Consider the following 115,343-nt stretch of genomic DNA (forward strand, 5'->3'; position numbering starts at 1 on the left):
AAGTTCGTTACGAAACTTTGCGTTATTCATCTTAATTGAACCGCCGTATACGGAACCGTACGTACGGTGGTGTGAGAGGTCGGGAGTTAATCACTCCCTCCTACTCGATTTTGTCTTCATACGTTTGTGATTATAGTAATGAATATAGGCATCCAATTCTTTTTCAAAGTGCACGTTCTTTTTATGGAGTATGCTTTTTGATTGAATTGGAGGCTGAGCGACTTCTGGAGAATCAACGTCTTAGATGAGACCCTGGTAGCGAGACCCATTAGAGGAACGAAGGCTAAAAGCATCACGCCCTGTGATAACGCCTTCGTGACCAACATCCTGTCGCTTCGCTTTCGCACATAAACACCTGTTGCCCCAAGCTGACTTATCAGATGTCCCCCTGAAAGTGCCGAGCCGGAACGAAAATCACCTCCAGTCCTGATAATATATCCAGTTCATATATATAAATTAAATCCTTATAAAATCCTTATAATCATTTTTTACACTATAGTCATGGAAAGGATGATGACTCAATATGAATGATATTATTTTACAAACAGACAATCTTAGTAAAAGCTTTAAAGGGCAGAAGATAGTAGAAAATCTATCTTTGACCATTCCACGAAACACTGTTTATGGATTGTTAGGACCAAATGGAGCGGGCAAATCAACAACGTTAAAAATGATTACAGGCATGCTACGTCCAAATTCAGGAAGAATATTATTTAATGGACATGATTGGCGACGCACAGACTTAACAGATATTGGTGTGTTAATTGAAACACCACCACTGTATGACAACTTAACTGCAAGAGAAAATCTCAAGGTCCGAACAATTGCCCTTGGATTGCCACACAACCGGATAGATGAAGTTCTTAAGATAGTGGACTTAACCAATACAGGCAAAAAACGTGCTGGGCAGTTTTCATTAGGGATGAAACAGCGTTTAGGGATTGCCATTGCGTTGCTAAATTATCCAAAACTTCTAATCCTTGATGAGCCAACAAATGGTCTTGACCCAATAGGAATTCAAGAACTACGGAAATTGATTCGTTCTTTTCCTGGACAGGGCATCACCGTAATTTTGTCGAGCCATATCCTGTCAGAGGTAGAGCAGGTTGTTGATGAAATCGGCATTATTGCTGGTGGGGTATTAGGGTATCAAGGGACTGCACCACAAGGGCAAGAATTAGAATCATTATTTATGCAGGTAGTCGCCGCGAACAGAAAGGTGGGACAATAATATGTTACCTCATGTTATGAAAGCGGAAAGATTAAAATGGAGACGTACTTTTATTCCAAAATTAGTTTGGCTTACCCCCATTGTTACGCTGCTTCTTAGTGCAGTTTTAATGGGAGGAAATTTTTTTGAAACAGGCGCTTATAATTGGTGGTATACAATGCTCCTGCCGGGGGCACTGACGATATGTTGTGCATTGACAGTGGAAAAAGATTCAAAATTGAAATATCATAGTATTCTCGCGCTGCCAATTGATATGAAAACGATTTGGCTAGGCAAAATTCTTGCGTGTAGCGCATGGCTATTCCTAATTACGGTTGTGTTCTTGATAGGTATTACGGCGGGAGGGATGATGCTTTTTGACCATAGTATTTCAATTGGAAACAGTCTAACAGGAAGCTTTTTAATTTTTGTGACGTTTTTATGGCAAATTCCCTTATGTCTGTTCCTCTCAGCGAAATTTGGCACATATATTGCTATTTTATTAAATGTAGTTGGCAATATTGTTGGAGTCGCCGCTTTAGCAGATGGAGGGCTTTGGTTTACCTTCCCTTATGCAATTACAGCCCGGTTATTATGTCCAACACTTCATATTTTACCTAATGGACTTCCTGTACAGGAGGGCAGTGAACTATTAAGCAAGAGCGTTATCGTACCAGGTGTAATAATTGCTTTCGTGTGGTTTGTAGGTTTGACCTTCCTTACTGCAAGTTGGTTTAAACGAAGGGAGGCGAAGTAACAACATGTTATTTTTTCGATTACTGAGGGCGGAGTTTCTTAAAACAAAAAGGACGCCATTTTTTGTCATGCATCTACTTGTCCCTATCATCATTTCAGGGTTGTTTTTAGCATACTACTCCTATTCTCCATGGGATTTCGATGGGAAGGTAGCAGCTTATTATCAAGGACTGGCGTGTGGTTTTCCTATTATTATTGGCTTAGTTTGTGCAATGTCTTCAGAACAGGAAGCAGCAGCAGGCCATTTTCAGCTCATGTTCACTGCGACTAGCATAAAAATATTGGCATTTGTAAGCAAATTGTTGCACTTACTATTATTCAGTTTTGGTGCAATACTCTTCGCTATTTTAGTTTTTAGTTTTGGCTTTATTAAAATCTTACATGAAGACCGATTTGATGTTCAGTTTTATGTCATAGGCGCATGTATTTTATTTGGAAGTACTATATTTTTATATATTTTACATCTTTTTGTGAGCCTTCGTTTTGGCAAAGGTGCCTCTATTGGCTTAGGGATTGTGGAAGCACTTTTGGTCGCTTTACTGCTGACAGGTCTAGGTGATGGCATTTGGTCATTTATTCCTTATGGTTGGGGTGGTCATTTTATTTCCCTCTGGACACTATACGAGTCGGGGGTTGAGCTATCAGTCGTGCAAACAGAATTACAAGTTGGTATGATTACATGTATTAGTGGAACATTGCTAGCATTTTTGTTGGCATGTTTATGGTTTTGGCGTTGGGAAGGAAGAAAGTCTGAGGGCTAGAAAAAAGACAGAATGTTGAGGTAAGATGGATGGCAAACGTGTTAGCAGTAGATGATGAAGCAGATATCTTAGTGTTAATAAAAAACGCATTATTAAAAGATAATCACCTTGTGACGGTTGTATCTGATGCAACAGCAGTATGTAAAATGGATCTTGGTAATTTTGATTTAATTTTACTAGATGTGATGATGCCGGATATAGATGGTTTCACCTTGTGTAGGCAAATTCGTCCTGCTGTAGATTGCCCTATCCTATTTCTAACAGCTAAAACGTTAGAGGAAGACCTGATGTATGGTCTGGGACTTGGAGCAGATGACTATCTTGTAAAACCTTTTGGTATCGGAGAGCTACGTGCAAGAGTGCATGCCCATTTGAGACGTGAAAAAAGAGGCAGGCGTAGCATTCTATATACGGATGAGGTTCACTTCAATTTATCAGGCAAAGAGTTATATGTAAGTGAAGAGAAGGTAGCCCTAACAAAAAGCGAATATGAGATTTGCGAGTTTCTAGCTCGTAACCGAGGGCAAGTTTTCACGAAGGAAAAAATCTACGAAACTATTTTTGGTTTCGACGGCAAAAGTGACAGCATGGCTATTACGGAGCATATAAAAAATATTCGCGCAAAGCTTCATGCCTTTGACATTGATGTGATTGAGACGGTTTGGGGAATCGGCTATAAATGGAGACTATAAAGCCAAGTAAAGGAACACGCCTTCATACATTTTTTCTTCGATATCTCCTTTTTCTCAGTATCGGTACAATATTATTAGTGGCTATACTGCTTGGTTTATTTCTATTTGCCTTTTCTACAAACATTATTTTGCCAGCAAATTATGCCGAAACGCAGATTTCTTTAACTAAAGATCGCATTGCTTCAAGTGATACAGTAACTGCTGATCATATACCTGATCTTGTAGATTATGCTGTCTATTCTAAACAGGGTACATTTATGTCAGGTAATCTTTCAACAAAGGAAGCTATCTATGCCTGGGATTTAATGCAAAAGGGAGAAAACCAAGGTGGTTCCCAATTTTACACGTTTATACAGCGTGAAAATGAGGTTTGTATATTGCGCTATTATTTAGTACCACAATATCGTTCCGCCATGTTAAGAGCGTATTTACCAAACCCACAACTATTAATGTTCCTCCTATTTTTGTTAGGGATTTTTGCGCAAGCGACGGTGCTTGCTGTCCACTTTGGCAGACGTTTAAAGAAAAAAATGATGGGTTTACAGGATGCCATTAAAAAAATTCAACATCAGAATTTAGATTTCACCATTGCTCCGTCCGGAATACGCGAAATCGATGAAATAGCTTCTTCATTTGGGCACATGAAGGATGCGCTGCAAATTTCATTAAAGCAGCAATGGGAGTTAGAACAATCTCGTAGAGAACAGATTTCTGCGCTTGCTCATGACATCAAAACGCCATTAACGATTATTCGCGGGAATGCAGAGTTGTTACAGGACACGCCACAGGATGCTACGCAACGAGCATATAATGACTATATTTTGAAAAATACCCTTGTCATTGAAAAATTCACAAAAGAACTGATGGATTTATCTAAAATGGAGAAAAATATCGTCCATGAAAAAACATCCATTAAAACGGAGACATTTCTTGCAGAAGTGGAAAATCAAATGAAGGCTCTTTCTTGTGAGAAAAGTCTTCAGGTGTATATTCATAAAGAAAAAATTCCAGAGTGTATTACTGTTCATAAAGATTCCTTCTATCGGGCTATTTTAAATGTCATTGTCAATGCGGTGGAGTATACCCCTTTCAGTGGGAAAGTTACTTTATCTGTTCGAGGAACCTCTGAAGATGTTCAATTTATCGTTACAGATAATGGCGATGGCTTCTCCACAAGAGATGTCAAAGAGGCGACAAAACAATTTTATCGGGGAGATTCAAGTCGAAATTCGGGAAATCATCATGGAATGGGACTTTACATAGCTCTGTCGATTGTACAGAACCACGGAGGGACTTTACTAATTAATAATGATAATTCATCTGGTGGCGGACAGGTAACGCTAACTATTCCAGTTCGTAATAGAGAAGTGAGTGGTAATGAGATGATTTCGCTACATAGTTGAAATCATCTTTTTTCTTGTATAGTTAAAAGAGGGAATAGCAGGGCAATAATAGTAAAAAATGATACAATAAAAGAAAAAAAGAGGCGATGTACGTGGATAACGTCATTGATTTTATTGCAAAGAAAAAGGAACGTGAAGAAAGGCAGCGTGCGCAGGATTTAGAGTATTACGTTGCATGCCATTGTAAGCTTCATCAGCCTGAAAATATTGATGCATTGGTAGATAGAAAAGTACTCGAAATGAAGGATCATACATTGTTTCTAGGCTTTCTATCCATTTTAAAGGATGAGGAAATCGAGCCGCTTGAGATTTTTCAGGATGTTTTTACGTTTGAGCCTGCTCGTTTTGAAATGGACTACAATATGAAGTGGTGGTCGGTTGTCCAGTTAGCTTTTACATTTTTATCCATTTTAAAGGAAAATGAACCGCATACATATGCAGATTTCCTTGGCTTGTCTGAATAATCTAGGGTATGTGCACGTCTGAAAAAAATGGTACAACGTGCGCATACAAAACTAGATTCCACTTAATCCTCCTATCAAAATTAAACATCACCTTTACAATTCCCCTAATTATCAAATACTCTTCATAGAGTTTATAATTCCTCAATAATTTTTACCGAATATTTTTAAGCGCTCCATACTTGCTTAATGTTTGTTTTATAAGATTGCTGTTGTAAGCAAATAAAAATAAACATAAACAAATGGAGGGTCCATGTTATGGCAATTCAAAAGTTGTGGAAGAAAAGTCTAATCGGTGTATTAGCTATTTCAATGTTGGCTGCTTGTTCTGATAGTACATCTAGCTCGAATGATGTAAAAAGTGATTTGACGCTTGATGAAATTACTGAAAAAGCGCAAAAAGAAGGTACTGTAAACTCTGTCGGAATGCCTGATACGTGGGCGAACTGGGTAGAGACATGGCAAGAGCTAGGAACAGAATATAGTCTGAAGCACAAGGATACTGATATGTCGAGTGCAGAAGAGCTAGCTAAGTTTGAAGCAGAAAAAGAAGATGCCACAGCTGATATTGGCGACGTAGGAATTGCTTTTGGACCAATTGCGAAGGATAAGGGCTTAACATTACCGTATAAAACATCTTATTGGGATGATATTCCCGAGTGGGCAAAAGATGATGAAGGACATTGGATTGTTGGCTATACAGGAACAATTTCATTTTTAACAGATACAAATAATGTGAAAAACGCGCCAACATCTTGGACGGACATTAAAAATGGAGATTATACGGTCAGTATTGGTGATGCCTTAACAGCAAATCAAGCGCAATTTGCCATTTTGGCAGCAGCAATGGCTTTCGGTGGAGATGAGTCGAATATTCAACCTGGTATTGACTTCTTTGCGGATTTAGCAAAACAGGGGCGTTTACAAGGAGATCCGTCTATAGCCAATTTAGAAAAAGGTGAAATTGATGTAGCCATTCTATGGGACTTTAATGCGCTGGGGTATCGTCACCAAATTGATGAGGAGCGTTTTAATGTTGTTGTGCCATCAGAAGGTTCAGTGACATCAGGCTACGCAACCGTTATTAATAAGTATGCGAAAAACCCACATGCTGCTATGTTAACACGCGACTACATTTTATCGGACGCAGGACAGGAAAACTTAGCGAAGGGTTATGCACGCCCAATTCGCGACAATGTTGAATTATCTCAAGATGTGAAGGCCTTATTACTGCCAGCTGAAATGTATAAAAACGCACAGCCAGTAAAAGATCAAAAGCAATGGGAAGAAACAACGAAGCAAATTCCACAAATCTATCAAGAGCAGGTTTTAATTTATGCAAAATAATAAAGTGGTCCTTATTGTCATAGATGCACTGCGATTTGATACGGCCTGTTCACATATGGGGTTCATGCAACATTTAATAGAACGCAAAATTGCTGCAAGATATGAGGTTTGTTCGGAGGTACCATCCTTATCGCGACCATTATACGAAACCATTTTAACGGGTACACCGCCAATCGTACACGGTGTAACAAGCAATATGACGGTGCGTTTATCCACGCAAAATAGCTTATTTCATTTGGCTCAGTCAAACGGTTTAACTACAGCTGCTGCTGCTTATTATTGGGTAAGTGAATTATATAATCGTGCACCATTTTTGCATATGGAGGATAGATTGCAGTTTGATACGCAGCTTCCAATTGACAATGGCTTGTTCTACTTTGAGGATCATTACCCAGATAGCCATCTTTTTGCGGATGCAGCATGGTTAATGGATCACAAGCAACCAGATTTCTTATATATTCATCCGATGAATGTAGATGATGATGGGCATAAATTTACGGCACATTCACCACAGTATCGAAATCGTGTGTTGGCAGTTGATGCATTGTTATCTTTGTTTATTCCGAAATGTTTGGCACAAGGCTATGAGATTATTGTAACAGCCGATCATGGGATGACAAGTGATGGTAATCATGGTGGTACAACTACTGAGGATCGTCATGTACCAATGTTTGTCATTTCTAATCATGTCAAAGCTGGTATAAAAAATGGAATTGTTTCGCAGTTGCAAATCGCGCCACTGTGCTGTTATTTATTGAATATTGAACCGTCGGAGGAGATGGTTCCCCTCTTATTAGAGGGCGTGCAGTCATTAAAAGAGGTCTAATGAATGCCCTCTATTTCTACTTTACGAACAGAAAGAAGTGGTCGTTATGATCTCTAAAAGGCAATCATTTGCCGGGCTTGTCCCTTTCCTATTGCTCGTGCTGTTATTCTTTTTAGTGCCACTACTGTATATGGTAATCTCGAGCTTTAGTACTAGTGAAGGCTTTACGCTTGAACACTATCAATCTGTCCTAACAAATGACTATATGCTACAAGGATTTAAGAATAGTATTACTTTGTCAGCAATCTCCGCCGTGATTGCACTGATTGTAACATTGTTTGCGGTCTATGCCATCATGCGCTTTTCGGAGCCAGCTCGAGAGAAAATTCTAATTTTGACTAACTTAACGTCAAATTTTTCAGGCATTCCGTTAGCCTTTGCTTTCATTGTCTTGCTAGGGAATAGTGGCTTATTTACTTTGCTTTTTGAAAAATGGGACATTGGTGCATTATCGTCATTTTCTCTCTATAGCTGGAGTGGCTTATTACTCATTTATATTTATTTTCAATTGCCATTAGCATTGATGTTGTTGTATCCAATTTATGATGGGATACAACAACAATGGAAGGAAGCTGCTGCACTTCTTGGTGCCTCTACATGGCAATTTTGGTTAAAAATTGGCATCCCTGTCATGCTACCAGGTATTGTTGGAACATTTAGTGTATTGTTTGCCAATGCGATGGGCGCCTATGCATCGGCCTATGCACTAACTAGCAGTAATTACAATTTAGTCGCAATACGTATCGGTGCGCTCATTAAGGGAGATATATTTGCTCAGCCAGAATTAGCAAGTGCAATTGCGGTATTACTAGCAGTAACGATGGTAATAGCGATGTTATTAAGTGAGTGGAGCATCAAAAAGACAAGGGGGAAATTATAATGAAAAAGAGAGGCTTTGCTGATTTCTTTTTCCTCCTTTTCGTTTTGTATTTAGTATTGCCGATTGTTGCGACGACACTTTATGCCTTTTCTTCTAAATGGAATAAAACAATTTTTCCAGAGGGGCTGACATTTAAGTGGCTGGGGACATTATTTCAAGATGCAGAATTTATCCAAGCGTTCGGACGCTCTGTTTTATTATCAGGGGGAGCGGTCGTAGTAGCTATGTTAGTGATTGTCCCTGCAATATTTGTCATTGTTTTGTATTTTCCAAAGTATGAAAAATGGATTCAAGTGGCAGTTGTCATGGTGTATTCCTTCCCAGGTGTTATTTTAGCAGTAGGATTAATTCGCGTGTATTCCACAGTAGGTGTACCGATGATCTTAGTGGTGCTAGGTGCCTATGTTATCGGTATTCTGCCATATATTTATCAAGGTACACGCAATAGTTTGCGTAATGTAGACGCAAGGCAACTTTTAGATGCAGCGCAATTACTTGGCGCCTCTAAAATGCAGGCATTTATGAAAATACTTTTACCGACTGTCTATCCAGGGTTATTTGCGGGTGCATTATTATCATTTTCAGTGCTGTTTGGTGAATTTGTTCTCATTAATTTAGTCGTAGGTTCACGCTTTGAAACTGTGCAAATTTATTTGATGAAAAAACTAAGTGCAAGTGGACACATTGCCAGTGCTGTTGTCTTTATTTATCTCGTTCTAATGTGCTTATTAACGTTTGTTATCGCACTGTTAACAAAACGATCGAAAGGTGCTGCAAATATATGAGCTATATTGTCATAGAAGGACTTCATAAAAAGTATGGCCATTCAACAGTTTTATCGAATATTGATATGAGGATTGAAAAAGGGGAATTTATTACGCTTTTAGGGCCAAGTGGCTGTGGAAAAAGTACGATTTTACGCATTGTTGCGGGTTTAACAGATGCATCTGCAGGTTGTATTCAAATAGAAGGAAAAGATATGCTTGGAATTCAGCCGAAAGACCGTCAAGTTGGGATGGTTTTTCAATCCTACGCGCTCTTTCCGAATATGACCGTCAAGGAGAATATAGCGTTCGGCTTGCATATGCAGAAAGTCAATAACGCTGACATTGAACAACGTGTGCAAGAGATGCTTGCTATTGTGCATTTAACGGAAAAAACGAATGCCTATCCAAAGGAATTGTCTGGCGGACAGCAGCAACGAGTTGCTTTGGCACGAGCTTTAATTGTGCGTCCCAAGGTACTGCTTTTAGATGAGCCACTTAGCGCACTGGATGCACAAATTCGTAAAAAATTGCAAGAAGATTTACGAGCAATACAACGAAAACTTGATATGACAATGATTTTAGTGACACATGACCAAGAAGAAGCAATGGCTGTTTCTGACAAAATATTTGTCATGAGTAATGGGCAAATTGCGCAAAGTGGAACACCTACTGCCATTTATACAAAACCGGAAAGTGAATTTATTGCTAATTTTATCGGGCATTATAATGTCTTTACACGTCAAGTGCTTGAGAAAATAATTGGCTGCACCTTGCCAGGAGATGGTTTAAAGTTTGCTATTCGTCCAGAGGCCATTCATGCACAAGCAATGGAAGGGGACGTGGGTCTATCGGGCGTAGCGAAGCATTCATTAATGACTGGCAATGTCATTCGTACAACCTTTGAGGGGGAATGTATGTTTACGATGGAGCAATTACATCAACGAGGAAAACTGTTTGAAGTGGGCAAAAAATATGAGTGCTATGTGGCAAAGGAAGATGTGATTGCTTTATCATGACATATGCAAAAATTGAACGATTCGATTTTATTTTGAAGCAACTAGAAGTAGATGGGAAAATAATTGTCGTAAACATTGCTGAGGCACTTCAAGTTGCGCCAGAAACCATTCGTCGGGATTTGGATGAGCTAGAGGAACAGCATTTATTAACGCGAGTGCATGGAGGAGCAGTGCAATATACAAACGTCAGAACAGAACCGGCGTTTTTACGTAAGCTGCAAATGCAAAAAGAGGCGAAGTGTAACATTGCTCGTCTAGCTGCGAGGCGTATATGTCATGGGGATACGATTGCTGTTGATACAGGAACAACGACTGTACATATAGCTGATTATTTAATGGGGATTGATGATATTACCGTCGTCACAAATTCCATAGCTGCTGCTGCGCAATTTAATCTTGCCATTGAAGAGAGACGAATGACGGGCAAAGTGATTTTGCTTGGTGGGACGACTAATCCAAGACAATCCTCTGTTGCAGGTGCCATGACATTGGAATGGTTGGGCAATATGAATTTTGACAAAGCATTTTTATCATGTGGTGGCATGAAAGGTGGCATTGTCTATGATTATGATTTGGATGAATCGCTCATTTCTCAAAAGATGCTTGAAAATAGCAAAACGGCCATTTTATTAAGCGATTCTACAAAAATCAATGGCAAATCGTTTTATCAAATTTGTCACTTGGCCGAGTGCACAGAAATAATTTGTGATGTGGCATGCCCAGAAGGATGGCAAGCATACGAAGAAATGTGGACGATAGGTAATGGAGGGAAAAGCTGATGACAATTGATTATCATGTGCATTTAGAGGAAGGACCCTATTCATTCCGTTGGTTAGAACGTACCTCTCAGGCCATGGCATTTTTTGATGAAGCTGACCTTACTGCGAAGGGGTCGAAAGGGCTTATAGAGAGGCAAATACAGGCCTTAGCACAACGATTGCAAAAGGGATGTTATAATGAAGAATGGCTCGATTTATATTTGCAGCAGGCAAAGCGACTAGGATTACGAGAAGTGGGCATTGTCGACCATTTGTATCGATTTCAGGAGACGCGTGCTTACTTTGAACGCTATATGCAGTTGGATGAAAATACGGAAGTCGGTGAATTGCAACGTTACTGGTTAGATAGTGTTATGACAGAACAGATGGATAATTTTGTATCAGCCATTACAAATGCAAAGGAAAGATGGCGGCGACAAGGTATTGCTTTAAAACTTGGCATAGAGGCGGATTATTTTGTAGGTGGCGAAGAAGAGTTAGCGACTTTGCTACAAGATTATCCATGGGATTATGTAATTGGTTCTGTGCATTTTGTGGATGGCTGGGGCTTTGATAACCCGCAAACGCAGTATATATTCGAGAACATGGATACAGAGGCATTGCAGGAAAAGTATGCACAATTTTTTTCTACGGTAGAGAAAATGATACACTCGAGGATGTTTGATTTTGTGGCGCATTTGGATAATTTTAAGGTCTTTAACTATCACATTAAAGATGAGGCTTTTCTACATGCATGGTATGTGCGAATTGCTGATGCGCTGGTCACAACACGAACAGCTACGGAAATTAATGCAGGGCTATATTATCGCTACCCCGTGAAGGAAATGTGCCCGGGGTCTCATTTCTTACAAGTGTTAGTTGAACAGGGCGTAGAGTTTACAGTTTCCTCAGATGCGCATTTCCCTGATGATGTAGGAAAGTATACATTTGCGAATACGGATGTGCTAAAGAGCCTTGACGTTGACTCCATACTAGGTTTTAATGAGCGAAAAAAGAACTATATAGAGCTATAATTTCATGAAAGGGTCACCGTCGATACATATCTTCGGTGACTTTTTTTCGTTAACGGAGAAAGACGGATAAAATCGCTGGAGTGACGGATAGAATCATCAAACCGACCGGCAGAACCACTAAACCGAAAGAAAGTGTATTTAAGTCGAAACCACGACATTTAGTACGCAAACCTTGTAGGAAGTAGTAATCATTCAGTATAATAATAAAATGGGAATTCGAATGCACGGATTTCGTTTGAAAGGAGTTACCTGATTGCAATGAATGAGGAACAACGATTAGCCAGTCAACAAGTCAATCAACCGAAAAAAGAAGACAAGCCTGAAAAGGATTATAGTCAATATTTTGAGAAGGTCTTTACAGCACCTTCATTAAAAGATGCTAAAAAACGTGGGAAAGAAGAAATTAAGTACCATAAGGATTTTAATATTGCCGAAGAGTTTGCAGGCATGGGCGAGGGGCGTACGTTTTATATCCGTACATATGGCTGCCAAATGAACGAGCATGATACTGAAGTGATGGCCGGGATATTTATGCAACTTGGCTACACATCAACAGAGATAATTGAGGAAGCAGATGTTGTGTTACTGAATACTTGTGCAATTCGTGAAAATGCGGAGAACAAAGTTTTTGGCGAACTTGGCTTCCTGTTAAAATATAAACGTAAAAATCCAGAAATGCTTATCGGTGTTTGTGGCTGTATGTCACAGGAAGAATCCGTTGTAAACAAAATATTAAAAACTTACCCTCACGTCGATATGGTGTTTGGTACACATAATATTCACCGTTTGCCCAATATTTTAAAAGAAGCCTATATGTCGAAGGAATTGGTCATTGAAGTTTGGTCAAAAGAGGGCGACGTTATTGAAAACCTGCCCAAAAAACGTCTTGGTTCCATTAAGGCTTGGGTCAATATCATGTACGGCTGCGATAAGTTTTGTACGTATTGTATCGTACCGTATACGCGTGGTAAGGAACGTAGTCGCCGTCCGGAAGAAATTATTGGCGAAGTGCGGGAACTAGCGGCTGCGGGCTATAAAGAAATCATGTTGCTTGGACAAAATGTTAATGCTTACGGAAAAGATTTTGAGGACATGGAGTACCGACTCGGTGATTTAATGGACGAATTACGAAAAATCGATATCCCACGTATTCGTTTTACAACGAGTCATCCACGCGACTTTGATGATCATTTAATTGAGGTACTAGCAAAGGGTGGTAACCTCGTTGAACATATTCATTTGCCCGTGCAGTCAGGTTCGAATGAAGTGTTAAAAATAATGGCTCGCAAATATACACGAGAACATTTCCTTGGCTTAGTGGATAGAATAAAAGCGGCTATCCCAGGGGTTACATTAACAACGGATATTATTGTTGGTTATCCAAACGAAACAGAAGAGCAATTCGAAGAGACACTTGCTCTATATCGTGAAGTCGGCTTTGATATGGCGTTTACGTATATTTATTCTCCACGTGAGGGTACACCAGCAGCGAAAATGATTGATAATGTACCAGAAGATGTGAAAAAACAACGTCTTCATCGTTTAAATGCAGTTGTACAAGAGTATTCTAGAAAAGCATTAGCAGGTTTGGAAGGCGAGATTGTAGAGGTGCTAGTTGAGGGGACAAGTAAACGTCGTGAAGATGTCCTTGCAGGCTACACACGTAAAAATCGCCTCGTGAATTTTAAAGCACCAGCAGAACTTATTGGTCAGTTAGTGTCAGTAAAAATAATCGAAGCTACTTCATATTCATTACGTGGTGAATTTGTGGAAGTAGTAAAAAACGAAAAGGTGGAAGCGTAAATGACTGAAGTAATGTACACAAAAGAAGATTTAATTAAGAAATCACATGAAATTGCACACATGATTGCCAATACGCCAGAAGTTGAGTTTTTCAAAAAGGCAGAAGCACAAATCAACGAAAATCAACTTGTACGTGAACGTATTGCTAGTTTAAAGAGCTTGCAAAAACAAGCTGTAAACTTCCAACACTTAGGCAAAGAAAAAGCGCTGAAAATGATTGAAGACAAAATCGCGAAAATCGAAGAAGAAATTAATGCAATCCCGGTTGTCCAACAATTTAAAGATTCACAAGTTGATGTCAATGATTTGTTACAATTAGTGTCGAACACAATTGCTAACAATGTCACTAATGAAATTATCCGTTCAACAGGTGGTGATTTACTACGTGGTGAAACAGGTTCATACGTAGCGAATTCACAACCTGGAAGCTGTTCATAAATAATAAAAGTAATGGCTCGAATGACTGCATTCGGGCTATTTTTTTGCATGGTATTGAGGATTTTAGAGCTTAGGAGATGTTGCTCGGACTGAGCGAATACATACGCTAAGAGTTTAAGAATTTTTTAGTGTGATTTGGCAACGATGCCCGCAATCTGAAAAAGATATAAAGTGATTCGACTGGATTCTATGAAATATGTTCACCCAATGGGCGCTACCTGCATATGATGGAGTGAAAAGAGTCGAAGGAGGAATTGCGCTGAAACGTTTACGACAAATCGTGACGAAAGCAGTAGTTGCCAAGGGGAAGAAGAGAACGGAAGATCGTGTTACATTATGTCCAACAAATAAACCGACGAGTATTCTTGGTTGCTGGGTAATCAATCATACTTGCTCAGCAAAAAAAGTCGGTAAATTTGTAGAAGTATCAGGGAAATTTGATGTCAATGTTTGGTATGCGTATAGTAACCATTCGAAAACAGCTGTGTTTTCAGAAACGGTTCACTATAAAGACAAAGTAAGACTACATTTCAGAGATGGTGAAGTTAGTGTTAGCGATGATGTACGTGTGCGTGTAATCCAAGAACCAAATTGCATGGAAGCGGTAATTTCTCCATGTGGAACGAAATTTGAAATAGTAGTAGAACGAGAAATTGTCGTAGACGTAATGGGTGAAATGACAATTTGTATTAGTGTACACCCTCTAGATTTCGAAGAAGAATGGAGTTTAAATGATGAAAGTTCATCCTCATCTTCATCTAGCTCCAGTTCTAGTTCATCGTCTAGCTCTAGCTCTAGCGACGAAGGTAGGTATGTATTAGAGTCTTCATCGTTTCCTGACGAGCGTCCAAGATAAAACACAACAAGAAGTTTTTTTGATACATGCGAAATGCTAGCATCTTTACAAAGGTGAAATAAGCGTTTCGCATGTATCTTTTGTTATAATAAAACTATCTTCATTCAACAAAAGACATCTCCTACTAATAATAGGGAATGATTGCGGAAAAATCTTGTTGTTCAGTGCGTGTGCATGCACTAGCTGAACAAAGATATAGCCTACGGTGGATGGCACAGATATTTTGAGCGTGAAAACGTAGTTAGCGCTGTGACGGCGGTAGATTTTGAATGGTATTGTTTTAGGTTGTTAGCCTACAATCGTGACAATTAGGTGACACAGGCTAACTGATTTGTATCATGCAGATTTAAGCACAATTCAAAATCGAGACGCATTGTTAATCTGTTCCGAAAGCCATAGCGGCAGGTACAAATACGCCAAGGCAAATTTGATATATGGTAAGAGCGAGGGAAAAGATGAAATGACAACATACACACCAATGATGCAACAATATTTGCAGGTAAAAGAAGATTACAAGGACGCCTTTTTGTTTTTTAGATTAGGTGACTTTTACGAGATGTTTTTTGAGGACGCAGTTAATGCCTCACAAATTTTAGAAATCACATTAACAAGTCGAGATGCAGGCGCGAAGGACCGTATTCCAATGTGCGGTGTGCCTCATCACTCGGCAAAAAACTATATTGAAACATTAGTGCAAAAGGGTTATAAGGTCGCTGTTTGTGAGCAAACGGAAGATCCGAAACAAGCAAAGGGCGTAGTCAAGCGAGAAGTTGTACAGCTTATAACACCAGGAACAATTATGGAAGGTAAGGCGCTTGATGGTAAATCGAATCATTTTATTGGTGCGGCTGAGCAGTTAGATGCCACTACCTTTGGCTATGCCTATTTAGACTTATCTACGGGTGAAGCAACTGCATCCTCTATTGAAGGCGATGGTAAAGCATTATTAATGCAAATGCAGGCATATGGCATTCGTGAGCTTGTTGTAACAGAGAGTGTCCAACTTTTATTGGCAGAGCATGCAGTGAATTTAGGAATTGTGTTGTCTGTGGAAGTAGATGAAATGGCGTTGGACAAGGTTGTGAACTATGTAGAAGCAGTACCAGAAAAGTTACAAGTGGCTTGCCTTCGTCTATTGACTTATATTGACAAAACACAAATGCGCTCGTTATCGCATATTCAAACGTTCACATTCAATGAAATGAAAAATTATTTACGTATTGATTCCAGCTCAAAACGTAATTTGGAGCTGATTCAATCGATCCGTGGTGGCGACCAAAAGGGGACATTGCTTTGGTTGTTAGATGACACGGTTACAGCAATGGGCGGGCGTAAGTTAAAACAATGGATACATCAACCGCTTGCTACGCGTTCTGCCATTGAGTCGAGACTTATAATTGTCACTGATTTATTAGAAGAATATTTTGTAAGAACAGCATTACAAACTTCTCTTAAACAAGTATATGATTTAGAACGTTTGGCGGGTCGTGTGGCATTTGGTAATGTGGGCGGGCGTGATTTAGCACAGCTCCGTGATTCACTGCGTCAAGTACCTATGATTGTGCAACAGCTATTGGAATCAAGTACAGAAACTTTGCAGGTTTTAGGTTCCGCGCTCGATATATGTGCAGATGTCGAGGCATTACTGGCACATGCTATTACTGATAATCCACCAATTACCATTAAAGAAGGCGATGTGATTCGCGATGGTTACAATGATCGTTTAGATGAACTACGCTATGCATCTCGAAACGGCAAGGACTGGATTGCACAGTTAGAACAAGAAGAACGTGTAAAAACGGGTATTAAAAATTTAAAAATAGGCTATAACCGTATTTTTGGTTACTATATTGAAATTACTAAATCCAATATTCACTTAGCAGATTTAACGCGCTATGAACGAAAGCAAACTTTGGCTAATGCTGAACGCTATATTACGCAAGAACTGAAAGAAAAAGAAGCACTCATATTAAATGCCGAAGAAGAAAGTTTGACGCTAGAATATAATTTATTCGTGGAAATTCGCGAAGAATTAAAGGCGTTTATTCCACGTGTACAGGCTTTAGCGGCAAGTATTAGTGAGTTAGATGTCCTGCTTAGCTTTGCCAGTGTGTCAGAGAAATATCGCTTTACGAAGCCAGAATTTCATGCAGGGCGTTCGCTTGAAATCCTTGAAGGACGTCATCCCGTTGTTGAAAAAATGCTAAACAAGCAAATGTATGTACCAAATGATTGTGTGCTTGAGGAAAATCACAATATGATGCTGATTACAGGACCGAATATGTCCGGGAAAAGTACGTATATGCGTCAGGTGGCTCTCATCGTCGTTATGGCCCAAATGGGTTGCTATGTGCCAGCAGAAAAGGCTAGACTGCCAATCACAGACCAAATTTTCACACGTATTGGCGCAGCAGACGATTTAGCAGCGGGGCAATCAACATTTATGGTAGAAATGTTGGAATCACAGCACGCTATTATGCATGCGACTAAAAATAGCCTCATGCTGTTTGATGAAATCGGTCGTGGAACTTCTACCTATGATGGCATGAGTCTTGCCCAATCGATGATGGAGTATATTCACGATAAAATCGGAGCAAACACACTATTTTCAACACACTATCATGAGTTAACGGCACTTGAAAATGAGCTTCCACGTCTGCAAAATGTTCACGTATCTGCCACTGAAAAAAATGGCACGGTGGTCTTTTTACATAAGGTGAAAAAAGGAGCTGCCGATAAATCATACGGAATTCACGTGGCACAGCTTGCGCAATTGCCAGAGGAAATTTTAGCGAGAGCGCGTGTATTGCTCGAAAATTTCGAGGCAGGCAAAGAGCTAACGACGCCACAAGTGGTTGCAGAACAGCCAGTACAAATGTCGCTATTTACGGCAGAAGAGCCTATTTCACCAGCTGAAGCAGAGGTTTTAAAAAGCTTAGAGAAGGTTAATATTCTTGGCACTTCGCCAATGCAGGCGATGAATATTTTATATGAATTACAGCAGCAATTGGTCAACGTAAAAAAATAAGGGAGTGATGCGCTATGGGTAAAATACAAATAATGGACGAATGGCTGTCCAATAAAATTGCGGCAGGAGAAGTGGTCGAAAGGCCAGCATCTGTTGTAAAAGAGCTTGTTGAAAATGCCATTGATGCAGGAAGTACGTCCATTGATGTTTTTTTACTAGAAGCCGGGCTCACTTCAATTCAGGTTATTGATAATGGCATGGGCATGGACGAGGATGATGCCCTCATCTCCTTTTCACGCCACGCCACAAGTAAAATCCACCAGGAGCATGATTTATTCCGCATCCGTACATTAGGTTTTCGCGGTGAAGCATTAGCTTCCATTGCATCGGTATCAAAAATGACGCTCATTACATCCAATGGCGAATCGGGTACATATGTAGAGTTAGAAGGTGGGCATGTTACTACGCAAAAGCCTGGACCGTTACGTAAGGGCACAGATATCACCGTAGCACAGCTATTTTTTAATACACCTGTTCGTTTAAAATATATGAAAACAATTCAAACCGAGCTTGGTCATACGATTGACTTAATGAACCGTTTAGCGCTAGGAAATCCACAAATTGCTTTTCGATTGCTACATAATGGTCAGCAACTGTTACAGACGAATGGTCGAGGAGATGTGCAGCAGGTATTAGCTGCGATATATGGTGTCCATAATGCCAAAAAAATGGTGCCATTTCAAGGGGAGTCGCATGATTATAAGGTATCTGGATATGTATCATTACCTGAGGTGACGCGTGCTTCAAAAAATTATATGTCGCTGTTTGTGAACGGCCGCTGGGTAAAGCATTATTTGGTACAAAAAGCAATTGTGGATGCGTACCATACGTATTTACCAATCGAGCGTTTCCCAATTGTAGCGCTCTATATTGAAGGAGATCCGTATTTAACGGATGTGAATGTGCATCCAGCAAAGCATCAAATACGTTTGAGTAAAGAGCCGGAACTACTGAAACTAATCGAGGAAACGATTCGTGAGACGATTCGAGGCGTGATCCGTGTGCCACAAATGGAGAAGAAGGAAAAAGTTGCTATTACTGCAACAGAGCAACTGAATATATGGAAGCCTGCACCAAAGCTCGATGTGGAAAAAATGAATGCCATTGTCGAAAAGCTGTATGATGTGCAAACGGTACAGGAATCGAGTGTGCTACCTGTTGAAAAAACAGAGGCGACTGCTGTTGAGCTAAGTTGGCAACCAACATTGCCGACTCCGACTGCAACGACTCCTGTTGAAAGTGTCTTGGAGGAGCTAGATGAAATACCTGAGCACGAGTCAATAAAAGAACCATTTCCAGCCCTCGAGGTAGTCGGGCAAATTCATGGTACGTATATCGTGGCGCAAATGGAGGACGGTTTTTATTTAATCGACCAGCATGCTGCACAGGAGCGCATAAAATATGAATTTTTCCGTGACAAGGTTGGACAAGTGAATCCTAACGAACGGCAAGCATTATTGTTACCGCTAACCTTCCATTATGCAGCGGATGAGGCGTTAATTTTACGTGAAAATAGATTGGAACTTGAAGCAGTCGGTGTATTTTTAGAGGAGTTTGGACAGTCATCTTTTGTTGTGCGAGAGCATCCAAGCTGGTTTCCAAAGGGCGAGGAGCAAGAGCTTATTGAAGACTTAATCGAGCAGGTACTGACGACGAAAAAGGCAGATGTGAAAAAATTGCGTGAAGCAGCGGCCATTATGATGAGCTGTAAAAAATCGATTAAGGCGAATCATTTTTTGACGAAGGAACAGATGGATGTATTACTTCGTGATTTACGCAAAGCGGACAATCCCTTTACTTGCCCGCATGGACGTCCAGTACTCATTCATTTTACAACTTACGAAGTAGAGAAAATGTTTAAACGCGTAATGTAATTTACACGATCACTCACGTAAAAGTGCCACGAAATACTACCGCTCTTTATGGAGTAGTTTTTCGTTACTATGACTACGACGAATTCACCATGCTAAAACAGAGGCACGCTGTAAGCCTAAGGGGTCTAAGGGCAAAGAGTGAATTGCGCGTATGCCTACATGTGAAAAGGAGGAGAATGGATGGGGGAATTCATTTTAGCGATTGACCAAGGAACAACGAGTTCACGGGCAATTTTATTCAATAATAAGGGTGAGATTGCCCATGTGGCGCAAAAGGAATTTCAGCAGTATTTTCCGAAAGCCGGTTGGGTGGAACACAATGCTATTGAAATTTGGAGCTCTGTCCTAGCTGTTATTGCGGCCGTTTTAACAGAAAGTGGTCATGAAGCAAGCGAAGTTCACGCGATTGGTATTACAAATCAACGGGAAACAACCGTGGTTTGGGATAAACATACGGGACAGCCAGTATACAACGCGATTGTATGGCAATCGCGCCAAACACAGGACATAGTCCATGATCTAAAGCAGCAAGGACTAGAGGATACCTTCCAACAAAAAACAGGTCTTCGTCTGGATGCCTATTTTTCTGCTACGAAAATTAAGTGGATTTTGGATAATGTGGATGGCGCACGTGCCAAGGCAGAAAACGGCGATTTATTATTTGGCACGATTGATTCGTGGATTGTTTGGCGATTATCAAAGGGACAGGCACACATTACGGATTATTCGAATGCTGCACGTACGCTACTTTACAATATTCATGAGCTAAAATGGGACGAAGAGCTTTGTGAACTGTTAAAAATTCCAATGACGATGTTGCCAGAAGTGAAGAATTCATCAGAAATCTATACGACGACTGCTCCAAGTATCTTTTTTGGCGAGAAAATACCGATTGCTGGTATAGCAGGTGATCAACAAGCAGCACTTTTTGGGCAAACTTGCTTTGACAAAGGAATGGCTAAAAATACGTATGGTACAGGCTGTTTTATGCTATTAAATACGGGAGAACAGGCAGTCCATTCTGAAAACGGCTTACTCACAACGATTGCATGGGGTATAGATGGCAAGGTGACATATGCATTAGAGGGTAGTGTTTTTGTAACTGGCTCAGCAATCCAATGGTTACGAGATGGCCTTCGGATGATTCGTACTGCGGCGGATTCTGAAAAGTATGCCAAAAAGGTAGAGGATACGGATGGTGTATATATCGTACCTGCGTTTGTTGGCTTAGGAACACCGTATTGGGATACGGATGCACGCGGGGCGATTTTTGGTTTAACGCGTGGTACATCGAAAGAACATTTTATCCGGGCAACACTTGAATCTCTGGCCTATCAAACAAAGGATGTACTGGATGCGATGGAAGAGGCTAATGGGACACCGATTGAAGTGCTCCGAGTTGATGGAGGGGCAGTTCGTAACAGTCTGTTAATGCAGTTCCAAAGTGATATTTTGCAGCTAAAGGTAGAGCTGGCAAAACTTAATGAGTCAACAGCGCTTGGTGCAGCCTATCTTGCAGGACTTGCCACTAATTTTTGGCCAAGTAAAGAGACATTATCTACATTATGGATGAATGGAAAAAACTATCAACCGAAGATGAATGCGGAGCAAGGGCAGGCTTTATATGCTGGTTGGCAAAAAGCAGTAGAAGCTACACGTAATTTTAAATCATAGATAATGGGGGAGAACAGTATGTTTTCATTTGAGCATCGACCTAAAATCATGCATTATTTAGAGCAGTATAGCTTTGACTTATTAGTGATTGGAGGAGGCATTACAGGAGCGGGAATCGCGCTTGATGCTGCCTCAAGAGGATTGTCAGTCGCACTGATTGAGATGCAGGATTTTGCGGCTGGTACGTCAAGTCGTTCGACAAAACTTATACATGGAGGCCTTCGTTATTTAAAGCAGTTAGACGTAGGTGTTGTAGCAGAGGTTGGACGTGAACGTGAAATTGTCTATGACAATGCTGTTCATGTCACGATGCCTGAAAAAATGCTACTTCCTTTATATAAGAAGGGCTCGCTTGGGCCATTTACAACATCATTGGCGTTAAAAGTATATGATCGACTAGCAGGCGTGAAAAAGCATGAACGACGTATGATGCTGAGCGCACGAGAAACTACAGCACTCGAGCCTCTTTTGAAAAGTGAAGAGCTTGTGGGAGGAGGCTATTATGTGGAATATCGCACAGATGATGCCCGTCTCACAATTGAAGTGTTGAAAAAAGCGGTAGAATATGGGGCACTTTGTTTAAATTATGCTGAGATGACAGAGTTTTTATATAACAAGAAAAAGCTAGTTGGAGCAAAAGTTAAGAATCATCTTACGGGAGAAACAGTGGAAGTACATGCTGCACAAATTGTCAACGCAGCAGGGCCATGGGTGGACGAGGTTCGCCAAAAGGATAAAGCGACAGACAAGAAACAATTACGCCTGACTAAAGGTGTACATATTGTCCTTGACCAAAAGCATTTTCCGTTGCAACAAGCTGTGTATTTTGATATTCCAGATGGTCGTATGGCATTTGCGATACCGCGTGATGGTAAGACCTATATTGGAACAACCGATACAGTATACGTAGGTGATCCGGCACATCCTGTGGCGACGCAAGCAGACGTTGATTATTTAATAGCCGCTGCAAAAACTATATTTCCAACAGCCAATATTGCACGTGAGACAGTAGAATCGTCGTGGGCAGGTGTACGTCCGCTTATTTTCGAAAAAGGCAAGGATCCTTCAGAAATTTCACGTAAAGATGAAATTTGGACAGCGCCAAGTGGCTTGATGACAATTGCAGGTGGCAAGTTAACAGGCTATCGTCAAATGGCTGAAACTGCCGTCGATAAAATTGTCAAAATGCATAAATTTAAGCATGCTAGTTCATGTATTACACGTGAACTTTCACTTTCTGGAGCAAAGGGCATTAATGCCATTAATTTTCCAGACTATACAGCCTATAAAGCAAGAGAGGGCGTGCAGTACGGTTTGAATTATGATGAAGCAAAACAACTTGTGAAAAAATACGGTACGAATGTTGATGCCTTATTTGAACAGGTAAAATATTTGCATGAGCAAGGGAGCACAATGCCGCTGGCTCTTCACGCGATGTTACTATATGGCATGAAGGAGGAGATGGTTTATACGCCAAATGATTTCTTTATTCGCCGTACGGGCTTACTATATTTTGATATCGATGCAGTTAAACGCTATAAGCAACAAGTTATTCAAGTGATGCAACAACGTTTTCATTATACAGAGGCACAAAAACACACATATGTTGCTCAGCTAGAACAGGCCATCCTAGATGCGACAAATTTTGCTGAGGGAGGGCTTTAGAATATGGAACGCTATATTCAAATGTCGGATGGGCATTCTGTCTTTACAAGAACACTGACACCAACAAGTTCATGTATTGGTCATATTCATATTTTGCACGGTATGGCGGAGCATAGCGGTCGTTATGTGAAGTTTGCAGAAGCGCTATGTATTGCAGGTTATGCGGTAACGATGCATGATCACCGTGGACATGGAGAAACAGCAGCATATAACGGCAAGCTAGGCTTTTTTGCAGAGCGCAATGGCTTTGAGCGTGTTGTAGAGGATGTACATGAAATTGTCAATACAATGCATGCTCAGTTTGCTGATGTGCCGTTAATATTGTTTGGTCATAGTATGGGGTCCTTTATAACAAGAAGGTATATTCAATTGTATAGCGAGAATGTCGATAAAGTCATACTATGTGGCACTGGTAGTGTCACAGCATTGCATATGGCAGGCCATTTCTTTGCGCAGACATTAGCAATGCAACAAGGCAAGGGGACAGAGAGTCCACTGTTAAACAAGCTGAGCTTTGGGAGCTTTAATAAACAGTTTCCTAATCCGAAAACAGCAAATGATTGGTTATGTTCGGTAGAGCATGAAGTACAAAAATATATCGATGATCCCTATTGTGGCTTTATACCGACAAATCAATTTTTTGTTGATTTAACGGCTGGTTTTATGATGCTGAATCGAAAAAAAGAAATTGAAAGAACAAAGAAAAACTTACCGATTTTATTGATCAGTGGTAGCAAGGATCCAGTCGGTGATCATGGACAAGGTGTGTACGCGGTGGCGGAGCAATTTGCAGCTGCGGGTGTACAGGATGTGACGGTCTACTTATTTGAAGATAAGCGACATGAGATTTTAAACGAGGACAATAAAGAAGCGGTCTATCAAGTTTTATTACGGTGGTTGAAAAAATATGATACAAGATAAATTACAGCAGGCAGAGGTCGTTGCGATTGTCGGTCCAACGGCTTCTGGCAAAACGGCACTAAGTATTGACATGGCAAAAAAGTATAATGGCGAAATCATTAACGGCGATTCCATGCAAATTTATAAGGGTTTAGATATTGGTACGGCGAAAATTACTGAGGAAGAGATGGAGGGGGTGCCCCATCATTTACTTAGCTTTAAAGAGCCTACAGAATCCTTCTCAGTTGCGGATTATCAGAAATTAGTGCGCACTAAAATTGCTGATATTCAAGAGCGAGGAAAGCTACCGATTTTAGTAGGGGGCTCGGGATTATATGTGCAAGCAGTGCTCTATGATTTTCAATTTACAGAGGAGCAGGTAGATGAGGTGGCACGTGAAGCTTATTATGCAGAGCTTGCAAGCTTAGGCCCAGAGGCAATGCATGCAAAACTTACTGCACTTGACCCAACAACCGCAGAGACAATCCATCCAAATAATACTCGCCGTGTCATTCGAGCACTAGAGATGATTGAGCTTAGCGGCGTCTCGAAGGCGGCAGAAGCACAAAATCGTGGGGAAATTCCGCTTTATCAGCATGTGATTTTAGGACTTGGCCAAAATATGTCGCGCGAAGAGCTCTACGATCGCATTAACCTTCGTGTCGATGTAATGATGGCAAAGGGCCTTTTAGCAGAAGTAAAGGGCTTATGGCAACAAAATATTCGAGGTGTACAATCGATACAGGCGATCGGCTACAAGGAGTTATATGATTATTTAGATGGTAAATGCACACTTGAAGAGTCTATTGAGAGTCTAAAGCAAAACTCACGACGTTATGCCAAAAGACAGCTAACCTATTTCCGCAATAAAATGGATGTGCAATTTGTAGAACAAGATTGGAACATCTAATAATTTCTAAAAATTACTAATTGCTAAATTGGTAGAACATGCTACTATAGGAATGAAGAGGTAGAAAGAGATCAGGGGAGGCGCATTTCATGAAATCAATTAATTTGCAAGATACGTTCTTAAACCATCTACGTAAAAACAGTGTTTTTGTAACTGTGTTTCTTTTAAATGGGTTCCAGTTAAAAGGAACTGTGAAATCCTATGATAATTTTACTGTGTTATTAGTGGATGCTGACAACAAACAGCATCTTATTTACAAGCACGCGATTTCTACATTCGTTCCAGCAAAGCAAGTAGATTTTTCAGAGACAGAGGAATAAGGGTATTTGAACAGTTAGTGTGTGACACTAGCTGTTTTTTTTTGTTCACGCTATAATATAACAAGTTTGACATATTGGAGGATTATACACATGAAAACAATGGAAACAACAGAAATATTAGAATTACTGGATGCAAACGAAGATTTATACATTATCGATGTTCGCGAAGAAGATGAAGTCGCACAAGGTATGATCCCAGGCGCACAGCATATCGCACTTGGCACAATTCCAGATCGTCTAAATGAATTAGATGCATCAAAGCCCTATATCTTGGTTTGTAAAGCTGGCGCACGATCTGCAAATGCCTGCGCATTTCTAGAAGATCGAGGCTTTAACGTAACAAACCTTGAGGGTGGCATGCTCGCTTATGATGGTGAGTTAGAATTTAAATAAGTGTTGATTGGAACCCTCGTTTAAGCGAGGGTTTTGTGTTTATCTTATACAAATTAGTCGGTGGAAATCTAAAGTATTATTTTCTTCAATTTTTAGAGATACTAATCTTATGTTCGACCTCCCCTGAGAAGGTAATAAAAGTAAAGTAGGATGTATCACGCTAAAAAATGTGTAGTAGCACCATTCATCCCAAAAGAGCGCCACACGCACTACTAAGCAGATACCCAACAGTGGATTCATAGTCCATTTTATAAAGTAAAAAGTAACATCACGATGGGGTCCACTTCATTATTTGAATTCTTGATTGTATCAATTTTACTTATGTCGGATACGTTCTCACGTTCGTTCAATTGACTAAATTTTTTATGACTATCATTTGAATTAATTTCGTAAATAGTTTTCATAAAAAGAAACACGAACATTTTGGTAGGAGCGTAAGGCGGCGACTCCAGCGGGAAAAAGCAAGCAAACCGAGACCCTAGACTGAGCGTAACGAAGGAAGCGGCTCGGTGCTTGCCCGCGGAAAGTGTCCGCCTGTAGCGGAATATACCTATGTGATAGGAACAATTACTTTATTTTCTTTCATAATATTCGCCTTTATTGATATGAAAGTGAATGATGACATTGATTCATCTAGCAAACATTTAAATAATTGACACAAAAACTACTTTGTCGTAGATTTAAAGTAGTTGCATACAAGTATTAGGTGCCCATTGCGGGAGAATAGGGAATAAAGTGAAAAACTTTAGCGGTCCCACCACTGTAAAAGGGAGTTTCATAGAGAATACCACTAGCATGGTCTGGGAAGGTTCTATGAAATGTTGAACTTGAGCCAGGAGACCTGCCTAATTGACTTCGGATTATTATATAGACGATGGAAAAGTCTGTAGTTTATTTGTTATGAATAAACTACAGGCTTTTTGTTTTTTTCTTTATTCAAGCAAGGGGATATAAATGTAAACCTGCTTGTTATTCCACTTAGTAATAGGGCAAACAGGAAAGGGGAAATTTTCATGCAATTATTACAACAAACGATTCAAAACATTCAACATGTTGACAACAAGATGATGTGGACAGCGAGAGAACGAATAGATGCCCTTAGCAAGCCACCTGGGAGCTTAGGTAAACTGGAGTCTCTTGCTGTGCAGCTATCAGGTATTACGGGAAATTTATTGCCACAGATTGATAATAAAGCCATTATTGTCTGTGCGGCAGATCACGGCGTTTGTGATGAGGGGGTGACGTCAAACCCACAAAATGTGACGGTCTTTCAAACATTAAATTTTCCTAAAGGCTTAACAGGTGTTTGTGCTATCGCAAAAATTACAAATGCAAAAATTGTCACAGTAGACGTTGGCGTAAAAGAAGATATCCCACTTGATGCGGGTGTCATCATGAAAAAAATTAAATATGGGACGGATAATATGGCAAAAGGCCCTGCCATGACAAGGGAACAAGCCATTCAATCTATTGAAGTAGGAATTGAAGTAGCTACGGGGGAAATAAGAAGTGGAGCAAATCTACTCGGGACAGGTGAAATGGGAATTGGTAATACAACACCGAGTGCTGCAATCTTATCGGTTCTGCATGCGTGTAATCCGCTTGAAGTGACAGGTTTCGGTGCAGGCGTTGGAGCAGGTGGGATTGAGCATAAAATAGCGGTCATTCAAAATGCCATCGCCTTAAACAAACCAAATCGCAATGATGTTATTGATATTCTTGCAAAAGTTGGTGGTTTAGAAATAGGCGCAATGGCTGGCGTCGTCCTTGCAGCCGCTGCAAATCGTATACCTGTGGTCATTGATGGCTTTATTTCTACTATTGCTGCCCTGATTGCCTACGAACTTGAACCAAAAGTAAAAGACTATATCATCCCTTCTCATACCTCCGAAGAACCAGGGGCAAAAATTGCAGCCGAATTGCTTGGAGTTGAACCGATGCTACATATGAATATGCGCTTGGGAGAAGGCTCAGGTGCAGCATTGGCGTTACCTATTTTGGATGCAGCTTGCTCCATGATGAAAAACATGGCTACATTAGAGGAATCTATGATGCTGTTAGAAAAGTAATTTTAGTTTTTCAAAAGAAAGAGATACAGCAAGTGCTTGTAAGAGTAGTCCCATTTTCAACAAGCATAGAGCTTATGTTATACGTTGTGTTTTTAAGAAAGTATAGGAAAACAAGCCCAAATAATAGTCACAACTTTTTGGGCTTGTTGTTATTTAATGAGAAAGAAGCTTGACTATGCCCGATTCAACTTCCGCAAAGGCAAGCGCCATTTCTTCATATAAGAAAGAATACGTAAAACGGTAATCACACCAAATAATACATATAAAAAGATATCCCCCGATAATAATTCGAGTCCAATAATAAGTCCCGCAAGTGCTGCCCATACCCCGTAGATTTCATCGCGAAGTACGAGTGGCTTACGTCTAGCTAACATATCACGAACAATCCCACCACCTGAACCGGTTAACACAGCGGCAACGATGACTGCACTAATGGGCATGTCGAGTTTGACAGCATATAGTGCGCCTTGAATCGCAAATGCCGACAAGCCGATGGCATCTGTGAAGTTGCCCCAGCGATGCCAATGCTGAATAAGATGGTGCGGAAATATGAAAAATATTGTAATCGCCGCTAAGGCAATTTGAAACATCATATCCTGTCCCCACAGTGTTGTCACAGGCAAGCCAATAAGTAAATTTCGAATGGCACCCCCACCAAATGCTGTAACAATACCAAGTATATAGACGCCGAATAAATCGTATTCTTCCTCCATCGCAATTATTGCCCCGGAAATAGCGAAGGCAATTGTCCCAATGATACTAAAAACCTCCCAAGCCATCCCTTTCACCCCTTCTAACATATAATAAACTTTAGCAATAAAGGTAAAGACTCCTGTCAAATGCTACAGAATCTATGAATTTTGCAGCCAAATTCAGTAGTTAAACACTTTTTATGAAACAAGTTCGCACATTAGCTTAGCGCATCTTGCCTTTAGAAACAATAGGCAAGTTTTGCAGGTAGGCTTACAAATTGTTAAGATAGGACTGAGATTAAGCGGTACTCCAATGAGCGGAGGATTCTTCCTGCTGATTACTAGTTAAACTGATTTAGTGTTGACGGTCGGTACATCGTTCATCTAACTTATTTTTTTACTTTTCAATGAGCGTTGAACGAGTTATGGATTGTTTACGGAGGACAAATGTGAAACGGAGACGAAGACAATGACTTTTACAAGCAATTTAACACAACAAACGCTAGCTTTCGCGGCAAAAATAGAGGAAAAGGTGCGTCCGTATCATGCGATGGTTGAGGAAATGGCATTTTTCAATCAACAAAAGGTGCTTGCGGCATTCAGAAAGCATCAGGTAAGCGATTATCATCTGCACCCATCTAACGGTTATGGTTATGACGATGAAGGTCGTGACAATCTTGAACGCGTTTATGCAGAGGTGTTTGGTGCAGAAGCGGCCATTGTGCGCCCGCAAATTATTTCAGGTACGCATGCCATTACGCTTAGTTTATTCGGTGTATTACGTCCTGGTGATGAGTTGCTGTATATTTCGGGTCAACCATATGATACATTGCAATCCATTGTTGATGGTGGCGAGAAGGATACAGGATCACTGAAGGATTATAAAATAGGCTATCGCCATGTAGATTTAATCGACAACCAAACGATTGATTGGGAAGGTGTGGCAACAGCCATTACACCGCACACAAAAATGATTGCTATTCAGCGTTCCAAGGGTTATGCAACACGTCCATCGTTTACGATTTCACAAATTGCAGAAATGTGTGCTAAGGTGCGTCAACTTGCACCAGATGTGGTTATATTTGTGGATAATTGCTATGGTGAATTTGTCGAGGCACAAGAGCCGACAGAGGTCGGTGCGGATCTAATGGCAGGCTCGCTTATTAAAAATCCAGGTGGTGGCTTAGCCAAAATCGGTGGTTATATTGCTGGTCGTGCCGATTTAGTAGAAAAATGCGCTTATCGTATGACATCACCGGGTATTGGCGCTGAAGCCGGTGCAACATTGAATACGTTAGGTGATTTCTATCAAGGCTTTTTCCTTGCCCCTCACGTAGTTTCTCAAGCATTAAAAGGGGCAATTTTTACAGCAGGAATGCTGGAAGAGGCGGGCATGACGACATCACCTAGTTATGATGCTGTACGTACAGATTTAATTCAATCGGTATCTTTCCAAACTGCGCAGCAAATGATTGCTTTTTGTCGAGAGATTCAAGCGAATTCCCCAATTAATGCGCATTACGCTCCAGAACCAGCGTATATGCCTGGGTATGAGGATGATGTCATTATGGCGGCGGGAACATTTATTCAAGGTTCGAGTATTGAGCTAACTGCGGATGGTCCAATTCGTCCACCTTATACAGCGTTTATTCAGGGTGGATTAACGTACGAGCATGTGAAATTTGCCATTTGTAGCGCAGTGCAATCCATCTCAAAATAGGGACACAACTAGTCAATTAGGTACCATTTTTTACAATTTTTCAGCACGTTTAAAAAAATCTGAAAAACCATGTTAGAAAACCTTACATCTTTATTGACAGTGAAAATTTTTCGTTATATGATTAGCGGGTATTGGAGGGGACTTAAATGAGTCGTGAAATTAGACGAACTATGCCGTTATTATCCATGAGTATCGTGATGCAATTGACCGAGCTTTCGGCACGCCAAATTCGTTACTATGAAGAACACCATTTAATAGAGCCACACCGAACAGAAGGCAATCGTCGTATGTTTTCATTAAATGATGTCGACATACTGCTAGAAATTAAAGATTACTTGGAGCAGGGCATGAATATGGCGAAGATAAAAAAATTATTTGCTAAAAAGCTTGATTCTGTTGCAACAGAAGAACCAAACTTAAGCGACACAGAATTACGTCGTATTATGCGTGAAGAAATGCGCCAAGCACAGCGCATGCAAAAATCATCCATCAGACGTGGGGATTTATCTCGATTCTATTAAAATTGAGCAGGGGTCCATTTTTTAAGCGGACAGTTTGTTGTTTCATTAATAGGGTAGAGTAATAATATAAGCTAGACAATTTATAGGAGTGTGGAAAACTGTGGGTAAATACACAAAAGAGGACATTAAGCGTCTAATCGAGGAAAAAAATGTAAGCTTTATTCGTTTGCAATTTACGGATATTCTTGGCACAATCAAAAACGTTGAAATTCCTGTAAGCCAACTAGACAAAGCACTAGAAAACAAAATGATGTTCGATGGCTCATCCATTGAAGGCTTCGTACGTATCGAAGAATCAGATATGTATTTACACCCTGATTTAGATTCTTTCGTAGTGTTCCCTTGGACTTCTGAAAAAGGGAAAGTAGCACGTTTCATCTGTGACGTGTACACTGCAAAAGGCGAACCATTTGCTGGTGACCCACGTAACAACTTAAAACGTATCCTGAAAAAAATGGAAGACATGGGCTTCACAAGCTTCAACTTAGGACCTGAGCCTGAATTCTTCTTATTCAAGTTAGATGCAAAAGGCGAACCGACATTAGAAGTGAATGACCACGGTGGTTACTTCGACTTAGCACCAACTGATTTAGGTGAAAACTGCCGTCGTGACATCGTATTAGAGCTTGAGGAAATGGGCTTTGAAATCGAAGCGTCTCACCATGAGGTAGCACCTGGCCAACACGAAATTGACTTTAAATATGCTGATGCAATTACTGCTTGTGACAACATCCAAACATTCAAATTAGTTGTTAAAACAATTGCACGCAAACATGGCCTACACGCTACATTCATGCCAAAACCATTATTTGGTGAAGCAGGCTCTGGTATGCATTTCAACGTATCTTTATTTAAAGGGAAAGAAAATGCATTCTTCGATGAATCGACAGAACTAGGTCTTTCTGAAACTGCTATGCAATTCATGGCAGGAGTTCTTGGCCATGTTCAAGGTTTCACAGCAGTAACAAACCCAACAGTTAACTCTTATAAACGACTTGTACCTGGTTATGAAGCGCCATGTTATGTAGCATGGTCAGCACAAAACCGTTCACCACTTATCCGTATTCCATCTGCACGTGGTCTATCAACTCGAGTAGAGGTACGTTCAGTGGACCCAGCAGCAAACCCATATTTAGCAATGGCTGTTATTTTAGAAGCGGGCCTTGAAGGCATTCGCAAACAATTAACGCCACCAGCTGCGATTAACCGTAATATCTATGTAATGAGTGAAGAAGAGCGTAAGGCAAACGGTATTGAAAATCTACCACCAGCACTTGACGATGCTTTAGCATTACTTGCTAAAGACAAAATTGCTCAAGAAGCGCTAGGTGAGCATATTTATGCAAACTTCAAAGAAGCAAAAGAAATCGAGTTCGACATGTACCGCACAACAGTACACCAATGGGAACGCGATCAATATTTAAAAATGTATTAATTAAAAGCGTTGGGGCTGTAAGGCTCCAACGCTTCTTTATTTTTATGCCCACAAGCCACATTTTATTTGCCCACAAATTGTCCACAAAATATATTTTTTATTTCTGACGCTCCATATATTCATCAAAACTGTCTATTGATTGCTTTGCAATATTATGCGATATATGTGCATAAGTATTCATCGTGGTAACAATGGATTCATGCCCTAATCTTACTGAAATCGATTTTATATCCCATTTAGGCGTTACATGCTCACATGATTTTTTATAAAAGAGCCATCACTTTTCAGAAAGATGGCTAAAGAGGGAATCTTATAATGTGAGTGATAGTCTATGTATATGTCATGATGGTTTCCATTGGTATTTCATGATGAAATTTTATTTTGTTTAGTCATTGGATAAACAATATTATTCCCCATCAAATGGTAGATAATTGGACAGCACTAGAAGTTCCCCCTAAATCTGTATGGTTGTTATTTATTTTATTACTGAGTAACTTTCTTCATAAAGTTTAACTCTTGAGCTATATTGTATTGTGCTTCCTCTGTTGAAAAATTACCATTATAACCATGTGCTTGATTCGATTCTTCAGGAGTAATATATATTGTTACATCTATTCCTAAAGATGATAATTTTTCTTTGAAATCTAATGCTTGATCAGTGAAGGTTGCAACTGTTCCGTCAGTTAAATAAGTACTTGGAAAATCCACATTTGCATTTTCAATAACATTGGCTTCAGCTACCTCGGATTGACTTTCAAATTCATTTGAACCAAAATAAGCTCTAACCATACCGTTGAAAAGCCAGTTTGTAAATGTGAAACCTGTATTATCGACACGAGTTATATCTAATAAGGCACAATTTAAAATAACTCCTTTTAGTGTTATATCCTTTGTTACCTTAAATCCATATTTTTCTGCATATTCATTATTAGTTTGAATAATAGTTAATTGGCCTGCTAATTGTCCACCAGCTGAACCACCAGAAACCACAAAGTTATTTTTATCGATACCATATTGTTCTGCATTTTCAGCAACATAACCTAGGGCTTCTGTTGCTTGAATAATTGGAACAGGATATAAATTATCAGGAGATAAAGCATAATTCATTGAGACTACAATGTATCCTTCATCAACAAAGTGTTGAACAAATTCTTCATCATCTACTTTATCACCCCATGCAAATCCGCCACCATGTATATTAAAAAGTACTGGTCTTGTAGTTGTTGTATTTCCTTCTGGTACAAAAATATCTAAATAATTATTAGGATAATTACTTGCATAGATAACATTTCTATATACTTTTGTATTATCACTTAATACCTCTTCTGTTTGTTCAACACTCTCATCATAACTGTATTCAGCACCTAGAAAACTTCCTGTAACTTTTAAAAATGGGGCTGGATTAAAATGGTTAACGGCAATAATCAATAATATGCTTGCTGTCATTATAATTACCATCCATTTGAAAATTTTTAAAAATTTTTTCATAATTTTTATACTCCTTTTATTTCAACACTACGTTGAGTTATTGATGCTGATTTATTATATTAATTCAAAATCGGAAGACAACAATCAATTCATTTCGATGTGTTATTATCTCAACACTAATATCAATAGTGTCTTAAATGAGTTCATTTATGACAAATACTTATGGCAATAGACGTTCGAAAATGACAAAACAAATGATTAGAGAAGCATTCTTTAAACTAATAAAGCTGAAAAATATTAATAAAATTACAGTTAAAGAATTATGAAATGCCTAAATTTGAACCTGGGCTTTTTTTCTTTTGAATTATTGGTATATTTAGTAATTCAAAGTATACCGTTTAAAAACACTATTAGGAGCGATGAAGTGATGGTCAAAGCTTTAAATTGTCCCAACTGTGCTGCAGCATTCAATCCAAAGGAAAATATTTGTGAATACTGTGGTAGTTATATTATTACATCACAAGCAAAGCAAATCACTTATGATTTAGACGTTTTCAACCCTACATATAAAAAAATCTTCTTCCATGAAATTGAAATGAATGAAAATGAATTCCCTTTACGCTCAGGTTTTGCAAACATGTATTACAGTGCAACTCGTTCTGATGGTGGTCGGCTATTATTAACAAATCAACGAATAATTTTTTGTGCCCATGCTCTTAATATAAATCCTAATTTATGTTGGGAATTAAGTTTAGGCAGAGTAGATCGAACTGAACTCGGTTTAAATCTTCTTATTACACAAAGAGTTCATATTTTTGATAGAGAAGAAAATAATACAACATTTGTTGTGTATGGTGGGAAACACTGGCTAAATGAAATGGGTCATGCCTTAAACAAGATTAAATAGAAAACACAATATAAGAAGTGACCATGGTGTTAAGAGATAATAAAGTTGTTTAATTTACAATAAAGTTGTTTAATTTTTATTGAACTAACTGTGCAGTTTAGTTGAATAATCTTCGGCTCATACAGTTATAGTTGTAAATGAAGAACAATTAGTAGGGGATAAAGATGGAGGCTGTTTAATTTAAGTCGTTTGAAAACAAAATGAAAATATCTGAAAAGGAAGGTTTAAATACAAAAGAGGCTTATTTTGTTGACTAGCCTCTTTAAATAATTAATTTCTATCAAAGAAATCTATTGAATATTACTACTGTCTGTATGTACAATGATTTTCTGCTTCATTTTTTTCACTTCCGATTGACTATAAAAATAAAATAACAGCCAAACTAGTGCAAAAATTAATACATTAAATAGCAACAATAGAATCGTTAGTTTTATCGAAAATGTTGGAAGCCATTTTAAAGAAAAGGCGACAGCTATAAAGGTCCCTATAGCGATAAAAAAATGACAAGCACTTTGTTGTAAAAATGTTAAACGTTCTGTTCTATAGATGTATGAAGGTAGTATACAGGCAATGCCAACAGTAACTGATCCGAAAACTTGTTGTGGAAAATTAGATATAACAGCTTCTAAAAACAAATCCCCTTTCAACCAATATCCAATAAGATTTACAAAAACAAAAACTGTACAGCCCATACTTATTCCGAACCATAAATTCTTGAAAAAGTTCATGTATTTATACCCCCAAGCGCTCTTTAAATGATTTTTTATAATTGCGTGAAATGACTTCTTTTATTCCTAAAGTAAGCTCGATTTCCATTGTGCCATTAAAGGAAGCTTCAATATTTCTGATTTTTCTAGGATTAATGATGGCAGATTTAGAAATCCGAATAAAACCTTCCCCTAGTTGCTGCTCTAACTCGTACAAAGGTTTATTCATAAGTACACGATTACCATCGTCGCTATATAGTACTAAATCTTTGCCTTCCGTCCTAATAGCAATAACAGAATTAGGCTCGATAATATGTACTTTATTGTTAGCGGCCCCTGTTAAAATTTGTTGTTCTTCTTGTTGTAAGAGTGAGATTGCAGCCTGTATAGTTGGCGTTAATTTAGAAACGCAGATTGTTATGTAGGGTTCATCAATTTGTGAATCAATTTTTATGTCTATCTTCAACTCCATCACCTCTCTATAAAATATACCATAAATTACAAATCGAATAATGCAGGTTGTCATCCATAAAAAGCATTTCACCTTTCAATAAAGACATGTTACATGTAACGTATTGTTGCTAAACTTTGATGTCGTTATATTAGGCCTTAGAAACATTAATTTAATACAAGGGGGCAGTTAATATGAACGAGATCACAACGCTAAAAGAGCGAAGAAAGGCAGGATGGATATTAGCAAGCATATCAAGTATGCTTTCATTAAGTGTTATTTTTTGGTATGTAACTAATCCTAAAAAGTTTATTGAGAATGGATTGGGCTATTCACCGGAAATGTACCTGAACTTACCTATGTGGTTTTTCACTGCATTCATCGTAATCGGGTATATTTCCTATACAATGTTTGCAATACCTTTAGTAAAAAGCAATTTGTTCACATTTTCTTGGCTTAAATTGATTGGTATATGGGTTGCTATTGTAAGTGGAATAGTAGAAGAAGTCGTATTTAGACATTTGCTCATGGAGTATGTATTATCTATTGGATTTTCAAATCTTTCACAAGTATTAATCTCAGGAATTGCGTTTGGAATTGCTCATGGCGCATGGGTGTTATTGCGAGGAGAGATGAAAATTGCGCTTCCAGCAATTCTTTCAACGACAATCTTAGGTTGTCTACTTGCGATGCTCTATATTTATACTGGAAGGAGCACCTTTGCACCAATCGTAGCCCATATTCTAATAAATATGGTAATAGAGCCATGGTTGATGCTAGCTGCCATTTCAGGGAAATGGCAGCTAAATAAAAATTCATGGTAATAATTGAGAGGAATGTTGTGTAATTTCCCCTCTCGATATTAATAACTTTATGGGAAAAGGCTATTTAATTTACCACCAATGTTAAAAGAGATCGGATCTTAAACTAGCGGGGTGCTTTAGTTGAACAAGAATTAAACAACTTTATTATTGATTTTTTTCGTACAAACACATTTAAATGTATAAAAATAAACAACTTTTAAGAGCCTTATTACAATCAAATGTAGCAAGGCTCTTATATTTTCCTATCAAAATTAAATAACTTTATTATCACTTTACACATGGACCTTTTGAGTACCTGGTCCTTTTTATATTTCCATTATTTTTAACTTGCTAAAACGCAAACGTTTGTTCTAAAATAATACAAACAAATGTTCTGTATCGAGGAGTGGGGAATGATGAAAGAACAACTGATTATAGCAATGCAGCGTAACCAATTCTTGAGTATGATGTACATGGCCAAAGATGGCAAAGTGTCAAAAAGGCGTATCAAGATTATTAAAATTGTTGGTAATTCGTTTCAGGCATATTGTTTTACAAGGCAAGCCAAGCGTACATTTATGATAGATAGTGTGTTGGCAGTTGTTCCAATCATCAACAAGGAGCGTTCGGTGGTATGATAAGTTTCGAGCAAAGGCGACTACTTCATAAATTTGTGGTTTATGATATGGCCGTTCAATCATTACAGCGTGACTACAAGGTGATAGAAAACCTTAAAATGAGCAAAGTCTATTTACCGATACTTGATAAGCTTTTAGACGACATATCGCAAGAATGTTACAACGCTAAGAGATTGTTGGCCAAAGATAAAATTAGAGTCGTGAAGTGGGAAAAGAAGTGTGAATACTTTAGTGATTTGACCGTTGCCACAGCTGGTGAAGACCTAGTGTTGACGTATGCTAATCAAGCCCTGAAAACGCAGGTGGAAAAATTACTATTAAGTCACCAAAATAAATGACAAAAACAAATAACCAGGCGCTAATTTTTAAGTGAGTACCTGGTCTTTTTTTGTTATTCACCTTGTAATTCCTACTGAGGTCATTAAAGATGAACTTGAAAGCAATACGTATATCAAATAGCCCGAGAACAGAAAATGTATCAGTTCACGAAGTTTATAGAGAAGAAAATGAGATACATTTATCGTTTATGGTGGGAAACACTGGCTAAACGAATTGGCTTATGCCTTTAGTAGCAAAATGGAGGAATAAGTTGAGGGACAGTGCAGAAATATGCAAATGTATACATTTCAACTTTTAAATTTTTAGTCCACAAGACTCATTATTTTTTGCCCACAAAATGTCCACAAGAACAAATAAAACTAAATGCTTTTAAATGGGGTAAAGTCGAAGAAATACTGTTAAATCAACATTTACGATGTGTAGAGTTTCTTCTTATTAAATAGGTACAGAAACCGCACAACAGTACACCAATGGGAACGCGACCAATATTTAAAAATGTACTAAAAAATTTTACCGAGTGCCAATTAGAGGTGCTCGGTTTTCTTATGGTATAAGATTTGATAGGCCATATCGCTAGATCATGCGATTTCTACAATAGTACAAAAGCGATGAGCAAAATAAGCCCATCGCTTTCTTTATTAATAGCGCATACGTTTATGATGATGTGGCATATGGTGGTGGTGTTGCATATGACAAGGGTTAGGTGGCATTTCACAGAGTGTATGATTTTCACAGCATTCATTTACTACGGATTCTGTACAAGGGAAATAGTATTGATGATCGAAGATATGTTTGTTAACAGTTGTGATATGTGCTGGTTGAACGTGTGGTACGACAGTATGGATAAAGTTAGTGCGAACATATTGTTCAGCTGGTAAAAATTGTGGTGGATCAAATTGTGTAGGCATTGTTTGTGGCGGACAGCAATGTGGACCTTTACCATGACGGCGATTGCGATTAAACATGTTAAAACCTCCTGTTTTGATAAGTTGTCGTTCATAATTAACATATGAGATGTATGACTAAATGGTCTATTTGTATGCCTATTAAGCGCTGGTTAAATCTCCTAGGCAATAACAATAGGAGTGATACGTGATGTGCCCTACCCATTAGAAAAAGGAAGGAGGTATACAAACTAAAAAAACCTTCAGGAGGCTTCCTTTTGTGAGTTGGGAGGATGTTTTATTATGTCAATAGACAATGTGACTTGCTAAGAAGTTTAATATTTTTCATTCTTAAAGGGCGCGGTTAATATGAGAGGAAGACCATAACACGAGGCAAGGTGGGTATTGACAAATGACCTTATAGTGAAATGGCTGCAATTATTTCAATTGCATAAAAATTCACTTTTTTGCTAGGTTGAACCAAAAGCATTGTAGGAATTATAATAGTTTGATAATACAGAAACGTTATAAAATTATGAATAAATAGAGTATTGTTTTAGATTACTTCGAATACTTCAATGTCTTTATAACTTGTGATATTATGAGCGAAAACAGTATCTCCATTAGTGCACACTGAGCGTTATCCATCTCGGGGTATGATACGAGGAAATTTTGAAATAAGAAGAATATATGGGGGGGTTAAGTGTTTGAAAAATTTTCTTGTGTGACAAATAGTTAATTACTTTTAACACAAAAATTTATGTTACAAATCTAAATAAGCACTTTACACTATATAAATCCTCTCAATGGATGACAAGATTCTAACAATATTGAAGGGCTTGATGCATTGCATAGAGCATCAAGTTGAAGTCGGCACTAATGTAGAGAAATTATGAATGCGAATGTTAAATGATAAAAAAAGTAGCGCTTGGCATTCCTTGATTACTTTTTAGAGGAATGTTTTTTATTTGCCCATATTCATTCAGATGAAAAATGATATACATATCTTAGCGGTTTAATACTACATAACTAGCAAGCATGTATAGAACTTCAATTAAAAATAGAGAAATGAGGTTAAAAAAATATGAAAAAATATCCTACTTCTACCTACTTTTATTTCATTATTCCATCTCTTATTGGTGTCCTGTTATTCATGACACCAGTCTTAACAGATGCAGGGTGGAAAGTACCGATTGCTATTTTAGCAAATTTACTAGCAGGTATTGTGGCACCGATCATTAGCTATTTTACTTTATTGATGTTTGCTATTTCGGCTATTGGCTCACTTATTGCTAAATTTATTCCTCGGAAAAATACCAAGGAACCTAGTATTTTAGATACATTATTTTATGTAAATTGGTTTTGGACAATCATACGTCTTATCGGTTTAGCCTTTGCATCAATGGTTGTATTTAAGTTCGGACCAGCTGCTATTATCAATGAAAATACTGGTGGATTATTAATGGATCCTAATGGTGGTTTAGTAACATTTTTATTTACAATTTTCTTATTTGCAGGATTGTTATTACCATTTTTAACTAATTTCGGCTTGCTTGAGTTTTTCGGAACAATGATGGTGAGAATCATGCGTCCACTTTTTAAAAGCCCTGGACGCTCATCCGTTGACGCTCTTACTTCGTGGGTTGGTGATGGGACAATTGGTGTTTTAATGACGAGTAAACAATATGAGATGGGGAACTACACGAAAAAAGAGTCTGCTATTATTGCTACAAGCTTCTCTGTTGTGTCCATTACTTTCTGTATCGTCGTGTTAGAAACAGTTCACTTGGAGCGCTATTTTATCCCCTATTATTTAACAGTTGTACTTTGTGGGATTGTGCTGGCTATCATAATGCCTCGAATTTATCCGCTTGCCAACAAGGAAGACACTTATATTGATGGTACCCCAGTAGATTTATCACGAGAACAGTTACCTGCAGGTTATAATTCAGTGACACATGGTTTGGAAAATGCTTTAACAGTCGCACATGCAAATCGTGATCCTCGCCAATTTTTAAAAGATGGGTTTAGAAATGTCTTGGATTTATGGATTGGCGTAGCACCAATTGTTATGGCATTTGGTACGACTGCTTTAATGCTTGCTGAATTCACTAATATCTTTACAGTGTTAGGAATGCCATTCGAACCTATTTTAAAAGTGCTCGGCTTACCAGAAGCGTCTGAGGCAGCACAAACAATGGTTGTTGGCTTTGCCGATATGTTCCTGCCTTCCATTTTGGGTGCAGGTATTGAAGCTGAAACGACACGCTTTGTAATTGCTGTTGTTTCTGTTTCACAGTTAATCTATATGTCCGAAGTAGGTGGGCTTATTTTAGGTACAAAAATTCCACTGAAATTTTTTGATTTAGTTGTTATATTTTTATTACGTACGATTATTTCATTACCAATTGCAGCATTAGTTGCACATATACTCTTCTAATCAAAACAGCAATTGTTTGCATCTTACTAATGTAAACAATTGCTGTTTTGGTTTCATGAATAGTAACGCCGAGTCCTTTTTCCTCCTACTTTGTTATTGGACAGCTAATTTTTTCTTTACTCGTTTCCATAGGAACAACATATATACAACCAGTACCAAAATAATAACATATGCTGTGTACATCGAACTTTCTTCATTGCCCATGAAGTTGAAAAAATTATTGAAGCCATGAAATAGCATCGTCATAATAATCGACTGACCGTCTAGTATTAATAAAGAAAGAACAAGACCTACAAGTAAGGCATAGATAATTTGTACAATGGTATCCTCAACCGATTGACCGCCAATTAACTGTAAGGAATGTGTTACCCCAAAAAGAATGCTTGAAATCCAAACAGCGGCAGTAGTACCTTTAGCTAACAATATTCGAAGCATTATCCCTCTAAAAACCGTTTCTTCAATAAATGCAACGACAAACATTTGCATGATAAACATTAATAGTAAGTTGCTTAATGAATCGAAATTTAATCCCTTCGTACCGATGAAAATAATACATAAAACGAGCATAAGTGGACTATATATGAAAATATTATCTTTGCTGATATGGGTAAAGAAATAATTACGCCACTTTTTTTTCGTTGCTATATATATTAGGAGTCCTAGCGCCAATGGTATGAGCACGACAAACTGTAATAACGGACTAGAAGGTTGCTGAATGGATACATACGCACCATTTAAAATATAGAAAAATATTAATAATAACTCCAGACCTATGAGCTTAAAGACAATCTTTTTAGTCATTACGTCGAGTCCTTTCGAAGCTAATTTTGGTATTTGTATATGTTATGGCTTTAATTCTCAAAGGATTCAGGCCATAGGCTGTTTTTATTATTTTAGATTTAGGCCGGAATCGCCGAAGCCTTATGCATAGCGCATGTAATACCTGCATAGAGCAAAATACTAAAACCTAGTAAACTACTTAATAGGACATAAACTGAAGCCTCTGATAGCAGGTTATATAGTGGGATGTACCATTCGAAAATCACCATGACAATCGGAATCAATGCAAGCAGTCCAATAAAACTATAGCCACCTAGTGTGCCTAAACGGTAAAAGACCACATTCAATAAAAGTCCAGAGATGAGGAAAAATAGTAATAACATTGAGTCTAAAACGATTGTTTGTAAAAAGGAAGGGGAACCATCAAACAATAAAATTGGATGGATAATGATAATATCTTTAACATCTAGCAAGTTATAGAAGAAAGTAATCAATTTATGTGTACAAGCTATAATAAGGGCTCCTGAGATGCTGCAAACGATGAAAAAGAGGCCAACATTACACATATACTGCATACGACTTAAGCCTAGTTTTAAAAAATAGGGCATGGTTCTATTTAATATTTTTGCGCTCATCGTACTATAAAAAATATAGACAGGAATAGAAATCGTGATGGCAAAGGAAATATATTTGCCAAAAAAGGTATCCAACGATTTGTCCAACATGTCTTAAAAATAGCTGCCGTAGATGAAAGGATTGATGTGCTTTATCATAATAAAGGTTTTAGGAATCACCAAAATGAAATGGTTAAAGATATTAAACAGAAATTATCCAAAACTCTTTCAGGTATAAGTGAAATAGAAGTTAAAGAGATTTCTGAGTCGATACAAATATCAATTCTTAATTATCAGCACTTATTATTTCAAGATATATACAAGCAAGGCTTTTTAGATGGGATTGTACTCAGAGAAAAAATATCAGGGGGATCGATAAACGATGAAAGCACTTTTTAAAGGTCAACTCACGATGGATGTATACAAAATTGTAGAGAGTTTAGGGGATGAAGCGGCTACACGAAATTTAGCACATGAAGATATTACGTCTGAATTGTTTAAAGAACTAGGTACGTTAGTAGAAGCAAAAGGCTATCGTGTTCCTTACGTGGGGATAAATTTAGAATATGAGGATGTACCTACTAAACAATATGAATCAATAGTAAATAAAGCTATTAAAGAAGCTAAGAATAGTGAATTATATATTCGTGGAAAAGGGACTATAACAAATATAACCTTTTAAATAGTATTTAATTGTGCAGTTTTTTGGTAAGTAAAATCTTCTAAAAAACTGCTTTTTTTATAACTTGTAAATTCAATTTGGAAATCCTTGTATACAAGAGGTGACGTAATTGAATAATGACAACATAGAAATTGAGAAATTTAAATCCTTATTTTTAGAAGATAAAATCTATATTGCACTAAAAAAGTATGGTTATAAGGAAGAGGTGCTTTTTCCTGAGTTTATTAAAACTTTAAATGCTAAAAGGCTTTATACTTCATTAGAAGTCTCTACAATGCTTAATATGAATGTTAGTAGTTTCCGTTATTATGTTACAAACCTTTGTAAATTTGAGTATCTTGAGAATGTAAGAGAGGGGAGAAACTATAAGTTTAATTATATAAGTATTTATAAATTGTATTTAGTGCAGTAGTTTTTAAAGAGGCAAGGTAAAAATTTGAATAATGTTAAGCAATTGTTACATGAAAGCGTTGATAGTTATCAAAAAGAAATTAAATTAATAAAGAATGCAATAAAAAGACTAGATCGATATATTGGCTTCCTTTTTAAGTTTGAAAAAGGGAATATGCAAACCAATCAAGAAGTCATAGTATTAAATAAGAAAATGAGGATAGTTGAAAAAGTAATATTGTCTTGGAATGAAAATCAAGAAGAAATTTTTAGAATAGAGCAGTCCTTATATATATTGCGTAAGAAAGCTTTTGGGATAAACGACGAGATAAATATATGTTTGAGAAAGTTACTTTATCTTGAAAGTGATTTTAATATTTTGTTGTTAAAAAATGACTATTGTTCGAAAATTCATGAGCATAAAGATTTTATAAAGCAAACAAAGAATGGCTTATTTAAAAGGTTATTAAATATCAGTCCATTGGATGTAAGAGATTGTGAATGTACATCAAATTTAAGTAAACAAATCCAAGATTTAAAAAATGAAATTATTGTTGAACAAGAACGTAAAAGTAATTTAGAAAAAGAACTCTTTCTACTATATAAAGAAATTGAGAGAGAAACTACTAAGAAAATGGAGTTTACTGAAAGAAATAGAGAATTTATAAATACTTTTATATTGAATTTAAAATCTACTTAGAATAAATATGGGGTCAGAATTATTAGAGAGTGACATTTTGATGGGGTTTAAAGATGGTACCTTATTAATGACTAAATAATACAAAACATAAAGAGATGGAATAATCTCCTTTCTTTGTGTTTTGTATTATTCTGTTTTGATTATATGGAAAATGAGTTTTTAGTTTTGACTATAGTATTTCATTAAAAAATCTGTTTCTAGTTGCATTTCTTTATTTAAAGTTCTTTCTACCTCCATTAACCAACCTTTATAGCGGCGCGAATAATCAACCTTGCGAAAAGTAAAGGGATATAAGTCTTCTAACATTTCATTTTTAATAATATCTAACACAAACTCAATCTCTAAATCCCCGGGTAAATCTAAGACAAATACTTTATAATGTGTTCCTCTTTCAGCATTGAAGCCTTCTCTAATAGAGTCTTTACGTAACCCTCTTCCTTCAATTTTACGTCTCCATGCTCCAATTGCTTCTTTTAATCGATATGTTTCAATTTTTAATAAGCGTTCCAACGAATTAATTTTTTTTTCTAGTTCTACAATTTGTTCATTTTCTTCATGTTCATTTCGTATTTTAACCACATCCTTTGATATTTTAAAACATTATATCTGCAAAAAAATGATATTACTAGAGTAATTACAAATTTTATTCAGCTAAATAAATTCGAGTAACATCCTCACGGTTGTGACCAATTAATTTAGAGACTGCTAATCGTGCATCTCCTTCTGTATAACCTTTTTCAATAAATAATTCATATTGTTCTTTTGCATAGGCATGTCTAAAACTATGCATTGTAATTTCAACACCCTTTGGCCGAGTGTTGAGTGGATCTAATACTTTTTGGCGATTATTCCTAATAAAATCTTGCACACGTTGAATTACTTGATGCGCTTTCTGATCTCGCAAAACAAAAAGTTTCTCTCCGCGATTGACCTGTTGCATTGCATCTTGTAAAACGCTAAAGGATTGTGTTTGTAAGGGAATTTGTCGTATTAATCCACCTTTTCCTTTAACAGTTAGAAAGCCTTCAAGTAATGCTTTTTCAGCATCCACACGGCTTAGTCTAACCGCTTCATGTACACGTAAGCCCTGTTCACGACACAGCATAATAATAAGTGCTAGGGAAGAAGAATTAGATTGTTGTGCCAATGTTACTAAGGCTTGATATTCCAGTTCGGTAGGACGACGATCAACTCCGCCAAAGCGCCTTCTTTCTAAATGGAATTCATTATAATTTTCGCTTAAAATTTGATTGCTACTTAGCTGATAACGAGGGTTAGGGATTTGATCATGAAAATATCTGATAGCAGCTAAATCATTTTTAATTGTAGAAGCGGATTTGCCCTCGCTTTGTCGTTCACTTACATAATCTACGAGATGCTTATTTTGAATGTTAGCAAGAGTTTTTAAATTATAGTTGTCCGCTACGAAGCGGAAAAATAAGTCCATATGATTGTAGTATTGAGGTAGTGTTTTATTCACACTAACACCTTTTGCATGTCTAGCAATTTTATTTAATTGCAACATCAAATTTAAATAGGCTCCTTTATTGCACACATCTTCATTAGTAGATATGGCAATGCGAATCTCTCTTTCTGTTTTAATCCATCCTCGATTTCCGATAACAAACATTCCTTCCTTCATAGCTGTATAAAAAAGGGCAGACTCCACCCATATGTGAAATTAGCTTATCTTTATGAAATTTATATAGTGAGATATAGAAAAAGCCTGCAATAGCAAGCGTTCTTTTCTCATAATACATACTGTCTATATGGTCTTATACAATTTCATAACGATATTAAAAGTGTTAAGTAATACATTTGCACAACTTTAAGCAATCATGCTTAACGCTAATTTAGCGGGTGCAGCTCACTTATGCTTACTCTAAAGTAAGCTTCACTTTAAAAAAATGAGAAGTGAGGTCAATGTCCACAGACAAAATCCAATGACTAAATGTAACAAGTGACCTACTTTTAAAAGTAGTCGCTAATGCACTTGGCGATATTTCCTTCACTCTTGCCCATAGAGTGTTAGCTTCTTATATTTTTAGGTGTACTATCACCATATAAAATTTATCCCCAAGCTAATTTTGAGATAAGGTTTTTAGAATAACTGGTATCGAGCAACAGCTTTGTGATCCAGACCAAATCAGAATTAGGCAACAGCACAATCTGATATAGGATTTCTTCCTCTATATAAAACGCTGTGTTGGTTCAGATAGAGCAAAAATCAGCGTTCTTTTTTGCTCTATATTACAAAGATTGATGGGATTAAAATACAAACTAAAAAAATAGGATTGTTCTGTATATGGAAATCAGCTCAAAAGTGAGCATGAGGAGATTTTTGAGGGACATTCAATAAAAATTGAGTTTTTGTTAGTTTTAAAAATAAAAAGATAAAAATTCAAGTGATTTTTGAGTCCAAGAGACCGTATAAATTGTTGAGATATATAAATAAATGAAAAAGAAGTATTTTTTAATATGATAACAGTTGGTTGATATTATTCGAATAGATGTACGATAATATTTGGTGGAAAAATTCTGATTTGATTGTTTATTAGAGTGGAGCCGCAAAAATAACCGATAAAATTGAATTTTTATTGTCATCTAATTTTTTGAAATACCAAACCCAAGAAATTTGAAACTCTTATAATATACTGAGTGGGCCTTTAGCAATAGTTTAAAATTATGAAAATATTGCTTTTCATAACTTGATGATGATACATTTAAAATATCTAAAAAATCTAAGGGGTGTTATGAAATATTGGACGAAATAGTGAATATTGATGTTGTGTTTGCAGATAAACCAGTGGAAGATACGATTAAAGCTCAGGTTAATAAAAGGCTTAAAGTATATGCTGGTGATTTTAAACGTTTTGAAGAACATTGTTTTAATAATGGTCATTTCATAACTTTTGAATCACTTGAAGTATATTTATATAAAACAATCCAGAGTGGACTGAAGTTGACTACATTTAATAGAAGAAGCGCGGCAATCAAATATCATTTAGAAAATTCATTTGGTCTGTTGCAAACAGAAGAGCAGCGAAAACGTATCAAACAGTTAAGAAGTATTTATAATAATCATGAACGTAGTGAACAAAAAAGAATACGAGGGCAATCAGCTCTACCAAAAGAAGAAGTAATAAAGCAAATCAATCAACTTGATACAAGAGCCAAAGCAATTTCTTTATTGAATTTAATTACAGCTTGTAGACCGAGTGAAATGATTAGACTAAAGGTGAAAAACATTGATTTAATTGGACGATCTGTGAACGTATATATGCAGAAGCAAAGTGAAGGGCAAGTAAAGCGACTGACATTAGAGTGTGTTAATACGGTAGGAGCGTACATAAAAAAATATGGTTTAACAGGGGAAGATTATTTTGTAGGGAAAGTAGATAAGCATGGTAATTACTATAGCTCATGTATTAGTGATACTGCGTATCGTAAAACAATTCACAAGTGGCTTGGTTTTGCGCCGTACACACTAAGAAAAACCCAAGTAACAGCTATGCATGAAGCTGGTGCTGATGTTGCTACAATTGCCAAACAAAGTGGACATAAGAGTTTGGAGACAATCACGAAACATTATTTAGATGTTAATGGTATGACAGTAGATGAGTACTTATAAAAGAGGTGCAAGGATGGAAAATACCAATGACATACAAAAGTCATTAGCTAATAAATATTTTTCTAGAAAAACAATAGATGAGATAATTTCTTCAAAAGCAACAGTAAAGAACGATTGGGAAGATCTTTATATTTATCTAAATAAAAACTATAGAAATGAATATTATTATAAAAATACCTTATTTAATAAATTTGTTATAGGAAAATATAGTCCTAGAACATCTTATGCAACTGGGGAGGTAATAATAAATAGGTCACGAGCAGATTTTTTACTTGTTAATAATAATGATGCTTTTATTTTTGAAATAAAAACGGAATTAGATACTCTAGACAAATTAATTTATCAAGTAGAAGATTATTATAAAGTTTGTTCAACAGTATATATTTTAGTTTCTGAAGATAAATACTATCCTGCATATAAGTTGCTTAAGGATTATAAGGTAGGTATTTGCGTATTAACCAAGACGAATACGATAAGTATTCGCAAATTACCAGAAGAAGATAATTCACGATTAAGTCACGAAGCTTTATTTAAATTGTTGAGAAAAGATGAATATGAGTATTTAATCGAACAAGAATTTAAGAAAATTCCTAATCTAAAGGAAGTTCATAAATTCAAAGAGTATATGAAAAAATTTAAGTTATTAGATATAAAAAAATGTCAAATTATAGTTTTTAAACAATTAAATAGAAGGAAAAAGGGGGTGGATGTAGAATATATAAAAAGAGTGCCGTTTGAGTTAAGGTGGTTGGTTTATCAAGCGAATTTAAATAGAAAGAATTATGAACGGCTCTTGGAAAATATTCTAGGAGGGAAATAGTGTGTACTTTCCATTTTTACGCGGTAAGCAGAACGAATTGATTGCAATTCGTGATTTAGTTCAACAAGGAGTTATATCTGAAGAAATTGTACCTGTAGTCGAACCTATCAAATACTCATCTACATTAATTAGTACAATTGAAAAGTTTATTGAATTTCAAAGAGAATTAGTAGTAATAGTCAATCCTATTGTAGGTGCTTTCATTGATGATTTAAATGAAGATGAGGAGTATGTTATTAGGATAAGGGAGTTGCTACGTAGTCCTTCAATTACAATAGGTTACTATTTATATGGAAACTCAGTTGAAGATTTAGAAGCGATTACAGAAGCATTTGGAATTAGTTTAGAGCAAGTAGCGATTATTCATAGAGATATATCTAATTTAAGTGTTTATGATACGCTATATAATGAAGTAATACCAAGATATAATTTTATTCCAAGTTCTACTGAGTTTAGAGTTCGTTTCGCTAATCAAAATGCAGTACTATTAACGGATCCATTTGTTAAGAGAGATCGAAATGTAGATTATGCAGATATAGATGAGCCTTTTTCATCTGAACATCTCTTTTATCAGCAACAAGGGTTTATAGGTTTTTCTGATTATTCAGTAGTTGGATCGGACTATATAGATGGCGGATTTGGAGCTTTGGCAGTAGCTATTCATATTGTCTATTTAGATAACCAAAACAATTTAAGGATACGACATTTTATTTCTGATTCTAATGAAGATAGAACAGACCCAAGAGGTAAGTTCTCAGAAGCATTAGTAAAAGTAGTTACGTGGTATAACGATAAAGACGATCAGCGATTAAATACATCTGGTTTAGCAACGTTATTAAACTATGATGAAACAGGTACATCTACTAGTCTTGGAGTAGTTAAACGTTTAAGTATCATGCATCATCTAGAAATTATTAATGGTATTTTGGTACCTATCCCTCGTTAATTAAAGTAATATTTACATATATTTTTCTCCATTAAAGAAGGTTATGTAAAAATGAAAAATGAGGTAGAGATTGGTTTTGTATGGAACAAAAGATAATATACAGATTTAAGTAGAATAAAAATTATAAGAAATTATAGTATTACTATCGAAATATGGAAGAAGGACTAATGATGCTTAATAATACAGAGATTATAGTTGAAACATGGGAAGATGTACAAAAGTTGCTTTTTAATTTTGAACCAGAGAATGAACTTTATCGATTTAGATCATCATATGCCTATCGAGGAGTAGACAGTGCTGAATACAAACTAGAAACAAGCTTAATGAGGCTGAATAATACCACTGCAGAAAAGCATCTGTTAAGAAACTTTAAAAAATATGCAAAATCAATTTTAAAAGATGATCAAAATATATGGGAGTTATTAGCTGTTGCACAACATTATGGATTACCCACACGCTTGTTAGATTGGTCATTTTCACCATATGTTGCTTTGCACTTTGCTACATCAAATACTGATAAATTTAAAGAAAATGGAGCTATCTGGTGTCTGAATATTCCTAAAGTTCATGAACTTTTACCTAAACCATACAACGAAAAATTAAAATCAGAAGAATCTTACGTATTTACAGTAGATATGTTGAACGATATTACTCAAGCAAATACCTTATTGGAGTTTGATAATTCAAAGGAAGGAGAGGACTTTGTAATATGTTTGGAACCACCTTCAATTGATGAAAGAATTATTAATCAGTATGCAATGTTTACAGTAATATCAAATTCAAACAAAAAATTAGATGATCTATTAAAAAATCATACAGATATATACCAAAAGATAATTATTCCTGCCCATTTAAAACTTGAGATACGTGATAAACTGGATCAAGCTAACATAAATGAGAGAATGATATACCCCGGTTTACAAGGTATAAGTACATGGCTAAAAAGATACTATGAAAATTTGGATAATAAAATTGTAGCAAAACCTGAGGTTCGGGTGTAGTAGAGATTTATAGGTGAACCCACAACTACTTAATTTGTTTGTCCCTTATGCGCACTCACCATATTAATGAAGCAATACCGCGGCATAACTCGCAAATAAATATATTATAGGTCTTACTGTTTTTACTTAATGTCAAAGCTAAGAAACAGCAAACTTAATATTGATTGAAACGTAAAAAGCAGAGACTTTAGAATTTTTATAATGCATTTCTAATATACCATCTGCTTTTGTTTTTTAAAGTTGAAGTGAGCAAAAATAATAGATGGTACCTCCTTTATTGTCTTTTTGAATAAGCTGTTGAAGCATATTTTTAGCTCGTTTACCAATAGACTAATTGAGGATTTAAAATTAATTATTAGTTTAAATAAAGCGGAATTATATATCAAGAATACATCCAATTGTTCTTATATCTCCGTAAGCAAAAATTTATATTTTTTCTCATTTTGGGTCAAATTGTGGGTCAGGATTTAAAACAGGTGCTGAAAAACCATTGAAAACACTGGTAATTCAGCACTTTTTATATTTTCCGTTTCAAGACCCGACGTCTCCATACATTGGAAACAAAATAGTTTCAAAAAGTTGTGACGTAAAGCATAAAATTTCCGTTTGGAAGCTTTATGCTTTATTTTATTTTAGGAAACTTTATGCTTGATTTTAAAAAGAGAAAATACTTTTCCCCTTTGGATCTGGTGATCTAAAGGGGTATTTTTATAGTGGGTAGAACCTCTGAACAATAAAAGTATTGGTTATTGTTAATAATCGAGTTATTCCATAATCGGGCCATTATCTGGAATAAGGTAAATTGAACTAACAGCATTAATAAAAAAAACAAAATCAGCTTAAATCAACAATATTCTCTGTTAATATATAACAAAAGGGAGGGACTACCAAGGTGACTAGAAATGAAAAAGAAATTTTATTACTGAATAGTGACAAAAACTTTAATTCATTACTTGAAATAATTGAATCAGTACCTAGTAGAAAAAGGGGTATTTCCATTGAAACTCAAGAAAGGGATAAGAGTTTTCGCGATGTATTAATGCACCTGTATGAATGGCATGCAATGCTGGAGAGATGGTATAGAGAAGGAATGAATGGAGATATCCCATTTATACCAGCACCTGGTTATAAATGGCTTACTATAGGGCTACTCAATATGCGAATTTGGGAAAACTATCAAGATGTAACATTAAATCAAGCTATAAAAAAATTGAAGCTAAGTCATGAACGAGTGATGGAATTAATTAAATCACATACCAATGAACAAATCATGACAAAAAAACATTATAAATGGACAAAAACAAGTAATTTATATAGCTATTTTGCAGCAAACACTTCCAACCATTACATTTGGGCTATAAAAAAATGTGAAGTTATTGCAAAGTCTATAAAAGAAGTGGAAGAGGAACAGTTTGTAAAATAATGTACTCAAACTAACAGTGCTTTTCTTCAATTACAATCTTCCACAAACGGGCGCATTTCTTTAGTAAGGAGGAATGTAGTTGAACATTTTGATTTGTGATGATGATAAAGAAATTGTAAGGGCGATTAGCATTTATTTAGAAAATGAGGGATATCAAGTATTCAAAGCTTACAATGGTATGGAAGCAATCGATCTTATTCGAGATCACGTGATTCACCTCATTATTATGGATATTATGATGCCAAAAATGGATGGAATTACGGCGACGATGAAGATTCGGCAAGATCATATGATTCCGCTAATTATGCTTTCTGCTAAGTCGGAGGATTATGACAAAATACTCGGATTAAATATCGGCGCAGATGATTATATGGCCAAGCCGTTTAATCCATTAGAACTTGTGGCCCGAGTGAAATCGCAGCTAAGAAGGTATACGACATTTGGGAGTCTTGAGGTGAGTAACAATGTATTGCAAACGGGCGGGCTCATGATTGATGATGAAAAGAAAGTCATTACCATTGATAAACAAGAGGTTCATTTGACACCAGTGCAGTATAAAATTTTAAAGCTTCTCACAGCAAATGCTGGGAGAGTATTCACAATTGAAGAGATTTATGAAAAGGTCTGGAATGAAAAGGCCATTAATCCAGAAAATACGGTTTCGGTTCATGTTCGAAAGATTCGAGAAAAAATTGAAATTAATCCGAAAGAGCCGAAATATTTAAAAGTTGTATGGGGAGTTGGGTATAAAGTTGAGAAATATTAGTCATGCACTCATTACGAAAGTAGTTGTGTTTGTGATTGCCGTCGTTTGTTTAACAGGTACAGCGAAGGCAATTTTCAACATGGAATTGAATGAGGTTCATCTAAGTAGTATAAATCAAGATAATTATTTTGAAAGCCGCGCATTCGCTGATGAAAGTTACAGCCTTATTTCCTCCTTGGCGCAATTAATCGGCAATTACAAAAGTGAAGAACATATTTTAAGCGGCAAGACATTAACAGAAGACGATATTTTCCGTTATTCATACAATTATAATCCGAATTTGAGTAGAGAGGAAAATAAGCGCATCTATCAAGAACAATATGCAGATGAAATAAATAGTGAAAAAGACGAAATCATGAGAGAACAAGTAAGAGAATTTCATCGGTTACGCAGCACACTAGAAGCATATGAAGGCATCGTGTTTTATGCGAGTGACGGTGAACATGTATTCTCCAATAGTGAACTAAATACGAAAGAGCAATTTGAATCATTTGGTGCATATATGCTATTTGAGGATTTTCAACAAACGCTTTATCCAAATGAAGTGAAAGAAAGCAGATACTTGGATTACTTTACACACCATGTTGAAGAGTTGAATCCACAAACAGACGTCTTTTATGTAGCGTTTAAAAAACCTTACTTAGAACAAAAAATGAAGGAATGGGAAAATAACAAAGCGATTGCCAAAAATTTTCTTAATGAATTCATTGTATTTCTAGCAGGGTTTATTGTATCTTTTGTTTATTTAATCATTGTTATTGGAAGAACGTCATTTAAAGATAAAGAAGTTCATTTCCATGCCATTGACAAACTATATAATGATCTCAATATTGTGATAGTCGTTAGTTTAACAGCGCTGTGGATATCAATGATTGTTGAAGTGTTGCAAGAAATGTACATGCTTCTCACAGTACCTATTATTATCATTGTCTTATTGATGATTTTATCGCTCGTAAAGCATATCAAAAATAGATCATTGCTTCAGCATACACTCATCTATCAAATTCTCAAGAAGGTTTGTCTTGCGGTGAAAAATGTATTTGATAATGGCAGTGTAGGTGTGAAAACCGTACTGCTTGTCATTGGCTATCCAATCGTAGTTGCGGCAACGTTTTTCGTGTTCCCGATTACCATAGGTCTAGCTGCCTGGTTTGCGATGAAAAAGGTGAAGTCGTTTAACCGCATTAAAGAGGGCGTAGAGCAAATTAAGAATGGCGATCTTCATCATCGAATTGAAGTAGACGGAAAAGGCGAGTTTAGCCAACTTGCAGCGAACATTAACAGTATTACTGATGGGTTAAAAGAGTCGGTGGATAGTGAGATCAAGAGCGAGCGTTTAAAAACAGAGCTCATTACGAATGTTTCGCATGATATCAGAACGCCTTTAACGTCAATCATTACGTATGTCGATTTATTAAAAATAGAAAACGACCCTGAACTAATTGCTGAATATATAGACGTGTTAGATCAAAAATCGAAAAGACTCAAGTTTTTAACAGATGATTTATTTGAAGCAGCGAAAGCGTCAAGTGGCAGTATGCCTGTTCAGTTAGAACGGATTGATATCGTATCATTACTAACGCAAGGGATAGGAGAAATGGGTGAAAAAATTGAAGCGTCGGCATTAGATTTTAAGTTAGCCTACCCAACAGAAAAGGTGTATGTTCAGGCTGATGGTAAACTCCTATGGCGCTCCGTCGAAAACCTATTCTCGAATATTTTTAAATACGCACAGCCTGCATCAAGGGTATATATTAATGTTGAAGATTTAGGCAATGAAATACTCGTGACATTTAAAAACATTTCAGCATATGAATTAAATATTTCAGTCGATGAGCTAATGGAACGCTTTAAACGCGGAGATGAATCTCGAACAAGTCAAGGTAGTGGATTAGGGTTGTCGATTGCTGAAAGCCTTATACACCTCCAGCATGGAAAGTTCTTAGTGCAAGTAGATGGCGATTTATTTAAGGCGATGATTTATCTACCGAAATTTCCAAATGAATAATATAGCAAAGGAATAGGATATATGAGTGTCCTATTCTTTTTCTGTGTATAGGTGTAGCTAATAAAAGTGATAGATGTAATTTCAACGTTCTTCAGGTTTAGAAAAACATGCTTAGGCTAGAAAATTAAAAATACTGAAGGTAAGTATCGACGTACAGATAGAAAATTATAATCAAATTTTAAAGGTACCTTATTCATGTGAAATGGACAGGGTGCTATTTGTTTTTATAAAAAATCTCACTTAATGTTCCATTATAAATTGAATTACTTAATTAAATTAACGGGGGCGATTGTTCAATTAGAGCAATCGCTTCTTGGGCTAACGGAGCAGCTTAGTAGAAGAGTGTTATTTAACTTGTGATCAACAATGGGCCAGATTGTTGAGAATTCCTCTCATAGAGAGTTAGTTATTTATGTTAAAATATTGCGAATGAAATCAGGTTTTTAACGATTTTATCAAATATCAAGCAAAATAATTCAGAAACGAAGAAAGGACAGGACTATTATGGAAAACGTATCAAATGTAGATAAATTGGAATCAATAAAATCTTTACAATCGACAATCAATAAACTTGAAAATGCCTTGTCCCAGATGACTCAGAAAGGCGTAAATACTACTTTAGTAAAGAAACGACTCAAAGCTGTTTGCATCGGCTTAGCAATGCTAGAAAACGTTTGGAATCAAAGACCCCATTATTACACCCAGGAAGATTTAGCAGAAGCACGTAATGTCCTTACTGGATTATTTCCATCAATTGAGAATATTTATGCTAAGTCAAAGGCTGGTAGTCCCCAAAGAACGCTTTTAGAAAGAAGAATTAAAGCGTTGGAACTAGCTATTCAAGCGGTTGACGACCTTTCCAATAAATAACTTCTAACTAAATAGAGTAACGCTTGCAATAGCAGAAGATTAGCTGCCATTTAGAAAGCTTATTTTGCTATGGAATAAATGGAGCAGCATTCTTGTAATGAATGAACGGAATTATGTATGCAAAATCGACTGAGTTTGTGAAGTATTGCACTTAAACTCCCATGAAAGAACGTAAAAATCTTTTATTTTCTGTGGTGTCGCGTTGATTTTACGCGATATGAATGGCTAACGGGGGCGCTTGTTCAACTAGAGCAATCGCTTATTGAGCTAACGGAGTAGTTTTGTTAAGAAGATATATACTGAAAAAAAGTCCCTTCAGATAGTTTGAGGGGACTTTCCTATATAATAAGTGTATAAATCTAAATCCAAAATGATTATTTGTATTTTTTGGCTAGAGATTCGCTGCCAATCGCTCCAATGATAGACATAAAAAACGGTCCAATTTGAAATAGCAGAGAATCTTGTAAGAACACAATATTTAAATCAAATAACTTATTGCCTATTACAATGAATATCTTAGCAAGTATGATAAAAAATCCAATTATTAGAAGAATATCAAAAAACAATTTCCACCTTGGATAGGCTAATTTTTGGCTATCTTTTATGATTTGCTCTTTCAAAGAATTATCCTCCTTTACTAATTCGTCAAGAGTAATATCAAAAATGTCACTTATCTTAATTAGCAATTCAATACTAGGGTAACTTTCTCCACGTTCCCATTTGGAAATAGATTGTCTACTAATATTAAGTTTTTCTCCAAGCTGTTGTTGTGACATATTATGCTTTTGGCGTTCTTCTTTTATTTTGGTAGAAAAATACATATGATCAACTCCTATTCTTAGTATATTTATTTGCACTAAAAAACTAAAGAACCACATAGTTGCAAGGGTGTAAACTGTTAGTTGCCCTTTGAATACGATAGATTAAACGATAAAGTAAATGAAAAAAGTATTAAAAAACAATAGCTATAAAAATACTCTTATCAGTGTCTTATATGGGGTTTTCTTAATTATGAGTCCTTTTTATTATTTCATGGCATGTTAGAATTGACAAAATCCATCTATGCTTATTGTAGAAACCTGCTCCGTTCTAAGAAGAAAAAAGGCTCTACTCCTTATTGAAGTAAAGCCTCCGTTAGCTTAAGTACATTATTCACAAACTCTAGATTTCCTTTCAGTTATTACAGAAATACTGCTCTTAGTTTTCTTTAAATATGGAATAACTTTCATTCTTATTCGCTTTTTTTCATATTATATTTTTGAGGTGAAAAAATGCCAAGAGTAAAATACCGAGAAGCAGATATTGACTTAATGGCAAGGATGATGAGAGCAGAAGCTGAAGGTGAAGGAAAACAAGGAATGTTATATGTTGGAAATGTAATTGTTAATCGTGTTGTAGCAGATTGTTTAGACTTTCAAGATGTAAGAACCGTTGAACAAGTCATTTTTCAGGTACAAGGAGGAAATTACTCTTTTGAAGCTGTTCAAAAGGGTAATTTATTTTATCAAAGAGCGAGATCTACTGAAAAAAGATTAGCAAAACAGAATTTGGATTATTGGAGAGAACACCCAGGGAAATATGCTCTGTGGTATTTTAATCCATATGCTCCATGCCCTCCAACGTGGTACGATCAACCTTTTGCTGGTCAATTTAGAAATCATTGTTATTATGAACCAGTAGCGGGAACATGTGAAAGTGTTTATTACGGTTAGGTTGTCCAAGGGCTGTTATTAATTTGGCGTTTTATATAACTTTTTTAATGATACAAATAGAACATTTTCAGTTGTAGGTACTGTTTGGACGACTACGTATTCATTCGAGTCAACTCTTGTAGGTAATGTAACAGTTATCGTTTGAAAAAGCTTCAAACCTATACCTAAAGATCTTTAAAAAGAACTATGCAGCCATCTGGTGTCGATATTCAATCGGAGCCAGGTGGCTGAGTTATGTTTGAAAACGTGGATAGCTGTAAAAATAAATGTATTCTTCGACAGCTTGTATCATTTCCTCAGCTGATTCTAAATGAGAGAGATAGAAATAGTCAGTATCAGTAGCCTCAGAATTTTTAGAAGTTTATCATTTACTTGATAGTTCATAGATTGTTTCCTCCACGATTCTTTCATAAATTATTCTCTAAAAGTGTGAAAATCGCTGCTAGGCCAGTGAAAATCGCTGGTAAAACAGAGAAAACCGCTGATAAAACCATGAAAACCGCCGCTCGCTATAAATATAGTCGAATAGGGTTGTACTGACGCTTGTAAAATCACCGTGAAGCTCCATTTTTGCATATGTACTATGTGACACCCGGCATATACTGTGGTGAGGGAGGGGGGAGGTGAGCATTTATGAGAATTAACTGGAAAATAAGGTTAATGCATAAACCATTTTTATTGGCGTTGTTGTCTTTACTGCTATTACTTGCACAGCAAGTGGCAGCTCTTTTTGGCTATGAATTAACAGGTGTGATGAGCGAACAGTTAACATCCATCATTAATACAGGGTTATCGATTTTCGTTTTAATGGGTGTTATTGTTGATCCTACTACACAAGGTACCCGGGATAGTGAACGTGCACTCATGTATCGAAAACCGAGGTAGTGACTAAAGAGTATGAAAATAATTAAATGGAACCAAAAGTGTAATTTTACAATAAAGGTGTATGTGTTATAATGTAAGAAAATTGAAACAGCAGGGAGGATGATTGAATGTCGCTAGAATTGGAGCAGCGAATCGCCAAACTAGAAAAAGAGGTTGTGGATTTGCGGCAAGAGATGGATACATTGAAGCGGTTACAGTCCCTTGAAAAGACAAGTACGCTAAGTGCTGAAAAATCCATTGTAAAGCAAACTGCATCAACACTAACAACTGCACCAACACAAAAAGCTAAACCAATGCCAGTTCAAGAAAAAAATGCGCAACCCCAGCGTTCTTTAGAGGAACGTATTGTGTGGGCGCTCCCGAAAGTATTTATGGTTATTTTAGTGTTGGGCGTACTGTGGGGGCTAAAACTCGTGAGTGATTACGGCTACTTGTCGAACGAGGTAAAAATCATCCTCGCCTATATGTTATCCATTTGCTTAGTGGTTATCGCTTATGTAATGGAGAATAAAAAACTCGGATCATCAGCAATCATGATTTCCTTATACGGTGGAGCATTTATTATTGGAATTTTAACTACAGCGGCTGGTGCTATTTTATACGAAGTACTGGGTTTAACATTAGCACTTATCATTGCCTTTGTATTCATCGGCTACGGTATAACCATCAGTTATTTAAAGAAAAATGAGGTACTGACATCATTTGTTGCCTTTACGTCACTATTACTGCCTTATTTGTTAGAATATATGGATTTTAGCCCGATCATTATCTTCATCTTTGTTATCGTTCTGTTTACAGTGTTGCAAGTCGTCATTTTACAGCATAAACAGAAAGTTGCTTTGTATGTAGCGACCTTTTTCTCTGTGCTAGCTGTTAGCATTGTAGCGTTTATGAACAGTGACAATCAAATTGTTTTTGCGCTAGGTATGCTCATTATACTCGCAATCTATTTCATGAGTTGGTGCAAGTTATACAATCCTGAATCTACATGGAAACATATCCATGTTGGATTACAATTTAGCCTCGGGACATTTAGTTTATTACTCATGAATTTAATTGTTAGTTCAGTTGTTTATAATGAAGTACTATTTCTTGTATTATTCAGCTTGTTTGTAACTGTAGCGAGTTATGGCTATAAGCAAAAATGGCAGGAGGCATTTGATAGTGCCATAACGCTCGCGTTTATCACTTTATGTAATGCGCTACTTGTTATGAATATGCCAGAGAAAGTGGATGAGTTGCTTCTTCCGTTCATGGCCTTTGCAGGTGTCATGGTCAGCTTACGACTCCGTGCCAGTATGATGAAGGTCGTCAGTTCGCTATTATTTACTATTGTGCTATTGCTAAGCTATACCGTTCATGAACCGACGCCATTTTTTAGCATAGCGCATATAAGCTTGTTGATGCCGGGGATCTATCTGCTAATCATTTATCTGTATGGGCTGCGTCCAAAGAAGACACTGACTGCATTTGAAAAACTTATGAAGGATATGTATGCACTCGACTTTCTAGCTGTTATCACGACAGGCTACTTCCTTGCATATATCAGCAAGCTTGATACAGCCTATTTTGCAGGTGTTAACAATATTCCACATCTAACATGTTTACTCCTTGCCATAGTATTTACCGTATTACTTTTAGTGCCAGTAAAATACAAGGGACGCGCATTAACACCCGTACTTGGGGCATTTTTCCTTTTCTTTACACTAATGCTTACAATCGTTCCATACAATATGCAAGGTGTTGAATGGCTAAATATAGCGACAAGGCTCATTTATATTGCCGTCATTGTGGCAATGGTTGTTGATTTGCTGATGAAGGGCCGTATCTATCAAATATATCAAGAGCACATGGAGAAATTTTTAGATGTAATTGTGAGTACTGGCGTTGTGCTCATCATGCTAGGGGCTTGGGGCTTTGTTTATCAGCTAAGTTACAACAATCTGCTCGATTGGAAGCTGGGTATTGCGTTATCGACAATTACACTATTCCTCACAGCCAGCACGTCACTTTGGCTCAGCACTGTACATCATTTACGAATACTGCGACTTACTGGTTTTACAGTATTAGCAATTGCTTTTGTCAAACTCATATTCTTTGATTTGTCCGCACTAGATTTACTGATAAGAGCCGTATTGTTTATAGCGATTGGTGGCATAGGGATGCTGTTGTCGGGGCGACTGTTACGGAAATAGCAGAAAAGAGATTCCGCTAGTAGATGGGAATCTCTTTTCGATTAAATTGTGTTACCATTATTTTTCTAACAATTCATTTTCTTTAATTAATGATATTGGGTCTCCAAACTCTGGATAACCTGATGAAGGAGGCGTAACAGTACTTTCGGTAAATGTTACAGATGTACCACCATTAGCTATTAAATTATCTGCAAGAATAGCTCCCTTGATGTGTGCCCCACCTTCTAATGTCACAGTTGCATTGGGTGCAATAATATATTGACCATTGGCATTCGTACCACCGTTAAATGTCACATTATCTGAACCAGTATAAATATTGCCGGTTATACCTATACCACCTGTGAACGTAAGGTCTGCTTGTTTAGAGTAAAGGGAAGCTGCCGTTTGAGTTTCGCCTCCAATTGTAATGGCAGAAGAACCATTGTAAAAGAGGTTAACTTGATTGGCGTTTCCATTCTTATTTAAGGAGCCCTTTAAATTAAATTTATTATTTACAAAGATGTTTAGTCTTCCTGAGCCAATAATATTCACATGACCTTGTAAAATACTTAAATCTTCAATATAGAGATTTTTATCTGTATTGCCCACGTTGATGGTCAAAGTATTGTTTTGATCGACTTTAAATTGTTTAAAATGTGTATCATCAGTTAAATGTAATATAAAGTTATTGGTCATCCAGTTATCTGCTAAAAAATCCCCATTATTTATGATTTGAATTTTATTGTAGGGATCTTTGACAACCTCTTGATTGGCAGGTACAGGTAACGTTGATAATTGTTGCATCTTGTCGTCAGGAAACGAGGGAAGGATACTTGCCCCTGGATAGTTACTGCTTTGTGTCAGCTTATCTTTTAGATTTCCCATCCAACTAGGATATATAAAGTTATCGCTAGATGCGCCAACAGTACCTGTAATTGAAGAACCTCCATCTATTGAAATGATGCCAGTATCTGTCGCAACATTCCCCTTAATCGTCGCACTTCCAGTTAAAGTTATGTTTCCTTGTGTTTGTACTGTGAATTCAGGCGTAATTGTGTTGATATTCCCGTTCCCATCGCCTGTATTATTGTTAGTAGTTTCAGCCTTTAATACAAAATCAATTGTTTGAATAACTTCTCTATTTTGAGAGGGGGTATCAGAAAAATAACCAGTTGATGTAATGGAAAAACGCAAATGGTTATCGGGATCTTGATCTATAGTAATTTCAGCGATTGGTTGTTTGCCTAATTGTGTTTCAAAAGTATCAATTATCGTAGGTTCAGCTTGTATAAGCGGTTCCATAAGCGCTAGGATGTGCGATTCATATAATGCCGTAAATTTGCTTGTTGTTTTTTGATTGACAGGTAAGCTATTGTAATCTTTTTTAGCTAATTGATAGGCATCATTTGCCTTTTCGTATAATTTTGCTTTTTCGTAATTAATACCTGCTTCTGCGATATAAAAGATTGATTGATTTTCTCGTTCGTGTGTAGAGGTTTTTAATGAATTTGAAGATATTATAAGAAGTCCTAAACCTAATATGGTAACTAATATAATCGCTAAAAAAACTAATAAGAAGGAAAAACCATCTTCATTTAAGCGGAATTTTTGCCATTTGTTCATCAATCACCACTCCTAAATGATAGTTGTGTCGTAATTTTGTGTCCATTAGTACTTTCAATATTAAATTTAATAGATTTTGAATTCGTAACAGGAATTATTGAAAATGTATCAATGTTTATAGCGATAATTTCTCCATTACGGGTAACTGTGTTTGCTTCCATATCAAATAAATAAGTGTACTGTGTTGTATTGTCATTATTTTTAAAGGTTGAATCTGTCGTATCAAAAGTTGTTGTTCTCCTCATATCCTTCGTAATTATTTTTAAAACGTAGGACAATTCCGTGAGTTGTTGATTATTGGCAAGCTGTTTTTTATTGGTTTCGGAACTAGAAACAAGGATGTTCATCAGTAAAGTAGACACGATGCCTAAAATCACAATAACAGCAAGTAATTCAACAAGTGTTAAGCCACGATTATTCTTCAGTATCTTCATTGTTCTAAACTCACTTCCGACTATAAATATTTTCCATCTTACTTTTTAGCACTTCATCTTCGTATACTTCGATAATAATGTTATCTAATAATTCAAATTGACAACGACGTTTTATAGTTAGTTTGTAGAGCACATTGTTTTGCTGTTTTTCAAAAAACCACACAGTAGAATAGTCATTTTCAGATGGGTTATAGCAAAGAGAGGTTTGCTGTGAGCCTGTACTTATGTAATTTAATTTTGTAGCTAGCTGTTCTTCTGTGCTTCCTTTTATTTCTCTGTAAACGTTCTCCATTTCATTTTGTGCTAAATAAGTGGAATCGACAATCGTACTAGAGGTTTTAGAAGTTTTATTTGACTGAACAAAAAGTCCGAAAAATGAAAGCAAGATAATTGTGATTAATATAAGTGAAGCGACCACTTCAAGTAGAGAAAAGCCATTTTCATTTTTTAATATATTTTTCAAATACATCAGCCTTTCCATATGTATTGAGTTGACATAAATTCTCCCGATTAACTGATTGCGTTAGTAATGGTTTTTCAATATCGATTGATTTTTAATATATTGATAGTGAAAAAGTGTAATTCTTATAGACTAGTAAAAAAGGAGTGTATATCGATAATATATCATTTATTCAGTTGTAAAGTAGTCTATTTTTCGAATTTTTTCGGTTGATTTTAAAAATAATATTGATAAATAGGTTTATAGTAGTGTCATAACCATTATTTTGTAGTATCCTTTAAAAAAGATGAGTATTTAGTATTAATTAAATACAATGCAGTAAATTTGATAAAAAACTAGATTGGAGGCAGGCTATGAAACGATACATACAAATAGCATGCTTGTTGATAGGTGCAATGCTAATAGTAGCGGTTTGTCTGCCGAATTTTGTGTTAAATGGCACGGTTTTCGCCAAGGAAGATAGCAAGGGATCCTCGATTGGTGGTATTGAAATCGAGGGCTTAAAAGCTTCTACATTAGAATCGACCTTACAGACAGCAATTACACAATGGCAATCGACAGCTGTCGTAGTAAGTGGCGGAAATACTTTTACAATGATAGACACCAATCAACTTTCTTTTGATATTTCAGCAGCAATCTCACAATATGAATTGCTGACAAAAAAACCATGGTATGCGTTTTGGCAGAAAGATAAAGTAGTGCATGTCCCAATTCCCGTCACAATAAATGAGACAATTATTCATCAAATCGAGTCAGTAGACATTTGGGAATCAGAAAAAACACTTCAGACGATTACGTCGCAGGCAAGTTATTTGCGCAATCATGAGATCGAAGCGGTCGTCAACGATACATTGATGCAAGCAGAGGAAAGACTTGGCTTTCAAGTAGCTGAAATACCTACGGATGTGCGTGGGATACGTGAAATTATTGCCTCTATCGAAGAAGTGGTTTTAGTACCAGATAAACCAGTGTCTTTTCTGTCTTTGTTAGGGGAACAAACAGGTGCAGTAAATGGAGCTGCTCTAAACTTCCTAGCGTCAACGCTTTATAGTGTTGTGCTTCAAACGGACTATGAAATAATTGAACGTCATTCACAACAGGTATTGCCTAGTTATTTGCAAGAGGGTATTGAGGCCGATGTCAATGTTGCGTTAAACAAGGATTTGCAATTTATAAACCGTTCTAAACATACTAGTAAATTGAAAACAACACTTGAAGGCAATCAACTAAAAATAGAAATGTTTGCTCCGACAAAGGACAAAGAAATTACCGTACGTGTTAGCAAAGATAAAATTGTTAAACCTCGTATTGTTTATCGTTATTCGGATGACTTAAAAGTAGGCCAAGAGCGGGTGGAGCAAGAAGGTCAAGAGGGATTTCGAATTGAGGTTTACCGTTCCGTTGTAGAGAATGGTACAACGGATGAACAGCTTGTAAGTAAAGATTATTATGCGCCTGAAAATCGGATTGTTACACGATCTACCAAGGAACCAGTTCCAGTGACTACACCGACACAAAATATCGCTGCAGATCCAGATTTACAAATCGATTTAGACGGTAATGGTTTGTCCGATACAGAAAGCTCGGCAAAGACAAATCATGATACGCAAGTAGACGGTCCAGAAATTGTTTATGGTTATTACGATAAGGGTGGAAATTTTGTGCAAACGAGTCCGTGATAAAAGGGAGGTAAGCAAATGGCTGTAAAGGCGGGACGTAAACGTTTAGGGGATTTACTTGTAGAATCGGGTGTCATTACAGCAGAGCAGCTGAACTATGCGTTAACGACGAAAACGAAAGAGGAAAAACTCGGTGATTTTCTTATTAAAGAAAATTTCTTAACGGAACAGCAGCTCATTGAAGTACTAGAATTTCAGCTGGGCATTCCGCATATTAGCTTAAACCAATTTTCGATTAGCCCAGAGTTGCTACAGTTAATTCCTGTTGAGCTAGCGAAGCGAACGAATATTATGCCTATTCGTAAGGAAAAAAATAAACTATTTATTGCTATGGCAGACCCGATGGATTATTTTGCGATTGAAGAAGTGCGCATGACCACTGGCTGTCAAATAGAGACGAGTATTGCGGCCAAGGACGATTTGTATCGTACGATTACGAAATACTATGATTTGCAGGAATCAATGGAAGCGGCGCTACAGGACTTAGGCGCTTCAGGAACAGAAACGCAGGAAGAAATTGAGAACGAAGCTTCGCCGATTGTCCGTTTAGTGAACCAAATTATTGCGAATGGTGTGGCGCAGCGTGCAAGTGATATCCATTTTGACCCACAGGAAACGGAACTGCGTGTCCGCTATCGGGTGGATGGGGTGCTACGTACTGAGCGTTCATTGCCAAAGCACATGCAAAATGTTGTACTAGCACGTATTAAGATTATGGGCAATTTAAATATTACTGAAAATCGTATTCCACAGGATGGTCGTATTAAAACCAATGTGAATTTCAGACCAGTCGATATACGACTATCTACGCTACCCACTGTTTACGGTGAAAAAGTCGTCATGCGTATTTTAGATTTAACGAATGCGGCAAATGACATTGACAAATTAGGTTTTAGTAAAAGTAATGAAGCACTTTTCCGAAAAATGATTGCTCATCCAAACGGCATTATGCTGATTACAGGTCCGACTGGGTCGGGGAAATCCTCCACTTTATACGCTGCACTGAGTTATTTAAATCAAGAGGGCGTCAATATTATTACGGTAGAGGACCCAGTTGAGTATCAGTTAGATGGCATTAATCAGATACAGGTTAAAGAAGAGGTAGGTTTAACATTTGCTGCTGGTTTACGCTCCATTTTACGTCAGGATCCAGATATCGTCATGGTCGGTGAAATACGTGATCTTGAAACAGCACAAATCTCCATCCGTGCTTCACTAACAGGCCATTTAGTGTTAAGCACTTTGCATACAAATAGCGCAGTGGAATCCATTTCACGATTACATGATATGGGGATTGAACCATTTCTTCTGTCCTCTTCGCTTGTAGGAATTATGGCGCAACGGTTAGTACGAAAGGTATGTCGAGATTGTGTGGAAACGTATGCATTTACTTCACGTGAACTCGAAATACTTGAGGAAAATGGAATCGAAGGGGTAACACATGGCAAGAAAGGCCGTGGCTGTCCAGCTTGCAATCAGACAGGTTTCCGAGGACGTATGGCAATTCATGAAATTTTACCTGTTGATCGGACAGTAAAAGACATGATTTTAAGTCGTATGGGAGATAGTGTTTTACGGGACTACATGAAGCAAAAAGGCTATCATACGCTTTTAGTGGATGGGCTATTAAAGGTCGTAGCTGGCCAAACGACCACATCAGAAATATTACGCGTAGCAAGCGCAGACTAGGATGTGACATGAATGACAGCATATTCAATTGTAGAGCTATTAACCCGCTCATTTGAGGAAAAGGCATCTGACTTACATTTAACAAAAGGCATTCCCCCTGTTTATCGTATCCATGGCAAGCTGGCGCAATATGGAGAAACGCCACTAGAAACCGAAGATTTACAGGAAATGGTGAAGGTTATTTTACCAAAACATAAATTACAGGAATTTGAGGATAAAGGCGAGACGGACTTTAACTTTTCCTTGCCTGGAAAATGCCGATTCCGTGTCAATGCCTACCATCAACGCAATGAAGTAACGATTGCGGCACGTTTAATCGAGGCGAAAATCCCGTCCATTGAATCACTCAATATGCCTGAAGTACTGTATCGTCTAGCAGAAAAACCGCAAGGACTTATTTTAGTGACAGGGCCAACGGGTTCAGGAAAATCCACGACGTTAGCAGCGATGATTGATTACATAAATGAAACGCGTGCCAAGCACATTATCACGTTAGAGGACCCGATTGAGTATTTACATGCGCATAAAAAATCAGTCATTAACCAACGGGAAGTTGGTGTAGATACAATGAGCTTTGCCAATGGTTTACGAGCTTCTTTACGGCAGGACCCCGATATTATTTTAGTCGGCGAGATGCGTGACTATGAAACAATTTCAACTGCAATTACTGCTGCTGAAACAGGTCACTTAGTCATGGCGACGCTGCATACTAGCAGTGCACCCACAACCATCGACCGCATTATTGATGTGTTTCCACCACATCAACAAAGTCAAATCCGTGTGCAACTGGCTAATGTACTGCAAGGTATCATTTCACAGCGGCTATTTGTACGCAAAGATGTAAAGGGACGTATAGCGGCAACTGAAATTTTAGTACAAGCACCTTCGATTGCAAACTTGATTCGCAATGAGAAAATTCACCAAATTCCAAGTGTAATGCAAACAAGTAAGGCATTGGGCATGCACACATTGGAATCATCAATGCAACATTTAATCGCTACTGGGAAAATTTCATTAGAGGATGCAAGACCATTTATGAACGCTGGTGATTATAGTTGACGGTATTTCGCTATAGTGGCCGCACGAAAACGGGCGCACAAAAAAAGGGCATCATTGATGCACCCAACAAAAAAGTAGCGATTGAAAAACTACGTGCACAGGGCATCAATGCACGTGATTTACAAGAATCCAATAGTATTTTGCACAAGGATATCGCCTTTGGTACAAAGGTCAAACATCAGGATTTTGTGATTTACTGCCGGCAATACGCCACGTTAATTCGTGCAGGCGTATCGGTAGTTGAAGCCACTCATATTTTAGGTGAACAAACAAGGAGTAAACCGTTAAAGCGAGCATTGATGCAAGTAGAGGAAGATATTCGAAGTGGTACGTCGTTTTCAGATGCTTCTGCCAAGCATCCAAAAGTGTTTCCTGTGTTATTCATCAATATGATGCGAGCAGGTGAGGCGACCGGCAACATCGATGACACGCTAGAGCGTTTAGCAGGCACACTTGAAAAGCAGTATAACATTAAGAAGAAAATCCAGTCTGCCATGACTTATCCAGCGGTATTATCAGTCCTGACGTTAGTCGTGGGTATGTTTTTAATGGTCTTTATTGTGCCAACCTTTATGGATGCCTTTAAAGATATGGATTTAGAGATGCCCCTGATTACGGTTATTGTCGTGGGCATCAGTGACTGGCTCATTAAATTTTGGTATATCGTTATTTTGGCATTACTTATTGTAGTCGTCGGTTTTAACTTTTTCTATAAAAATAACAAAAATTTTCATTATACAGTCAATGTCATGCTTTTGCGTATGCCTATCTTCGGTCAGCTCTTGCAAAAAGATGTGATTGCACGTATGACGAGAACACTAGCAACACTATTTAGTAGCTCTGTCCCCATTTTACAGGCACTGACGATTGTCGAAAAAGTGGCGGGGAACCCCGTTATCGGCAAGGTGGTGCTAGAGGCACGCGATAATTTAGAAAAGGGTGGCACTTTATCGGAACCATTAGAGAAAAGTTGGCTATTTCCACCGCTCGTCACACAAATGACGTCAATCGGCGAACGAACAGGCTCGCTGGACTACATGCTTGAAAAAGTGGCAGATTTTTACGAGGACGAGGTTGATCGTGCTGTTGATACACTGAAGTCTTTGATTGAACCGCTGATGATTGTTGTGCTCGCCTTAGTAGTTGGTGTGATAGTTGCAGCGATATTCTTACCGATGTTCCAGCTTTATGAGAATATGTAGGGTTCGATTGTCCATTAGTTGTGTTTCGTTTGGCGTTATCAGAGTCCCTTAACTTGCTATTAATATAAAAGCTATTCACATATAAAAATTAAAGGAAGTTTGTGTAAATACACTTCATATAACAAAATTTCAAGGAGGAACCTAACATGTTCAAAAAATTAATAAACAAGAAACACGTGAAAAATGAAAAAGGTTTAACACTTATTGAGCTTCTAGCAGTTATTGTCATTCTAGCGATTATATCAGCAATTGCAATTCCAGCTATTGGTAACATTATTGATAGTAGCCGAGTAAAAGCTGCTAAAGCAGATGCTGCCAATATCCTTAATTCAGCAAATATTTATTTTACTGAGAATCCAAGTGCTACTACATTTGATAATTTAACTAAAGATGGTAGTGGATCAGACGAAATTTACAAATCTTATATTGCAGATTTAGGAACAATTAAGACATTTACAGTTGAAAAGAGTAACGGTGTAATTACTATTGCGGCAACAGGGGAATCAAATAACAAAGGATATACTATTACTAAAACCACATTGAAAGAATTGAAGATTGAAGATGGTAAACCTGGTGGGAAATTTACTTGGTCAACTGGATCTTAATCAGTCCTCCCAACCCATTCAGAAATGCGATATTTTGGCGTTTCTGGCTGGGAAATGGATGACTAATTGTTGAAGTCATATAGCTGGATAGAAAAAGGAGGTCTTTTCACATGTTTAAGAGAAAGCGAAAATCGCATGTTTCGATAGAGTTGAAGGATTATGTGCTGCGTGCGATAGTGGCGAAAGGACCGGAGCCTAGTCAGTGGCAGGGCTATGAGTATCCTTTAGCTCCTGGCATTGTGGAAAATGCGACAATTGTAGAAGAGCTAGAATTATTTGAAATTATTAAAGAGCAGGTTGTGAAGTGGACCGGAAAAAAACAAGCAGTGCGTATGTTTGTGCCTGACACTACGGTACTTTTAAAGAGCTTTGATCATGCGAAGGATGTTAAGTTTCATGAGCTGAGGGGCTACGCAGAAATGGAGCTTGGGCATTCCATTCATTTACCATTCCAAGCCCCGTTAATTGATGTGTATGATCCTGAGCCAGACGATGGGAAGGCCATGTTATTTGCGGCTCCATCAGAGGAGATAGATAAAATGGTCGGTATGTTTCTAGATGTTTCATTAGAGCCAGAAGCTGCTGATATTCGTGCGTTGTGCAATATTCGATTACTAGAGCACTTGTCACTTTTATCGATTGATAAAACATATTTAATTGCGGATTGGTCTATCAATGAATTGTCCATTAGTATTTTCTCTCAGGGGCAGGTCGAGTTTTTGCGTTATCAATCGATTGAGACAGATTTAACACAATGGCAAGGGAAAAAAGAGGATGATTTTAGCTATCAATTTATTAATAGCGGAGAGAGCGATGATTACCGAATGGTCGTGATGGATCAGGTGCTAGAAATCGACCGTATGATGAATTTTTTTAAATTTTCTTTACATAAAGGTGAAAAATCAGTGGATGAAATGATCGTCCTCGGCGATAATCCACTACTAAAAACAATTGGTCATTTATTGGAGTCTAATTTAGGGATACCGTTAACGGTAGTAAATCAAGCAATGGTGGAACAACTTTTCCCGGATTTTAAGAGGGAATTCGCAACGTTGCTGGGCTTGGCCTTAAAGGAGGTAAATTAATGGTTCCAGACATTAACCTCTTACCACAACTAGAAAAAAAGACGTCATCCCCAAAGCTTTTGTATAGCATAGTGATTGTAGCTGTGGGCATCATACTCGCCTATTTCCTATTTATATTTTTTACTGCTAAAAGTGACTTAAAGGCTTTAACAACTGAAGAACAAGTGTTAACTACACAAAACAATCAATTACAGCAAGAGCTAGATATGCGACAAAGTGTCAGTCAGGGTTCGTTGGAGCAGTCAGTACAATATGTGCAAAGTGTTTCTTATCCTGTGACACCACTGATAGATGAAACGCGTAATTTATTGCCGGCCCATTCCTTTTTACGTAGTTATGCTTTTGGTGCGGATTCAATCAATATCATAGTAGATTTTGAATCAATGACGGATATTTCTACATATGTCGAACGACTGCTAGCTAGTAATTATTTCAAAGATACACAAATACGTTCGATTTCAAACTTTAACATTCAACTTGGTGAGCAAAAAGAGCTAACACCCGAGCAAATGTTTAAAGAAGTTCCTCGTTACGCGGTGACAATTACAGCGGCAATTGATTTTATGTACTTAGCTGGAGGTCGACGCTCATGAATAAGCTAACAAGTAGCAAAAATTCATCCATCCTGTTACTCGTGGCTTTAACGGTAGCACTATTATTTGCACTCTATTACTATTTGCTGTTGCCAAAACTAGATGAGGTGGAGTCAAAAAGAAGCAGTGTGGAGCAACTTCAACAGCAAATTGCTGGTATCGAAGGGCAACTTACGAAGCTAGATGAAGCGCAAGGAGAACTTGCTACAAATATTTTAACGATGCGCCAAAAAGTACCTGAAACAAGGGCCATTGAAAAAATTATTTTAGATATGGCTGAAGTGGAAGAAGTGACAGGCACACGAGTAGAATCATTGAACTTTAATAATTATGATACGGCCGTGGCACAGTCTGAGGTCACAGAGCCCAATATGCTTGAAAAAGCGGAAGCAGAGGTAGACGGAGAGCAGACTGAAACGAATGAAAATTTACCAGTGTCATCCATAGTAAAGGAAACCTTGCCTAATGAGCTAAAGCTAGTTACATTTAGTTTAGAGGTTGCTGCTTTGGATTTTCATGCACTTGAAAGCTTTTTAAAGGAAATTGAAAAGCTGGAACGTGTTATGAAAATAGATACAATGAGCTTTACCTTACCAGGGGAACAGGCTCAGCTAGAGAAGGATGCAGATTTAACCCTCCAGGCAACCGTACAAGTGACGACGTTCTATTATGATGGACAACAATAAAACATAGGCGCACATACTTCAAATGTATGAGCGCCTATTGGTTTAGGAGGCAATAAAAATGGAAATGGCTTATACAGTGACAGTTTTTATCTTTGGGCTCGTTCTTGGTTCGTTTTTTAATGTTGTGGGTCTACGTGTTCCTGTGGAAGAGTCGATTGTAAGTCCACCTTCACACTGTACGAACTGCAAGAGACAACTAAAAGCACTGGATTTAGTGCCGGTGCTGTCATATGTATATCTAGGTGGCAAATGTCAGAGTTGCGGGCAAAAAATTTCGTGGATTTATCCGTTAATGGAGCTTATAACGGGATTTTTATTTGCCGTTGCGTATTGGCGACTAGGTTTTAGCGTAGAATTTGTTGTAGCCATTTTATTTACGGCATTATTAGTGATACTGGTAGTTTCTGATATTACGTATATGCTTATACCTAACAAAGTGCTGGTATTCTTTCTGCCGTTGCTAATTATTGGGCGTGTGGTGTCACCACTGACACCGTGGTGGGATAGCATTGTAGGTGCTGTAGTTGGTTTTGGCATATTATATCTGATTGCGGTGCTGTCACGTGGTGGCATGGGTGGAGGCGATATTAAATTATTCTTTTTAATTGGTCTTGTACTTGGTTCGTTGGAGACACTGCTGACATTATTTTTAGCTGCGACTATTGGAATGGTAGTTGGCTTCGTGGTGCTCCGACTGCGTCAACAGGGCAGAAAAACACCTATACCGTTTGGCCCGTCGATAGCACTTGCAGCGGTACTTGTATATTTCTTTGGAGACGTCATGATCGATTGGTATGTAGGATTATGGTAGACGATAAACCTTTTAGATAGGGGAGGCGATTGTGTGAAACCTATTATTGGTATAACGGCATTTGCGGAGGATGATTTATCGTCAAGGTTAAATGTAGCGTATGGTAAAAGTATTATCGAAGCGGGTGGCATTCCACTTATTATCCCACTTGGGGTGGAGGCGGATGTGGCGCAGGTTTTATCGTTGACAGATGGATTATTATTATCGGGTGGATATGACGTGCATCCATTTCACTTTGGCCAAGAGCCGTCACTAGGTCTAGGACAGATTCAACCAGAAAGAGATTCGCTAGAACTCGCTCTTATTCATGCAGCTTTAATTAGACAAATGCCGATATTTGGGATTTGTCGTGGTATTCAAATGCTCAATATTGCTCTTGGTGGCACGCTTTATCAGGATATTGATAGTGAATATCACAGTAGTAAGCTGTTAAAGCATTCGCAGCAAGCAGCTCGAGGTGTTGCCACACACTATGTCAATGTCGTTCCAGAGAGTTTATTAAAAACCATTGTTGAAGAAGACAGGATTGCAGTGAATTCAATGCATCACCAGGCGATTAATGTGTTAGCGGAAAAATTAACTGTAGTAGCAAAATCAAGTGACGGTATCGTCGAAGCCGTTGTACATGAAGCATTACCATTTTGTCTCGCGGTGCAATGGCATCCGGAAGAACAGGCAGTCGTAGGAGAAGAAACGGCGAAGAAGCTATTTACAGCTTTCACCAAAGCGAGTTTGAAATACAAAAGAGAAGCATAGTAGCATGCTTCTCTTTTTTGCTGGAGCAATATTGTGAGCGCATTAATGCACGCGGCGGTATAAGCCAACAACTTGTCCTAAAATCGTCACTTGGTCAACAATAATTGGCTCCATTGTTGCATTTTCTGGTTGTAGTCGGAAATGTGTTTTTTCCTTGAAGAAACGTTTAACAGTAGCTTCGTCCTCTTCGGTCATGGCCACGACAATGTCACCATTATCGGCTGTAGCCTTTTGTTTGACGATCACTAAATCTCCGTCAAAAATACCTGCTTCTATCATCGATTCACCCATGATTTCTAACATGAATAGCTGATCTTCGCTTGTGCCATAAGTATCTGGTAACGGGAAATATTCATCGATATTTTCGATTGCTGTAATGGGTGATCCAGCTGTTACTTTCCCTACAAGTGGAACATGAATAACGCTTTGCTTTTGAATGGAATCCTCGGGCTCTAAAATTTCAATAGCACGTGGTTTTGTTGGATCTCGACGGATGAAGCCTTTTTGCTCTAAACGAGCTAAATGTCCATGAACTGTTGAGCTAGAAGCAAGTCCAACTGCTTCACCAATTTCTCGTACAGATGGTGGATAACCTTTTGCGCGCACTTCTTCTTTGATAAATGCTAATATGTCCTCTTGTCTTTTAGAAACTTTTTTCATGATTGCTCACCTCTTTTTATCTTTTGTTATTCTTACTAGACAGTATAGCAGAATGCGAACACTTATGCAAACATAGGTTCGAAAAGTGTTTGACAAAAACGTTCGTTCGTCTTAAAATCAGAACATACATTCCGAACAAACATTCTAAAAAGGGGTTATGATGATGAACTGGATGAAGAAAAATACACATATTTCAATACTAATCGGCGCTTGTTTACTATTTGCAGGATACCTTTTTATAACCGATCCTGGGGATATTACATACACAGAAATTCATATAGAGCATGGCGATAGCTTATGGTCGTTAGCAGAACAATACCGTGGTAAAATGGGAACAGATGACTGGATAAAGATTGTGAAAGTAGAAAATGAATTAAAAAACGTCAATATCGTAGCAGGAAAATCATTAGTCATACCGGTAACAGGGGAGAACACCAGGCACACAAATTCAATTGAAATTGCGAGAAATGAAAAATGATGAATAAAAACCAATCGGCTGTCGTCTATTGCCGAGTGAGTACAGAAAAAGAGACGCAAAGCTCCTCTCTTGAGCGACAAGCGGAAGAATTAGTACACTATGCTCATCAACAAGGCTATGAAGTAAAAGATGTTTTTATAGATAAACATAGCGGTTACGATGTCGAGCGAGAGGGACTGCTTGAAATGCTAGATTTCATAAAAGAACAAGAGATACAAGCATTATTTGTACAAGACGAAACACGCTTAGGACGTGGCAATGCTCGAATGGCGGTGCTGCATTTATTGCAAAAAACAGAAACAGACGTTTATTCCATGCGTGATGCGGGGCCCGTTCAGCTGAATGAAATGGACACAATGCTCCTGGAAATTTTAGCGATTGTAGAGGAGTACCAGCGTAAAGTTCATAATGCGAAGATTCGCCGAGGCATGCGTCGTGCAGTAGAAAATGGCTATCGTCCAGAAAAAAATCTATCCTCTCGCGGCAATCCAAATGGTCAGGAACGCAAAGAAGTGCCTGTAGAAGAAATTGTGCTGCTTCGTAATCGAGGCTTCACCTTTGAGGAGATTGCCACATCACTGAGAGGGCTCGGTTTCGATGTTAGCAAAGCAACTGTGCATCGACGATATCAAGAACATCAAGAAAGATTAGCGGGCAAATAATTTGCACCACTAATCTTTTTTTCGGTTTCATTTCCACTCTTCCGCTAAAACTGCATAATAATATTCATCCCACCAGTCATCTCCGTGTGGTATGCACTGTTTGAAATAACCTTCCTTGCGCATGCCGATTTTCTCCATCACTTTGTATGATGGAATATTCTGAGGCTGGCAGGTAGCTATAATTCTATGTAGTTGCATGTCCTTAAACCCATAGTTCAATAGCGCATGTGCTGCTTCAGAGGCATAGCCTTTATTGTAATATTTGGGGTTAAACACCCAACCAATTTCATAAGTATGTTCACCAAAATATGGATGAAAAACCATATGACCTATCAGGATGTTTTCATCTATCAAAACTACTGGAAAATTTTTCGCATCATCCATGTTCTTACTGACAAAGTTTTTTGCATCTTCCTCACTGAAAACACCTTCGGGAATATATTTCATAACATTCATATCTGAAGTGTACTCATAGACAGCTTGCCAATCATGAGGTTCAAATTCCCGTATTAGTATTCTTTGTGATTTAATAAACATTTACCATACCTCCCAAATTAATTTCAAAATGAGCATGCTTGTTATACTCATAATTAAAACATTACATTATTTACATTTTATTGGTAAGTGTTGTGAAAGTACAGAATTTTCTTGTATTATTACTTGTAAATTCCAAAGTGTGTAGTTAGAATTGGAACAAACGTTCTTTTTAGCATTATTGAAATCTACAAGCAATGATAAGTAGAAATGCTACTATTCACGGGCACTTAGGAGGGAGCAAAGGATGGTTACATACAATAAAAATAACTTAGAGCTAGTAGAATTTAATCGAGATGATATTTTGGGGTTAATTGAATTGTCAGCCTCAGTTGAGTGGGATTATGATGAATTTGAAATTCGCACGGTACTGTCGTCTGGTAAAATATTTGGCCACAAAGATGCAGAAGGTACAATCGTTTCAAGTGCAGCGATCATCAAATATGATACATATTTAGCTTCTATTGGCATGGTGATAGTTCATAAAGAGCACCGGGGATTAGGGTTAGGCAAAGATGCTACACAAAAATGTTTAGACAGTGTTGCTGGAGATTTTGCTACTATGCTCATTGCCACGAAAGAAGGCGCACCCTTATATGAAAAAATGGGTTTTAAAACGGTAGATTATATTAAAAAATATCTTGCTGAAAATTATATAGTTAAAAGTAGATTAACTACCAAGGATATGAATTTTGAAAATTTTAATAAGAGTGATTTTAATGAACTTGTAGCATTAGATGAGGCAGCGTTTGGGGATAAAAGAAGAAATTTTCTTCAAAATAGAGTGAAGCAAGCCAAACAATGTTTAGTCGTTAAAGATCATCATGCAAATATTATTGGATTCGGTATTTCAATTTTAGGGCCTGTTAATTTAATATTAGGCCCAATTGTAGCCCCAGACGCCCAAACCGCAGCCTTAATTCTCAATAATCTGGCCTTGAACCATCAAGGGAAATTGCGAATTGATGTGCCAGCACATAACGACGAATTTATAGCATTGTTGGAGCAAAGTGGATTTAAGGAAGCTAGTAATCCACCTGTTATGATAATTAATTCTATAGAAATGCCACCTAGAAACAAGATGCTATTTGCTATTGCTGCTCAAATTTTTGGGTGAAAAAGAGCATTTTGATTGCTGCTTTAAACTAGAATTGAAAAAAATTCGCATTTTTAAAGCGTAATTTCTTAAGTCTCATTTAACCAGGTGAGGCTTTTTATTATGCTTTTGGTTAAGATTAGTGAACGAAATTGTAATTGATAATTATGGTAAAGGAAATCCTTATTACATATTTACATACGAACGTAGATTCAAGAGTTTCACATTGAATTGTTAGATGAAAATAGGAAACCAACCTATTTAGAAGTGAATGAAGTGAAAGGATGTTGAATGGATTTAAAAAGTGAACTTGTTAACAACAGGGAAGTTCGCTACAAAATGAGGTAAATAGATTTATTTATCAAAAGCGCTCAAAAATGTGTGAGTAACTTTGCCTTATAATCAGTACGTTCGTTTGTATATGCGTTCTGGAAAAACACACTTTATGAGTGGCCTTTTCAATATTTTCTAATTTTGTAGTGGAATTGAATTTCTATTATAATAATTTGGTAATATAAGTATTGATTCTGGGGTGAAAGGAGAATTTTTATGAATGCAAGAGTGCCTATAGTGGTTCAAAATATACTAAATGACTATATAACACGATTTAATAGACAAATTCCTAATACACTAGAAGGGTTGTATTTACACGGTTCAATTGCTCTTAACGCTTATATTGAAGGTTCTAGTGATATTGATTTTATTGCAGTTATAAACAAATCTTTAACAGAATTAGATGTCAAAGTAATATCTAATCTCCATAAAATATTAAATCAAAAATATAAGGATACAGGGATGGATGGATGTTATTTACTAGTTGAGGATGTTGGTAAAAGCCAGTATGAGGTAAAAAATTGTTTATACGTAAATGAAGGTAAAATTAAATGGAGTAATGATGGGATTAATCCGATTACTTGGTGGATTCTAAAAAACAAGGGAATACCAATTTTAGGCCCAGCTCTAGACACATACAACTTCAATGTAGATGAAAGTATTCTTGTTGACTATGTATTAGAAAATATGAATACTTATTGGGCAGAAAGATTGAAAACAATTAGAAAATATAAAACTATATCATTTCTGTTACCAAATAAAATAGTTGATTTAGAAGTAGAGTGGTCAATTACAGGGATGTTAAGGCAACTTTATACACTACAAGAACATGATATTGTTTCAAAAGTGGATGCAAGTAAATATGCTGTAAAACATTTACCTGAAAGATGGCACACTATTATTAAAGAAGCAATCAATATACGAGAAGGTTCAAACATGCGTTACTGTAACTCAAAAAAACAACGGATTGATGAAACGATTCAATGTATGGATTACATACTAAGTAAGTGTAATAACCAAAATCAAAATGGTTAATTATATTATTAAAATGAATAAAAGCAGCGAGCAGTGCCAATAATGGCACTTGCTCGCTTTTGCATGCTGAAAAACGTCTGTTTATTAAAAACTCCAATAAAAAATATTGAAGCAATGCGCCACAATATATTCACATGCTCGCCTTAATTAGATTAGCCCAAAAAAACATGCTTTTAAATGCATAGTCTTGCATTACCTTAATGAATAAAGTATCGCTTAAAAGGTTGATATAACTGCATTTTGAAGCAAATCATGCTATACTTTCCGTACCGTATTCATTAAGATAGGTACTGAAAGGTGTGGAATTATGTTATCAAAAGAAAAAATCAATCGAATTAATGAATTATCAGCAAAAGCTAAAACAGGTAACCTTACTGAAGAAGAAGCAAAAGAACGTACAGCTCTGCGTAAAGAATATTTGGATACGTTTAGATCATCTATGCGTGACACAATTGAAAACGTAAAAATTGTTGATGCAGAGGGCAACGATGTAACGCCTGAGAAGGTAAAACAAGCGAAAAAAAATAAATTTTTAAATTAATGTGACACAATTCTATTAAGTATGTCATAAATCTCAAATAGTATAACAAAACCATTGTTTTCTAAAGCAATGTTGACTAAACTGTAGAAGAACAATATATAGGACGAGAAAGGATGTCACAATATTATGACTCAACATACGGATCAATTAGCCATTAATGCTATCCGAACATTGTCAATCGACGCGATTGAAAAAGCAAATTCAGGTCACCCAGGATTACCGATGGGGGCTGCTCCAATGGCTTATACGCTTTGGACAAAACAACTTCGCCACAATCCAGCAAACCCAAAATGGTATAACCGCGATCGTTTCGTACTTTCTGCAGGTCATGGCTCGATGCTTTTATACAGCCTACTTCACCTTGGTGGCTACGGCTTACCAATGGAAGAAATTCAAAATTTCCGTCAATGGGATTCATTAACACCAGGACATCCAGAATACGGCCATACAGTTGGGGTAGAGGCAACAACAGGTCCTCTAGGTCAAGGTATTGCCATGACAGTTGGTATGGCAATGGCAGAGCGCCATTTAGCGGCTACTTACAACAAGCCAGGTCATGATATCGTCGATCACTATACATTCGCACTTTGCGGCGACGGCGATTTAATGGAAGGTGTTGCAGCTGAATCTATTTCTTTAGCTGGTCACTTACAGCTTGAAAAATTAATCGTGCTATACGATTCAAATGATATTTCATTAGATGGTGATTTAGAGAAATCATTCTCAGAAAACGTTCAAAAACGCTTTGAATCATATGGCTGGAACTACTTAAAAGTAGCAGATGGTACAGATGTAACAGAGATTAACAAAGCTATTGAGGAAGCAAAAAAATCAACGGGCAAGCCAACACTTATTGAAGTAAAAACAGTTATCGGTTTTGGTTCACCAAATAAATCTGGTAAATCAGATTCACACGGTGCACCACTTGGAACGGATGAAGCTGTGTTAACGAAGGCAGCATATGAGTGGGCACACGAGCCATTCAAAATTCCTGCTGAAGTATATGACACATTTAATGCAGCGGCTGTAGAGCAAGGCGCTCAACCTGAAGCTGCTTGGAACGAAAAATTCGAAGCGTATAAAGCTGAATTCCCTGAGTTAGCGACACAATTCGAAAATGCCATGAATGGTCAATTACCAGAAGATTTCGCATCAGAATTACCTGTATATGAAGTAGGCAAATCTGTCGCAACTCGTTCTTCTTCAGGTGATGCAATCAATGCAATTGCCAAGAAAACACCTTCATTCTTCGGTGGTTCAGCGGACCTTGCTGGTTCGAATAAAACGACTATGAAGGGTGCTGGCGACTTCTCAGCAGAAAACTATGCAGGCCGTAATATTTGGTTTGGTGTCCGTGAATTCGCAATGGGCGCAGCTATGAACGGTATGGCGCTACACGGTGGTGTCAATGTCTTTGGAGGTACGTTCTTCGTATTCTCTGATTATGTTCGTCCAGCTGTACGACTTTCGGCGTTAATGGGTCTTCCTGTAACATATGTATTTACACATGATTCTATTGCTGTAGGTGAAGATGGCCCAACACATGAACCAGTCGAACATTTAGCATCATTACGTGCAATGCCAAATCTATCTGTAGTTCGTCCAGCTGATGCGAACGAATCGGCTGTTGCTTGGGAGCTTGCAGTAGCATCTGAAAAAACACCCACTGTGTTAGTATTATCTCGTCAAAACTTACCAGTGCTTAACGCCTCTATCGATACAGTGCGTGAGGGTGTGACAAAAGGTGCTTACACAGTATCGCCAGCTTCTAAAGAAGTCGCAGATGCCATTTTAATTGCATCAGGTTCAGAAGTATCACTTGCAATTGAAGCACAAAAAGCATTAAAAGCTCAAGGTGTGGATGTAGCAGTTGTTTCAATGCCATCTATGGATCGCTTTGAAAAACAAGACGCAGCTTACAAAGAATCAGTCCTGCCAAAAGCAGTAACTAAACGTCTTGCTATTGAAATGGGTGCCTCATTTGGCTGGCACAAATACACTGGCTTTGAGGGTGATGTGCTTGCAATCGACAAGTTCGGCGCATCTGCACCAGGTGAGTTAGTGATGGAGAAATACGGCTTTACAGTAGAAAATGTTGTAGCTAAAGTTAAAGCGCTGTAATTTCTAGCATGAATTTAAAATACCGCACTGCTCAGGATGGGTTAATTCCCAACCGAGCGCTGCGGTATTTTTACGTTTTTTGAAGATTTATACAAGCTCATCAAGACTGTTGCACTTTGTAAAATGACCGTTGCAATAAAACAAAAGAAGTCCTTCGAATTCCCACCAAGACCCAGCTCATCGACAATAATGCCACTAAAGAAAAGTAATAGCCCAGAAATAATGACAGTGAAGCTCGCAAAGAGTACAGAAATCCAAATCGGCACTTTTTTAATCATGACAATAATGAGCATGAAGACCGAGAATAGAACAATGACTTCAAAAATTGGCTCAAGCAAAGTAAATGATTTATCATTAACGAAGTTATCGTACGTAAAACGAGTGTCCAAGTAATCCCCTCCAGTTAACAAATAACAACGATTTTGGAAACTAAAGGTTTCGGAGTTCGATACTATGCTCAGCTAAAATGAAAATGTTTATTTCCAAATTATGTACAATGCTAGTGCGGATATATAGTAAAATCTATATTAGATAATTTTTAAAAGAACTCGAACGCTATCCTCTGATAAACATCAGACTATTTACCAAATCAGCATCTAAAATAATTCTTTTATGTTCGTAAAGGGAGTATGTAAATGACTACACAAATACTTACACAAGTAAAGAAAACTTTTTCAGCATTAGATTGTACGGGTGGCGGAGTTATTATTAATAAACGTGGTCACACTGTACTAGAAGAATACTTTGGTGTGCAAGGACAACAAGATGGGGCGAAAAAGGTAGGGCCACATACCCTTTTCCATCTAGCTTCTGTTCGTAAAACTTATGTTGGGTTTGCTGTTGCGTATGCAATTTATCACAACTTCATTCATTCAATAGATGATAAACTAAGTGATTATTTGGGGGATCAAGAAGTCTTTGAAAGTGTAACAATAAGACATTTACTAACACATACGCATGGTTTACGTTGGCAAAAGGAAAGAATAATGAAGGAATTCAAAGCAGGGTATAATTGGGCATATCGAGATGTTAATGTGGAGTTACTTGCTAAAATTATTTTTAAAACTACTGGAAAAACGATTGCTGAAATTGTGGATGAACACGTGTTTCAGACGTTGTCTTTTACTGAAACAAATTGGTTCGGTAATAAATTCGATAAGCACATAGAAGTGATACATCATGACAGTCCATTTTGGTATGAAAGTGATGTCTGTGACGGCAGTAAAATGAATATGTATAGCTCGTTAAAGGAGTTAGCTAAATGGGGGCAAGTCCATCTTGATAAGGGACAAGTAAACGGAAAGCAAATGATACCTAAAGAGATAATACAGTTATCAACGTCAATTCAATCTCCAAATGTTAAACCAAAGTACTCGCCTACTAACGGTTTTTTTTGGTTTATTCAGCCTCAAGTGATAGAGGGGGTTACAGAGTTAAGTCCAATATTGCCTGAAGGAAGTTTTCAATTACTTGGTTATACGAGTGTGGCGTTATTGGTGATTCCAACAGAGAATATTGTAGCTGTTAGAGGTTTTAATGGCTTTGGTTCACCACAAGGATTTGACTACCTCAAAGATATTCACGAGTTTGGCTCAACCGTCTATCAATCTATTCGGTAAGACAATTATGGATTTTCGTAACTCTATTAACTTATGAAAAAGTATAGCGTTGTTTTATTTGATTTAGACGATACGTTATCTGATCCTAAAATAGGCATAACAAAGTCAGTGCAATGTGCCTTACAAAATCTGGATATTTTTGAAATGGATTTGCATAAGCTTGAACTAAAAAAATATTTACTTAGTTTTATTTAGGACGTTTAAAAGATCCATGGCATTCATGGATCTTTTTTTAGTTTCTAGTAGTCGAAGGGTGAAACTGCGTTGTTTGGGAAAATGCAGATAAATGGAAATGCTGATAGAAATCCAAAATCGCTGATAGAAATCCGAAAACCGCTGATAGAAATCCGAAAACCGCTGATAGAAGTCCAAAAACCGCTGATAGAAGTCCAAAAACCGCTGATAGAAGTCCAAAAATCGCTGATAGAGATCCCAAAACCGCTGATAGAAGTCCAAAAATCGCTGATAACATCACATACTACGCTGAAAGCTTTGTGAAATCGAAAAAAATCTACTTCGCCAAACCATTTTGGAAGGCATAGACAACGGCTTGTGTGCGGTCCTGGACATCCAGTTTAGCGAGTATATTGCTGACATGTGTTTTTACAGTTTTTAAAGCAATGTATAGGTCATCAGCAATCTCCTGGTTAGCTTTGCCTTGTGCCATTAACAGCAATACTTCCATTTCACGGTCCGTTAGCTGCTCATAGAGTGGTTTACTCGTACCGTAACGCATACGGTGCATCATTTTGGAAGTTACTTCTGGTTCCAAAACGGTTTCACCACCGATTGTTTTTCGAATCGCGTCGGCTATTTGCTTGGCGTTTGAGGTTTTCAAAATATAACTAATGGCACCAGCCTCTAGTGCCGGATAGACTTTGTCATCATCTAAAAAGCTTGTCACCATCATAATTTTCGCCTCAGGCCATGCCTCTAGAATTTTAACAGTCGCCTCTGCACCTGTCATAATAGGCATGACATTGTCCATTAGAATAATGTCAGGGCGTAGGGCGAGCGCTCGTTCAACAGCCTCCACACCATTTTCAGCTTCACCAACAACGGTAATATCAGGCTGTGCTGAGAGATAAGCAGACACACCAATTCGTACCATTTCGTGGTCATCCACTATTAATACTTGAATCAACTTCAACAACCTCCTTGTGCAGTGGGACTTTAACCTCCACTATTGTACCTTCTCCAGGTACAGAAACAATTTTGTACGTACAGCCAATTTCAACCGCACGCTCAGCGATATTTTGTAAGCCATAAGAAGTTGATTTATCCGCTTCAACATCAAAGCCGAGACCATTATCCTGAATACGTAAGATGGCTAAATCATCTCGAGCAACGAGTAGTAATTCAACCTCAGTGGCTTTAGAATGGCGCAATGTATTTGATAGAGCTTCCTGCGCAATGCGGAATAAATGATCTTCTTCTGCTTTAGTTAAAGCCATTTCCTCTAGATCATACTCAATATGGAAATATACTTTTTGCTGTAGCTCTATAATTAGTTCCTCTAAGCCCTGTGCGAGGGTTTTATTATGCAGAGCAACAGGTCGTAAGTGTAGCAGTAAGGCACGCATTTCAAGCTGAGCCTGCTGCACGACTTTTTCGACCTGCTTTAGACTTTTAGCATTTTCATCGCTTTCCGTTAAAGCCGAAAGCAACATCGAAGCAGCGAATAATTGCTGGGATACTGAGTCGTGGAGCTCGCGGGCAAGACGTTGACGTTCAGCGATAATACGCTCTTGGATAATTTTATCATTGGCTTCAGCACGTTCATTGGAAAGACGCTGTAGGCTTTTCCGCTGTGTATCGATTAGCTCGCTTGTTTGCACGAGTGCTTTTTTCAGTGGTTTTGGCAGTGCCTGTTTTTTTGGTAGCATAAAATCAGGTTCAACTAATTCCTTCACAAATCGGGTCGCTTGCGCTTCTCTTGCCCTTGCCGTCAAACTAATCCAGCTCGCTATCAGTAGACTAAGTGCAAAAAGACTAAGTAAAATTACGCCGCCTAACGGAATATTATCGTAATTTTGTTGCCATAAAGGTTGCCAAACTTTCTCGTTTGGTTCGCCCCACACTGCAAACAGGAGACCGAATGCAGCACCTATTAAAATAAAGAACAAGGTAAAAACTCTTGAAAGAAAGGCAATCATTTTCGCAACACCTCCAAATCCCCAAGCCATGTAGCCACATGAATAACGAGTGTACGTTTTGCATCCTCAGGGTTTCCGTCAGAGAAAACTACACTTTCATTAAGGAGCCGCTGCGGACCAGCATGCAAGCAAGTTAACTCACCAAACAACGTCGTATAATGTAAACAGAAGGGAATTTCATATGGGACATAAACTTGTACTTTGCCGATACCTTGTCGAATTGTAATTAGATTCGTGCCAGCTGGTAAAATCGTTTGTGTCGTGTCTATTGTAATATCACCTGCAAGTCGTTGGATTTGTACATCCTGCCATTTATAGGCTTCTACAGGTGCAGGCATTGTGCCAAATATATCATTTTTACTTGCGGGAAGCTTTTCAAATTCTAATGTTACGACTTTAGGTTCGTTTTCTTTTTGCAAATAATGATACAGCATGTATAAGAGCAGTAAGACGATAAATAGGCGCAAACTCCACATCGTAAAGAGTGCGATCGCAATAAAGAAAATTCCTGTCCATTTGAAAAATCGTACATTTTTTGAAAAGCTTAAATAAAGAAGTACAGCCCCAATCAATAAACAAAAAGCACCGCCGTTATTAAAAATTGTGAGCTCCACAAAAACGAGTAAAAAGAAGCACAGTACCCAAAATGTGAGTTTATTTGTTGTGAAATTTTGCAAGAGGGTCACCCTTCTTTCTACTTAATAGTATGAGAGAGGGAAATAACATCCCTCTAATACAAAACGTGAAAGAATGCGCCGCTAAATGTGGCGCATTTCTTTCCATTATAACATGTTATTTGTTTTCGATTAGTAGTGGTGAACTAGCATCTGTCGCATTTTTTTCTAATGCTGCAAGGCGTGCTTCAAAAGTAGTCACTTCATGATCTTTATCAATTTGGAATGCCAGCTTATCGATGTATGATTCCAAATCCTCGAAATTGGCTTTATTGTTTTTGGCAAGCATACCATCCATTTGATGATGTGCTCTTGTCACATTTTCTTTGCCCATCAGTTGTAACTGACGAACCTTCATATCTTTAATTTTGTGCTTCATTGTTTCGAATTTACGCTCAAGCTCAAAGTATTCGCGTGTGCTTGCTTCAATGCTCGATTGTAATGTGTTTTTGCGAGCTGTGTATGCTGCTACTTCATCTGTAGCGAATTCAATTAAATCCTGCTCGCCACTTGTATTTGCTAATTGAAGCTGAGTTTCACGTTTTGCTAGTAATTCTGCATTTTCCTTGAATTCCACTTCTAGCTTTTCTTTTAGCTGACCCTGACGCTCTAATAATTTGCCTGTTTGTTCTGTTTGTTTCTCCGCCTCACGAATGTATTGGTTTAACATCGCAATTGGATTTTTTTGTTCCTTCTTATCAAATACTTGATGTAAGTCTGCCTCAATTGTGTATCTAAAACGTTGGAATAAGTTCATGTTAATTCGCTCCTTTTATTTCGTTAAATTTGACCATTCTTTTTCGAAGTTAGTGAATGGGTCTTCCTCTTTTGCCTCAACTGTTGGAATTTTAACATCTTCGCCATTCCATTTTTTATAGATGACATAGATAGTGGCAATAGCTGCTAGACCAATCATTGCTGGAATGTTGGATACTGCTGAGAGAACACCGATAAGCCCAACCGTCGCCCAAATAATTTTAGCGAATGTCGATTTGCTTGCGATGTAGAAGTGCATACCAAGTGCTACCAGTACGCCTGAAAATAATAGACCTGCAAGTGGTCCGATTAAGGCTAGTGCGACACATGCTGCGATAATGCCGCCAGTTAGTAAAAGAAATTTTTTCATATGGATTAGCTCCTTTCGTTTGTACCTTTATACTACCTGTTTGAAAGCTCTCCCAAAACGGACTGGAAATGGATTTTCTTCTAGGTCTAGAGGCTGAGTGAATTCTAAGAAGCCGAAACTAGAAGGTTTTCGACAAAAATAGAAGATGAATGCCTCCTTCTTTTGACAAATTAACGACTTTGAATAGGCTATACTTACGATAAAGAAACTGAGCGAAGGGGGATTTCTGGTGAGAACCTATTCCATATATAAAATAAAAGAAGAGCATTTAACGTTTATTTTCGGTAGAGAACGTAAGTTATTAGAAATGATGCAGGGCTGTGAAGATGCCAATGAGAAATCCTTGAAGGAACTCGCATATATATGTGAAACAATTCACTTCGATGAAATTGCTGCCATGCTAGAGGCGCAGCTAGATTCAAAGTATGCACATTTAGAGAAAACCCGCAATGCCTTATTTTTAGAACACCCGATAAAAGGGAAAATGGCTATTTATTTAGTGGAACGTAAAATCTGCGTCTATTGTGAGGGATCACGTATGTTAGATTTGGATCTATTTCAAATGCTGGCAAAAATGAGTGAGCGCTTTATTGCTTTTAATAAACAAGAGAATGAGTGCGGTTGGTTGAAGCCGATGAAGTACACAATGCACTAGGAAATTTCACGACAATATATAGTAACACGCTACTAATTTGTGTATAATGGAGCGTGGAGAGTTTTTTCTCGGTATATTGTTAGTGGAGGAGGTTGGCAAGATGGCAACTTGGATTTGGATTATTATCGTAATTATCGCTTTAGCAGCAGGGGCAGCGCTTGGTTTCTATTTCGCTCGTCAAGCTATGATGAAATATTTAAAAGAAAACCCACCGATTAACGAACAAATGATTCGTATGATGATGGCGCAAATGGGTCGTACTCCGTCTGAAAAACAAGTACGTCAAATGATGGCACAAATGAATAAAGTCCAAAAATAAATGGGGATTTTTAAGGAGCAACAAGTCCAAGCCGGGCTGGTTGCTTTTTTTTATGAATTTAGTTAAGTTCTGTAGTTATTTTTTGTATAATTCATAAAAATCATATAATTCTATCGGAAAACTCGTTATAATAGAAATAATATAAAAAAAGGAGTTGTTCGTTTTGCAAAAAGAAAAAACAAATGTAGAGAGCTTTGATTTAGATCATACGAAAGTACAGGCACCGTATGTTCGTTTAGCGGGAGTAAAAGCAGGAAAAAATGGCGATGAAGTATACAAATACGATATTCGCTTCAAACAGCCAAACAAGGAACATATGAACATGCCGGCTTTACATTCCTTAGAGCATTTATCGGCGGACATTATCCGAAATTACTCAGATAATATCGTTGATTTTAGTCCAATGGGATGTCAAACAGGCTTCTACGTTTCATTAATAAATCACAATGATTATGAGGATTTGTTAAATATTTTAGAAAAAACATTTACGGATGTTACAAAAGCAACAGCGGTACCTGCTTGTAATGAAGTACAGTGTGGCTGGGCAGCAAGCCATAGTCTTGAAGGTGCACAAGCACTAGCACAAGAATTTTTAGCAAAACGCGATGAATGGCATATCGTTTTTGCCGAATAAAAACAATAAGAGGAGCTGTCTCTAACAATTCTGAGACAGCTCCTTGCTGCATGTAAATCGAATTTACATTGTAATCTAAGAAAGCATCCCTTAAAAATGAAATGGAATGACATTTGAAGACGAAGACTCATGATTAATTTTTTGGTAGATAAAACTTTCTAAAAATTCATGTATCAATTCCTCATATTCAACCATATTTTCATTAAAGGACTGCGCATGTGCCCCCGCATCGAAAAGTTTTAATTTTTTTGGACCCATTTTTTTATTGTATAAGTCCAGTGACATGGCAGCTGGGATAAATGTATCGGGGATACTATGGATAAAGAGCACCGGTTTTTCAATATGAGTTACAGCTTCAGCAGGCGTAATGCTTTTAAACGAATAGCCATCACGAAGGCGTACAAAAAAATCCGCAAATCCAATTGGAATGATTGAGCCATACTTAAATTCCGTTTTGGCAATTTGTTTAAGCAGCATCGAAAAATCTGAAAATGCACAGTCAGAAATGTAAAAATCAGCTCCATCCTCTACGCTTCCTGCATACAGTAACATTGTGGCAGCACCCATTGATTCGCCATGAATACCCAGAATGGCATTTTCCCCAATCATCGCTTTAACGGTTTTGACAACCGCATCAAGGTCATTTTTTTCATAGTAGCCATAGCTCGTAGTTTTACCACCTGACTCCCCATGTCTACGGTGGTCAAAAATAACGGAATTATAGCCAAGCCTTTCAAAAAGGCGTGCATATTTGACGGAGTTAATTTTATTTTCCGTTACACCATGGCTGATGATGATGGTATTATTTGTTTGCAGTGGCTGAAACATAATTCCTCGAATGGAATAGCCATTGGGAGAATCGATATTTAATTCGCATTTGAAATTTTGATTGTACCAAACCTCGTCGAAACGTTTGGCAGATGTTTCACGTTCACGAATAAATTCTGGGTCTTTTTGCTGAATGTACATTAATTTATTGGAAAGCGCAAAACCGAACAGACCTGTTGCTGCAGCGGCAAGCGTCGTTGTAATACCTGAAAATAACAGCATTTTCTTTTTCATCTTCAACACCTCCACGTCCTATTTCATTTGTTGTCTAGACATTCGCGCCACACGAACAAGGTAGGTTGCTCTTAGCTGCGAAAGCATTTTCTTACTTGTAATGTTCCCAACAAAGATTGTTTAAAACACGACAACATTTTACAATAACTTTTAAAAAAGTGCGATTATTTCTGTTATCGAAAATCGTCAAAATATTTGTTAAAATATACATATCTGCTAGTAGCATATGCATGCAGTGTTGATTTTTGAACGGGGAAAAGGGGAGAATGGTTATGACAAACGAGGTAGTAATTGTAAGTGCCGTGCGTACTGCAATTGGTTCATTCCAGGGAACATTAAAGGATGTGCCGGCAACAACTCTTGGTAGCATCGTTATTAAAGAGGCATTAGCACGTGCTGGCGTAGCAGGTGAGCAAGTCGACGAAGTCATTATGGGGAATGTTTTATCGGCTGGGCTTGGACAAAATCCAGCACGTCAAGCAGCAATTGCAGCAGGCCTACCACATGAAGTGTCTGCATTAACAATCAATAAAGTTTGTGGCTCGGGATTGAAGGCTGTCCATTTAGCAGCACAGGCAATTTTAGCAGGTGATGCCGATATCATCGTGGCAGGTGGCTTCGAAAATATGAGCCAAGCACCCTATGTCTTAAAAAACGCACGCGAGGGTTTCCGTATGGGTGATCAGAAAGTGGTTGATACAATGATCCATGATGGCTTATGGTGTGCATTCAATGACTATCACATGGGTATCACAGCAGAAAATTTATGTGACGCTTATGAGATTTCACGCGACGAGCAAGACACTTTTGCTGCGCGCTCGCAGCAACGTGCAGCAGCGGCGATAGCGGCAGGGAAATTCAATGATGAAATCGTAGCTGTTGAAATTCCTCAACGCAAGGGAGAACCTATTATTTTTGATAAAGATGAATTCCCGCGTGCAGGCGTTACAGCCGAAGCATTATCGAAAATACGTCCAGCTTTTAAAAAGGACGGCTCCGTGACAGCAGCAAATGCTTCTGGCATAAATGATGGTGCTGCAGCAGTTGTTGTCATGTCGAAACAAAAAGCGGCAGAGCTTGGTATTGAACCACTGGCACAAATTACAGCGAATGCAAGTTCAGGTGTGGACCCATCGATAATGGGCACAGGCCCTGTAACTGCGGTGAAAAAAGCATTGGCAAAAGCTAATGTATCATTAACAGATGTCGATTTAATCGAAGCAAATGAAGCGTTTGCGGCACAATCAATTGCTGTTGATCGCGAATTAGGCTTCAATCATGATAAACTAAATGTGAACGGGGGAGCAATTGCTCTTGGTCACCCGATTGGTGCGAGTGGTGCACGCATTTTAGTTACGCTACTACATGAGATGGCAAAACGCGATGCTAAAATGGGTCTCGCTACACTATGTATCGGTGGTGGGCAGGGCGTAGCAACAGTTGTACAACGCCCGTAATCGTCATTTAATTTAGTAGTCGTTCATACGTCACTAAATTAAATGAAAAAACCTCTAGCAGATGTCACAGACGCTTACTAAAGCTAATCTGGACGGAATTACGCTAAGGTGTAATAGATATATAGAAGGTGAATAAAATGGGAAAAAAACGAAAACAGCAACAGCGAGTAGACGATAGCTTAACAGCAGGTTTACCAAAGCAGCAGGCAGTTACATTAGCCGATCAGTTAGGTGGTGACGTGCTTGCCAAGTTAAAAGCTGCTAAGCAAGATCTAACAGCGAAAGAGCAGGCAGCAGAGGAAGAACGCCAAGCTAAGCAAGCCTTTGAGCGCAAGCAACGTGAAAAAAATAAATCGTTTGAGGAATTACTAAACGACTACGGTGATAAAGGCTCGAAATTCTAATGAACGCAGTGAATCCACATGTGGGGTTCACTGTTTTTTTATTTCGCTTAAAGTGTGAAACGTGTCCTTAATATGCTTAAAATGATTTCATTTCAATGGTTACTTGATCGACTCCAAAACTATTGTGTGGTCCAAAATAAGTATTTATTTCTAATGTGACTTCATATGCCCCGCCAATACCATATAATTGTTTAATTTTTATTATTTTTGTATCCCAAGCTGCCCATTGTGGTAAATCTGAGAGGTTTTATATAGTTCACCAGTGGCTTCATCAATTGTTGAACGAAGACTGTTTATTAAAGCTAGTTCTAATGTATGACAATAATCTGTACCTGCTTCAGATTTTCCGTTTCAGCGTAAGTATTGGGAAGTGGCATAAAAAAAGATAAGAGCAACAATACAATGTTAATCTTTGCAAAATACCTCACCACCCTAAAGGAAGATGCAATTTATTTAAATTTTTGGCATTTTTTAAAAATTCAATATAGCGAGGGAAAAAACTGCGAAACTTCTTGTGGAACAATGAGCGAGTTAGACCCCGTACAGAGCGTGGTGAAGGAGAAGACTAGACGGTTCATCGGTGGAAAGTGAGTGGCTTTTTCTAGACGAAAGAAATATGACTGTAGATAAACTCGTTTTTGCTAAGAGTTTATCTACAATCTAAGTCGAGCCCTTATCATTTTTGAATACTATTTTCTTTTGTTGGATTGTGGTGGTGTGTCCTGACTAGATAGATCAATTTTATTTTTTACTTTTGCATCCCATTCAGCAGAGAATTCTTCATTTGGGGTATTGTCAGGCTTACTGTCATTACTAGTATTGTTGTATTTGAAAATTTCAGAAGGGTTGTGCTTTTTTTCGCTCATCGTCTTTTTGTTATTTTTATGCATGGATTTTCACCTCCTAGTAGTAATGTGTGCACTATAGATGGTTTTATGCTCAATGGCGTAGCATTTGATCATGACGCGAACAGTATATAAAGCTTTGCAATTAAAATGATTGTTCAGTAATAAAGGTTTTTGGATTTATTTGTAGAATCAGTATCCTTAACTAGTGAAATAATAAACTCTTATAAATTACATAAGGAGAGATGAAATGTTTCCTACATTAGAAACAGAAAGACTACTATTAAGGGAAATTAAAAAAGAAGATGCACAGGGGATTTTTAATTGTTTCTCCAACAATGATGTCACCCAATTTTATGGGCAAGATACATTGGAAAGTGTGGAACAAGCAGAACAGTTCGTTGAATTCTTCTCGAAAATCTATATGGAAAAAAGAGGCATTCGTTGGGGGATAGAAATAAAGGGCAGTACTGGAATCATTGGTACAATCGGCTTTAATTCATGGCTACCTAAACATAAACGTGCCGAAATTGGTTATGAAATACATCCAGATTACTGGAGAAATGGTTATACTACGGAAGCAATAATAAGCGTTTTATCGTATGGTTTTAAAGAACTAGATTTGACGCGCGTTGGTGCTGTTGTATTTATTGAAAATGAGGCATCGAACAAATTATTAACGAAAATTGGCTTTCAACAAGAGGGCATATTGAGGGACTATATGTATCAAAATGGGAAAGCTCATGACACTTATATTTATTCATTATTAAGTAGATAATAGGGTGTAAGTAGCATCTATTTTTCGAAAATATTTACAGGTAAACTTGCGGATGATAAAATGAATTGACTTCTAATAGGAGATTTACAAGGTGTTTCCTACCTCCTGTATGTAAGAAAAAATTACTAGGAGAACTGCCAATAACATATAACTCTTTATAGAATAGTTTTTAGTCTTTGTTACAGACATTTAAATTATGATAGGAGAGCAAAAATGATTGAATTAAGCACAAAAAGACTAAGATTAATCCCATTAAACGCTAACAATCTGAAATTACTAATGGATCATCACAAGGAACTGGCAGTAGAGTTATCATTAAGTAATGAAGAGGTACTTCTTGATGATGAAACTAGACATGCTTTGAAATACAGACTTTCGAAATTATTGGCAGATGAGCACAATTATATATGGCACACGAATTGGTTAATCGTGTCGAAAGATAATAACAGTTCTGTTGGCGGTATCATGATTAAAGGGCTTCCAAATGACAAGGGGGAAGTCATAATTGGTTACTATACCTATCCATCATATCAGGGAAACGGCTATATGACAGAAACGATTGATACGATGAAAAGTTGGTTATTAAGTCAGCCGGATGTCACCTATGTCATTGCGGATACTGAAAAAGACAATATAGCCTCCCACAAGGTGTTAGAAAAAGCCGGAGCAGAATTATTTAAAGAAACGGAAGAATTATATTTTTGGAGATTTTTTTGAAATATGTTGCCGACATGATGGATAACATTACAATTTTGGTCGCAATTAGAATCGCACCTACTAAAACAATGAATCTTTAAAAAGAATTTAAGAATAAGAGCAAATGGGCCAGTCAGAAAAATTCTTTCAAACAATTAACTTACGATATAGACTTTTCGCTTTCGCCCCATAAAACATAGGAGTCTACTCGGATTTTTAGTTTGATATCAAAAAAATAGTATACTAGGAGTATTGAACTGTACTTCTAGTATACTATTTATATTTTAAGACTTTATTATTAAAAGTGAGCAGTGCTTCACACTATCTATGATACATTGCGAGTTGAGCAACTTATCGACGGCGTATCCCCATAAATGCCTTGCGAATTTTTCCCACTAGCACGACCATTCCAACAAAAACAATCGCGCCAGCTGTGTCGACTAATACATCTTGAGCGCTCATCAAGCGACCGGGTGTAAAGCTTTGGCGAAATTCATCCAACAAAGCTATAAGCATTGTGCCAAGGATAGCAACACCCGCAGCATGTCGACGTTTCCCCCATGCGAAATAGAGTCCAAGTGCTATACAGCCAAACCCAACAAAATGTGTAAGCTTGCGGATTAAAAACTCTACAAATTTAAAGTAGCCACGCTCTTCGATAGAAACAACAGTGTCCCAATAGGGGATATGTAGTCGAGACAATTGTTGCTCAAAAGGCTTATTGGCCAAAATTTCCTCTAATTCAGGAACGATAGACTGTTGTTCGTACGTCATGCTGGAGGATATGATAAGTATGACTAAAAATGTAAGTAAGATAAGCCATTTTTTCATCGGTGATCTTGATATTGTTCGGCTTTTGTCAGTTCATTGGCTATTTCAAAATTCAATATACCTATAGATTTTTCATAGGCTGCAAGTGTTTGTGCAAGTTGCTCCTGTGAGCTGGCACCAACCACGGTTGAGGCGATAGCCGATTCTTTCAGATTAAAAGCTAATGCGAGCGCATGTAAATCGTCATAATGTCTTGCTAAACCTGTTAATGTTGTCGATAACTCATCTGTCGTGTAGGAGTTATAGCCATTGTCACCCTGCAAACGTTTTTCCCGAGTATTTGTCAATAAACCTTTTGCAACGGTACCTCGTGTAACGACAGAAGCGCCATTGCTTGCGATAAAATCTAGCCACTCTTCTGGACGACGGTCGAGCGCACTATATTGCATCATGACACTTTTCGCTGAACTTGTTGGTAAAAACCGCTTCAATACATTTGGTCGAATGGAAGAAATGCCGTATTGTCGAATTAGCCCATCCTTTTTTAAGTCTTCAAATGTACTGATAATGCCAGCCCATTCATCCTCTATCGTACCTCCGTGTAGCTGATAGACATCAATATAATCTGTACCTAGCCGTTGTAAGCTTGCATGTAGTGCTTTTTTTATATACGAAGGAGAGGCATCCCAGTGCCAACCTTTCACTCCTTCTGTCCAGCGATTGCCGACCTTTGTCGCTAAAATAATATCCTGTCGGCGTTTTCCTAAAGTTTCTCCGATGATTTCCTCGTTGACGCCCAAATCATATAAATCAGCTGTATCGAAATAGTTGATACCAGCGTCTAGCGCCATGTCGACAATGCCAGCTGCTTGCTCCTTATCTGTCGAAAGAGACATACCCCCTAAGCTAATTTCTGATATGAACAAATCACTCGAGCCGAGTTGTCTTTTTTTCATGTCAATAACCTCCTTCGAATCTTCTCCTTGTAATGGTACAATGAACGTATCTGAAGAACAAGCGAGGTTGGAGCAGATGAAAAAGTTTGAAGAAAAAACGACACAGTCAACCGCTATTTTTGACGGGAAAATTGTGAAACTACAGGTAGATGATGTTATATTACCGAATGGTAACATGGCTAAACGGGAAATTATCAAGCATCCAGGTGCAGTAGCGGTCATTGCCATTACGCATGAAGGCAAGCTTGTGATGGTTGAGCAATATCGTAAAGCACTTGAACGTTCAATTATCGAAATTCCAGCGGGGAAGCTTGAACCAGGTGAGGAGCCGATTGTTACAGCACGTCGAGAATTAGAAGAAGAAACGGGTTATGGTGCAAAGGAATTTACGTTTTTACAAACTTTTGCAACGTCACCAGGCTTTGCGGACGAGGTCATTCATCTTTTTGTAGCGAAGGATTTATACAACATTGAAAACAAAGCAGATTTAGATGAAGATGAGTTTGTCGAATTACTAGAAGTTTCGTTGGAAGAGGCACAAGCGATGGTCGCTGATGAGCGTATATACGACGCCAAGACTGCGTTTGCAGTACTTTGGCTTGCGCTACAATAAGTCAAACAAACTTTAGCATAATAGAAGCGGACGAGCATAAGCTGTACAAACCTTGATAGAAAAGGAGCATGCTTATGTCTCGTACGGTTTCTATATTTTATCACGCATCGATTGTTGCAGTGAGCTTCGTTTGTGGCGTCATCTGCTTTCATATTATTGGTGGGGCGAATGCAGAGCCTTTTATTTTGTTTATAGAACCACGTTTAGCAGATGGGGACAGGCAGTCCATTTTTCGGTTAGTATTGCCTGTTGCTGCTTCCGTTGTCATTGTGCTATTGCTTGCAACACATAGCGTGCTGAAAGTTTTAGTGCGCGTCACGGTCGCTATGCGCGCAACTTTTTTTGGCTTTAGCTCGGTATTTTTACTCCAAAAACTAGAAGCATTTTGGCTTTATACGATTTGGTGGTTCCCATTTCAACTCATCTATTGTATATTGTTGCTAGTCCTTTGCAATTTACTTGTTCCCGCTTGGTCGAAGCGAAAAATCGGGAAAAAGATGAATGGGCGGACAATTTTGTTGAATTTTATTGCTTTTTTCATCATAATAGTTGCTGAGTTTATTGTAATATCGTATGTATTAAAATGATTAATAAATTTGTAAAAGTGTTGCCACAGGTAAAAATATGAAATGACATATTTGAAAACTAATCACTATCTTGTAATAGGATTTACTCCTTTGGTATAATGGAAAGAGTTTAGGGGGGCGTCACATGGAAAGCCGAATTGATCGTATAAAAAAACAGTTGCATAGTGCTAGTTACAAGCTGACGCCGCAGCGAGAAGCAACAGTTGCTGTATTGCTTGAGCATGAAGAGGACCATTTAAGTGCGGAAGATGTTTATCTTTTAGTAAAAGATAAAGCGCCTGAAATTGGTTTAGCTACTGTCTATAGAACGTTAGAGTTACTAACAGAGCTCAAAATTGTCGACAAAATCAACTTTGGCGATGGCGTATCACGCTATGATTTACGTCAAGAGGGAGCTGCGCATTTCCATCATCATCTTGTTTGTATTGAATGTGGTGCTGTTGATGAAATCCAAGAAGACTTACTTGAAGATGTGGAAGCCGTTGTTGAAAAGCGTTGGAACTTTATCATAAAGGACCACAGACTAACTTTCCACGGTATCTGCTGGCGCTGTCATGATAAAATCGACGGAAATGATGAAGAACAATAACGAGAAGCTGTCTGATGAAATCTAGGAATGGATTAAATCAGACAGTTTTTTTGTTTTGTTAAAAATTGAGTCGAATATACTGTCTGTCTTCTCGAATGGTAGAGGAGGCAAGTTTTTTGATAAAGAACGAATCATCAACAGCAACGCGCATAGTTGGGAGTATTAGCGTGACAACACATGGAAGGCGTTTTTAGCACTTTTCTTAGTATGCGTGCTAAAATAGAGAATAATTGACAGTAAGGGGGCGTTGTGATGAATGAATTTCACTATGCAATAGAGGATTATATCCATTTTATCCAAGTTGAGCGGCAATTATCTATTAATACATTAGCATCCTATCGCCGAGATTTAGAGAATTATGTGCGATTCTTACAGGAAGCTGAAGGAATGTCTGATTTCGGTAAAGTGGAACGAACAACTATATTACGCCATTTAGAGCAGCTACGCATGCAAGGTAAGACGAGTCGTACTGTAGCGCGCCATATTTCCTCCATTCGTAGTTTCCATCAATTTCTTCTACGTGAAAAACGTACGGAAAAAGACCCAACTGTGCATTTAGAAATGCCAACTATTGAACAAAAGCTACCGAATATCCTTTCTATCGAAGAAATCGAATCCTTACTGACAGCACCGAATCGTAGTAAGCCTCAGGGTGTTCGCGATGTAGCTATGCTTGAGCTATTATACGGCTCAGGGATGCGTATTAGCGAACTAATTGCGCTTGATTTAGCCGATATCCACCTAACAATGGGGTTTGTCCGTGTGTTTGGCAAGGGAGGTAAGGAACGTATTATACCGCTCGGCAAAAGTGCCCTGACAGCATTAAGTGCTTATTTGGACGGCGCACGAGGTCAATTGCAAGGGAAATACCCAAAAACAGATGCATTTTTTATTAATCAAAGAGGGAAACGTTTAACAAGGCAGGGTTGTTGGAAATTAATGAAGGAGCATGCTCTAAAGGCAGGCATCCAACATGAGTTAACACCGCATACATTGCGACACTCTTTTGCAACACATTTAGTGGAAAATGGGGCGGATTTACGGGCGGTTCAGGAAATGTTGGGACACGCTGATATATCTACAACACAAATTTATACACATATTAGCAAAACACGACTATCCGAGGTATATAAGCAATTCCATCCACGCGCGTAATTATTTTTACCTTAGTCGGATGTCTGACCTTTATTTTTCACTGGTTTTTGGTAAAATAGAGTCGTGAGATTAGGAGGCAATATATGATGAATAATACATTTAAAAAAATCCACGTCGTGGTGATGGACTCAGTCGGTATTGGTGAAGCACCAGACGCTGCAAACTTTGGAGATGTGGGCTCCCATACATTGGGGCATATCGCTGAAAAAATGAATGGGCTTACAATGCCGAACATGGAATCATTCGGTTTAGCAAATATTGAGCCACTACAAGGAATGCAAGCAAGCAATGCCCCGAAAGCGTACTTCGGAAAAATGCAGGAAGCCTCAGTTGGTAAAGATACAATGACTGGACACTGGGAAATCATGGGGTTGAATATTGATAAACCATTTAAAGTGTATCCGGATGGCTTCCCTGCAGAGCTTATTGCGGAGCTAGAAAAGCGTACTGGCCGTAAAGTACTGTGCAATAAACCTGCAAGTGGTACACAGGTTATTGAGGATTTTGGACAGGAGCATATGGAAACAGGAGCATTGATTGTTTATACATCTGCTGACCCTGTACTACAAATTGCTGCACACGAAGAAATAATTCCACTTGAGGAAATATATAAGATTTGTGAAATCGCACGTGAATTAACGTTGCAACCAGAGTATTTAGTTGGACGTGTCATTGCTCGTCCGTTTGTTGGTACACCTGGAAACTTTACACGCACGTCAAATCGTCATGATTATGCATTAAAACCATTCGGTCGTACAACGATGAATGCATTGCAGGATGCCAATCTAGACGTTATTGCCATCGGAAAAATTTCTGATATTTTCAATGGTGAGGGTGTAACAGATGCAATACGTACAAAAAATAATAATGATGGTATGGATAAATTTGCAGAGGTTGCACGTCGTGATTTTCACGGTATAAGCTTCTTAAATTTAGTAGACTTTGATGCAAATTTCGGGCATCGTCGTGATCCACTTGGCTATGGCAACGCTTTACAAGAATTTGACGCACGTCTCCCAGAAATTGTACAGGCAATGACAGAGGACGATTTACTAATAATTACGGCAGACCATGGCAATGATCCAACATTCCCTGGGACAGACCATACACGTGAATTTGTTCCCCTAATTGTTTATTCACCTCGTTTTAAAGGCGGCAATGAGCTTGCTTTACGTGATACTTTCGCAGATATTGCCGCAACTGTCGCTGAAAACTTTGGTGTCGAAGCACCACCATTTGGTAAAAGTTTCTTAAATGATCTGAAATAAGGGGGATTTTCGTATGAATATGACGCAGCTGTTTGAAAAGAAAAAGCAAGGCGAAGAGCTTACGCAAGCTGAAATAAACTACTTTGTAGAAGGCTACACAACAGGTTCTATTCCTGATTATCAAGCGAGTTCCCTACTAATGGCCATTCGTTTAATTGGCATGACGGATGAAGAAACATTTTATTTAACAAAGGCCATGATTGACTCAGGTGATGTGATCGATCTAACATCCATTGACGGCTTTAAAATTGATAAGCACTCCACAGGCGGTGTGGGTGATAAAGTAACGCTTATCGTGACACCAATTATTGCTTCACTAGGTATTCCTGTAGCGAAGTTTAGTGGCAAAGGCTTAGGTATTACTGGCGGTACAATCGATAAATTAGAAGCTATTCGAGGCTTTAAAACGGAGCTTTCGTCACAGGAGTTTATCGATAATGTCAATAAACATAAAATTGCGGTTGCAGGTCAAACAGGTAATCTTGTACCTGCCGACAAAAAACTCTATGCATTACGAGATGTGACTGGTACTGTCGATTCAATTCCTTTAATAGCCGCATCGATTATGAGCAAAAAAATTGCAAGTGGTGCAGATGGTATCGTGCTAGATGTGAAATGTGGCTCAGGTGCGTTTATGAAGACGGAAGAAGAAGCGAAGAAATTAGCAGATGCGATGACAGCAATTGGCGAAAAGCTAGGGCGTAAAGTAGTCGCGCACATTAGTGATATGGATAATCCGTTAGGGAAAATGATTGGTAATAAGCTTGAAGTAGTGGAGGCACATTCATTGCTTAGTGGTCGCATGGGCGAAACACACACAGATTTACTTGAGGAATGCATCATTATTTCTTCTCTCATGTATCAAGTGGCAGCTGGAGAGGATGAAGCGGCGGCAACTGCTGCTGTCAAGCGCGTGTTAGAGGATGGCTCTGCTGTGGCAAAATTTGAGGAATTTATCGTGGCGCAGGGCGGTGATTTAGCAGATATCATTCAAAATGACACAGCCAATAAGGTGGCTGTGAAAGCCACTACTAACGGCGTTGTAGAAACGATTAATGCTTTATTAATCGGTGAGGCAAGTGTTGCACTAGGCGCAGGGCGTTTAACGAAGGAATCTACACTCGATTATGATGCAGGCATTCAACTTGTGGCAAAAAAAGGCGATGCTGTGAAGTCAGGCGAAACCCTTGCTTATTTATATTCAAATCGTGAAATTGATGAAGAAACAATCAATAAAGTACAGAAAGCCTATTCAATTGCATAACTAATATTGAACGAGAACTCTTCTTAACTTAGAAGGGTTCTCTTTTTTTGTGATTTGACGGTATTCGCTTTTGCTCCGCGAGTTCGCGGGTAAAAGGCACTCTTCGCGGGAATTTACCCTAATTTCGCGGGTAAACAGTCTCCCTCTACAGGTATTTCACAGTTCTTTAAAAGTCTTCTTTCCTTCATTAATATCAATCCTTGAACGCAATGAAAACAAACCTCAAGACCAGTGTGCACGCAAAATGTGTGACCTACGTTTAAAAAAAATTCATTTATCCCATACTGCACATAACCTAAAAAGCCATAAGTATGTCGATTTGACACTATTTCGGAAGACTTTGCACTAGTTCTGTCAGTTGCAAGGATTCACAGCATAGAACGGAGAATTGCACGAGGAGGAGGCGATGTTCATGCATTTTCAATTTGAAATGGTAACAAGAGAGACAGTAGTTATACGTTTATATGGGGAGCTCGATCATCATGCAGTAGAACAAATTCGAGCAAAAATTTCATCAGCGATTTTTCAAGGTGCGGTATCGACTATCATTTGGAACTTAGAAGGACTGTCCTTTATGGATAGTTCGGGAGTCGGCTTAGTGCTGGGGCGAATGCGTGAGTTAGAGGCTGTCGCAGGACGAACGATTTTATTGAATCCATCGCCGACAATGCGAAAAGTATTCCAGTTTTCAGGCTTAGGTCCGTGGATGATGGATGCAACCGAAGAAGAGGCGATTGAGCGAGTAAGGGGGATTGTAAATGGATAACGAAATGACATTAACTTTTTTAGCAATTAGTGAGAATGAAGGCTTGGCACGTGTTGCTGTGACAGGCTTTATCGCACAATTAGATCCAACGATTGATGAGCTATCGGAATTTAAAACGGTTGTCTCGGAGGCTGTTTCTAATGCCATTATTCATGGTTATGAAGAGGATGGTAAGGGTGTTGTTACAGTTCATGCAAAACGTGAGGACGATATTGTAACCGTGTCTGTTATGGATAACGGAATGGGTATAGAGGATGTGAGTCGTGCGATGGAACCGTTGTTTACAACGAAAAGCGCGATGGAGCGTTCGGGTATGGGCTTTACAATTATGGATAGTTTTTCTGATCAGTTGACAGTTATGTCTAAGTGGCAAGAAGGTACAACTGTAACGTTTACGAAGAAATTTTACTCGGTTCGTACAGCGGTCATGTGAGGATGCGAACATGAAGCCACTAGAACAGTCGTCCGATAAGCTATTGTCACAGGAAGAAATGCGTGAATTAATTGCGCTTTCACAGCAGGGCGATCATGAGGCTCGTAAACGAATGATTGAAGGGAATACGAGGCTTGTGTGGTCCATCGTCCAACGCTTTACAACAAGGGGCGTAGAGCTCGAGGATTTATTTCAAATTGGCTGCATTGGGCTCATGAAGTCGGTAGATAAATTCGATTTAACGTATGATGTGAAGTTTTCAACATATGCGGTACCGATGATTATCGGAGAAATTCAGCGTTTTCTAAGGGATGATGGCATGGTGAAGGTTAGCCGTTCCATACGGGAGCTCAACTTTAAAATTCGCCATGCAACCGATGAGTTTATCAAGAACAATGAACATCCGCCGACTATTCAGGAATTAGCACAGGTACTAGGTGTCACGGCTGAAGAAATTGTGACAGCTTCTGATGCCCTAAGGGATCCCGCTTCCTTACATGAGCAATTGTATGAGAGTGAAGGGGATTCCATCACCTTAATGGACCAAATGAAGGATGAAAAATCCGAGCAGCCGTTTGACTATATACCGTTAAAAGAAGTGCTCACACGACTTGATCCAAGAGAGCAATCCATTATTTATTTACGTTATTTTTCTGATTGCACGCAAACAGAAATTGCAAATCGGCTAGGTATTTCGCAAGTGCAAGTATCACGTTTAGAGAAAAAGATACTGGCACAATTAAAGAGCTGGATGGCCACAAGTGCCACAGTCGAGGAGTACGTAGTTAAAAAAGACATCTAAGAAAATGGTGACAGCATGACAAATAAACTATTTAGCAGCTTAGAAGAAGCCGAAGATTTTCTTAAAGAGCAATTTGGAGACGGCGAATCATTTGACGTAGGCATCAAACATTTATTTGTCAAAGATTTGCCGGTCCTTTGTGCCTATATAAGTGGACTGGTGGATGGAGAAGCGTTAACGCAATTACTTTCAAGTATGTTGCCTGATGAAGAGGTAGACATAGAAGATGAGAAGGAATATTTTGAAGCCTACTTCAATTTTCATGGCCGTTCTGAGGAAACAGAGCGCAAAGCCTATTTGTTGGCCATTTTAAGTGGGCAAGTAACATTTATAACGAAAAGTGGTTTCTGTTATGTTGCAGAACTTCGAAATTATCCAGGGCGTTCACCAGAAGAACCTGATAATGAAAAGGTTATCCGTGGTTCAAGGGATGGCTTTATTGAAGGGATTTCACAAAATACGGCTTTAATTCGTCGGCGAATTCGCAATAGTAATTTACGTTTCGAGCTACATAAAATATCCAAAATCGGCCAAACGGATGTCGCACTGGCGTTTATGAAGGATATTGCGAATGATGAAATACTCGAAAAGTTACGACAGCGTCTCGGACAAATTAATCATGATGGCCTCACAATGGCTGATAAATCACTAGAAGAGTGGCTATTTAAGCAAAAGTTCCACCCAGTTCCATTCGTACGTTATACAGAACGTCCTGACATTGCAGCAGCGCATTTACTTGAAGGGCATGTTGCTATTTTGGTGGATACCTCACCATCTGTTATTTTAGTCCCGACAACGGTTTTTCATTTACTACAGCATGCTGAGGAGTACAGGCAGGCACCTGCTGTAGGGACATTTATCCGATTTATGCGCTATTTCGGTACGATAATGGGTTTACTATTATTGCCTTTGTGGTATTTATTTGTAACAAATGAATCATTATTACCTGAATCACTTTCATTTTTAGGTGCTGAAGAAAAATCTCATGTGCCGATTTTACTGCAAGTGCTTATTGCAGATATTGGGATTGAATATTTGAGGATGGCCGCCATTCACACCCCGTCTCCTTTATCCACTGCGATGGGTTTAGTTGCGGGTGTAGCTATTGGTCAAATTGCGATTGATGTTGGCCTATTTTCATCAGAAGTTGTGTTATATACGGCTGTATCGGCCATTCTTACGTTTATTATTCCGTCCTATGAGTTAAGTATTTCTATCAAGCTTTTGCGGTTAGTGTTGTTAATTATGACAGGTATTTGGGGTGCAGATGGTCTATTTATTGGATTTTTTATTTTATTTACGTATTTATGTTCACTGCGTCCATTACAAGCGCCATATTTATGGCCACTTATCCCGTTCTTCCCAAATGCGATGCTTCGTGTCCTTGTCCGTTTCCCAATGACAGCCGATGCACTAAGACCTTATATCGTCGCTTCCAAACAGCGAAAAAGGTCATAGGAGCCGTTGCACTCGTTTTTTTCATATGATAAAGTTCTCATATAGTATTTTGTGATTTTTGCAAAAATTATCTTTATTCAATAGATGTTTTTGCGTGCGAAGGCAAAGTCTCAGCATATATTATAAATTGTGCTAGCATAATTCATAATTTAGACGCAATGACGCCGGACCGCATTGATCACAGGATGGAACGATGTGAAAAGGGAGAGATGCACATGCATTTATATGGAACACAAGCGATTTCTGAAGATGGTCATTTAACAATCGGACAGGTAGACACACTAGAGCTTGCGAAAGAATACGGTACACCATTATTTGTGTACGATACGGCGCTTATTCGTAAACGTGCCCGCTGCTTTATAGATACGTTTAAAAAACTAGGTGTAAAAGCAGAAGTAGCTTATGCTTCAAAAGCATTTGCATGTGTGGCTGTGTATCAATTAGCGGCAGAGGAAAATCTATCATTGGATGTTGTCTCAGGTGGAGAATTATTTACAGCGTTAAAAGCTGGATTCCCAGCTGAGCGCATTCATTTCCATGGTAATAATAAAAGCATTGAAGAATTAGAGCTAGCTTTTAACTCGAAAATTGGTTGTATCGTCGTGGATAACTTCTACGAAATCCAGCTTTTAAAAGAAATTTCAGAGCGCCGTCAGCAAAAAATGCGCATTTTATTGCGTGTTACACCAGGTGTTGAGGCACATACTCATGATTTCATTACGACAGGACAGGCGGATTCTAAATTTGGCTTTGACTTAAATAATGGTCAGGCAGATGAAGCATTCCAGCAAACATTTAATCATGAATACTTAGAGCTTCTGGGCTTGCACTGCCATATTGGCTCTCAAATTTTCGATACAGCTGGCTTTGGCTTAGCAGGTGAAAAATTAATCAATAAAATTTCTGATTGGCACAAGGCTCACGATTTTACTTGTACTGTGTTAAACTTAGGTGGGGGCTTTGGTATTCGTTACACAGAGGAAGATGCACCGCTTGAGCCACAAGTATATGTAGAGGATATGATTACAGTTGTAAAAAACAAAGCAACTGTACTTGGTCTAACTATGCCTGAAATTTGGATTGAGCCAGGTCGTTCACTTGTTGGCGACGCAGGGACATCACTTTATACAATCGGTTCACAAAAAACAGTACCAGATGTGCGCAAGTATATTGCGGTCGATGGCGGGATGAGTGACAATATTCGTCCAGCGCTATATGATGCAAAGTACGAGGCAGTTATTGCCAGTAAAGCACATGAACCGAAAAGTGAGACGTACACAGTTGCTGGGAAGCTATGTGAATCAGGCGATAAATTAATCATCGATGCAAAACTTCAAGATGCAGCTTCTGGCGATGTACTAGCAATCTTCTGTACAGGCGCGTATGGATACTCAATGGCGAGTAACTACAATCGTGTTCCACGTCCAGCGGTGGTATTTGCTGAAAATGGCAAGCACCAATTAGCGATTAAACGTGAAAGTTATGAAGATATTGTACAAAACGACCTCCCGCTAACGTTAAAAAAGGGTGAGTAGAATTTGAGAAAAAATAAATGGGTATTACTTGCGTCCATTTCAACTTTTATTTTGTTGTGGGGCGTTGTTTATTGGGTGTTAGCTTCAAAAGGTATTCTCGGACCTGGTTCGTAAGACAGAAATTGACTTGCGGTAAAAGTACAAATCGTGTAGGATAGTCAAAGATTATGTACAGCTAGAAAAAGAGGGAATAGACAAATATGTTAATTCGATATAAAAAAGCTTTCGAGAAAATAGCGATGGGGCTACTCTCGTTTATGCCTAACGAAAAAGACATAAAAAAGCTCACTGAGACAATCCAATCTTATGAAAATAATGATAATTGGGTGTTATATTTATGGAAAAAAAATGAAGAATATGTGGGGATCGTTGGTCTTGTAACAGACAATGATACAGCAACAGTTCAACATGTTTCCGTAATCCCTTCTTACAGAGGAGAGGGCGTAGCGAAGGAAATGCTACAAGAAGTGGCAGAACTTGGCCAATACGCAAATGTGCGCGCAACTGATGAAACACGTGAATTTGTTCAAAAATGTATACAATGTAATGATGAAAAAGCAGACGAGTGTTAACGTCTGCTCAGATTGACGACAAAAGGTATTCGGGAATGATCACATTCCGAATACCTTTTGAAATTTTTATCAGAAATATTCGTTACAAATAACCCCTATTAACAAGAGTAGTATGCTACAGCAAGCATGTCCAATTAGCTAACTTCTTCCAACTCATGGCAGCTAAAGTAAGCATCGCCTGAATGGACAATTTTGTAAATCCCTCGAAAGGTTGTCCAACGTACTCACCTTAATTTCTTTCATTTCTTCTTTTTCAATCGGCTCTGGTGAAAAAAGTTTCTTTCCATGGTCCACTCGGTCTTGATTCAGCTCTTCTTGACGTTTTGCCTCATATGTACGCGTTTCCTTACGCACGATTTTCTTTTCAAATTGACGCTTGTTCGCACGCGCTTTCACATGTGTCGAATCAATAAAGACATGGTCAGCGCTCAATAATCCTTAATCAGCAATTTCTTTTAAGATGCGATAGAAAATCTAGCTGAGTCTTGAAAGCGACGTTCATAATTTTTACCGATAGACGTACACTAGTTGATTGAATCGCATACGTTGAAGGCCACGCAGGAGCGAAGCGACGAGGAGACTGAAGCCGTGCCCGCGAAAAGCGTCCGCCGTAGCGGAAAGCAACAGCTTCATAAAGACACTTCTATTTTAAAAGAAAAAAGACTGTAAACATTAGGTATTTTCGAGATCTGAGATGCTACTAATGGATATAAAAAAGTAAAATCAATAGCAGTTGTTCGTCCTCCTATCCATCATCTCAATCATTTATAGAGGGTCACTTGTAGTTGGAGCGCAGGCGGCGACTTCTGCGGGAATCGCATGCGCTGAAGGCCCCGCAGGAGCGTAGCGACGAGGAGACTGAAGCCGTTGCCCGCGAAAAGCGTCCGCCGTAGCGGAAAGCAACTGCTTCATATAGATACTTGTATTTGAAAACAAAAAAATGTAGACAAACTACTCAAAAAATTGAGTTTGTCTACAGTCTGAGCAGACGAGCATTAACGTCTGCTTTTTCTTTGTTTACTTTCTTGTCGCTCAGCAAGAATATGTGAGCGATCACGTAGCATATGTTTATGAAGAAGATAGTCGTGATTATTTGACGGTAAAAGTTGTATACGTACAACGGTTAGTTCTTGCAATGTTGGGCTGATCGGTAGTTGAAAAGCTTGAAAGGACTTGCCCTTTTGAATAGTAGCGATTGTTTCCTTTAGTAGTGTGAGAAGCTTTTCATAGTCAATTTCAGTAACAAAAATATGACCAACATTGTCCTGAAGATTATGCAATGATTTTTGCAGGATTCGAACTGCGCCAGTAAAGTTGCCACGTCGCCAATGATAGAGACCAGTTGCGAGCTGTACATAACCAACAAGTGGATGGTTTTTATCACCTGGAGCAATGTCTTTCCAATACTCCTCTAACACTTCGTGGCATTCGAAATAATCACCATTGCCATTGAAATAGGCACAGTAATCGATAAATAAAGTATGATGCTGTGGATGCATTTTGAACTCCTTTCCACTATACTAAAACGTGAACTTAACTTTATGCAGTTGGTTTTTAGGCACGTATTGCATAAAATTGAAGCTTCCAACTGATGTCGTAGTTGTTTTTGCTCCGCAAGGACGACAACTAAATGGAGGCGTAATTGAAAGAATGTCAGGGTGGTAAACAATGTCTTATGAAGTAAAATTAGAAGCCTTTTCAGGGCCTCTTGATTTATTATTGCATTTAATTCACAGATTGGAAATTGATATCTATGATATTCCAATGGCTGAAATTACACAACAATATATCGACCATATACATGCTATGCAGGTACTAGAGTTAAATGAGGCGAGTGAGTACTTAGTGATGGCCGCAACGCTGTTGGCCATTAAAAGCCGTATGTTATTACCGATTCATGAAGGAGAGCTAGAGGATGCCGATTTAGAAGTTGACGGACCCGACCCTCGTGAAGAACTTGTACAACGATTAATAGAATATAAGAAATACAAAGAGGCGGCAAGTAACTTGCAAGAGCTTGAGTCCGATCGGGCACAGGTGTTTACGCGACCACCAGCAGACTTATCTGGATTAGCTTCAGATGAGCAAATGGCGTTATTTGATTTGAACGTCAATATTTATGATATGCTCGGGGCTTTTCAAAAGCTGATGCGCAGAAAAAAATTAAAAAAGCCACTAAAGACGACTGTTGCTAGGCAAGAGCGTTCAGTGAGGGATCAAATGCGTTCTGTTGTTCATTCATTACGTTCGACAGGTGGACGTGCGTCATTTTTCGAGCTTTTCCCCTATGAAGATAAGCCAACGCTTATTTTGACGTTTTTATCCTTACTAGAGCTGATGAAACGCCAAGTGGTCATCGTACAGCAGGACGGTAATTTTGAAGAACTAATGGTCACATTACAGAAGGAGGAATGGGATGATGAAGAAAACAATGATACTACAAAGTAGAATAGAAGCTTTATTATTTGTCGTTGGAGATGATGGCTTAACTATAAAGCAATTAGCGCAACTATTGAGTGAGGCAGAAGAATTTGTTGCACAAACAATGGAATCACTGCGTACAACATACGACGAAGATTCGGCTAGAGGCATTACCATAAAAGAAATTGCAGGGGTGTATCAGTTAACGACAAAGCATGAGCTAGCTGATACAATTCAAAGATTAGTAGAGAATCCAACAGCGCAATCATTATCCCAGGCCTCACTTGAGGTATTGGCTATTGTGGCATATAAGCAACCAATCCCACGCGTTGCTATTGAGGATTTACGCGGCGTGAAATGTGAGCGACCATTGCAAACACTGGCCTCAAGAGGGCTTGTCAAAGAGGTAGGCCGTTCAGAAGGAACAGGACGTGCCATTTTATATGGCACAACAAAAGAGTTCTTAAACTACTTTGGTTTAAATAGTATTGAAGAAATGCCTCCTTTACCTGAGGAGGAACAAGGTGAAACAGAGCAAGAAACCGATTTATTTATGACGAAATTCCAAGAAACATTTAGTGGCGTAAAGTAACGTTAGAAAAAAGGCATAGTGCTCCGTTATCTTCTACAAGCGTTGACCACAAAAATGGTTGTTATGAGGAAATGATCTTTTGTGTTGAGCACCCAAAGTGAGTGTAAGTTCTTTTACTTTCATACGAAATTCTATAGGACCTCAGGTAGATGTGCTTTGATTTAAACTGAAAATAAGAACCAATAATTTCAAATCATTTAATAAGGAGTGGCTCGTTGCTTCGGTTAGTACGTCTTATGGTGTTGATGTTGTTAGTGGGGTTTTTGATGTTTCCGGCAACCGGTGTGGCAAGAGGTGGTAGCGGACATGTCGTCTTGGATGGTGATACTGGTCGTGTTTTAAAAGGTGTAAATAGTGATGCACGACTGCCGATCGCAAGCTTAACAAAAATTTGGACGGCACTTGTCGCTATTGAAAATAGTGACCTTCAAGATGAGGTGGTAATATCACCGAACGCTGCGATGGCTGAGGGATCATCCATTTACTTGCAGGCAGGTGAAACAGTTACTGTAGAAACACTGTTACATGGTTTAATGTTACGTTCAGGCAATGATGCGGCAACTGCATTAGCCGAGCACGTAGGTGGATCTGTTGAAGGATTTGTACGTTTAATGAACGAACGAGCTCTGATTGCCGGTCTCACGAATACAGTTTTTATGAATCCGTCTGGTTTACATCATGACCAGCATTTATCATCTGCGAGGGATACGGCTGAAATGTTACGGGTTGCACTTCAAAATAAAACCTTTGAAAAGATTGCTTCAACGGTCTTATATCGAGCAAATACAGTAAATGGCATGTTGTGGGAAAATAAACATCGGTTACTACGAGAAGGTTCAGGGGTTGCAACTGAAATAGATGACGAGGCAGAGCAGCCTGTCAGTTCATTGAAATCTGCAACAGGTTCTGCCTTTGCAGGAAAGACTGGCTTTACAAAGGTAGCAGGACGCACACTCGCAACCGCCTTTCAAAAGGACGGGCAAACCTGTATCGTTGTCACATTAAATGAATCGGATGACTGGAATATACACCGAGGTTTAGCCAATTCAGTGTGGCAAAATTACAACATGGAGACGGTTGTGAAGAAGGGCAAATATAATGTGAACGATAAACTGGCCATTCGTTTAGAGCAACCGATTCGTTTGCAGTTAAACAAAGAGGAAAAAGCGGCAGTAAGGCAAGTGCTACAGGTTTCTAGAAAACGCAAGGAAGCTGTACTTTCCATTTTTATCGGCGAAGAACGTATTTATGCAACTCCTGTAATTGTAGAATCAGCGGATCGTTAAAAGCGATGCGCTGTTTTTTTAATTCCTCTCAAACGTAATGGCACCCTCATTGAAAATAAATTTGCTCCAAAATGAATAATCTTGAACAGTTACCATAGTGGTGGCTTTTTTGCAGTGAATGCTATTTCGCAGGCCATTCATTTTTTAACGGTGCTTTTCACAATAAAAATTAGCCTATTTACGACAGCAATGTGTTAAAGCATCTTTCGATATAAATGGAAAAACAAGGGGAATATAGATCAACGTCAACTACAAATTAGAGAGAAACCAGTAAATGATAAACTATTTCGAATACTCGTATTACTTGTGTATAATTAGTTTTCCTTTAATAATGAACAAAAGTATGACATAATTTTCACAGATTAACGGGAAAAATAACCTTATGCTTTATATGAATGAAAGTGAAGGTTTTTGGCGGATGCCAAGGTGAATTTAAACTAGAGGTGAAACAATGGAAAGATTACAAAAGGTCATTGCTTATGCAGGTGTTGCATCAAGGCGTAAAGCGGAGCAATTGATAGTAGAAGGTAAAGTAAAGGTCAACGGTGTTGTGGTACGTGAGCTTGGCACAAAGGTGGCTAACTCAGATACAATTGAGGTTGAAGGCGTAAAACTTGAAAAAGAGGATAAAGTATATTATTTACTCTATAAACCACGCGGTACGATTTCAGCTGTGACGGACGATAAAGGACGCAAAACTGTCACAGATTTATTTAAGCATATTCCGCAACGTATTTTTCCAGTAGGACGTCTTGATTATGATACATCTGGGTTATTGCTATTGACAAATGATGGTGAATTTTCCTATATGTTGACACATCCTAAGTTTAAAATTGACAAAACGTACATTGCACGTGTCAAAGGTGTGCCAACAATCGAAGGCTTAAAAAAGCTACAGCGTGGTATTCAGTTAGAGGATGGCAAAACAGCGCCAGCGAAAGTGAGTATGACATCTTTTGACGAGCAAGCGGGTAAGGCAATTTGTGAAATTACTATTCATGAAGGGCGTAACCGCCAAGTACGTCGCATGTTCGAGGCAATCGGTACACCTGTTGTCAAGCTGAAACGTGAGCGCTTTGCCTTTTTAGATCTTTATGCCCTAACACCAGGAGAATACCGTGAATTGTCCAAGCATGAAGTGAAGCAACTACGTGTGTTAGCTGAAACTGGACAGCTCGGCTAAATGAACATTTGATGAAGAAAGTGAACATACCGCTATACGTATAGTGTGTTTTTCACTTTCTTTGTGGTGAAAACGTTCATAAATCATTCATAATAAATAGCTAAGCTAATTTGTATCATTTTGCTATAATAGGTGAGAATAGTACACCTTATTTAATTTCGTCCAGCATCAATGCTGAATAAAATTAAATCCTCGCAGCTGTCACAGATATTTTTTTTGCTAAAAATAGTGGCAGCAGTAATTCTTTAAGACCGAAAGCGAATCGGTAGGTACGTAATTTATAATGTGGACGCGTGTTTTTCAGTGTGAAAGCAAGAGCGTCGGCGGAAATTACTCCGAGGGGTAATTAAGAGGGAGGTTATTAACTTGGAGAAAAAGAAGAAACGTCTCGTAACACGAACAGTTATTTTAGTAATTTTAGCGCTAGCGATTGGTTACACAGTATACGGAACGGCAACAAAGGAGAAAGTAGAGTTAGTAGCAGTTGGCTCTGAAGCACCAGACTTCACGTTAGTAGATTTAAACGGTGAAAAACATAAACTGTCTGATTATAGAGGACAGGGGGTATTTTTGAACTTCTGGGGAACGTGGTGTAAGCCTTGTGAAAAGGAAATGCCTGCAATGGACAACCAATACCAAATCTATAAAGATCAAGGTGTACAAACGTTAGCTGTGAACATTGCACAAACAGATTTCGAAGTGCAAAGCTTTGTTGATAAATATGAATTATCATTTCCAGTAGTTATCGACAAAACGAAGAGCGTTATGACTGCGTATAACGTCGGAAATTTACCAGCTACCATTATGATTGATCCAGAAGGTAAGGTAGCAAAAATTATTACAGGTGAAATGTCGGAGGCGAATATCGCTTCTTACATGGAATTAGTAAAGCCAGAATAAGGAGTAAATGACGATGGAAAATATCACTTGTGCTTGTGGTCATAGTAACCCATACGGCACGAAGCTATGTGAAAAATGTGGTCGTCCTTTAACTGAAGAAGAAAAGCAAAATAAAGTGGTCGACATGCGATATGATGGTACCGCTATTCGCTCTAAAACTTACAACAAATCGATTGTTGATAAGATTTGGAATTTCTTCTCAAGTGTAAAAGTTGGGATATCGTTAATTATTATCACATTGATTGCTGCTTCAATCGGAACATTACTACCGCAAGAGTTTTACGTAAATGCCTCGGACGTGAACAAAGAGGCTTATTACGAAGACGTATATGGAATATTCGGTAAAGTTTATTATGCATTAGGGCTTTCTGATTTATATAGCTCTTGGTGGTTCCAAATTTTGGTTGGGATGCTTGGCGTATCCATTATTATTGCCAGTCTAGACCGTGGATTACCACTTTATAAGTCATTAAAAAATCAACGTGTCAAACGCCATGAAAGTTTCATGAAGCGTCAGCGTATTGTTGCAGAGGGACAAGTAACAGCAAGCGCAGCAGACACGCTTGATAAGGTTGAAAAGAAAATGACCGAGATGAAATATAATGTTCGACGAGATGGCAGTGCACTTCTTGCAGAAAAAGGTCGTTTTTCTCGTTACGGTCCGTACATAAACCATGTCGGCCTAATTCTCTTTTTAGGCGGGGTTATGCTACGTTTAGTCCCTGGTTTCTATGTCGATGAATCGATATGGGTTCGTGAAGGTGAAACACGTGCAGTTACTGGCATGGACGGTTATTTTATTGAAAATCGTGATTTTATTTTAGAAACACATGATAATACACCACAAGGTGAACAGCTTAAGCAAGGCGTGAATGTTGTTGCGAAAAACTTCCAAACAGATATTACATTATACAAACAACATGAAAACGCGATTGCTGGCGATACAGAAAATCTTGAAAAAGTAAGAGATTATTCGATTCGTGTCAATCACCCATTAAAAGAAGAAGGGTTTGCTGTCTACCAAATGGACTATCGTCTCAACGAATTGAAGCAAATGAATTTTCAATTAATAAATAAAGCAACTGAGCAATCATTTGGTACTGTAGAAATTGATTTAACCAATCCTAAAAAAGAGTATGATTTAGGAAATGGTGTATCTGTAAAACTACTTCTCTACACACCAGACTTCTCTGGGTTTGAAGATGGTGTACCACAAACGGCAACGTCCGTTCCAAATAATCCGGCATTTTTATTTGATATGACGACACCAGAAACACCAGAGGGCGAAACAAGCTTTGTTGAGATAAAAAATACAATTGAGCCACTTGGTGAAAACCAATACAAAATGAAATTTGTAAGTGTGGAAACACGTGATATGTCTGGATTTACAGTTCGTAAAGACCGCACAATTCCTATTTTATTTGTTGGTGGAATTATTTTCATGATTGGTGTAGCTATTGGGTCTTATTGGAATCACCGACGTCTATGGCTACAAGTAGAACCTGATGGTCGTGTGGTAATGGCTGCGCATGTAAACAAAAATATGTTTAGCATGAAAAAAGATTTAGATGCCGTGACTGCCTTTGCTGGTCTACCGCAATATATAGATCAGTTAGAGAAGACAGAAGAAGGCGAACAGTCCACAGATAGTGGCATTAATGAAAAGGAAGGTGACAACACCTTATGAGTTTGATTGACTTAAGTGGAAATCTATTATTTGTTGCATTTATAGCCTATCTAGTGGCAACATTACTGTTCGGTGGTGCGATTAAACAATCGAATGCGACAGGCAATAACACTGATAAATGGGGCAAGCTCGCGATAGTCGTAACAATACTTGGATTCCTTGCACAGCTTAGCTATTTTATTACACGTTGGATTCATACAGGGCATGCGCCTGTAAGTAATATGTTTGAATTTACGACTGCCTTCGGAATGTTCATCGTGGCAGCATTCATTTTAATATACTTTATTTATCGTATGACGGCTCTTGGTTTGGTGGCATTACCTGTAGCATTGTTAATCATTGCTTACGCAGCGATGTTCCCGAATGAAGTTAGTCCACTAGTACCGTCATTGCAAAGTCACTGGTTAACAATTCACGTAATTACTGCCGCTTTAGGACAATCGATACTAGCAATCAGTGCGGTGGCAGGGCTTATATATTTATTAAAAGTGGTTGATGTGAAAAAACCTTCAAAGCAACGCTTCTGGCTTGAAGCGGTCATGTTTGGCATCATCGTTGTTGTTGGCTTTGTGCTTGTCACAACGATATTTAGTGCTATGGATTATGAATCAACGTACACTTATGTAGATAAAGAAGGTAAGGATCGTCAAATTACCTACAATATGCCGCCAATTTTTGGCATGAATGAATTTAAGGCGGTAGAAGAACACGGTATGTCGCCATTAGTGGAAATGCATGGCATTATCAATGCAAAAAAATTAACAACGGTTGTTTGGTCATTGTTAGTAGGTTTAATTCTATACTTATTGATTCGCTTAATTGCACGTCGTCGAATTAGTGCAATATTCCAACCGCTTGTCAAACGAGTAAACTTACAACTACTAGATGAAATCGGTTACCGCTCGGTATTAATTGGTTTCCCAGTCTTCACGTTAGGTGCATTAATCTTTGCGATGATTTGGGCGCAAATTGCGTGGAGTCGCTTCTGGGGTTGGGACCCAAAAGAAGTGTGGGCGCTTATTACATGGCTATTCTATGCAGCATTCCTACACCTACGCCTATCAAAAGGCTGGGAAGGTGAAAGATCTGCCTGGTTAGCATTAATTGGTTTCGGTATTATTCTATTTAACCTCATTGCTGTTAACCTAATTCTTGCAGGTTTACACTCCTACGCGTAAACGGGAAACGAAAAGCCTTTTCGCCGCAGCGAAAGGGCTTTCTTTTCTTTTCAAGACGTAAAGTACCATGTACAATAGAGGGTAGAGAAAGATTGGAAGAGAGGGATCGTGACAGTGTCAGAAAATATTTCAGTATTAGTAGTAGACGACGAGGATCGTATTCGCCGCTTATTAAAAATGTATTTAGAGCGTGAAGGATACCAAGTTGACGAAGCAGAGAATGGTGAAGAAGCGATCGAGAAATCTTTAGAGAAAGAGTATCACTGTATTTTACTTGATATTATGATGCCTGAAAAAGACGGGCTTGAAGTGTGTGCAGAAATCCGAGAGCGTGCTGCAACCCCAATTATCTTATTAACTGCCAAGGGCGAGGAAGCGAATCGAGTGCAAGGTTTCGAGCTTGGTGCAGATGATTATATTGTAAAACCATTTAGTCCTCGTGAGGTTGTTCTACGTGTGAAGGCAATTTTACGCCGCTCACAAGCATTCTCACCGACGACGAGTGCATCTACTTCAAAAGATTTAGTTGTATTCCAACACTTAATGATCGAT

At 38.0% G+C, this 115,343-nt stretch carries 119 protein-coding genes, 4 pseudogenes and 1 riboswitch (1 of these 124 running past the window's edge); of the genes and pseudogenes, 94 read left to right on the forward strand and 29 right to left on the reverse strand.

Annotation, left to right across the window (positions count from 1 at the left end; genetic code table 11):
• Positions 1 to 90: 90 nt before the first annotated feature.
• The gene (locus tag H131_RS26075; RefSeq protein WP_419185161.1) at positions 91 to 174 is read right to left on the reverse strand and encodes an IS3 family transposase; all 84 of its coding nucleotides are present in this window, start codon (positions 172 to 174) and stop codon (positions 91 to 93) included.
• Between the two features lie 349 nt (positions 175 to 523).
• Here H131_RS26075 and H131_RS07735 point away from each other — a divergent pair, with 349 nt between their 5' ends.
• From H131_RS07735 to cobT, 25 genes and pseudogenes are all read left to right on the forward strand, one after another.
• Complete coding sequence (locus H131_RS07735) at positions 524 to 1,231, forward strand: lantibiotic protection ABC transporter ATP-binding protein (RefSeq protein ID WP_010858538.1); 708 nt, start codon at positions 524 to 526, stop codon at positions 1,229 to 1,231.
• A 1-nt stretch (position 1,232) separates the two neighbouring features.
• The gene (locus H131_RS07740; protein WP_010858539.1) at positions 1,233 to 1,967 is read left to right on the forward strand and encodes a lantibiotic immunity ABC transporter MutE/EpiE family permease subunit; all 735 of its coding nucleotides are present in this window, start codon (positions 1,233 to 1,235) and stop codon (positions 1,965 to 1,967) included.
• A gap of 4 nt (positions 1,968 to 1,971) precedes the next feature.
• Positions 1,972 to 2,727: a lantibiotic immunity ABC transporter MutG family permease subunit gene (locus tag H131_RS07745; RefSeq protein ID WP_010858540.1), complete on the forward strand. Its 756-nt coding sequence runs from the start codon at positions 1,972 to 1,974 to the stop codon at positions 2,725 to 2,727.
• A gap of 29 nt (positions 2,728 to 2,756) precedes the next feature.
• Entirely contained in the window at positions 2,757 to 3,419 is a 663-nt protein-coding gene (locus H131_RS07750) for a response regulator transcription factor (protein ID WP_010858541.1), read from the forward strand.
• Positions 3,420 to 3,952: 533 nt separating this feature from the next.
• Positions 3,953 to 4,717 (forward strand): annotated as a pseudogene (locus H131_RS26080) (sensor histidine kinase); the annotation flags it as partial.
• A gap of 191 nt (positions 4,718 to 4,908) precedes the next feature.
• Positions 4,909 to 5,286, forward strand: a complete 378-nt coding sequence (locus H131_RS07760; RefSeq protein ID WP_230491830.1) for a 2-oxoglutarate ferredoxin oxidoreductase subunit beta — start codon at positions 4,909 to 4,911, stop codon at positions 5,284 to 5,286.
• 255 nt (positions 5,287 to 5,541) lie between these two features.
• Positions 5,542 to 6,630: an ABC transporter substrate-binding protein gene (locus H131_RS07765; RefSeq protein WP_010858544.1), complete on the forward strand. Its 1,089-nt coding sequence runs from the start codon at positions 5,542 to 5,544 to the stop codon at positions 6,628 to 6,630.
• Entirely contained in the window at positions 6,620 to 7,456 is an 837-nt protein-coding gene (locus tag H131_RS07770; protein ID WP_010858545.1) for an alkaline phosphatase family protein, read from the forward strand. Before H131_RS07765 ends, H131_RS07770 begins: the two co-directional genes overlap by 11 nt.
• A gap of 46 nt (positions 7,457 to 7,502) precedes the next feature.
• Positions 7,503 to 8,336, forward strand: coding sequence for an ABC transporter permease (locus tag H131_RS07775; RefSeq protein ID WP_010858546.1), 834 nt, complete (start codon positions 7,503 to 7,505; stop codon positions 8,334 to 8,336).
• Entirely contained in the window at positions 8,336 to 9,121 is a 786-nt protein-coding gene (locus H131_RS07780; protein ID WP_010858547.1) for an ABC transporter permease, read from the forward strand. The genes H131_RS07775 and H131_RS07780 overlap by 1 nt, the downstream gene beginning before the upstream one ends.
• Positions 9,118 to 10,119: an ABC transporter ATP-binding protein gene (locus H131_RS07785; protein WP_010858548.1), complete on the forward strand. Its 1,002-nt coding sequence runs from the start codon at positions 9,118 to 9,120 to the stop codon at positions 10,117 to 10,119. The genes H131_RS07780 and H131_RS07785 overlap by 4 nt, the downstream gene beginning before the upstream one ends.
• Positions 10,116 to 10,898: a DeoR/GlpR family DNA-binding transcription regulator gene (locus H131_RS07790; protein WP_010858549.1), complete on the forward strand. Its 783-nt coding sequence runs from the start codon at positions 10,116 to 10,118 to the stop codon at positions 10,896 to 10,898. The genes H131_RS07785 and H131_RS07790 overlap by 4 nt, the downstream gene beginning before the upstream one ends.
• A complete protein-coding gene (locus H131_RS07795; RefSeq protein WP_010858550.1) occupies positions 10,898 to 11,911 on the forward strand; it encodes a histidinol phosphate phosphatase domain-containing protein in 1,014 nt (337 codons plus the stop codon). The genes H131_RS07790 and H131_RS07795 overlap by 1 nt, the downstream gene beginning before the upstream one ends.
• Positions 11,912 to 12,169: 258 nt before the next feature.
• Positions 12,170 to 13,714 carry a tRNA (N6-isopentenyl adenosine(37)-C2)-methylthiotransferase MiaB gene (gene miaB, locus H131_RS07800; protein ID WP_010858551.1) on the forward strand — a complete coding sequence of 515 codons (1,545 nt, stop codon included), beginning with the start codon at positions 12,170 to 12,172 and terminating at the stop codon, positions 13,712 to 13,714.
• Positions 13,715 to 14,152 carry a YlbF/YmcA family competence regulator gene (locus H131_RS07805; protein WP_010858552.1) on the forward strand — a complete coding sequence of 146 codons (438 nt, stop codon included), beginning with the start codon at positions 13,715 to 13,717 and terminating at the stop codon, positions 14,150 to 14,152. It begins immediately after the preceding gene.
• 196 nt (positions 14,153 to 14,348) lie between these two features.
• On the forward strand, positions 14,349 to 15,008 hold the full coding sequence (gene cotE / locus H131_RS07810) for an outer spore coat protein CotE (RefSeq protein ID WP_010858553.1): 660 nt from the start codon (positions 14,349 to 14,351) through the stop codon (positions 15,006 to 15,008).
• A gap of 460 nt (positions 15,009 to 15,468) precedes the next feature.
• Complete coding sequence (gene mutS / locus H131_RS07815) at positions 15,469 to 18,036, forward strand: DNA mismatch repair protein MutS (RefSeq protein WP_010858554.1); 2,568 nt, start codon at positions 15,469 to 15,471, stop codon at positions 18,034 to 18,036.
• A gap of 14 nt (positions 18,037 to 18,050) precedes the next feature.
• Positions 18,051 to 19,910, forward strand: coding sequence for a DNA mismatch repair endonuclease MutL (mutL, locus tag H131_RS07820; RefSeq protein WP_010858555.1), 1,860 nt, complete (start codon positions 18,051 to 18,053; stop codon positions 19,908 to 19,910).
• A gap of 180 nt (positions 19,911 to 20,090) precedes the next feature.
• Complete coding sequence (gene glpK / locus H131_RS07825; RefSeq protein WP_010858556.1) at positions 20,091 to 21,584, forward strand: glycerol kinase GlpK; 1,494 nt, start codon at positions 20,091 to 20,093, stop codon at positions 21,582 to 21,584.
• An 18-nt stretch (positions 21,585 to 21,602) separates the two neighbouring features.
• On the forward strand, positions 21,603 to 23,249 hold the full coding sequence (locus H131_RS07830; RefSeq protein ID WP_010858557.1) for a glycerol-3-phosphate dehydrogenase/oxidase: 1,647 nt from the start codon (positions 21,603 to 21,605) through the stop codon (positions 23,247 to 23,249).
• A gap of 3 nt (positions 23,250 to 23,252) precedes the next feature.
• Entirely contained in the window at positions 23,253 to 24,170 is a 918-nt protein-coding gene (locus tag H131_RS07835) for an alpha/beta fold hydrolase (protein ID WP_010858558.1), read from the forward strand.
• A complete protein-coding gene (miaA, locus tag H131_RS07840; protein WP_010858559.1) occupies positions 24,157 to 25,059 on the forward strand; it encodes a tRNA (adenosine(37)-N6)-dimethylallyltransferase MiaA in 903 nt (300 codons plus the stop codon). The genes H131_RS07835 and miaA overlap by 14 nt, the downstream gene beginning before the upstream one ends.
• Positions 25,060 to 25,148: 89 nt before the next feature.
• The gene (hfq, locus tag H131_RS07845; protein ID WP_010858560.1) at positions 25,149 to 25,379 is read left to right on the forward strand and encodes an RNA chaperone Hfq; all 231 of its coding nucleotides are present in this window, start codon (positions 25,149 to 25,151) and stop codon (positions 25,377 to 25,379) included.
• 90 nt (positions 25,380 to 25,469) lie between these two features.
• Entirely contained in the window at positions 25,470 to 25,772 is a 303-nt protein-coding gene (locus tag H131_RS07850) for a rhodanese-like domain-containing protein (RefSeq protein WP_010858561.1), read from the forward strand.
• A gap of 687 nt (positions 25,773 to 26,459) precedes the next feature.
• Positions 26,460 to 26,635: riboswitch (cobalamin riboswitch) on the forward strand.
• 150 nt (positions 26,636 to 26,785) lie between these two features.
• The gene (gene cobT / locus H131_RS07855; RefSeq protein WP_010858562.1) at positions 26,786 to 27,841 is read left to right on the forward strand and encodes a nicotinate-nucleotide--dimethylbenzimidazole phosphoribosyltransferase; all 1,056 of its coding nucleotides are present in this window, start codon (positions 26,786 to 26,788) and stop codon (positions 27,839 to 27,841) included.
• 173 nt (positions 27,842 to 28,014) lie between these two features.
• Here cobT and H131_RS07860 read toward each other — a convergent pair whose 3' ends face one another.
• Positions 28,015 to 28,620, reverse strand: coding sequence for a trimeric intracellular cation channel family protein (locus H131_RS07860; RefSeq protein ID WP_010858563.1), 606 nt, complete (start codon positions 28,618 to 28,620; stop codon positions 28,015 to 28,017).
• Between the two features lie 382 nt (positions 28,621 to 29,002).
• Between H131_RS07860 and H131_RS07865 the strand changes: the two genes are divergently transcribed.
• From H131_RS07865 to glnA, 3 genes are all read left to right on the forward strand, one after another.
• Positions 29,003 to 30,253: a methionine gamma-lyase family protein gene (locus H131_RS07865; protein ID WP_010858564.1), complete on the forward strand. Its 1,251-nt coding sequence runs from the start codon at positions 29,003 to 29,005 to the stop codon at positions 30,251 to 30,253.
• 146 nt (positions 30,254 to 30,399) lie between these two features.
• Complete coding sequence (locus H131_RS07870) at positions 30,400 to 30,774, forward strand: MerR family transcriptional regulator (protein ID WP_010858565.1); 375 nt, start codon at positions 30,400 to 30,402, stop codon at positions 30,772 to 30,774.
• Between the two features lie 100 nt (positions 30,775 to 30,874).
• Positions 30,875 to 32,209 (forward strand): type I glutamate--ammonia ligase, encoded by a 1,335-nt coding sequence (gene glnA, locus H131_RS07875; RefSeq protein WP_010858566.1) that lies wholly within the window; start codon positions 30,875 to 30,877, stop codon positions 32,207 to 32,209.
• A 483-nt stretch (positions 32,210 to 32,692) separates the two neighbouring features.
• Here the strand turns inward: glnA and H131_RS07880 are convergent, their stop codons facing one another.
• On the reverse strand, positions 32,693 to 33,697 hold the full coding sequence (locus H131_RS07880) for an alpha/beta hydrolase (protein ID WP_010858567.1): 1,005 nt from the start codon (positions 33,695 to 33,697) through the stop codon (positions 32,693 to 32,695).
• 367 nt (positions 33,698 to 34,064) lie between these two features.
• On the opposite strand from H131_RS07880, the gene H131_RS07885 reads away from it, so the two are divergent.
• Positions 34,065 to 34,544, forward strand: coding sequence for a hypothetical protein (locus H131_RS07885; protein ID WP_010858568.1), 480 nt, complete (start codon positions 34,065 to 34,067; stop codon positions 34,542 to 34,544).
• A 290-nt stretch (positions 34,545 to 34,834) separates the two neighbouring features.
• On the opposite strand, the gene H131_RS07890 is transcribed toward H131_RS07885, so the two are convergent.
• Both H131_RS07890 and H131_RS07895 read right to left on the reverse strand, forming a co-directional pair.
• On the reverse strand, positions 34,835 to 35,272 hold the full coding sequence (locus H131_RS07890; RefSeq protein ID WP_010858569.1) for a DUF3021 domain-containing protein: 438 nt from the start codon (positions 35,270 to 35,272) through the stop codon (positions 34,835 to 34,837).
• A gap of 4 nt (positions 35,273 to 35,276) precedes the next feature.
• Positions 35,277 to 35,723, reverse strand: coding sequence for a LytTR family DNA-binding domain-containing protein (locus tag H131_RS07895; RefSeq protein WP_080647712.1), 447 nt, complete (start codon positions 35,721 to 35,723; stop codon positions 35,277 to 35,279).
• A gap of 173 nt (positions 35,724 to 35,896) precedes the next feature.
• Between H131_RS07895 and H131_RS07900 the strand changes: the two genes are divergently transcribed.
• The 3 genes from H131_RS07900 (at position 35,897) to H131_RS07910 (ending at position 37,481) form a co-directional block, all read left to right on the forward strand.
• Positions 35,897 to 36,526: a CPBP family intramembrane glutamic endopeptidase gene (locus H131_RS07900; protein WP_010858571.1), complete on the forward strand. Its 630-nt coding sequence runs from the start codon at positions 35,897 to 35,899 to the stop codon at positions 36,524 to 36,526.
• Between the two features lie 395 nt (positions 36,527 to 36,921).
• Complete coding sequence (locus tag H131_RS07905; protein ID WP_010858572.1) at positions 36,922 to 37,143, forward strand: hypothetical protein; 222 nt, start codon at positions 36,922 to 36,924, stop codon at positions 37,141 to 37,143.
• Complete coding sequence (locus tag H131_RS07910; RefSeq protein WP_010858573.1) at positions 37,140 to 37,481, forward strand: YhjD family protein; 342 nt, start codon at positions 37,140 to 37,142, stop codon at positions 37,479 to 37,481. The genes H131_RS07905 and H131_RS07910 overlap by 4 nt, the downstream gene beginning before the upstream one ends.
• 639 nt (positions 37,482 to 38,120) lie before the next feature.
• Here the strand turns inward: H131_RS07910 and H131_RS07920 are convergent.
• Positions 38,121 to 38,447, reverse strand: a complete 327-nt coding sequence (locus tag H131_RS07920) for a CotD family spore coat protein (RefSeq protein WP_010858575.1) — start codon at positions 38,445 to 38,447, stop codon at positions 38,121 to 38,123.
• Positions 38,448 to 39,450: 1,003 nt separating this feature from the next.
• On the opposite strand from H131_RS07920, the gene H131_RS07925 reads away from it, so the two are divergent.
• Positions 39,451 to 40,806, forward strand: coding sequence for a YjiH family protein (locus tag H131_RS07925; RefSeq protein ID WP_010858576.1), 1,356 nt, complete (start codon positions 39,451 to 39,453; stop codon positions 40,804 to 40,806).
• A gap of 93 nt (positions 40,807 to 40,899) precedes the next feature.
• Here H131_RS07925 and H131_RS07930 read toward each other — a convergent pair whose 3' ends face one another.
• On the reverse strand, positions 40,900 to 41,607 hold the full coding sequence (locus H131_RS07930; RefSeq protein WP_010858577.1) for a CPBP family intramembrane glutamic endopeptidase: 708 nt from the start codon (positions 41,605 to 41,607) through the stop codon (positions 40,900 to 40,902).
• A 98-nt stretch (positions 41,608 to 41,705) separates the two neighbouring features.
• Entirely contained in the window at positions 41,706 to 42,296 is a 591-nt protein-coding gene (locus tag H131_RS24285) for a hypothetical protein (protein ID WP_010858578.1), read from the reverse strand.
• A gap of 93 nt (positions 42,297 to 42,389) precedes the next feature.
• Here H131_RS24285 and H131_RS07940 point away from each other — a divergent pair, with 93 nt between their 5' ends.
• The 4 genes from H131_RS07940 to H131_RS07955 all read left to right on the forward strand — a co-directional run bounded on the left by H131_RS07940 (position 42,390) and on the right by H131_RS07955 (position 43,972).
• Positions 42,390 to 42,599 (forward strand): hypothetical protein, encoded by a 210-nt coding sequence (locus tag H131_RS07940; protein ID WP_036129976.1) that lies wholly within the window; start codon positions 42,390 to 42,392, stop codon positions 42,597 to 42,599.
• On the forward strand, positions 42,583 to 42,882 hold the full coding sequence (locus H131_RS07945; protein WP_010858580.1) for a hypothetical protein: 300 nt from the start codon (positions 42,583 to 42,585) through the stop codon (positions 42,880 to 42,882). Before H131_RS07940 ends, H131_RS07945 begins: the two co-directional genes overlap by 17 nt.
• A 109-nt stretch (positions 42,883 to 42,991) precedes the next feature.
• The gene (locus H131_RS07950; protein ID WP_010858581.1) at positions 42,992 to 43,294 is read left to right on the forward strand and encodes a hypothetical protein; all 303 of its coding nucleotides are present in this window, start codon (positions 42,992 to 42,994) and stop codon (positions 43,292 to 43,294) included.
• A gap of 24 nt (positions 43,295 to 43,318) precedes the next feature.
• Positions 43,319 to 43,972, forward strand: coding sequence for a hypothetical protein (locus H131_RS07955; protein WP_010858582.1), 654 nt, complete (start codon positions 43,319 to 43,321; stop codon positions 43,970 to 43,972).
• A gap of 159 nt (positions 43,973 to 44,131) precedes the next feature.
• Here the strand turns inward: H131_RS07955 and H131_RS07960 are convergent, their stop codons facing one another.
• Together H131_RS07960 and H131_RS07965 are read right to left on the reverse strand one after the other, a co-directional pair.
• Positions 44,132 to 44,551 (reverse strand): hypothetical protein, encoded by a 420-nt coding sequence (locus H131_RS07960; protein ID WP_010858583.1) that lies wholly within the window; start codon positions 44,549 to 44,551, stop codon positions 44,132 to 44,134.
• A 64-nt stretch (positions 44,552 to 44,615) separates the two neighbouring features.
• Positions 44,616 to 45,602, reverse strand: a complete 987-nt coding sequence (locus H131_RS07965; protein WP_196228873.1) for a tyrosine-type recombinase/integrase — start codon at positions 45,600 to 45,602, stop codon at positions 44,616 to 44,618.
• Between the two features lie 1,131 nt (positions 45,603 to 46,733).
• Here H131_RS07965 and H131_RS07970 point away from each other — a divergent pair.
• From H131_RS07970 to H131_RS08005, 8 genes are all read left to right on the forward strand, one after another.
• Positions 46,734 to 47,603, forward strand: coding sequence for a tyrosine-type recombinase/integrase (locus H131_RS07970; RefSeq protein WP_010858585.1), 870 nt, complete (start codon positions 46,734 to 46,736; stop codon positions 47,601 to 47,603).
• 13 nt (positions 47,604 to 47,616) lie between these two features.
• Positions 47,617 to 48,423 (forward strand): sce7726 family protein, encoded by an 807-nt coding sequence (locus H131_RS07975; protein WP_010858586.1) that lies wholly within the window; start codon positions 47,617 to 47,619, stop codon positions 48,421 to 48,423.
• 1 nt (position 48,424) lies between these two features.
• A complete protein-coding gene (locus H131_RS07980) occupies positions 48,425 to 49,369 on the forward strand; it encodes a sce7725 family protein (protein ID WP_010858587.1) in 945 nt (314 codons plus the stop codon).
• A gap of 170 nt (positions 49,370 to 49,539) precedes the next feature.
• A complete protein-coding gene (locus H131_RS07985) occupies positions 49,540 to 50,370 on the forward strand; it encodes an FRG domain-containing protein (RefSeq protein ID WP_010858588.1) in 831 nt (276 codons plus the stop codon).
• Positions 50,371 to 51,262: 892 nt separating this feature from the next.
• Positions 51,263 to 51,793 (forward strand): ClbS/DfsB family four-helix bundle protein, encoded by a 531-nt coding sequence (locus H131_RS07990; protein ID WP_010858589.1) that lies wholly within the window; start codon positions 51,263 to 51,265, stop codon positions 51,791 to 51,793.
• Between the two features lie 79 nt (positions 51,794 to 51,872).
• Positions 51,873 to 52,559 carry a response regulator transcription factor gene (locus tag H131_RS07995; RefSeq protein WP_010858590.1) on the forward strand — a complete coding sequence of 229 codons (687 nt, stop codon included), beginning with the start codon at positions 51,873 to 51,875 and terminating at the stop codon, positions 52,557 to 52,559.
• Positions 52,546 to 54,567, forward strand: coding sequence for a HAMP domain-containing sensor histidine kinase (locus H131_RS08000; RefSeq protein WP_010858591.1), 2,022 nt, complete (start codon positions 52,546 to 52,548; stop codon positions 54,565 to 54,567). The genes H131_RS07995 and H131_RS08000 overlap by 14 nt, the downstream gene beginning before the upstream one ends.
• 504 nt (positions 54,568 to 55,071) lie before the next feature.
• Positions 55,072 to 55,437 carry a hypothetical protein gene (locus tag H131_RS08005; RefSeq protein ID WP_010858592.1) on the forward strand — a complete coding sequence of 122 codons (366 nt, stop codon included), beginning with the start codon at positions 55,072 to 55,074 and terminating at the stop codon, positions 55,435 to 55,437.
• A 374-nt stretch (positions 55,438 to 55,811) separates the two neighbouring features.
• Here the strand turns inward: H131_RS08005 and H131_RS08010 are convergent, their stop codons facing one another.
• Positions 55,812 to 56,258: a helix-turn-helix domain-containing protein gene (locus H131_RS08010; RefSeq protein WP_010858593.1), complete on the reverse strand. Its 447-nt coding sequence runs from the start codon at positions 56,256 to 56,258 to the stop codon at positions 55,812 to 55,814.
• A gap of 450 nt (positions 56,259 to 56,708) precedes the next feature.
• Here H131_RS08010 and H131_RS08015 point away from each other — a divergent pair, with 450 nt between their 5' ends.
• From H131_RS08015 to H131_RS08025, 3 genes are all read left to right on the forward strand, one after another.
• Complete coding sequence (locus H131_RS08015) at positions 56,709 to 57,149, forward strand: cell wall hydrolase (RefSeq protein WP_010858594.1); 441 nt, start codon at positions 56,709 to 56,711, stop codon at positions 57,147 to 57,149.
• Between the two features lie 633 nt (positions 57,150 to 57,782).
• Complete coding sequence (locus tag H131_RS08020; protein WP_010858595.1) at positions 57,783 to 58,034, forward strand: phage holin; 252 nt, start codon at positions 57,783 to 57,785, stop codon at positions 58,032 to 58,034.
• Positions 58,035 to 58,141: 107 nt separating this feature from the next.
• Positions 58,142 to 60,229 (forward strand): DUF2339 domain-containing protein, encoded by a 2,088-nt coding sequence (locus tag H131_RS08025; RefSeq protein ID WP_010858596.1) that lies wholly within the window; start codon positions 58,142 to 58,144, stop codon positions 60,227 to 60,229.
• Between the two features lie 57 nt (positions 60,230 to 60,286).
• On the opposite strand, the gene H131_RS08030 is transcribed toward H131_RS08025, so the two are convergent.
• The 3 genes from H131_RS08030 to H131_RS08040 are packed head-to-tail and all read right to left on the reverse strand — an operon-like array spanning position 60,287 to position 62,728.
• Positions 60,287 to 61,831: a DUF7305 domain-containing protein gene (locus H131_RS08030; RefSeq protein ID WP_010858597.1), complete on the reverse strand. Its 1,545-nt coding sequence runs from the start codon at positions 61,829 to 61,831 to the stop codon at positions 60,287 to 60,289.
• Entirely contained in the window at positions 61,831 to 62,265 is a 435-nt protein-coding gene (locus tag H131_RS08035; protein ID WP_010858598.1) for a PilW family protein, read from the reverse strand. Before H131_RS08035 ends, H131_RS08030 begins: the two co-directional genes overlap by 1 nt.
• Positions 62,266 to 62,275: 10 nt before the next feature.
• Positions 62,276 to 62,728 carry a prepilin-type N-terminal cleavage/methylation domain-containing protein gene (locus H131_RS08040; RefSeq protein ID WP_155242380.1) on the reverse strand — a complete coding sequence of 151 codons (453 nt, stop codon included), beginning with the start codon at positions 62,726 to 62,728 and terminating at the stop codon, positions 62,276 to 62,278.
• A gap of 350 nt (positions 62,729 to 63,078) precedes the next feature.
• On the opposite strand from H131_RS08040, the gene H131_RS08045 reads away from it, so the two are divergent.
• From H131_RS08045 to H131_RS08090, 10 genes are all read left to right on the forward strand, one after another.
• A complete protein-coding gene (locus H131_RS08045) occupies positions 63,079 to 64,404 on the forward strand; it encodes a VanW family protein (protein ID WP_010858600.1) in 1,326 nt (441 codons plus the stop codon).
• A gap of 18 nt (positions 64,405 to 64,422) precedes the next feature.
• The gene (locus H131_RS08050; RefSeq protein WP_010858601.1) at positions 64,423 to 66,093 is read left to right on the forward strand and encodes a GspE/PulE family protein; all 1,671 of its coding nucleotides are present in this window, start codon (positions 64,423 to 64,425) and stop codon (positions 66,091 to 66,093) included.
• 12 nt (positions 66,094 to 66,105) lie between these two features.
• Complete coding sequence (locus H131_RS08055; protein WP_010858602.1) at positions 66,106 to 67,152, forward strand: type IV pilus twitching motility protein PilT; 1,047 nt, start codon at positions 66,106 to 66,108, stop codon at positions 67,150 to 67,152.
• Positions 67,149 to 68,354 (forward strand): type II secretion system F family protein, encoded by a 1,206-nt coding sequence (locus tag H131_RS08060; protein ID WP_010858603.1) that lies wholly within the window; start codon positions 67,149 to 67,151, stop codon positions 68,352 to 68,354. The genes H131_RS08055 and H131_RS08060 overlap by 4 nt, the downstream gene beginning before the upstream one ends.
• A 146-nt stretch (positions 68,355 to 68,500) precedes the next feature.
• Positions 68,501 to 68,959 carry a prepilin-type N-terminal cleavage/methylation domain-containing protein gene (locus tag H131_RS23515; protein ID WP_010858604.1) on the forward strand — a complete coding sequence of 153 codons (459 nt, stop codon included), beginning with the start codon at positions 68,501 to 68,503 and terminating at the stop codon, positions 68,957 to 68,959.
• A 110-nt stretch (positions 68,960 to 69,069) separates the two neighbouring features.
• The gene (gene pilM / locus H131_RS08070) at positions 69,070 to 70,044 is read left to right on the forward strand and encodes a type IV pilus biogenesis protein PilM (protein WP_010858605.1); all 975 of its coding nucleotides are present in this window, start codon (positions 69,070 to 69,072) and stop codon (positions 70,042 to 70,044) included.
• On the forward strand, positions 70,044 to 70,637 hold the full coding sequence (locus tag H131_RS08075; RefSeq protein WP_010858606.1) for a PilN domain-containing protein: 594 nt from the start codon (positions 70,044 to 70,046) through the stop codon (positions 70,635 to 70,637). The genes pilM and H131_RS08075 overlap by 1 nt, the downstream gene beginning before the upstream one ends.
• Complete coding sequence (locus tag H131_RS08080; RefSeq protein ID WP_010858607.1) at positions 70,634 to 71,323, forward strand: hypothetical protein; 690 nt, start codon at positions 70,634 to 70,636, stop codon at positions 71,321 to 71,323. Before H131_RS08075 ends, H131_RS08080 begins: the two co-directional genes overlap by 4 nt.
• A 58-nt stretch (positions 71,324 to 71,381) precedes the next feature.
• A complete protein-coding gene (locus H131_RS08085) occupies positions 71,382 to 72,134 on the forward strand; it encodes a prepilin peptidase (RefSeq protein WP_010858608.1) in 753 nt (250 codons plus the stop codon).
• A 33-nt stretch (positions 72,135 to 72,167) separates the two neighbouring features.
• Entirely contained in the window at positions 72,168 to 72,890 is a 723-nt protein-coding gene (locus tag H131_RS08090) for a gamma-glutamyl-gamma-aminobutyrate hydrolase family protein (protein WP_010858609.1), read from the forward strand.
• A gap of 42 nt (positions 72,891 to 72,932) precedes the next feature.
• On the opposite strand, the gene lexA is transcribed toward H131_RS08090, so the two are convergent.
• Positions 72,933 to 73,550, reverse strand: coding sequence for a transcriptional repressor LexA (gene lexA, locus H131_RS08095; protein ID WP_010858610.1), 618 nt, complete (start codon positions 73,548 to 73,550; stop codon positions 72,933 to 72,935).
• 163 nt (positions 73,551 to 73,713) lie between these two features.
• Here lexA and yneA point away from each other — a divergent pair, with 163 nt between their 5' ends.
• Together yneA and H131_RS08105 are read left to right on the forward strand one after the other, a co-directional pair.
• Positions 73,714 to 74,028, forward strand: a complete 315-nt coding sequence (gene yneA, locus H131_RS08100; RefSeq protein ID WP_010858611.1) for a cell division suppressor protein YneA — start codon at positions 73,714 to 73,716, stop codon at positions 74,026 to 74,028.
• On the forward strand, positions 74,025 to 74,690 hold the full coding sequence (locus tag H131_RS08105) for a YneB family resolvase-like protein (RefSeq protein WP_010858612.1): 666 nt from the start codon (positions 74,025 to 74,027) through the stop codon (positions 74,688 to 74,690). Before yneA ends, H131_RS08105 begins: the two co-directional genes overlap by 4 nt.
• Positions 74,691 to 74,717: 27 nt before the next feature.
• Here the strand turns inward: H131_RS08105 and H131_RS08110 are convergent, their stop codons facing one another.
• Positions 74,718 to 75,227 (reverse strand): GNAT family N-acetyltransferase, encoded by a 510-nt coding sequence (locus H131_RS08110; RefSeq protein WP_010858613.1) that lies wholly within the window; start codon positions 75,225 to 75,227, stop codon positions 74,718 to 74,720.
• 244 nt (positions 75,228 to 75,471) lie between these two features.
• Here H131_RS08110 and H131_RS08115 point away from each other — a divergent pair, with 244 nt between their 5' ends.
• The 4 genes from H131_RS08115 (at position 75,472) to tkt (ending at position 80,350) form a co-directional block, all read left to right on the forward strand.
• A complete protein-coding gene (locus tag H131_RS08115; protein WP_010858614.1) occupies positions 75,472 to 76,341 on the forward strand; it encodes a GNAT family N-acetyltransferase in 870 nt (289 codons plus the stop codon).
• A gap of 528 nt (positions 76,342 to 76,869) precedes the next feature.
• Positions 76,870 to 77,688, forward strand: a complete 819-nt coding sequence (locus H131_RS08120; protein WP_010858615.1) for an aminoglycoside adenylyltransferase domain-containing protein — start codon at positions 76,870 to 76,872, stop codon at positions 77,686 to 77,688.
• 307 nt (positions 77,689 to 77,995) lie between these two features.
• Entirely contained in the window at positions 77,996 to 78,229 is a 234-nt protein-coding gene (locus H131_RS08125) for a DUF896 domain-containing protein (RefSeq protein WP_010858616.1), read from the forward strand.
• 126 nt (positions 78,230 to 78,355) lie between these two features.
• Entirely contained in the window at positions 78,356 to 80,350 is a 1,995-nt protein-coding gene (tkt, locus tag H131_RS08130) for a transketolase (RefSeq protein ID WP_010858617.1), read from the forward strand.
• A gap of 41 nt (positions 80,351 to 80,391) precedes the next feature.
• On the opposite strand, the gene H131_RS08135 is transcribed toward tkt, so the two are convergent.
• Positions 80,392 to 80,739, reverse strand: a complete 348-nt coding sequence (locus H131_RS08135) for a hypothetical protein (RefSeq protein WP_010858618.1) — start codon at positions 80,737 to 80,739, stop codon at positions 80,392 to 80,394.
• Between the two features lie 246 nt (positions 80,740 to 80,985).
• Here H131_RS08135 and H131_RS08140 point away from each other — a divergent pair, with 246 nt between their 5' ends.
• From H131_RS08140 to H131_RS08145, 3 genes and pseudogenes are all read left to right on the forward strand, one after another.
• Positions 80,986 to 81,969, forward strand: a complete 984-nt coding sequence (locus tag H131_RS08140; protein WP_010858619.1) for a serine hydrolase domain-containing protein — start codon at positions 80,986 to 80,988, stop codon at positions 81,967 to 81,969.
• A 33-nt stretch (positions 81,970 to 82,002) separates the two neighbouring features.
• Positions 82,003 to 82,134 (forward strand): annotated as a pseudogene (locus H131_RS25285) (HAD family hydrolase); the annotation flags it as partial.
• 99 nt (positions 82,135 to 82,233) lie between these two features.
• The gene (locus H131_RS08145) at positions 82,234 to 82,467 is read left to right on the forward strand and encodes a hypothetical protein (RefSeq protein WP_010858621.1); all 234 of its coding nucleotides are present in this window, start codon (positions 82,234 to 82,236) and stop codon (positions 82,465 to 82,467) included.
• Positions 82,468 to 82,480: 13 nt separating this feature from the next.
• Here H131_RS08145 and H131_RS08150 read toward each other — a convergent pair whose 3' ends face one another.
• From H131_RS08150 to H131_RS08170, 5 genes are all read right to left on the reverse strand, one after another.
• Positions 82,481 to 83,113, reverse strand: coding sequence for a response regulator transcription factor (locus tag H131_RS08150; RefSeq protein WP_010858622.1), 633 nt, complete (start codon positions 83,111 to 83,113; stop codon positions 82,481 to 82,483).
• Complete coding sequence (locus H131_RS08155) at positions 83,088 to 84,125, reverse strand: sensor histidine kinase (RefSeq protein WP_010858623.1); 1,038 nt, start codon at positions 84,123 to 84,125, stop codon at positions 83,088 to 83,090. Before H131_RS08155 ends, H131_RS08150 begins: the two co-directional genes overlap by 26 nt.
• Positions 84,122 to 84,802 carry a cell wall-active antibiotics response protein LiaF gene (liaF, locus tag H131_RS08160; protein WP_010858624.1) on the reverse strand — a complete coding sequence of 227 codons (681 nt, stop codon included), beginning with the start codon at positions 84,800 to 84,802 and terminating at the stop codon, positions 84,122 to 84,124. The genes H131_RS08155 and liaF overlap by 4 nt, the downstream gene beginning before the upstream one ends.
• Before the next feature lie 115 nt (positions 84,803 to 84,917).
• Positions 84,918 to 85,556, reverse strand: coding sequence for a PspA/IM30 family protein (locus H131_RS08165; protein ID WP_010858625.1), 639 nt, complete (start codon positions 85,554 to 85,556; stop codon positions 84,918 to 84,920).
• Between the two features lie 15 nt (positions 85,557 to 85,571).
• The gene (locus H131_RS08170; RefSeq protein ID WP_010858626.1) at positions 85,572 to 85,925 is read right to left on the reverse strand and encodes a lmo0954 family membrane protein; all 354 of its coding nucleotides are present in this window, start codon (positions 85,923 to 85,925) and stop codon (positions 85,572 to 85,574) included.
• 229 nt (positions 85,926 to 86,154) lie between these two features.
• Here H131_RS08170 and sirA point away from each other — a divergent pair, with 229 nt between their 5' ends.
• From sirA to H131_RS08185, 3 genes are all read left to right on the forward strand, one after another.
• On the forward strand, positions 86,155 to 86,580 hold the full coding sequence (sirA, locus tag H131_RS08175) for a sporulation inhibitor of replication protein SirA (RefSeq protein ID WP_010858627.1): 426 nt from the start codon (positions 86,155 to 86,157) through the stop codon (positions 86,578 to 86,580).
• Between the two features lie 100 nt (positions 86,581 to 86,680).
• On the forward strand, positions 86,681 to 86,899 hold the full coding sequence (locus H131_RS08180) for a YneF family protein (protein ID WP_010858628.1): 219 nt from the start codon (positions 86,681 to 86,683) through the stop codon (positions 86,897 to 86,899).
• A 163-nt stretch (positions 86,900 to 87,062) separates the two neighbouring features.
• Positions 87,063 to 87,533, forward strand: coding sequence for an S-ribosylhomocysteine lyase (locus tag H131_RS08185; protein WP_010858629.1), 471 nt, complete (start codon positions 87,063 to 87,065; stop codon positions 87,531 to 87,533).
• Positions 87,534 to 87,623: 90 nt separating this feature from the next.
• Here H131_RS08185 and H131_RS08190 read toward each other — a convergent pair whose 3' ends face one another.
• A complete protein-coding gene (locus H131_RS08190; RefSeq protein ID WP_010858630.1) occupies positions 87,624 to 88,595 on the reverse strand; it encodes an alpha/beta hydrolase in 972 nt (323 codons plus the stop codon).
• Positions 88,596 to 88,867: 272 nt separating this feature from the next.
• Between H131_RS08190 and H131_RS08195 the strand changes: the two genes are divergently transcribed.
• The gene (locus tag H131_RS08195; protein WP_010858631.1) at positions 88,868 to 90,052 is read left to right on the forward strand and encodes an acetyl-CoA C-acetyltransferase; all 1,185 of its coding nucleotides are present in this window, start codon (positions 88,868 to 88,870) and stop codon (positions 90,050 to 90,052) included.
• A gap of 137 nt (positions 90,053 to 90,189) precedes the next feature.
• Positions 90,190 to 90,456 (forward strand): YqkE family protein, encoded by a 267-nt coding sequence (locus tag H131_RS08200; RefSeq protein ID WP_010858632.1) that lies wholly within the window; start codon positions 90,190 to 90,192, stop codon positions 90,454 to 90,456.
• Between the two features lie 76 nt (positions 90,457 to 90,532).
• Here H131_RS08200 and H131_RS26085 read toward each other — a convergent pair.
• A pseudogene (locus tag H131_RS26085) lies at positions 90,533 to 90,670 on the reverse strand (DUF3888 domain-containing protein); the annotation flags it as partial.
• A 475-nt stretch (positions 90,671 to 91,145) separates the two neighbouring features.
• Positions 91,146 to 91,346, reverse strand: coding sequence for a hypothetical protein (locus H131_RS08210; RefSeq protein WP_010858634.1), 201 nt, complete (start codon positions 91,344 to 91,346; stop codon positions 91,146 to 91,148).
• Between the two features lie 205 nt (positions 91,347 to 91,551).
• Here H131_RS08210 and H131_RS08215 point away from each other — a divergent pair, with 205 nt between their 5' ends.
• Positions 91,552 to 92,079 carry a GNAT family N-acetyltransferase gene (locus H131_RS08215; RefSeq protein ID WP_010858635.1) on the forward strand — a complete coding sequence of 176 codons (528 nt, stop codon included), beginning with the start codon at positions 91,552 to 91,554 and terminating at the stop codon, positions 92,077 to 92,079.
• Positions 92,080 to 92,292: 213 nt separating this feature from the next.
• A complete protein-coding gene (locus H131_RS08220) occupies positions 92,293 to 92,796 on the forward strand; it encodes a GNAT family N-acetyltransferase (protein WP_010858636.1) in 504 nt (167 codons plus the stop codon).
• Between the two features lie 330 nt (positions 92,797 to 93,126).
• Here the strand turns inward: H131_RS08220 and H131_RS08225 are convergent, their stop codons facing one another.
• Together H131_RS08225 and H131_RS08230 are read right to left on the reverse strand one after the other, a co-directional pair.
• Positions 93,127 to 93,606, reverse strand: a complete 480-nt coding sequence (locus tag H131_RS08225; RefSeq protein ID WP_010858637.1) for a VanZ family protein — start codon at positions 93,604 to 93,606, stop codon at positions 93,127 to 93,129.
• Positions 93,603 to 94,502, reverse strand: a complete 900-nt coding sequence (locus tag H131_RS08230; RefSeq protein ID WP_010858638.1) for an aldo/keto reductase — start codon at positions 94,500 to 94,502, stop codon at positions 93,603 to 93,605. The genes H131_RS08225 and H131_RS08230 overlap by 4 nt, the downstream gene beginning before the upstream one ends.
• A 76-nt stretch (positions 94,503 to 94,578) precedes the next feature.
• Here H131_RS08230 and H131_RS08235 point away from each other — a divergent pair, with 76 nt between their 5' ends.
• The 12 genes from H131_RS08235 to H131_RS08290 all read left to right on the forward strand — a co-directional run bounded on the left by H131_RS08235 (position 94,579) and on the right by H131_RS08290 (position 105,544).
• Entirely contained in the window at positions 94,579 to 95,115 is a 537-nt protein-coding gene (locus H131_RS08235; RefSeq protein WP_010858639.1) for an NUDIX domain-containing protein, read from the forward strand.
• Between the two features lie 74 nt (positions 95,116 to 95,189).
• Positions 95,190 to 95,702 (forward strand): hypothetical protein, encoded by a 513-nt coding sequence (locus H131_RS08240; RefSeq protein WP_010858640.1) that lies wholly within the window; start codon positions 95,190 to 95,192, stop codon positions 95,700 to 95,702.
• A 124-nt stretch (positions 95,703 to 95,826) separates the two neighbouring features.
• Positions 95,827 to 96,291: a ferric iron uptake transcriptional regulator gene (gene fur, locus H131_RS08245; protein WP_010858641.1), complete on the forward strand. Its 465-nt coding sequence runs from the start codon at positions 95,827 to 95,829 to the stop codon at positions 96,289 to 96,291.
• 252 nt (positions 96,292 to 96,543) lie between these two features.
• Complete coding sequence (xerD, locus tag H131_RS08250) at positions 96,544 to 97,446, forward strand: site-specific tyrosine recombinase XerD (RefSeq protein ID WP_010858642.1); 903 nt, start codon at positions 96,544 to 96,546, stop codon at positions 97,444 to 97,446.
• Between the two features lie 86 nt (positions 97,447 to 97,532).
• Positions 97,533 to 98,714, forward strand: coding sequence for a phosphopentomutase (gene deoB, locus H131_RS08255; RefSeq protein ID WP_010858643.1), 1,182 nt, complete (start codon positions 97,533 to 97,535; stop codon positions 98,712 to 98,714).
• A gap of 13 nt (positions 98,715 to 98,727) precedes the next feature.
• Positions 98,728 to 99,978, forward strand: coding sequence for a thymidine phosphorylase (locus tag H131_RS08260; protein WP_010858644.1), 1,251 nt, complete (start codon positions 98,728 to 98,730; stop codon positions 99,976 to 99,978).
• A 412-nt stretch (positions 99,979 to 100,390) separates the two neighbouring features.
• Complete coding sequence (gene spoIIAA, locus H131_RS08265) at positions 100,391 to 100,744, forward strand: anti-sigma F factor antagonist (RefSeq protein WP_010858645.1); 354 nt, start codon at positions 100,391 to 100,393, stop codon at positions 100,742 to 100,744.
• A complete protein-coding gene (gene spoIIAB, locus H131_RS08270) occupies positions 100,737 to 101,177 on the forward strand; it encodes an anti-sigma F factor (RefSeq protein WP_010858646.1) in 441 nt (146 codons plus the stop codon). Before spoIIAA ends, spoIIAB begins: the two co-directional genes overlap by 8 nt.
• 10 nt (positions 101,178 to 101,187) lie before the next feature.
• Positions 101,188 to 101,979, forward strand: a complete 792-nt coding sequence (sigF, locus tag H131_RS08275; protein ID WP_010858647.1) for an RNA polymerase sporulation sigma factor SigF — start codon at positions 101,188 to 101,190, stop codon at positions 101,977 to 101,979.
• 15 nt (positions 101,980 to 101,994) lie between these two features.
• The gene (locus H131_RS08280; protein ID WP_010858648.1) at positions 101,995 to 103,437 is read left to right on the forward strand and encodes a spore germination protein; all 1,443 of its coding nucleotides are present in this window, start codon (positions 101,995 to 101,997) and stop codon (positions 103,435 to 103,437) included.
• 215 nt (positions 103,438 to 103,652) lie between these two features.
• Entirely contained in the window at positions 103,653 to 104,972 is a 1,320-nt protein-coding gene (lysA, locus tag H131_RS08285) for a diaminopimelate decarboxylase (protein ID WP_010858649.1), read from the forward strand.
• A gap of 200 nt (positions 104,973 to 105,172) precedes the next feature.
• The gene (locus H131_RS08290) at positions 105,173 to 105,544 is read left to right on the forward strand and encodes a GNAT family N-acetyltransferase (RefSeq protein ID WP_010858650.1); all 372 of its coding nucleotides are present in this window, start codon (positions 105,173 to 105,175) and stop codon (positions 105,542 to 105,544) included.
• 213 nt (positions 105,545 to 105,757) lie between these two features.
• Here the strand turns inward: H131_RS08290 and H131_RS23040 are convergent.
• Positions 105,758 to 106,056 (reverse strand): annotated as a pseudogene (locus H131_RS23040) (IS5/IS1182 family transposase); the annotation flags it as partial.
• A 483-nt stretch (positions 106,057 to 106,539) separates the two neighbouring features.
• Positions 106,540 to 107,043 carry a DUF309 domain-containing protein gene (locus tag H131_RS08300; protein ID WP_010858652.1) on the reverse strand — a complete coding sequence of 168 codons (504 nt, stop codon included), beginning with the start codon at positions 107,041 to 107,043 and terminating at the stop codon, positions 106,540 to 106,542.
• A 169-nt stretch (positions 107,044 to 107,212) separates the two neighbouring features.
• On the opposite strand from H131_RS08300, the gene H131_RS08305 reads away from it, so the two are divergent.
• The 8 genes from H131_RS08305 to H131_RS08340 form a co-directional block, all read left to right on the forward strand.
• Positions 107,213 to 107,992, forward strand: coding sequence for a segregation/condensation protein A (locus H131_RS08305; RefSeq protein WP_010858653.1), 780 nt, complete (start codon positions 107,213 to 107,215; stop codon positions 107,990 to 107,992).
• Complete coding sequence (gene scpB / locus H131_RS08310; protein ID WP_010858654.1) at positions 107,964 to 108,557, forward strand: SMC-Scp complex subunit ScpB; 594 nt, start codon at positions 107,964 to 107,966, stop codon at positions 108,555 to 108,557. Before H131_RS08305 ends, scpB begins: the two co-directional genes overlap by 29 nt.
• Before the next feature lie 215 nt (positions 108,558 to 108,772).
• Positions 108,773 to 109,843 carry a D-alanyl-D-alanine carboxypeptidase family protein gene (locus H131_RS08315; protein ID WP_051112139.1) on the forward strand — a complete coding sequence of 357 codons (1,071 nt, stop codon included), beginning with the start codon at positions 108,773 to 108,775 and terminating at the stop codon, positions 109,841 to 109,843.
• Positions 109,844 to 110,294: 451 nt separating this feature from the next.
• Positions 110,295 to 111,026: a pseudouridine synthase gene (locus H131_RS08320; protein WP_010858656.1), complete on the forward strand. Its 732-nt coding sequence runs from the start codon at positions 110,295 to 110,297 to the stop codon at positions 111,024 to 111,026.
• A 366-nt stretch (positions 111,027 to 111,392) separates the two neighbouring features.
• Complete coding sequence (gene resA / locus H131_RS08325; RefSeq protein ID WP_010858657.1) at positions 111,393 to 111,926, forward strand: thiol-disulfide oxidoreductase ResA; 534 nt, start codon at positions 111,393 to 111,395, stop codon at positions 111,924 to 111,926.
• Positions 111,927 to 111,939: 13 nt separating this feature from the next.
• Positions 111,940 to 113,613 (forward strand): cytochrome c biogenesis protein ResB, encoded by a 1,674-nt coding sequence (resB, locus tag H131_RS08330; RefSeq protein ID WP_010858658.1) that lies wholly within the window; start codon positions 111,940 to 111,942, stop codon positions 113,611 to 113,613.
• On the forward strand, positions 113,610 to 114,791 hold the full coding sequence (ccsB, locus tag H131_RS08335) for a c-type cytochrome biogenesis protein CcsB (RefSeq protein ID WP_036129992.1): 1,182 nt from the start codon (positions 113,610 to 113,612) through the stop codon (positions 114,789 to 114,791). Before resB ends, ccsB begins: the two co-directional genes overlap by 4 nt.
• A gap of 114 nt (positions 114,792 to 114,905) precedes the next feature.
• On the forward strand, positions 114,906 to 115,343 hold the 5' portion of the coding sequence (locus H131_RS08340; RefSeq protein ID WP_010858660.1) for a response regulator transcription factor. Its footprint extends 279 nt past the window's final position; only the first 438 of its 717 coding nucleotides appear in the window; its start codon is at positions 114,906 to 114,908; its stop codon lies beyond the right edge, outside the window.

The sequence above is a fragment of the Lysinibacillus sphaericus OT4b.31 genome (assembly GCF_000392615.1).
In the GTDB taxonomy this organism is placed as follows: Bacteria; Bacillota; Bacilli; order Bacillales_A; family Planococcaceae; genus Lysinibacillus; species Lysinibacillus sphaericus_B.

Bases quoted from the DNA above. Each gene is read 5' to 3' on its own strand.
- H131_RS08235 (WP_010858639.1), top strand. From the start codon at position 94,579: ATGAAAAAGTTTGAAGAAAAAACGACACAGTCAACCGCTATTTTTGAC.
- H131_RS08020 (WP_010858595.1), top strand. From the start codon at position 57,783: ATGAGAATTAACTGGAAAATAAGGTTAATGCATAAACCATTTTTATTG.
- H131_RS07930 (WP_010858577.1), bottom strand. From the start codon at position 41,607: ATGACTAAAAAGATTGTCTTTAAGCTCATAGGTCTGGAGTTATTATTA.
- H131_RS08110 (WP_010858613.1), bottom strand. From the start codon at position 75,227: ATGTTTATTAAATCACAAAGAATACTAATACGGGAATTTGAACCTCAT.
- H131_RS07965 (WP_196228873.1), bottom strand. From the start codon at position 45,602: ATGTTTGTTATCGGAAATCGAGGATGGATTAAAACAGAAAGAGAGATT.
- H131_RS08120 (WP_010858615.1), top strand. From the start codon at position 76,870: ATGAATGCAAGAGTGCCTATAGTGGTTCAAAATATACTAAATGACTAT.
- H131_RS08075 (WP_010858606.1), top strand. From the start codon at position 70,044: ATGGTTCCAGACATTAACCTCTTACCACAACTAGAAAAAAAGACGTCA.
- H131_RS07750 (WP_010858541.1), top strand. From the start codon at position 2,757: ATGGCAAACGTGTTAGCAGTAGATGATGAAGCAGATATCTTAGTGTTA.
- H131_RS08195 (WP_010858631.1), top strand. From the start codon at position 88,868: ATGACAAACGAGGTAGTAATTGTAAGTGCCGTGCGTACTGCAATTGGT.
- H131_RS07975 (WP_010858586.1), top strand. From the start codon at position 47,617: ATGGAAAATACCAATGACATACAAAAGTCATTAGCTAATAAATATTTT.
- H131_RS08045 (WP_010858600.1), top strand. From the start codon at position 63,079: ATGAAACGATACATACAAATAGCATGCTTGTTGATAGGTGCAATGCTA.
- H131_RS07760 (WP_230491830.1), top strand. From the start codon at position 4,909: ATGTACGTGGATAACGTCATTGATTTTATTGCAAAGAAAAAGGAACGT.
- H131_RS08305 (WP_010858653.1), top strand. From the start codon at position 107,213: ATGTCTTATGAAGTAAAATTAGAAGCCTTTTCAGGGCCTCTTGATTTA.
- pilM (WP_010858605.1), top strand. From the start codon at position 69,070: ATGTTTAAGAGAAAGCGAAAATCGCATGTTTCGATAGAGTTGAAGGAT.
- H131_RS08280 (WP_010858648.1), top strand. From the start codon at position 101,995: ATGACAAATAAACTATTTAGCAGCTTAGAAGAAGCCGAAGATTTTCTT.
- miaA (WP_010858559.1), top strand. From the start codon at position 24,157: ATGATACAAGATAAATTACAGCAGGCAGAGGTCGTTGCGATTGTCGGT.
- lysA (WP_010858649.1), top strand. From the start codon at position 103,653: ATGCATTTATATGGAACACAAGCGATTTCTGAAGATGGTCATTTAACA.
- H131_RS08005 (WP_010858592.1), top strand. From the start codon at position 55,072: ATGGAAAACGTATCAAATGTAGATAAATTGGAATCAATAAAATCTTTA.
- H131_RS07775 (WP_010858546.1), top strand. From the start codon at position 7,503: ATGATCTCTAAAAGGCAATCATTTGCCGGGCTTGTCCCTTTCCTATTG.
- H131_RS07850 (WP_010858561.1), top strand. From the start codon at position 25,470: ATGAAAACAATGGAAACAACAGAAATATTAGAATTACTGGATGCAAAC.
- H131_RS07890 (WP_010858569.1), bottom strand. From the start codon at position 35,272: ATGAACTTTTTCAAGAATTTATGGTTCGGAATAAGTATGGGCTGTACA.
- H131_RS08240 (WP_010858640.1), top strand. From the start codon at position 95,190: ATGTCTCGTACGGTTTCTATATTTTATCACGCATCGATTGTTGCAGTG.
- H131_RS07805 (WP_010858552.1), top strand. From the start codon at position 13,715: ATGACTGAAGTAATGTACACAAAAGAAGATTTAATTAAGAAATCACAT.
- H131_RS08230 (WP_010858638.1), bottom strand. From the start codon at position 94,502: ATGAAAAAAAGACAACTCGGCTCGAGTGATTTGTTCATATCAGAAATT.
- H131_RS08115 (WP_010858614.1), top strand. From the start codon at position 75,472: ATGGTTACATACAATAAAAATAACTTAGAGCTAGTAGAATTTAATCGA.
- H131_RS07780 (WP_010858547.1), top strand. From the start codon at position 8,336: ATGAAAAAGAGAGGCTTTGCTGATTTCTTTTTCCTCCTTTTCGTTTTG.
- H131_RS08215 (WP_010858635.1), top strand. From the start codon at position 91,552: ATGTTTCCTACATTAGAAACAGAAAGACTACTATTAAGGGAAATTAAA.
- sigF (WP_010858647.1), top strand. From the start codon at position 101,188: ATGAAGCCACTAGAACAGTCGTCCGATAAGCTATTGTCACAGGAAGAA.
- H131_RS08025 (WP_010858596.1), top strand. From the start codon at position 58,142: ATGTCGCTAGAATTGGAGCAGCGAATCGCCAAACTAGAAAAAGAGGTT.
- H131_RS07880 (WP_010858567.1), bottom strand. From the start codon at position 33,697: ATGAAAAAATTTTTAAAAATTTTCAAATGGATGGTAATTATAATGACA.
- mutS (WP_010858554.1), top strand. From the start codon at position 15,469: ATGACAACATACACACCAATGATGCAACAATATTTGCAGGTAAAAGAA.
- fur (WP_010858641.1), top strand. From the start codon at position 95,827: ATGGAAAGCCGAATTGATCGTATAAAAAAACAGTTGCATAGTGCTAGT.
- H131_RS07735 (WP_010858538.1), top strand. From the start codon at position 524: ATGAATGATATTATTTTACAAACAGACAATCTTAGTAAAAGCTTTAAA.
- H131_RS07795 (WP_010858550.1), top strand. From the start codon at position 10,898: ATGACAATTGATTATCATGTGCATTTAGAGGAAGGACCCTATTCATTC.
- H131_RS08015 (WP_010858594.1), top strand. From the start codon at position 56,709: ATGCCAAGAGTAAAATACCGAGAAGCAGATATTGACTTAATGGCAAGG.
- H131_RS07830 (WP_010858557.1), top strand. From the start codon at position 21,603: ATGTTTTCATTTGAGCATCGACCTAAAATCATGCATTATTTAGAGCAG.
- H131_RS07745 (WP_010858540.1), top strand. From the start codon at position 1,972: ATGTTATTTTTTCGATTACTGAGGGCGGAGTTTCTTAAAACAAAAAGG.
- glpK (WP_010858556.1), top strand. From the start codon at position 20,091: ATGGGGGAATTCATTTTAGCGATTGACCAAGGAACAACGAGTTCACGG.
- miaB (WP_010858551.1), top strand. From the start codon at position 12,170: ATGAATGAGGAACAACGATTAGCCAGTCAACAAGTCAATCAACCGAAA.
- H131_RS23515 (WP_010858604.1), top strand. From the start codon at position 68,501: ATGTTCAAAAAATTAATAAACAAGAAACACGTGAAAAATGAAAAAGGT.
- H131_RS08190 (WP_010858630.1), bottom strand. From the start codon at position 88,595: ATGAAAAAGAAAATGCTGTTATTTTCAGGTATTACAACGACGCTTGCC.
- H131_RS07925 (WP_010858576.1), top strand. From the start codon at position 39,451: ATGAAAAAATATCCTACTTCTACCTACTTTTATTTCATTATTCCATCT.
- H131_RS08085 (WP_010858608.1), top strand. From the start codon at position 71,382: ATGGAAATGGCTTATACAGTGACAGTTTTTATCTTTGGGCTCGTTCTT.
- yneA (WP_010858611.1), top strand. From the start codon at position 73,714: ATGAACTGGATGAAGAAAAATACACATATTTCAATACTAATCGGCGCT.
- H131_RS07740 (WP_010858539.1), top strand. From the start codon at position 1,233: ATGTTACCTCATGTTATGAAAGCGGAAAGATTAAAATGGAGACGTACT.
- H131_RS08180 (WP_010858628.1), top strand. From the start codon at position 86,681: ATGGCAACTTGGATTTGGATTATTATCGTAATTATCGCTTTAGCAGCA.
- H131_RS08300 (WP_010858652.1), bottom strand. From the start codon at position 107,043: ATGCATCCACAGCATCATACTTTATTTATCGATTACTGTGCCTATTTC.
- H131_RS07785 (WP_010858548.1), top strand. From the start codon at position 9,118: ATGAGCTATATTGTCATAGAAGGACTTCATAAAAAGTATGGCCATTCA.
- H131_RS08010 (WP_010858593.1), bottom strand. From the start codon at position 56,258: ATGTATTTTTCTACCAAAATAAAAGAAGAACGCCAAAAGCATAATATG.
- xerD (WP_010858642.1), top strand. From the start codon at position 96,544: ATGAATGAATTTCACTATGCAATAGAGGATTATATCCATTTTATCCAA.
- ccsB (WP_036129992.1), top strand. From the start codon at position 113,610: ATGAGTTTGATTGACTTAAGTGGAAATCTATTATTTGTTGCATTTATA.
- H131_RS07870 (WP_010858565.1), top strand. From the start codon at position 30,400: ATGAGTCGTGAAATTAGACGAACTATGCCGTTATTATCCATGAGTATC.
- H131_RS08170 (WP_010858626.1), bottom strand. From the start codon at position 85,925: ATGAAAAAATTTCTTTTACTAACTGGCGGCATTATCGCAGCATGTGTC.
- deoB (WP_010858643.1), top strand. From the start codon at position 97,533: ATGAATAATACATTTAAAAAAATCCACGTCGTGGTGATGGACTCAGTC.
- H131_RS08030 (WP_010858597.1), bottom strand. From the start codon at position 61,831: ATGAACAAATGGCAAAAATTCCGCTTAAATGAAGATGGTTTTTCCTTC.
- hfq (WP_010858560.1), top strand. From the start codon at position 25,149: ATGAAATCAATTAATTTGCAAGATACGTTCTTAAACCATCTACGTAAA.
- H131_RS08165 (WP_010858625.1), bottom strand. From the start codon at position 85,556: ATGAACTTATTCCAACGTTTTAGATACACAATTGAGGCAGACTTACAT.
- H131_RS08035 (WP_010858598.1), bottom strand. From the start codon at position 62,265: ATGAAGATACTGAAGAATAATCGTGGCTTAACACTTGTTGAATTACTT.
- H131_RS08200 (WP_010858632.1), top strand. From the start codon at position 90,190: ATGGGAAAAAAACGAAAACAGCAACAGCGAGTAGACGATAGCTTAACA.
- H131_RS07865 (WP_010858564.1), top strand. From the start codon at position 29,003: ATGACTTTTACAAGCAATTTAACACAACAAACGCTAGCTTTCGCGGCA.
- H131_RS08260 (WP_010858644.1), top strand. From the start codon at position 98,728: ATGAATATGACGCAGCTGTTTGAAAAGAAAAAGCAAGGCGAAGAGCTT.
- H131_RS08140 (WP_010858619.1), top strand. From the start codon at position 80,986: ATGACTACACAAATACTTACACAAGTAAAGAAAACTTTTTCAGCATTA.
- H131_RS08320 (WP_010858656.1), top strand. From the start codon at position 110,295: ATGGAAAGATTACAAAAGGTCATTGCTTATGCAGGTGTTGCATCAAGG.
- spoIIAB (WP_010858646.1), top strand. From the start codon at position 100,737: ATGGATAACGAAATGACATTAACTTTTTTAGCAATTAGTGAGAATGAA.
- H131_RS07900 (WP_010858571.1), top strand. From the start codon at position 35,897: ATGAACGAGATCACAACGCTAAAAGAGCGAAGAAAGGCAGGATGGATA.
- H131_RS08105 (WP_010858612.1), top strand. From the start codon at position 74,025: ATGATGAATAAAAACCAATCGGCTGTCGTCTATTGCCGAGTGAGTACA.
- tkt (WP_010858617.1), top strand. From the start codon at position 78,356: ATGACTCAACATACGGATCAATTAGCCATTAATGCTATCCGAACATTG.
- H131_RS07905 (WP_010858572.1), top strand. From the start codon at position 36,922: ATGAAAGAACAACTGATTATAGCAATGCAGCGTAACCAATTCTTGAGT.
- lexA (WP_010858610.1), bottom strand. From the start codon at position 73,550: ATGAAAAAAGTTTCTAAAAGACAAGAGGACATATTAGCATTTATCAAA.
- mutL (WP_010858555.1), top strand. From the start codon at position 18,051: ATGGGTAAAATACAAATAATGGACGAATGGCTGTCCAATAAAATTGCG.
- H131_RS07985 (WP_010858588.1), top strand. From the start codon at position 49,540: ATGCTTAATAATACAGAGATTATAGTTGAAACATGGGAAGATGTACAA.
- H131_RS07895 (WP_080647712.1), bottom strand. From the start codon at position 35,723: ATGGAGTTGAAGATAGACATAAAAATTGATTCACAAATTGATGAACCC.
- H131_RS07885 (WP_010858568.1), top strand. From the start codon at position 34,065: ATGGTCAAAGCTTTAAATTGTCCCAACTGTGCTGCAGCATTCAATCCA.
- scpB (WP_010858654.1), top strand. From the start codon at position 107,964: ATGAAGAAAACAATGATACTACAAAGTAGAATAGAAGCTTTATTATTT.
- H131_RS08050 (WP_010858601.1), top strand. From the start codon at position 64,423: ATGGCTGTAAAGGCGGGACGTAAACGTTTAGGGGATTTACTTGTAGAA.
- cotE (WP_010858553.1), top strand. From the start codon at position 14,349: ATGTTCACCCAATGGGCGCTACCTGCATATGATGGAGTGAAAAGAGTC.
- H131_RS07860 (WP_010858563.1), bottom strand. From the start codon at position 28,620: ATGGCTTGGGAGGTTTTTAGTATCATTGGGACAATTGCCTTCGCTATT.
- H131_RS07790 (WP_010858549.1), top strand. From the start codon at position 10,116: ATGACATATGCAAAAATTGAACGATTCGATTTTATTTTGAAGCAACTA.
- H131_RS08125 (WP_010858616.1), top strand. From the start codon at position 77,996: ATGTTATCAAAAGAAAAAATCAATCGAATTAATGAATTATCAGCAAAA.
- H131_RS07770 (WP_010858545.1), top strand. From the start codon at position 6,620: ATGCAAAATAATAAAGTGGTCCTTATTGTCATAGATGCACTGCGATTT.
- H131_RS07910 (WP_010858573.1), top strand. From the start codon at position 37,140: ATGATAAGTTTCGAGCAAAGGCGACTACTTCATAAATTTGTGGTTTAT.
- H131_RS07835 (WP_010858558.1), top strand. From the start codon at position 23,253: ATGGAACGCTATATTCAAATGTCGGATGGGCATTCTGTCTTTACAAGA.
- H131_RS08155 (WP_010858623.1), bottom strand. From the start codon at position 84,125: ATGATTGCCTTTCTTTCAAGAGTTTTTACCTTGTTCTTTATTTTAATA.
- H131_RS08080 (WP_010858607.1), top strand. From the start codon at position 70,634: ATGAATAAGCTAACAAGTAGCAAAAATTCATCCATCCTGTTACTCGTG.
- H131_RS08290 (WP_010858650.1), top strand. From the start codon at position 105,173: ATGTTAATTCGATATAAAAAAGCTTTCGAGAAAATAGCGATGGGGCTA.
- H131_RS08210 (WP_010858634.1), bottom strand. From the start codon at position 91,346: ATGCATAAAAATAACAAAAAGACGATGAGCGAAAAAAAGCACAACCCT.
- H131_RS07940 (WP_036129976.1), top strand. From the start codon at position 42,390: ATGGTTAAAGATATTAAACAGAAATTATCCAAAACTCTTTCAGGTATA.
- resB (WP_010858658.1), top strand. From the start codon at position 111,940: ATGGAAAATATCACTTGTGCTTGTGGTCATAGTAACCCATACGGCACG.
- H131_RS08225 (WP_010858637.1), bottom strand. From the start codon at position 93,606: ATGAAAAAATGGCTTATCTTACTTACATTTTTAGTCATACTTATCATA.
- spoIIAA (WP_010858645.1), top strand. From the start codon at position 100,391: ATGCATTTTCAATTTGAAATGGTAACAAGAGAGACAGTAGTTATACGT.
- H131_RS08220 (WP_010858636.1), top strand. From the start codon at position 92,293: ATGATTGAATTAAGCACAAAAAGACTAAGATTAATCCCATTAAACGCT.
- H131_RS07765 (WP_010858544.1), top strand. From the start codon at position 5,542: ATGGCAATTCAAAAGTTGTGGAAGAAAAGTCTAATCGGTGTATTAGCT.
- H131_RS08055 (WP_010858602.1), top strand. From the start codon at position 66,106: ATGACAGCATATTCAATTGTAGAGCTATTAACCCGCTCATTTGAGGAA.
- cobT (WP_010858562.1), top strand. From the start codon at position 26,786: ATGCAATTATTACAACAAACGATTCAAAACATTCAACATGTTGACAAC.
- H131_RS07920 (WP_010858575.1), bottom strand. From the start codon at position 38,447: ATGTTTAATCGCAATCGCCGTCATGGTAAAGGTCCACATTGCTGTCCG.
- H131_RS07945 (WP_010858580.1), top strand. From the start codon at position 42,583: ATGAAAGCACTTTTTAAAGGTCAACTCACGATGGATGTATACAAAATT.